Consider the following 114,358-nt stretch of genomic DNA (forward strand, 5'->3'; position numbering starts at 1 on the left):
ATTGAACGACACGCGCCCCATCACGTAGGCGGTATTGTCGCCGAGCAGGCGCGCGGCGTAGCCATGCGCGGCCTCGTGCAGCGTGATCGCGAAGATCACGGGCAGCGCGTAGACGGCGATGGTCTGTATCAGGGAAGCATCCATATCGCGTTATTGTAACAAGCGCACTCGCGCAAAAATGGCACCGCGCGTCATGCGGCCGAGAGTCCGAACGGTTCGAGTGCCCCGCGCCCCGCGCGGATGAGTTCGGGCGCGTCGCCGGTCAGGTCGATCACCGTCGACGGTTCGCGCGGGCACGCGCCGCCGTCGATCACGAGGTCGACCTGTTTCTCGAGCCGCGTGCGGATTTCGTCGGGATCGTTCAGCGGTTCGTCGTCCGGCGGCAGGATCAGCGTGGTGCCGAGCAGCGGCTGGCCGAGCGACTCCAGCAGCGCGAGCGTGATCGCGTGATCGGGCACGCGCAGCCCGATCGTCTTGCGCGACGGATGCGACAGCCGGCGCGGCACTTCCTTCGTCGCCTGCAGGATGAACACGTACGGGCCCGGCGTCACCGACTTGATCTGCCGGTACTGGCGGTTGTCGACCATCGCGAAGTTGGCGAGCTCCGACAGGTCGCGCACCAGCAGCGACAGGTGCTGCTTCTCGTCGAGGCCGCGAATCCGGCGCACGCGCTCGACCGCGTCCTTGTCGTCGAGATGGCACGCGAGCGCATAGCTCGAATCGGTCGGCATCGCGATCACGCCGCCCTTGCTGACGATCTCCACCGCCTGCTTGATCAGGCGCGGCTGCGGATTATCCGGATGAATCCTGAAGAACTGGGACATGGGGATACGTAAAGAGGGAGAAGTCGGATGCGCGCATCGGCAACGCGGGCGGCCCGAAGCCGCCCGGCGTCAGAGCCAGCGCTCCCAGACCGGTGTCAGGTCGGGCGGCAACGGCGGCAGGCTGCCGAGCTCGATGCGGCCCTCCCCGGGCGCATGGAAATCCGAGCCGCGCGACACTTCGAAGCCGAAGCGGCGCGCCACGTCCGCGTATTCGCGGTACTGGTCGGGCGTGTGGCTGCCCGTGATGACCTCGATCGCGCGGCCGCCGAGATCGATGAACTCGCCGAAGAATGCGTCGAATTCGACCGACGTATAGCGATAGCGGCCCGGGTGCGCGACCACCGCTTCGCCGCCCGCCGCGCGGATCCAGCCGACCGCGTCGGACAGGGACGCCCAGCGATGCGGGACGAAGCCGGGCTTGCCGTCGCCGAGCAGGCGGTCGAATACGTCCGACGTCGATTCGGCATGGCCGTTTTCAACGAGAAAGCGCGCGAAGTGCGTGCGCGAAATCAGGTCGGGATTCGATACGTATTTCAGCGCGCCTTCGTACGCGCCGGGAATGCCGAGCGTCGCGAGCTGCTCCGCGATCGCCAGCGCGCGCGCCGCGCGGCCGTGACGCGTGCGGTACAGGCCGTCGACCAGCGCCGGATGGGCGGGATCGATGTGCAGACCGACGATGTGCACGGTGCGCGATGCCCACGTGACCGAGATCTCGACGCCGCTCAGGTAGCGCATGCCGAGCGCTTCCGCCTCGCTGCGCGCCGCCGCCTGGCCGCCGATCTCGTCGTGGTCGGTCAGCGCCCACAGGGTCACGCCGCCCGCATGCGCGCGGCGCGCGACGTCGGCAGGCGACAGCAACCCGTCGGAAACATTGGAATGGCAGTGGAGATCGGCGTTCATTGTCGGCATGGCAGGTAAGGCCTCATTCTACTGCAACGCGGCAATTGCGCCGCCTGCCTGGCCTGCCGCGGCGCCGCGCGCCTACGCGCAGAACGCCTCGATCAACGCCGCGATCTGCTCGGGCTGGTCGTGATGCACCATGTGGCCGGCATCCTCGACGAGCTTCTCGCGCCAGTCGGGGAATGCGTCGAAGCGCGCCTTGAATTCGGGTAGCGGGATGTCGCCGGCGAGATGCGCGAGCGTCGGCGAATTGACCGCCTCGACGTGCAGTACCTTCGCGCGCACCTGCTTCCAGATCGCCATCACTTCGTCGAGCCGGTACAGCAGCGGGCCCGGCATCTTGTGCGCCGGATCGGCCAGCAAGTGGTAGAGGCCGTCGTCGCCGCGTCTCGACCAGTGCGCGGCGAGAAACGCGGCGCGGCGCGGGTCGAGCCGCGGATTGGTCTTGATCAGGCGCGCCGCCACGTCGTCGAGGGACGCATACGGCCGCAGCGCGGGCGGCTCGCGCAGCTCGTCCAGCCAGCCGCGCAGCCGGCGCGGCGCCTGTTCGGCGCGGGCCGGCGCGAGCCCGAACCCTTCGAGGTCGACCACCCGGCGCACACGTTCCGGCCGGGCGCCGGCGTACAGGCACACGACGTTCGCACCCATGCTGTGTCCGACCAGGTTGACCTCGCCGGTCGGCGCGTAGCGGTCGACGAGCGCATCGAGGTCACCGAGGTATTCGTGGAACCAGTAGTGGCCGCCGCCCTGCCGCGCCACCGGCCAGTCGGACAGCCCGAAGCCGCGCGCATCGGGCGCGATCACCTGCCAGTCGCCCGCGAGCGCATCGACGACGAACTGGAACGACGCCGCGACGTCCATCCAGCCGTGCAGCATGAACAGCGTCGGCGCATCGGGCCGGCCCCAGCGCCGCACATGCAGCTGGACGCCGCGCACCGTGACGAAATCGGAAACAGAACTCGAGGCACTCATCGCAGCCGCCAAAAAAAGAATGGTCGTTCGATTATAGCGGTGGCGCCCCGGTTCCGGCGGCCGGCAATCGAGGTACCGCTCTAGCGGCGAGGTCTTACGGAGCCTGGCAGGAAGGCGCCATGGGCCGGCTGCGCAAGCCGGCCGGCGGCCAACCCGGCCCAGCCGGACAGGATCCGGCTAATGCGCGGCGCGCCCGTCCGCCGCGTCCTGCGCGGCCAGTTCGTCGAGTTCGGCCTGCTCGAAGCCGGCATCGCGCCGCGCATCGAAATTGAACGGGCCGCGCAGCCGTGGCGCGTGGTATTGCTCGGCGAGCTGCCGATAGGTCGGCACGGGGTCGCGGCCGGCAGCATCGCACAAATGGCGGAACCAGCGGTTGCCGATCGCGACATGGCCGATTTCGTCGCGCAGGATCACGTCGAGGATCGCGGCCGACGCATCGTCGCCCGCCTGCACGAGCCGCGCGCGGATCGGCGGCGACGCGTCGAGCCCGCGGGCCTCGAGCGTCCGCGGCACGAGCGCCATCCGCGCGAGCACATCGTCCCTGGTTCGCTCGCACATCTCCCACAGCCCGTTGTGCGCGGGAAAATCGCCGTATGCGTGCCCGAATGCCGCGAGCCGGTCGGACAGCAGCGTGAAATGATAGGCCTCCTCGGCCGCGACCTTCAGCCAGTCTGCATAGAACGCGTCGGGCATGCCCGCGAAGCGCCAGACGGCGTCGAGCGCCAGGTTGATCGCATTGAATTCGATATGGGCGAGCGCGTGCAGCAGCACGGCGCGCCCTTCGGACGAGCGCATGCTGCGCCGCTCGAGCTGGCGCGGCTCGACGAGCGGCGGCCGCGCCGGGCGCCCGGGCAGATCGGCCGGTTCGCGCAGTTGCAGCGACGGCGCGATCGCGGCCTGCCCGGCCCGCAGCGCATCGTGCAGCGCGCGCACCTGCGCGGCCTTGGCCGCCGGCTCGGCAATACGCAGCGCGTCGAGCGCGACGCGACGCACACAGGCCGGCGCCTGGCCGAAAGAGGAAGACTCCATGCTCATAAACGGGGACACCTTGCGTACGCATCGCGGGAGCATCGGCACGCGACGGTTTACAATATGCGTTTGTTCTGCAGCGCCAGGCGCCGGGCAAACCGGACGCGCCATTCTACCGACGCCCATCATCGAAGAGACAAGGAGACTCCGTGACGATCTACAAGCTGGGCGAGACGGCCCCGACGATCCACGAAAGCGTATTCGTCGCCGACACGGCGGCCATCATCGGCAAGGTCGTGCTCGAGGAAAACGCGAGCGTGTGGTTCGGCGCGACGATTCGCGGCGACAACGAGACGATTACGGTCGGCGCGGGCAGCAACGTCCAGGAAGGCGCGGTCCTGCATACCGACCCGGGCTTTCCGCTGACGATTGCCGAGAACGTGACGATCGGGCACCAGGCCATGCTGCACGGCTGCACGATCGGCGAAGGTTCGCTGATCGGGATTCAGGCGGTGGTCTTGAATGGCGCGGTCATCGGCCGCAACTGTCTGGTGGGTGCCGGCGCGGTCGTGACGGAAGGCAAGACGTTCCCGGACAACTCGCTGATTCTCGGCGCACCGGCAAAAGTCGTGCGCGAGCTGTCGGCGGAAGACGTCGCGCGGCTGCGCGCCAACGCGAAGACCTATGTCGAGCGACGCGCGCATTTCAAGGAGCAACTCGTGCGGATCGGGTGATTCGCACGGATTTCAAGGAAGAAGAGTGAGCGACCAGTTACAGAAATTCATGTTCAATGCGGCGCCCGTGCGCGGCGAGATCGTTTCGCTGCGCAACACGTGGCAGGAAGTGCTCGCCCGCCGCGACTACCCTGCCCCGGTGCGCACGGTGCTCGGCGAGATGATGGCCGCGTGCGCGCTGCTGTCCGCGAACCTGAAATTTCACGGCACCCTGATCATGCAGATCTTCGGCGACGGGCCGGTCCAGATGCTGGTCGTCCAGTGCGGGTCCGATCTGTCGATGCGGGCCACCGCGAAGTTCTCCGGCGACGCCGCGCAGACGATCGGCGACGACACGAGCTTCGCGGCGCTCGTCAACGCAAGCGGCCACGGCCGCTGCGTGATCACGCTCGATCCGGCCGACAAGCTGCCGGGCCAGCAGCCGTACCAGGGCATCGTGCCGCTGAACGGCGTCGACGGCCCGCTCGAATCGGTGTCGCAGGTACTCGAGCACTACATGCACCACTCGGAGCAGCTCGACACGCGGCTGTGGCTCGCGGCCGATCGCGACCGCGCGGTCGGCATGCTGCTGCAGAAGCTGCCTGGCGACGGCGGCATCGTGCCGCGCAACGCCGAAACCGATATCGACACGTGGGAACGCGTGTGCACGCTCGGCGGCACGCTGTCCGCGAAGGAGCTGCTCGAGGTCGAACCGGAAGTCGTGTTCCGCCGGCTGTTCTGGCAGGAAAACGTGCAGCACTTCGAACCGGCCGGCACGCGTTTCCAGTGTTCGTGCTCGCGCGAGAAGGTCGGCGCGATGCTGCGCATGCTCGGTCGTGAGGAAGTCGACAGCGTGATCGTCGAGCGCGGCCACGTCGAGATCCACTGCGAGTTCTGCAACCAGCGCTACGAATTCGATCCGGTCGACGTCGCGCAGCTGTTCGCGGCGCCCGGTGTCGAGACCGGCATCGCGCCCGCGACCGACCAGCGTCACTGAGCCGCGCGCCCGTGCCCGCCGCCGGCGCGGCACGGGCGCATAATGACGCACGAGCGCCGCACGCGCGGCTCCGGCGCCGGAGGCCCGACCTTCGGCACGAGCCGTTTTCCACGGCCGGCGCGCTGCAGGAGAAACACATGAGTCACCTCCGCCCCTTTGGCACCCTCCGCACCATCGCCCTGGCGAGCATGGCCGCCGGCACGCTCGCGCTTGCCGGCTGCGCGATGCCGCCGCCGACCTCCACGATCCTGAGCCGCCTGCCCGAGCCGGGCGCGTCGGGCGGCCAGCCGCCCGTGCTGTCGAGCGCCGAACGCAAGCGCTACGACGAGATCGACCAGCAGGTCCTGCGCGAGCAGAACAGCGCAATGGCAGCCGAAGCGGCCGCGCGCGCGTGGGCCTATTACTCGCCGCCGCCCGTGACGGTCTACGGCGGATGGGGCAATCGCTGGGGCACGGGCGTCAGTTACGGCTACCCGGGCTGGTGGTGGTGAGCAGCAGGCGTCGCCCGATCGATTGACGACTCGCAGGAAATAAAAAAGCGCGGCATTTCCCGCGCTTTTTCAATGGGTTCGAGGTATCGCGCTCAGTGATGCGCCGCCTTGCCCTTGTCGCCGCCGTGATGCCGCGACGGCTTCGCGATCGACTGCGGATTCGGCACGACCCGCACCGGCGCCGCGGACACAGCGCCGCGCGTCGACGTATTCGACGGCGTGTTGTTCACCGGCCCCGCAGGCGCATTCGGCGACACGAACTGCACGAACACTTCGCCGTCCTTCACCATGCCCATCTCGTAGCGCGCACGCTCCTCGATCGCCGCGGTGCCGCTCTGCAGATCCTGCACTTCGCCGGCCGTGCGCTCGTTGCGCAGCTTCTCGTCCGCGTTCTTCTGAAGCTGGTCGTCGAGCTGCTGACGCAATTCATGCACCCGCAGCCAGCCGCCGTGTCCCCACCATAGGGGGTACTGAATGAGCGCCAGCAAGGCAATCAGGACGACAGTGACAAGCCGCATGTAAGAGACGCAGATATAAGAAGCGCCGCTCCGCGCACAGGCACAGAGCGGCGTCGAGATGACGAACCCGATAGTAGCGCGTTAGCGCAGGTTATAGAAAGCCGATTTGCCCGGGTAGCTTGCGATGTCGCCGAGATCTTCCTCGATGCGCAGCAGCTGGTTGTACTTCGAGATACGGTCGCTGCGCGACAGCGAACCCGTCTTGATCTGACCGGCGTTCAGGCCGACCGCGATGTCCGCGATCGTCGAATCTTCCGTTTCGCCCGAACGGTGCGAGATCACGGCCGTGTAACCCGCGCGCTTCGCCATTTCGATTGCCGCGAACGTTTCGGTCAGCGTACCGATCTGGTTGATCTTGATGAGGATCGAGTTCGCGATGCCCTTCTCGATGCCTTCCTTCAGGATGCGCGTGTTGGTGACGAACAGGTCGTCGCCGACCAGCTGCACCTTCTTGCCGAGGCGGTCGGTCAGCAGCTTCCAGCCGTCCCAGTCGCTTTCGTGCATGCCGTCCTCGATCGACACGATCGGGAACTTGTCGGCGAGCGTCGCGAGGTAGTCGGTGAATTCGGCCGACGACAGTTGCAGGCCTTCGCCCGCGAGCTGGTACTTGCCGTCGTGGTAGAACTCGGATGCCGCGCAGTCGAGCGCGAGCAGCACGTCTTCGCCCGCACGGTAGCCGGCCTTCTCGATCGCCTGCAGGATCGTCGACAGGCATTCGTCGTTGCTGCCGAAGTTCGGTGCGAAACCGCCTTCGTCGCCGACGGCCGTGCTCATGCCGCGATCGCTCAGGATCTTCTTCAGCGCGTGGAACACTTCCGCGCCGCAACGCAGCGCTTCACGGAACGTCGGCTGGCTGACCGGAACGATCATGAATTCCTGGATGTCCAGGCTGTTGTTCGCGTGCGCGCCGCCGTTGACGATGTTCATCATCGGCACCGGCAGTTGCATCGCGCCCGAACCGCCGAAGTAGCGGTACAGCGGCAGGCCGGCCTCTTCGGCGGCCGCCTTCGCGACGGCCATCGACACGGCCAGCATCGCGTTCGCGCCGAGGCGCGACTTGTTGTCGGTGCCGTCCAGCTCGAGCAGCGTCTTGTCGAGGAACGCCTGTTCCGACGCGTCGAGGCCCATGATGGCTTCGGAGATTTCGGTGTTGATGTGCTCGACCGCCTTCAGCACGCCCTTGCCGTTGTAGCGGCCGGCTTCGCCGTCGCGCAGTTCGATCGCTTCACGCGAGCCGGTGGACGCGCCCGACGGCACCGCCGCGCGGCCCATCGTGCCCGATTCGAGCAGCACGTCGCATTCGACGGTGGGGTTGCCGCGCGAATCCAGAATCTCGCGGCCGATGATATCTACGATTGCACTCATGGGTTTCCTCTGAGAATGACGATGGATTCTTCAAACTGCGACGGCGTGCGTGCCGGAACCGCTTTCGCTACAGACGCGCGAAGCCGTCGCAAGGTTCATTCGATCTTTAATTGAAATCGTTTTCCAGGAACGGATTGCGCTTCACCGCCTGGTCGAGCGTGACGAGGGTCTCCAGCAACGCGCCCATCCGGTTCAGCGGCACCGCATTCGGGCCGTCCGACTTCGCCTCGGCCGGATTCGGATGCGTTTCCATGAAGAGGCCCGCGACGCCCGTCGCGACCGCCGCACGGGCGAGCACCGGCACGAATTCGCGTTGGCCGCCCGAGCTCGTGCCCTGCCCGCCCGGCAATTGCACCGAGTGGGTCGCATCGAACACGACCGGCGCGTTCGTCTCGCGCATGATCGCGAGCGAACGCATGTCCGACACGAGATTGTTGTAGCCGAACGAGACGCCGCGCTCGCACGCCATGAAACGGTCTTCCGACAGACCGGCTTCACGTGCGGCGTCGCGCGCCTTGTCGATCACGTTCTTCATGTCGTGCGGCGCGAGGAACTGGCCCTTCTTGATGTTGACCGGCTTGCCCGAGCGCGCGCACGCATGGATGAAGTCGGTCTGGCGGCACAGGAACGCCGGCGTCTGCAGCACGTCGACGACCGACGCGACCTGCTCGATCTCGTCGATCGAATGCACGTCGGTCAGCACCGGCAGGCCGAGCTGGCGCTTCACCTCGGACAGGATCCGCAGGCCCTCGTCCATTCCGAGGCCGCGAAACGACTTGCCCGAGCTGCGGTTTGCCTTGTCGTAGGACGACTTGTAGATGAACGGAACGTTCAGCTTCTCGCAGATCTCCTTCAGGCGGCCCGCCGTGTCGATCGTCATTTGCTCCGATTCGACGACGCAGGTCCCCGCGATCAGGAAGAACGGCTGGTCGAGACCGACCTCGAAATCGCACAGCTTCATGCTTGCACTCCGCGCGCTTGCTTGTTGGCGAGCGCGGCTTCGACGAACGACTTGAACAGGGGATGGCCGTCACGCGGCGTGGACGTGAATTCCGGGTGGAACTGGACGCCGACGAACCACGGGTGCATCGAACGCGGCAGCTCCATCATTTCCGGCAGATCCTCGCTCGGGGTACGGGCGCTGATGATAAGGCCGCCGGCTTCGAGCTGGGGCACGAAGCGGTTATTGACTTCATAACGGTGGCGATGGCGCTCGTTCACGTCCTTGCCGTAGATTTCTTCCGCCATCGTGCCCGGCTTGATCGGGCAGCGCTGCGAACCGAGGCGCATCGTGCCGCCGAGGTCGGATTCCTCGGTGCGCGTCTCGACCTTGCCTTCGCGGTCGTACCATTCGGTGATCAGCGCGACCACGCGCTCCGGCGTGTCCGGATCGAATTCCGTGCTGTTCGCCTGCTTCAGGCCGACGACGTCGCGCGCGAATTCGATCACCGCGAGCTGCATGCCGAGGCAGATGCCGAGGTACGGCACCTTCGACTCGCGCGCGTAGCGAACCGCGGCGATCTTGCCTTCCGTGCCGCGACGGCCGAAACCGCCCGGCACCAGCACGGCGTCGAGATGCTTGAGGCTGTCGACACCGTTCGTCTCGAGCTCTTCCGAGTCGATGTATTCGATGTTGACCTTGGTCGACGTGTGGATCGACGCATGACGCAGCGCCTCGATCAGCGACTTGTACGACTCGGTCAGGTCGACGTACTTGCCGACCATGCCGATCGTCACTTCCTGCTTCGGGTTCTCGAGCTTCTCGACGAGCGCCGACCACATGCTCAGGTCGGCGTCCTTCGGCGACAGCTTCAGCTCTTCGCAGATGATCCGGTCGAGGCCCTGGTCGTGCAGCATCTGCGGAATCTTGTAGATGCTGTCGGCGTCCCACACCGAGATCACGGCGTCTTCGGGCACGTTCGAGAACATCGAGATCTTCTTCGATTCGTCGTCGGGGATGCGGCGATCCGCACGGCACAGCAGCACGTGCGGCAGGATGCCGATCTCGCGCAGCTTCTGCACGCTGTGCTGGGTCGGCTTCGTCTTCAGCTCGCCGGCCGTCGCGACGTACGGCACGAGCGTCAGGTGCACGAAGCACGCGCTGTTGCGGCCGAGGCGCAGGCTCATCTGGCGCGCGGCCTCGAGGAACGGCAGCGACTCGATGTCGCCGACCGTGCCACCGATCTCGACGATCGCGACGTCCGGCTCGCCGCAGGTGGCCGATGCCGCCCCGCGCTCGATGAACGCCTGGATTTCGTTCGTGATGTGCGGAATCACCTGCACGGTCTTGCCGAGATAGTCGCCGCGGCGTTCCTTGCGGATCACCGATTCGTAGATCTGGCCGGTCGTGAAGTTGTTGGCCTTGCGCATCTTCGTGCTGATGAAGCGCTCATAGTGGCCGAGGTCGAGGTCGGTCTCCGCTCCGTCTTCCGTCACGAACACTTCGCCGTGCTGGAACGGGCTCATCGTGCCGGGGTCGACGTTGATGTAGGGATCGAGTTTGAGGAGGGTGACTTTCAGACCGCGCGATTCGAGGATCGCGGCGAGGGAAGCGGCGGCAATACCCTTGCCAAGGGAAGAAACTACGCCGCCGGTGACGAAAACATATTTGGTCATCGCTGGATGCTCGCGGGAAAAACGGATTATACCGTAAAGCCCGCCCTTCTCTCAGCAATTGACGTGATGATCGCGCCCTTTCGTGCAGACCCGCGCCGGCCGTGCGCGGCGGCGCGAACCGGCCGCCCGGTCGCGCCGCGCGCATGCGCCGACAAGCGTTCCGGCCGGCCGACGAAACGTCAGGCGCGCTTCGCGAGCGGCGCGCCGGCCTGCGAAACGCCGCCCTCGTCGGCCTTCAGCGAATTCAGCATCCGCTGCAATGCGCGGGCGGTCTCGATCGGCCGCTCCATCGGGAACAGGTGGCTGCCCTCGAGCCATTCGATGCGCCCCCGCGTCGCGCGGCGCGTCGCATCGAGCCCGACCTGCCGCACCTCGCGCGAGCGCGTGCCCGCGAGAAAGCCGAGCGGCACCGGCGCGCCGTGCGCGAGCCGCGGGCCGAGCGTGTGCGGCAGCGTCCGGTAGATCAGGTATTCGACCTGCCGGTCGAACGCGAGCGCGCGCTCGCCGTCGGCGCCGGCCTGCGGGATTCCGTAGTCGATATAGTCGGCCAGCATCCGCTCGTCCCAGCGCGCGAACGCGGGCTTCTCGCGGAAATGCCGCCAGACTTCGTCGCGGCTCGTCCAGCGCGTGCGCCGGTTGCGCGTCGCCGCGGCCGGCGACAGCCGCTCGTCGAGCCCCGCCCACTGGCTCGCGCGCAGCGCGCCGGCACGCCAGCCCGCGATGATCGGCGAATCGATCATCACGACGCCGCGCACCCACTGCGGCTTCTTCAGCGCGGCCATCAGCGACAGGTAGCCGCCGAGCGAATGGCCGACGAGCCAGACCGGGCGCTCGTAGCGGCGGCCGATGTCGTCGAGCAGTTGTTCGACGAGATGCGGCCAGTCGCGCGTCACCGGGTAGCGGCGATCGTGGCCGATCCGTTCGATGTAGCGCAGCTCGTAGTCGTCGGCCAGTTCGGCGAAGATCGTCCGGTACGTCGACGCCGGGAAGCCGTTCGCATGCGAGAAGTGGAGGATGTCCTTCAAACGCCGATGTCTCCTTTGTCGACGGGAGTTAGCGCTTTAGCGGTTACTCCCGTCCCATGCTTCGCGGACGACGGGAATCGGGCTTCAGCACTTGCTCCCGTCTTATGCTTCGTGGTCGACTGGCGTTGGCGCCTCGGCTCTCACGCCAGTCCCATGCTTCGTACTCCGTCGGCACCACGCACGGCACGCCGGCCCCGAGTTCTCTATCCTGATCGCCGGCCTTCGCGCTCACCGGTCCATCCAGTAGCGGCGCCGCTCGTCGCGATAGCGCGCGAATCCGAACCCGCCGCCGGCCGGCGCGACGTCGAACCGCACGGCGCCGTCGCGATCGGTACGCGGCAGCGGAATCCCGCGCGCCTCGTAGCGGGCCAGCACGGTCCGGTGCGGATGCCCGAAACGATTGCGATAGCCTACCCTACATATGCTTCAGAAGCAGCACGCAAGTGCATGATTTTTAAATAAAAGTTTCGCGCCGGTCAAACCCGAAACTTCGATCACTACCAGACTTTTAGAGGTTTTGTGATGTTTGTACTATATGGAAGGTCACAAGCTGGTCACAAGGTGTGCACACTCTAAGATCACACCAGTTGCGCCCAGTCCTGGGATAAGGAGCAGACAGGTACGCAATCTGACACATTAGGGCCAAAGCGACAGATAATACTCGGTCAACGCATGCACTGTCGCAGGGTACGGTCGATGAATAACCAAGTAATCAAATTTGTTCGACAGAAGGATTTCGTGTTGGAGAAACGCCTTGGTCAAGGCGCAACGGGCAACACCGTTCTACTCCACGACCCGGTTATCAACGAACGCTTTGCCTGCAAAAAATATGCCCCCGCAAACCCGAAGCATGCCACGAAATTTTTTGAGTCATTCGTTCGAGAAATAAAACTCCTTCACTTAATCAACCACCCAAACATAGTACGGGTATTCAATTATTATCTATTTCCCGAACAATCAACCGGCTACATCCTCATGGAGTATGCCGACGGTCAATCAATTGATTTCTGGCTTTTCATTAACCCAGAAACAATAAGCGACATTTTTGCACAAACAATTAATGGCTTCGCGTACCTGGAAGAGAACGGAATACTCCATCGCGACATTCGGGATAGCAACATTCTTGTCACCGAGAACGGCACCGTAAAAATCATTGACTTCGGATTTGGAAAACAGGCCACCAAGCCCGAAAATTACGACAAGAGTATATCGCTAAATTGGTGGTGCGATCTTCCGAACGAGTTCAAGAATTCAATCTACGATTTCCGAACCGAAGTATACTTTGTCGGAAAGTTATTTGAAAAATTGATCGCGGATTACGAGATTGAAGATTTCGAACACGCCGACCTTCTCGACAGAATGTGCAAAATAGAACCGGAAAATCGAATCGCCTCATTTTCAGAAGTCAGAAGAACCATCCTAACCGCCGATTTTGGAGCCAGCTTCACGCACAGTGAAAAAGACACGTATAGGACGTTTGCCGACGGCTTATCATCGATCGTTAGCTCGATAGAAGAAGACTCAAAGTATCACACCATGCCATCAACGATTCTTACGAGCTTAGAAACAGCGTATAAGAAGGTTATGCTGGAAGATACAGTGCCTGACCCGGCGCTAATTTCACGCTGCTTCGTCAACGGCGGATACAAATACATCAAATCCTATAAATTTCAAGTGAACAATCTGAAGAGATTTATCGATATGTTCAGAAAATGTTCGTCAGAAAAACAAGGAATTATCATTGCCAATTTGCATGCACGCCTCGACGCGAAAACGCGATATCCATCAAGCTCAGACGATATTCCATTTTAGCGCTCCGTCATTCTCCTATGCTCCTTTAGGCTATCGACACGACCAGCGATAGATTCGAGAAGGTAGTCGAAAGTGTGGATTTCGATCTTCGTATCGCGCCCCATTTGCCGACGAAGCCGCCGCGTATCTTCGGATTCAGTTGCCCGTCGCCCCATGATGATCAATCCCGCCACATCCGGATGGATTTCGGTGAGCCCAAGTCCATCTTCGCTCCTATCTCGCGCAGCGTAATTTTGATTCGCTGCGAGCCACATGCGCCAGTCCTGTATCTGACGAATCGCGTGAGTCAACGCAGAGGATGGATTACCCGCCTTCGTGAACATCTTCGCCAACGGACTCTCCAATTCCACCGCTTGCCAGCGGAATCCCATCGAATCCCTTTCTCCGATCATAAAGTCCGTTACATGTTCGGCGCCAAGGCGTTGCTTCGGAATAATCCAACGCCCATGCCCCCCACCAAGATGTTGAATCAGGTATTTGGGGTTGGCCTGAAGGAACTGCTGGATATCTTCTTCGCGCTCCGCCGAATCCAGCGCTTCACGCAACGCGTCGATGTCGGACTCGCCCACCGTATCCCAACGGCTATAGAAATCGCGCAAAGGATCGCGCGCGCGTATTTCCTCCCAAACCTCTGAGGCCGGCCTCAGTTTCATTGAAATACCCCCGGGTAGAACACTATGGTCAGCAGCACTGTACTACTAGATTGGAACCTCCCTTAGATTCCTTCTCAAGCCTCAACGACAGACGCGCCGTCTCCCCACTCCGCTGAAGTTGGCAGCCGTGCATGAGCTACCCCGCTCACATCTCGCCCTCGTGCTTCGCACCGGAATCACCGAGTTGTTTGCGGCACGCTATCGTTTAGCCGTCCCCGGCTTGGCTTTTGCAAGGCGCTCACACATCGCCGCAACCCATTCGCGGACAAACTCTCGATCTCCATGCGAGAGATTTCCCATCAGGGCCGTAATGTCACGGGCCGGATCGAGCGAACGCCCTTCTCCACCGGCAATCAGCGTCTCGGGCGGCACACGATAGATCCCGGCAAGCTCAAACAAACGGAACAGTGGGGGCGCGGTATGGCCGCGCTCAAACCGACTGATCGTTTCCGTGTTCACCCCCAGCGCTTCCGATACCTGCTCTTGGGTCAACTCCGCATCGAGTCGCGCGCGGGCTAATGCCTGACCGATCCGCTTTGCGAACGCTTCTTCCTGAGTCGCGGATGCTCTCATATCAACACTCCGTGTCGAAAACCACAAAATTTCGACACCGATAGTGACTCGATCACCCTGTGCGAGATAACATCCTGAAATGTTGCTATCGACATTGTGTGTTGATATCGATCGCAAAGCATCAGTCTGGGGATGCCGGGAACGGCAGATGAACAAAAACTCTTGCGCACGCGCAGCTTCGTTCGATACGAGCGCCACGCAAAACGGGGAACAATATGCAGCGAAGAACGAAAAATACGATCCGTGCACTCTGGCTACTGCCGCTCGCCGTAGCGCTTACAGCCTGTAAACCCGCAACGAAAGTCGCCGATCTAGATCGCGTCTACAACGTAGACGAATTCACCCAGGATATTGGTCTACGACAGCGGGCGCTGTCCGCCTGTAGCACAAACCCGGGCGAACTGCGAACCGATCCGAACTGCGTGAACGCAACTGCATCGCACGTTGGTGCTGCTGCCGAAGTGGATCGTACGTACCAAATCAGGCGGATCGCGGCCGCGCAAGATGTGGCAGTTATCACGACCGCGCTGATGCTTTACCGGCTCGACAACGGTGCGTATCCGACGCAAGCACAGGGGCTGCGAGCACTTATCGAGAAGCCGACCACAGAGCCGATTCCCGTGAACTGGAAGAAAAGCGGCTATCTGACGCACCTCCCTAACGATCCGTGGGGTAAGCCGTACCAGTTTATGAATCCGGGCAGGCACGGCGAAATCGACGCGTACAGCTTCGGCCCTGATTCCGACAGTAAATACGAACTCGCCATCGGCTCGTGGCAGAACGACGTAGAAGCCATTCGAAAAACCTACACCGAGAAAGGCACGTTCAACACATCCGACCAATGAAGCGAGAAGCAACCAGCGTCAGCATTTCAAGCTCGCAGGTCTCGCAATCGTTCCGATCGGTCAGTCGATCGTGGCAAGGAATTTGCGACGGAAACACCTCAGGCAAACACCAAGGACAATCTTCAAAAATTGCGAGCCAGTGCCTCCGTCGCGTCACTCAACGATTTCGCAGACCACCACCCGAATCAGCAAAAACATTATGAAAAACTCCACGAAGGCTTTCGCCCGCATCCTAGTTGCTATGGCGGCGACGGGTGCGCCCGTCGCCCACGCAATGAGTTCCGCTGATAATGCCGCTATGGCTGAAGCCATACAGATGTCAGTCAAGGAAAAGCTTGTAAAGTGCGGCCAACCGAACCGCGCATTCATGAAGCTGGTTCACAACTCGACTTCCACATCTTACTATGAATTAGCCGACCTTAAATTTGTCAATTTCGTTGGAAGTGAGCACAAAATTTCACTAGCAGAGTCTCTAAATGGGAACCCCCTCGAATATAGCGGGACAGTACAAATTGAGTCTCCAGCATATCGGGAATACCTGATCGGCTATAGCAACCAATGGCTAAACTGGATCGAAGGACATTTTGCCACGATTCAAATCGAAAAGCGATCAGGAAAATGGAGTGCAAAAGTGGTCAGCGGACCAGATACTAGTGGGGAATATTCGGAGTATTCTGAACTCACATGCGGCGAGATACCCGCGATGCCTACCAATTGAGTACTCCGCCGTTCGCCGCTCTCTCGTCAGGAGCACGGCATTTCGCACGATGCAAAAGCGAAAATCATGGCGACTTTGGGGGTTACCGGCGCCCCCAAGGGGCACGCGCACGGGTTACATTAGCTCTGCACAACGACCACCGCCATATGACAACACATTGATCTAAAAAGACAAAGACCATACGTAAATCAGTCTGACTCCCCATCTGAGGGGGCGCCTCTCCTGAAACGCATTCCACGCCTTGATCGCATCCGCGCTACGCGCACAGCGCGAGCAAGGCGCGAATGCCGCTGCATCGGTGGTATGACGTTACTTGTTACCCATTCGATCCCGAACCCAGGCCTGAACGTGGTCACGCCTGCATCTAACCGGCGTGCAGCGCAATGCGATGCGATGCCATCGTTAAAATCGTTCGCATGCGGCGGTGCGGAACGCTTCACACACCGCAAATAGTCAGTCCACGAAAATTAGACTCTCAGAGTCCCCAAAATTCAGGATAGGTCTACATTTTCAGACCCAGAAAAAAATCCTCGTTCGAATCCAGAGAAATTCCGTGCGGCTCCGTAAATAGCCGTCGAGGGAATTTCCCCGGATACGAAAATGAGGAAATAAAATGGAAGCATGTTTTAAGCCAGTGCTCGACCACCTTTCTGCGTTGTTGCCCATCGCCGAGCGCGCGAACCCGCGAGATCATGACCGCATGATTGCGCCGTTGCTCGCCAATGCAGAAACGCTGAGAGAAACAGGAACACTGGAAAAGATAGTCAGCGGGAGGCGCGGTTACCTGTACGCGTACAGTGTGGAAGTAGGCAACCGTGACCACAGCCCGATCATTCGGATTGGCTCGCCGCGCCCCGCCGAGTGTCACGGCGCGCTCTCATTCAGCCTGAATCCGTCCAAATATTCGCTTGCCGAGCTTGAGCGATTCCACAGCACTTTGGAGCGTGTCATTGGCGATGGCGAACAATGCGCCACACTCCTCCGTCGCGCGATGCTTCAATCGCTGCACTCGGCTGTAGATATCCCTGGCCTTGAAATCGACAAGCTTGTGGTGGAGAGCAAGTACGCCCGGAAATTCGAGACATATTCAGTTGCGGGTGGGACGGATATCCCTGGACGCGTCACAGGCATGTACTTCAACGCGCTCGGGTCGGATGCCCGGACGTGCATCTATTCGAAGGATGATGAGCAGCGTTACCGTCTGGTCGAGGCGATGAAGGGCGCGAAGACCGAGCGGGAGGAGAACCGCATTATCTGCATGATGACGAACGCTCTGAACGGCAAGCCGGTGACGCGCATTGAATGCCGCTGGCACAAGCTTTCTTCGGTGCCCCTGTACCTCGCACACACGATCCCTAACCGGTTCGACTATCTGAGCTACTACCACATCAATCCTGACCATCCTAAGCCGTTGACGCGCTTCGAGGCGAAGGCATTCATTGAACTGGTGCGCAAGGACGGCCTTGAAAGGACGCTGGCGGACTTGCGATCTGATCGCGAGACATTAACGCTATCGCGTCGTGCTGAGCGTCTATGGAAGGATTCCGCAGTCAAGCTGTACGACGCCGACCGTGCATTCAATCAGACCATCGACGCATTGAAGGCTCTACCCTTCTTCCCTACCGAAGCATTCGAAAACCTCGACCTGGGAGTCACTAAATGAACATCACCCAATCTGTGAACGAAGCAATCGAAACAAAAGCGTACAAGAACGATTCTCAACTCAATGTTCTTATTTCTAAAGACGAGCTATTGGCATTCAAGGCGTACGCCAAAGCCAACGGCACGGACGCATCTAAGATGACGCGCGCGTTTATTCAAGCCGTTCTGAAGCACGTAAAGCGGGAGGTCAAAGCATGAGTTACGCCACACTCGACAATATCTTGCTTGATCAAGAGACCCTTGAGGAATTCGAAGCGCTGGCGCGGTCGCGCGGTATATCGCCACAGGTACTAGCCCGCCACGTCATCACCGACGCCGTGAACCCGCGATCACCGAAGCCAGACCTAGACAAGTTCGTACCGCGCCACCGTGCGACGCGCACCCGTTCGGGCGAGCGCCCGTCGCGCCCTCGTCGCTGGACGTTTGATGACCTGGACGACGAACGGGACACGTTGCCAATGCCCCCCGATCCCGACGACGAGCCAGCATCCGAACGCCTCGCGCGTCGCGTTCGATTGCTGCCCCTGTAACAGCCCGCAAGTGATACGCCACCGAGGACAGTACATACCGTCAGCAAGCCCGCCAAGGGACAGTATTCGAGCCGGAATACCCTCCGCTCAAAGCTTCGTCCCTGTAACGGGCGAGTAGATACTTTTAGCCTCTAAAAATAGATACAAAATCTTTCGCGAATCCGTGAAAAACGGCCCTGTCTGCCGGTCGCCCCACGAAGACCCTAAACTCTTACGAAAATCCTACAAAAACCTTCGCCCCGCCCTGCCGGCGGGCTTTTTCGGGTTTTCTCCCTTTTCCACGAAAACCTACGAAAACCCTTCATAAACTATAGTTCCTTTTGGGTATACCCAACCGGCACCCGCAAAACACATCCGATTTTGGTGTCAATAGGATTGACCGGTCAATGACACCATGCCACAATTTGACACGACACTCTATTGACACCAAAACACAATGTCACAGACGTTCTACTATGGCCGCATTTCCACCGTTGACGGCCAAACCATCGTCACCCAGACCGATGAGGCACAAGCCCTAAATGTCGATCCGGCCAACGTGTTCATTGACGAAGGCGTAAGCGGATACCACATCCCACCGCTCGACCGCGAGCAATGGACTAACCTTGAGCGCTGCCTTCGCGCTGGCGATGTGCTGGTGGTTCGCTGGCTCGACCGTATCAGCCGCCGCTACGATGAGTTGCACACGACCATGCGCCGCCTCATGGACAAAGGCGTGTTGGTTCGTTGTACGCTCAACGGCATGACATTTGATGGCCGAGCTACTGACGCAATTGCGAAAGCAACCAGAGACGCGGTGCTGGCGTTCATGGCGGCACAAGGAGAAGCCGACTACCTCAACCGACGCGAAATGCAGGCCAAAGGCATCGCGCACGCCAAGACCGCAGGAAAGTACAAGGGCCGATCCAAGACAATCGACGATGCAGCTTTGGCGCAAGCGGTGGCGAACGGCGCGACGTGGGCGCAAGTCATGGCAGAGTATGACGTGAGCAAATCCGCAGTCGCGCGAGCCGTGCGAGCCGCCAAGCAAGCGGCCTAACACAGCCAGTGCGCCTGAACTCGGATATACAAACACGACGCAGGGATATCCAAAAAATTCTGGATGCCGTGCCGGGGGGTATCTTTGTACCTCCCCTAGTCGACTGCGAGCGCAAGAATCTTTGCCTAAGTCAGCTACAATTAGCTTATCCCGAGAGACAGCCGCCCATCTCGACTCAGCCAAGAGTGCTCACGATCGGTCGGGCGCACGGCACGGACTGAATGCTCAAGCTAAGCCAACAGTGGACGTGAACGTTGCTTCAGCAAAGGGGATGCAGAACTTCGACGGTGCTCATTGCCGTTCCTTTTGCCCAAACAGCAACCAGCCAATCGTCCAGACCGATTCCCCAAAATTGTGAATGAGCTGTTCACCCTGCCGCAGGAATGAGCCGCTTTCATCAATTCCGGCAAGCTTGAGCGCATCCGCAATTTTTGACCCGGTTGGGTGCGCGTCACCAACTCGCATTTCATATGCGCCAACAATAGGACCAAGTACCCGACGCGCTTTGTCTTCTCCGATCTTCTGAGCCAAAACATCTTGAAGAAGTTTGTTCGACCCAAGCTTATCCTTCTCCGCATGAGTCGAAAGCTTGCGAAGGTCGCGAACATTGATTCGATCCGAGAAAACGCGAATGATTTCCTTCGCCAACCTCAGCAGTGAGGGCTGATCCTTGCTTGAGAAGCGTGATATTTGCAGCATCGCAGCGCTGTCATCGATTTCGTGCGTAAACAGCGAGACACCAAGCTCTTCGCGGAAGCCGCCTTCAAGCAATCGCATACTTGCGAAAAAGAGTTCTTCGACCGCATGTGTAGATGCTGGTTCGGCCCTGACTTGTGCTGCCAGCAATTCGTTTGACACTTTTCCGTCTGGAACAATATTGTGTGCGGCCCAGACATGCTGCTCCCACGCGGCAAGGCGAGCGACATCATAGGCGTAGACCGTTACCAGGTCCGACGAGTTGACGCCGAAATGTGTTGCGTATTCAGATGTGGAACAGATCGCGCCGGTTTCTGCCGTGTACCACTTGAGTGAAAACCCACGATGACCGAGAAGGTCGCTAATGACACTCGGGCGGAACCAGAGCCAACGCCCAATATCTTCATTATCCAGCGCGGAAGACGCCATTCGCGTTCCGTCGGTCTCAACGATGAACTGAGGCAGCGTCTGGTCTGCATCTCCTCTAACACGCAGGCTTCGTTGTTGATGCTCGACCCACTCCTCTCGCCAAAACTCACCCTCTACACGAACACCGCCATAGCCATCGTACTTCCCGCTCGATTTTTCGTATGCAGTGTTGCCATCGCTTTCCGGTCCCATGACAGGCGCATCTTCGTCCTCATCTACATCTGTTCTCCATGCTCGGAACGATGCCCATGTTCCGCCAAAGACGTCTTCGAGGCTACGAATCAGCAGTTTATAGCGCCCTCCATCGCGCTGTTCCTCACGACTCGCCAAGCCCTCGTATTCGCTGTCAACAAGACTAGCAACGTTCTCAACTCGTTGCCGGTAGTAGGAGAGGCGCAATGAAAGACCCCGAGCCGCCAGGTAGTCCATCAGAAACTCTCGCTTCATTTCAATGAGGCGATGATTCCCCTTTTCATCAACAACCTCACGAGCGACAACGACGAAGTCCTCTTCTGGCCGTACCCAGTTATTGCCTTCTTTTATTAGGCGGAGTGCGACAACCATGTCGGGATTCAGGATCCATTGCGTGCCGCCTACTACGGGCTGATCGTGCTCAAAAACAAGTTCAACGCCGATCGGCTCTTTGTCGTTACGTTGGTACTGATCGATAGGCGAGTAGTGCCCATCGTCGTAGGCGTAAGGTCGCGCACGGTGACCGATTCCAAGATCGGACCAACCCAGGTTTTCAGCGATTTCCCGGTTTTCTGGTGGGAATGCGACCGATCCACAGCCAAAGTACTCGCTTACATAGCCGACCTCTTTGACTGCTGCCGCCCCCTGTTCTTCATCGCGAGACGCTCGCAACGGCACCCACGTGGCATTGGCGAAGAGTCGGCGAGTTTCCCTCGTCTGGAGGATCCAATCTTGATTCATATCCAGCCATCCCCTATCGGCATTCACTTTGTTGTAATTCAGAACGCGTACGCAGCGTAGGCTGCACTAGCTCGCAAGCCATATTGGCGTTGCAGCCCAAGTTAGCCGAGCCTTGCACAAGGATACACCACCGCCCACCAAAGGGGCACTGCAACTCGAAATAACCAGCGAGCTTTTCTTGTTGGCCGAATACAACGATTAGTCTTAATAATGAGCCAGTCTGAAAATATAAACCATTGATTTAAAAGAAGGTACACAATGTCAGACTAAATATAATTTGAAACAGATGCCGTTTGTTAATAACCTTTCGCCATTCAATTCAACACCGGTCAGAAATGATAGAAACAATCGGAACTTCCGCCCGCGAGCACGACACATCACCCAGAAAAGCACTTAGCTTGAAGGAAGCAGCCGCCCTACTTGGCGTCTCATACGCGACTATCTACGCCCATAAGGTAGGTATGGGTTTCTTCCAGATTGGCAGGCAATGGCGCATCTGGCCTGAGAAACTGAAAACCATAACAGAGTATAATTCGTGTCGACCGGCGCGAACGGAACCAAAGGAGAAGCAATGCCCCTCCGTAAGCGCAATGGCTCGGACATCTGGCACATTGACATCCGGTCGCCAGGTGGCGAGCGAGTTAGACGATCTACTGGCACGGCCAACAAAAAGGAGGCTGAAGAGTATCACGACAGGCTGAAGGCGGAATTGTGGCGCGTCGCAAGGCTTGGAGAAAAATCCAGGCGCTCATGGGATGAAACTGCACTGCGAATGCTGAAAGAGTCAACGCACCTTAGATCGTATGTGAATATTGAAATCCATATTCGGTATTTTCGGCGGCATTTTTCAGGTCGATTGTTGGATTCGATTACGCGCGACGAAATCTACGATGCACTGCCTCAATGGAGCGCACGCACGAAAGCTCCAAAACCGCTGTCCGCCAAATCGAAGAATCTGTATCTCAGTACGATGCGGCACTTATTCAATCTGGCGATCAAGTGGGAGTGGTTAGACCGTGCACCAATCCTCGAATCAGCAAAGGCGGCAGATAAGCGAATCCGATGGATCACGCGTGAGGAAGCTCAGAGGCTGATTGCGGCAATCAGTACCGAATGGCTACGTGACGTTGCAACTCTGGGTTTCGCAACCGGTCTGCGGCGCGCCAATCTGCTCGGTTTGGAATGGTCGCAAGTTGATTTGGTGAACCGGCGCGCGTGGATTCACCCCGATCAAGCGAAGGCGCGCAGACCTATCGGCGTGCCGCTGAATGACGAAGCAGTAGAAGTCATTCGACGCTGGATCGGTCGGCACCCTACGCATGTATTCTCGCGGCGCGGGAAGGTCATTCCGAACGTGACTAGCGAGCAATGGAAGCGGCAATGCGTGCGTGCTGGCATCGAGAATTTCAGGTTTCACGATATCCGGCACACTTGGGCAAGCTGGCACGTTCAGGCGGGTACGCCGCTGAATCGACTTATGGAAATGGGCGGATGGTCGAAGTATGAGCACGTTTTGCGGTACGCGCACCTTGCGCCCGACCATCTGGCGCAGCATGCTGATGCGGTCACAATCTGGTCACAAGACGGAGCACAGCAGCCGCAAAACCTTGCTGCATAAGGCTATCAGGGTCAATATTTGCGGTAGCCTACAGGAAATACCGCGACGCGCGGCCCGACCGAATCGAGGAAAGGCTCCATCGACGACGTGCGACTGCCGTGGTGCGGAACGACCAGGATCTGCGCGGCCAGCGCATCGCGCGCATCGGCCACCAGCCGGCGCTCGGCGCCGGCCTCGATGTCGCCCGTCAGCAGTGCCGACGTGCCGCCCGCGTCGATGCGCAGCACGCACGACTGCCCGTTCGACGAACCCGCGCTCCGGCCGCCCGGCGGCCACAACATCGTGAAGGCGACGCCGTCCCAGGTCCAGCGCTGCCCGGCCGCGCACGGCAGCCGATCGGCCACGCCGGCGGCCTGCGCGTCGCGCCACAGCCGGCTCTTCGGCGCAATGCCGGCCAGCAACTGGCGCACGTCGGCCGCCGCATAAACCGCCGCCGCGCCGCCCGCATGATCGGCATCCGCATGACTGAGCACGAGCGAATCGATCGTCGAGATGCCGCGCGCCCGCAACGCCGGCGCGACGATCCGCGTACCGGCGTGGGACGATTCCGCACCCGGGCCCGCATCGAACAGCAAGGTCCGCCGCGCGGTTTCGACCAGCACCGCCGCGCCCTGCCCCACGTCGAGCACGGTCATCCGGAAGCCGCCGGGCGGTGGCGCATCGGGCGCAGGCGCGACGAGCGGTAGCCACGTGAGCGGCGCCGCCCAGCGCAACGGCCAGCCGCGCGGCATCAGCACCCACGCGACGCCCACGCATGCGAGCGCCAGCACCGGCCAGTCGGGCATGCGCAGCCAGAACACGCCGGCCGGCCAGTCGGCCAGGTGCCCGAGCAGCGTCATCATCGGTTCGAGCGCCGCATGCGCAAGCCGGAAGGCCGCCGCGTCGAGCGGCGGCGGCAACGCGATGCCGGCCAGCACGACCGGCGTCACGACCGAGCTGACCCACGGAATCGCGAACGCATTGCCGAACGGGCCCGACAGCGAAACCTGCGCGAACCACGCGGCGGTGAGCGGCGCGAGCCCGATCGTCACCGCGTACTGCACGCGCGTCGCGTCGGCGAGGCGGCGTCCGCAGCGCGTCGTCCACGCGCGCAACCGGCTCCGCCAATCGGCCGCGCCGCCTTCCATGCCGGCTTCGTCGGCTTCACGCACCGCGCGCCAGCCGGCGACGGCCAGCAAGATCACGGCGACCGCGCCGAACGACAGCCAGAAGCCGGCCGACAGCACGGCCCACGGATCGGCGAGCAACACGCCGCCGAGCGCCGCGCAGAGCACCGCGGACGTCGGCACGCTGCGGCCGGCCAGATACGCGATGCCGCCGCCGGCGATCATCCACCACGCGCGCTGCGCCGGCACGTTGAAACCGGCGAGCGCCGCGTAGCCCGCCGCGGCGACCAACGCGGCGAGCGCGGCCGCATACGGCGCCGGCAGCACGAGCGTCGCGGCCCGCCCGCGCCAGCGCACGCGGCGCCAGACCATCGATACGAGCCAGCCGGCGAGCGCGCCGACCAGCCCGACGTGGAGACCGGAAATCGCGACCAGGTGGCTCGTGCCCGTGTTGCGCAGTACGCGCCAGTCATCCTCGCCGATGCCCGACTGCTCGCCGATCGCCAGCGCGGCGACGATGCCGCGATGCGCCGCATCGGTACCGAGCACCTCGCCGATGCGCGTGCGCAGCGCGTCGCGCACCCGGTCGATCGACGCGCGCCATCCCGAGGCGCGTGCGTCGAGCAATGCCGCCCGACGCGGCGCACTGACATAGCCGATCGCACGAATGCCCGCGGCGAGCCACGCCGCCTCGCTGTCGCGCACACCCGGATTGGCCTCGGCATGCGGACGCTTGAGACGCACGACGAAACGCCAGCGCTGGGCCGCCCGCCAATCGGGAAGCGCGTCGCGTGGCGCGGCTGCGCCATACGCGCGCCACGACAACCGGATCAATGGCGGAAAACGCGCGAGCCCCGCATCGTTCGATTCGACCGCGAACAGCAGTCGCGCGCCTGTCTCGTCAACGACGGGCAGCCCGCGGATCACCCCCGTGACAACGATGTCGCGCCCTTCCCATTCCGCCGGCAGGTTGTCGCTCAGGCGCCATTCCGCTCGCGCGGCCGCATAGCCGAACCCCGCGACGCAGGCCGCGAGCGCCCACAGCATCCATCCGCATGCAGCGACCGCACGCGTGCGCCTTCGACGCACGCACCACGCGCCCAGCACCGCGCAGCCCGCGAGCACGGCTGCTCCGACCGTCCATGCGACCGCCCCCGGCAACGCCGCCTGCCGCTGCAGCACGACGACGCCGAGCGCGAACGCGATCCACACCACGCGCATTCCGCCTCCTCGTCGACCCGGCGCCACCCTGCCAACAAGGTGCCTTCCGGCAACGATTATGCGGACGAAAGTGCGAGTCGCGGCAGCGCGGCGAGCGCGTTAGCCGAAGTGCAGACGGCCAATTCGCCAGTATCGAGGCCGCGCAATTCGGCGAGCACGACGCCGATGCGCGGCACCTGGTCGGGCGTATTGCGGGATTTGTATGCCCATTCGGGCGCGATGTCAGGCGCGTCGGTCTCGACGACGAGCGCGTCGAGCGGCAACTCGGTGGCGAGCCGGCGAATCTGCCGCGCGCGCGTGAAGGTCACGTTGCCGCCGAAGCCGAGATGCAGTCCCTGCGCCAGATACGCTTCGGCCTGCTGGAAACTGCCGTTGAACGCATGCGCGATGCCACGCCGCACGCCGAAACGGCGCAGCCCGGCCAGCACGCGGTCCTGCGACTTGCGCACGTGGCACAACACCGGCAAGTCGAATTCCCGCGCCAGCCTGAGCTGGCCCTGGTAGAAGAACTGCTGCCGGTCTTCGTCGAGCCCCGGCACGAAATAGTCGAGCCCGATCTCGCCGATCGCGACGAAACGCGGATCGTCGAGGCTCGCCTCGATCTCCATGCGCAGTCGATCGAGGTCGGCATCGCGCGCCTGCGGCGTGTACATCGGATGAATGCCGAGCGCATAGACGGCGCCCGGCGTGCGCTGCGCGAGTTCGCGCACCGTCGTGAAGTTGTCGCGCCCGATGCTCGGGATCACGATGCGCGACACGCCGGCCGCGCGCGCAGCCTGCGCGATCGCGTCGCGGTCGGCGTCGAACTCGGCGGCATCGAGATGGCAGTGCGTGTCGATCCACATGGCAGCAGTCCCGCGCCCTTGCGCCGTGCCGGACGAACCGGCGGCCGGCCCAAAAGGCGCTGCTTTTTTACACCGGCAGCGCCGGCTCCTCGTGCAGCACGCCGTCGCGCAACCGCATGATGCGGTCGCAGCGCGCGGCGAGATCGGGATCGTGCGTGACGATCACGAAACTCGTTTCGAGCGTCTCGGACAGTTCGAGCATCAGGTTGAACACCGTGTCGGCCGTCGTGCCGTCGAGGTTGCCGGTCGGCTCGTCGGCGAGCACGCACGCGGGCTTCGTGACCAGCGCGCGCGCGATCGCGACGCGCTGCCGCTCGCCGCCCGACAGCTCGCCCGGCCGGTGCTTCGCACGCGGGCCGAGACCGACGCGTTCGAGCATCGCCTGTGCCTGCGCGCGCGCGTCCTCGGTCGTCATCCGGCGGATGCGCAGCGGCATCGCGACGTTGTCCAGCGCGGTGAACTCGGGCAGCAGGTGATGGAACTGGTAGACGAAGCCGAGCGCGCGGTTGCGCAGCTCGTTGCGCTCGCGCTCGGCGAGCTGCGTAAACGGCTTGCCGAGCAGCGACACTTCGCCGGCGCTCGGCTCGTCGAGCCCGCCCAGCACGTGCAGCAGCGTGCTCTTGCCGGAGCCCGACGCGCCGACGACCGCGAGCTTCTCGCCGCGCCGCACCGTCAGCTCGGTGTTGTTGAGCACCTGCACGTTGAAGCCGCCCTGCACGAACGCCTTCGTGATCCCGCGCGCCTGAAGCACGTATTCCTGCATACCTGCCGAATCCTGTCTGTTGTGTTGTCGTGAATCCGCGAATGCGGTCGCGCGGTCATTCATAGCGGAGCGCCTCCGCCGGCTTCACCTTCGCGCCGCGCCAGCTCGGATAGAGCGTCGCGACGGCCGACAGCGCGAACGCGATCAGCCCGATCCGGATCACGTCGCTCGCGACGAGTTCGGACGGCAGCTCGCTGATGAAGTACACCGACGGCGGCAGGAACTGCACGCCGAACAGGTGCTCGATCATCGGAATCAGCCACGGGATGCTCCACGCGATCAGGCAACCGAGCGCGACGCCCGACGCCGTGCCGACGAAGCCGATCGTCACGCCCTGCACGACGAAGATCTTCATGATCGACCCCGGCTGCGCGCCGAGCGTGCGCAGGATCGCGATGTCGGCCTGCTTGTTGGTCACGGTCATCACGAGCGACGACACGAGGTTGAACGCGGCCACCGCGATGATCAGCGTGAGGATGATGAACATCATCCGCTTCTCGATCTGCACGGCCGAGAACCACGTCTTGTTCTGCTGGGTCCAGTCACGGATGTACAGGCTGCCCGACAGCGTATGCGACAGCTCGACCGCGACCTGCGGCGCCTTCTGCATGTCGGTGAGCCGCAGCCGCACGCCGGTCGGCGCGCTCATCCGGAACAGCGCCTCGGCGTCGCGGATGTTGATCATCGCGAGCGTGCTGTCGTATTCGTAGTGGCCCGATTCGAACACGCCGACGACCGTGAACTGCTTCAGCCGCGGCATCATGCCGGCCGGCGTGATCGAGCCTTCGGGCGCGACGAGCGTGACCTTGTCGCCGACCGTCACGCCGAGGTTGCCGGCGAGCGCGTCGCCGAGCACGATGCCGAACTGGCCCGGCACGAGCGCGCCGAGCTGGCCGGCCTTCATGTCCTTGCCGATGTCGGACACCTGCGGCTCGAGCGACGGCTCGACGCCGCGCAGCATCACGCCGCTCACCGCGTCCTGGCGCGTGAGCAGCGCCTGCGCGTCGACGTACGGCGCCGCGCCGATCACCGACGGATTGCGGCGCGCTTCCTGCGCGGTCAGTTGCCAGTCGGGCATCGAGCCCGTCGGCGAGAACACCTCGACGTGCGCGAGCACCGACAGCATGCGGTCGCGCACTTCCTTCTGGAAGCCGTTCATCACCGACAGCACGACGATCAGCGCCGCGACGCCGAGCGCGATCCCGAGCATCGAGACGAGCGCGATGAAGGAAATGAAGCCGTTGCCGGTCGTGCGTTTGCCGGCGCGCGTGTAGCGCCAGCCGATCTGCCATTCGTACGGAAGTTTCAAGCGAATCCTTTCTGCTGGTTACGGCGGGAAGCGCGCCGCGGCCGGACCGCCGCCGGGTGGCGGCCGGCAGCCCGGGCACGGTCGAAAAACGGCCGCCGGACGCGATCGGGCCGTCAGCCGGCCCGATCACGCGCGCAGTTTGCCATACAATGCGCACCATCATGCACGACCGACGCCTCCATTTTCTCGTTCCGTTCGCGCTGCCGTCGGCGGCCGATGCGGCCTCGTCCCTGCACACGCTGGACAGCCCCGCGCTCCAGAAGTTGCTCGCCCGCGCGAGCCTCGTCGAGCGCGTGGCCGGCGAGGACTTCCAGCGCACGCTGCCGCACGAGCGCTGGCTGGCGAGCCGGTTCGGCGCCACCCACGGCAACGCCGCGGACGAGGCGCCGCTCGCGCCCTACATGCTGCTGGCCGACGGTGGCGATCCCGGCACGCACGCATGGGCGTGCGTCGAGCCCGTGCACGTCGAAATCGCGCACGATCACCTGGTGCTCGTCGATCCGGCCGCCCTCGCGCTCGACGACGGCGACGCGGCCGCGCTGCTCGCGGTCGCGCGGCCGCTGATCGAGGAGCTCGGCGTGCGGCTCGAAGCGCCGAACCCGGCGCGCTGGTATCTGTCGAGCGACCAGCTCGCGCGCCTCGCCGGCGCCGCGCCGCTGCGCGCCAGCGGCCGCAACATCGAGATCTGGCTGCCGCACGAGGCGCATACGGGCGAGCGCTCGCGGATGTGGATGAAACTGCAGAACGAAGTGCAGATGGCGTGGTTCCAGCATCCGGTCAACGAAGCCCGCGAGGCGCGTGGGCTGCCGGCCGTCAATTCGATCTGGTTCCATGCGCAAGGCACGCTGAAGCCGGTCGGCAAGCCGTTCGCGCGCGTGCTGTCCGCGTCGCCCGCCGCGCTCGGCCTCGCACGCGCCGCGCAAACCGAAGCCGCCCGCCCGCCCGCGACGTTCGGCGCGCTGCCGGCCACTGATGGCGCGACGCTCGTCGAGCTGCCGGCGCTGACCACCCCGTTCATCGAGCAGGACTGGGCGCGCTGGCACGACCGGCTCGCCGCGCTCGAGCGCGACTGGTTCGCGCCGGCGCTCGCCGCGCTGCAGAACGGCGAGCTGGCGGCCGTCGATGTCACGCTGTGCGGCGACACGAGCTCCGTGACGCTGCACGCGACGCGCGGCGACCTGCGCAAGTTCTGGCGCCGCCGCGCGCTCGCCTCCCTGTTCGAATAACCAGCAGACCCCGAATGACCCGGATCGTTACCCGCCCCGTCGCGCCCGCCGACGCCGAAGCGCTTGCGCGCCACGGTCTGCACCCCGTCCTCGCGCGCCTGTACGCGTCGCGCGGCGTGCAGTCGCCCGTCGACATCGAGACCGCGCTCGCGCGCCTCGTTCCGCCCACCGAGCTGAAAGGCTGCGCCGATGCGGCGGTGCTGCTCGCCGACGCGATCGCCGACAAGCGGCGCCTGCTGGTCGTCGCCGACTACGACTGCGACGGCGCGACCGCCTGCGCGGTCGCGGTGCGCGGCCTGCGGATGTTCGGCGCGCAGATCGACTACCTGGTGCCGAACCGCTTCGAATACGGCTACGGCCTCACGCCCGAGATCGTCGAACTCGCGGCCGCGCGCCAACCCGACCTGCTGATCACCGTCGACAACGGGATCGCGAGCGTCGCCGGCGTCGAAGCCGCGAACGCGCGCGGCATCGACGTGCTCGTGACGGACCACCACCTGCCGGGCGACGCGCTGCCCGCCGCGCGCGCGATCGTCAACCCGAATCAGCCCGGCTGCGCGTTCCCGAGCAAACACCTCGCCGGCGTCGGCGTGATGTTCTACGTGCTGCTCGCGCTGCGCGCGGAACTGCGCCGCCGCGGCGCGTTCGCGAGCAAGGAAGCCGAGCCGCGCCTCGACGGCCTGCTCGACCTCGTCGCGCTCGGCACCGTCGCCGACGTCGTGCGGCTCGACGGCAACAACCGCGTGCTGGTCGCGCAGGGGCTGCAGCGCATCCGCAACGGCCGCATGCAGCCGGGCATCGCCGCGCTGTTCCGCGCCGCCGGGCGCGAAGCGCGCACCGCGTCGGGCTTCGACCTCGGCTTCGGCCTCGGCCCGCGCCTGAACGCCGCCGGGCGGCTATCCGACATGTCGCTCGGCATCGAATGCCTGATCACCGACGACATCGGCCGCGCGTGGGATCTCGCGCAACAGCTCGACGTGATGAACCGCGAGCGCCGCGAAATCGAGGCCGGCATGCAGCAGCAGGCGCTCGCCGATCTCGCCGACGTCGATCCGGCCGACGCATGCACGATCACGCTGTTCAATCCCGCGTGGCACCAGGGCGTGATCGGCATCGTCGCCGGCCGGCTCAAGGAGAAATTCCACCGCCCGTCGTTCACGTTCGCGCACGCCGACGACGAAGGCCGGCGGGTCAAGGGGTCGGGACGGTCGATCGCCGGCTTCCACCTGCGCGACGCGCTCGACCTCGTGTCGAAACGCGAACCGGACCTGATCGTCGCGTTCGGCGGCCACGCGATGGCGGCCGGCCTCACGCTCGACACCGACAACGTGCCGCGCTTCGCGGCCGCGTTCGAGGCCGTCGCACGCGAATGGCTGTCCGACGATGCGCTCGCCCGCGTGATCGAGACCGACGGCGAACTCGAGGACGCGTACTTCACGCCGCAGTTCGTCGGCCTGCTCGACGAAGCCGTCTGGGGGCAAGGGTTTCCGGCCCCGCTTTTCTCGGGCGAATTCGACGTCGTGTCGCAGTCGCTCGTGAAGGAAAAGCACCTGAAGCTGCAGCTGGCGCGCGGCCGTCAGCGCTTCAACGCGATCTGGTTCAACCACACCGAGCCGCTGCCGGCGAGCGCGCTGGTCGCGTACCGGCTCGTCGCCGATACGTGGAACGGCGTCACGCGCGTGCAGCTGATCGTCGAACACGCGGCCGGCTGAGCGGGCCGACCGTCCGCCACCGCGCCGCCGCACGCGTGCGCGCCGCGCCGGATGGGGCCGTCGACACGCGTGCGAGCACCGTTTGCGTCACCGGGCAACCCCGCCGATCGGCTATAATTCCGCTTTTTTACGAAGCCGGAACAGCGAACGATCATGGAAGCGGAACGTCTCAACGCGATCGAAAGCTCCCTGCTCGACCTGCGCAATCGCGCGGGCGAGCTTCGGGGGTATCTTTGACTACGACGCCAAAGCTGCGCGTCTGACCGAAGTCAACAAGGAACTCGAAGACCCGAACGTCTGGAACGATTCGAAGAACGCCCAGGCGCTCGGCCGCGAGAAGAAGCTGCTCGAAGGCGTCGTCACGACGCTCACCGCGCTCGATAGCGACCTGCGCGACGCGCTCGACCTGTTCGAGCTGGCGCGCGAGGAAGGCGACGAGGACACGCTTCTCGCGTCGGAAGAAGACGCCGCGAAGCTCGAAGCGCGCGTCGGCGACATCGAGTTCCGCCGGATGTTCTCGAACCCGGCCGATCCGAACAACTGCTTCATCGATATCCAGGCCGGCGCCGGCGGCACCGAGGCATGCGACTGGGCGTCGATGCTGCTGCGCCAGTACCTGCGCTACTGCGAGCGCAAGGGCTTCAAGGCCGAAGTGCTCGAAGAATCCGACGGCGACGTCGCCGGCATCAAGAACGCGACGGTCAAGGTCACGGGCGAATACGCGTACGGCTTCCTGCGCACCGAAACGGGCATCCACCGCCTCGTGCGCAAGTCGCCGTTCGACTCGTCGGGCGGCCGCCACACGTCGTTCTCGTCGGTGTTCGTCTATCCGGAAATCGACGACTCGATCGAAGTCGAGATCAACCCGGCCGACCTGCGCATCGACACGTACCGCGCGTCGGGCGCGGGCGGCCAGCACATCAACAAGACCGACTCCGCGGTGCGGATCACGCACATGCCGACCGGCATCGTCGTGCAGTGCCAGAACGACCGCTCGCAGCACCGCAACCGCGCCGAAGCGATGGCGATGCTGAAATCGCGCCTGTACGAAGTCGAAATGCGCAAGCGCCAGGCCGAGCAGGACAAGCTCGAATCGAGCAAGACCGATGTGGGCTGGGGCCACCAGATCCGCTCGTACGTGCTCGACCAGAGCCGCGTGAAGGACCTGCGCACGAACGTCGAAATGAGCAACACGCGGGCGGTGCTCGACGGCGATCTCGACGACTTCATCAGCGCGAGCCTCAAACAGGGCGTGTAAGCGCCGCGGCGCGGCCGGCCCGCGCCGCCCTTTCCGTTTGCGTTGCCGCACCCCACTCCGAATTCCGACCATCATGACCGAACCGACCCAAACGCAGCCCGCCGTCACGGCGGACGAAAACCAGATCATCGCCGAGCGCCGCGAGAAGCTGCGCGCGTTGCGCGAGCAAGGCGTCGCCTACCCGAACGACTTCCGCCCCGAGCACCACGCAGCCGACCTGCAGGCGAAATTCGCCGATTCGGACAAGGCCGCGCTCGAAGCGAACCCGGTCGAGGTGTCGGTCGCCGGCCGCATGATGCTCAAGCGCGTGATGGGCAAGGCGAGCTTCGCGACGGTGCAGGACGGCTCGGGCCAGATCCAGTTCTTCGTGACGCCGAACGACGTCGGCGCCGAGACCTACGACGCGTTCAAGAAGTGGGACCTCGGCGACATCGTCGCCGCGCGCGGCGTGCTGTTCCGCACCAACAAGGGCGAGCTGTCGGTCCAGTGCAAGGAGCTGCGCCTGCTGTCGAAGGCGCTGCGGCCGCTGCCGGACAAGTTCCACGGCCTGTCCGACCAGGAAATGCGCTATCGCCAGCGCTACGTCGACCTGATCGTCACGCCGGAAACGCGCGACACGTTCCGCGCCCGCACGAAGACGATCGCGTCGATCCGCAAGTTCATGGACAACGCCGACTTCATGGAAGTCGAGACGCCGATGCTGCACCCGATCCCGGGCGGCGCGGCCGCGAAGCCGTTCGTCACGCATCACAATGCGCTCGACATGCAGATGTTCCTGCGTATCGCGCCGGAGCTGTACCTGAAGCGCCTGATCGTCGGCGGCTTCGAGCGTGTGTTCGAGATCAACCGCAATTTCCGGAATGAAGGCGTGTCGCCGCGTCACAACCCGGAATTCACGATGATGGAGTTCTACGCCGCGTACACCGACTACCGCTGGCTGATGGACTTCACCGAGCAACTGATCCGCCAGGCGGCGATCGATGCGCTCGGCACCGCGACGATCCAGTACCAGGGCCGCGAGCTCGACCTCGCGAAGCCGTTCCATCGCCTGACGATCACGCAGGCGATCCAGAAGTACGCACCGGACTACACCGACGGCCAGCTGTCGGACGACGCGTTCCTGCGCACCGAGCTGAAGCGCTTCGGCGTCGACGTGTCGCAGCCGGCGTTCCTGAACGCCGGCATCGGCGCGCTGCAACTCGCGCTGTTCGAGGAAACGGCCGAAGCGCAGCTGTGGGAACCGACGTTCATCATCGACTACCCGGTCGAGGTGTCGCCGCTCGCACGCGCATCGGATACGGTGCCGGGCATCACCGAGCGTTTCGAGCTGTTCATGACCGGCCGCGAGATCGCGAACGGCTTCTCGGAGCTGAACGATCCGGAAGACCAGGCCGCGCGCTTCAAGAAGCAGGTCGAGCAGAAGGATGCGGGCGACGAGGAAGCGATGTTCTTCGACGCCGACTACATCCGCGCGCTCGAATACGGGATGCCCCCGACCGGCGGCTGCGGGATCGGCATCGACCGTCTCGTGATGCTGCTGACCGACAGCCCGACGATCCGCGACGTGCTGCTGTTCCCGCATCTGCGCCGCGAAGACTGACGGCCGCGACCGCGTGTGCGCCGCGCCCCGTGGCGCGCACGCGTCGGCTTTGTAACGACGCGTAAATCCCGCCAGCCGGCGTCTGCCGGCCCTCGATCCTTCCCCGTTTTATTCCCTCGTCGCGACGCGCTTCTCCGGGTTTTCCCGGAAACGGCCGCCAATGCCCCGCTGCAATTCGTTACACCTTGATACGGCGCGCCGTCTGGCGGTGGACGACACTCCTTTTGCGTCACCACGCATGACCACGGGACCAGAACGAGGCGCAGGAACGCCAAGTCTGCTCGCTCCCGAGCGTGGGATCCTGCTCCGGTGCAGCGCGCCGATCCGGATCGACCTTGGAGAAGAAAATGGACAACCAGACTCAGACCACGCCGCAAAAGCAACGCCTCCACCCGCTCATCGCCACCGCGGCGGGCGCCGTCATCGTCGCCAGCCTCGCGGCGACGGCAGCGATCACGGGCGTCTTCCCGAAAGCCACCAGCAGCAACGAACAGAACGGCCAGACCCAGGCCGCGCTGATCGCGTCGCAGCCGGCCGTCGATACGGCCGCGGCCGCCAGCGCCGCGCTGGCCGCGCAAGCGCAGCGGCAGGCCGCGGAGCAAGCCGCCGCGCAGCAGAAGGCCGCCGTCGCGCAGGCCGAGCCGAAGCCCGCGCCGCGCCCGGCTGCGCCGCACCGCCGTCACACGACCGCCCCGCAACCGCCGCAATACGCGCAGCAGCCGTCGGCGCCTGCGCAAACCTACTGCCAGAGTTGCGGCACGGTCGTGTCGATCACGCAGATGCGCACGCCGGGCCAGAGCTCGGGGATCGGCGCCGTGGGCGGCGCGGCGGCCGGCGGCCTGCTCGGCAACCAGTTCGGCCACGGCAACGGCCGCACCGCGATGACGATCATCGGCGCGCTGGGCGGTGGCCTCGCCGGCAACCAGGTCGAGAAGCAGGTTCGCGCGGAAACCGACTATCAGGTGCAAGTGCAGATGGAAAGCGGCGCGACCCGCACGTTCACGTACCGCAACCCGCCGCCGTTCGGCCAGGGTCAGCGCGTGCGGATCGAGAACGGCACGCTGGTCGGCGCTTGAAGCGGATCATCTAGTGCCAGCGCCCCTGCCCGCTTGTCGTGTGCGGGCTCGCCGAAAACGCAAACGGCTCGTGAGCAAACGCTCACGAGCCGTTTTTCATGGGCGCGGCGTAACCGTTGCCGCGCACCCGCTGGCCGGTCGGTCAGTCCTCGTCGTCGAAATCCGATTCGTCGATCCAGTGTGCCTGGATCGCCTCGAGGATCTTCTCGCCCGAGTGCGTCGGATCGTCGTCGAAGCCGTCGAGCTCGAGCACCCACTGGCGCAGGTCGACGAAGTTGATCCGCTGCGGGTCGATGTCGGGGTGCTTGTCCGCCAGCGCAATGGCTATTTCACGCGAATCGGTCCATTTCATCGCCTGCCTCCGGTTTCGGTCAGTGGTTTTCCTTCGCGTGGTTGATCGAGTACTTCGGGATCTCGACCACCAGGTCCGAATCTTCCTTCACGATCGCCTGGCACGACAGGCGCGACGTCGGCTCGAGGCCCCACGCCTTGTCCAGCAGATCGTCCTCGTCCTCCTCGGACGGCGTCAGATCGTTGAAGCCCTCGCGGATCACCACGTGGCACGTCGTGCATGCGCACGACTTCTCGCATGCATGCTCGATCTCGATCCCGTGATCGAGCAGGTTGTCGCAGATACTCTTGCCGGGCGTCGCGTCGATCACTGCGCCATCCGGGCACAGTTCGACGTGAGGCAGCACCACCAGTTGAGGCATGTCCGTTCCGTCAGTCAGGGTGCGGCGCGACGCGCCGCACGGTTCATCATCGCGCAGGCCGTTGCCGGCCGATGCGCGGTTCGTGGATTCAGATCTCGTCGAGCCGGCGGCCCGACAGCGCGCGCTTGATGCTCTTGTCCATCCGGCGCGCCGCGAATTCGTCGGTGCCGTCGGCCAGCGCCTTGGTCGCCGCTTCGATCGCATTCGTATCGTCGCCCTGCGCGACCGCGCGCAAGGCATCGGCCAGCGCGTCGACCTGCGCGCGCTCGTCGGCATCGAGCAGTTCGCCGTCGGCCGCCAGCGCGGCCTGCGTCGCCTCGAGCATCCGCTGGGCCTCGACCTGCGCTTCGCGCAGCGCGCGGGCGCGCATGTCGATTTCGGCGGTCTTGAAGCTGTCTTCCAGCATCTTCGCGATGTCGTCATCGCCGAGGCCGTACGACGGCTTCACGACGACCGATGCCTCGACGCCCGACTGCTGCTCGCGTGCAAATACCGACAACAGGCCGTCCGCGTCGACCTGATAGGTCACGCGAATGCGCGCGGCGCCCGCCGTCATCGGCGGAATGCCGCGCAGCTCGAAGCGCGCGAGCGACCGGCAGTCGGCCACGAGCTCGCGCTCGCCCTGCACGACGTGAATCGCCATCGCGGTCTGGCCGTCCTTGAAGGTCGTGAATTCCTGCGCACGCGCGATCGGAATCGTCGAGTTGCGCGGAATGATCTTCTCGACGAGGCCGCCCATCGTCTCGACCCCGAGCGACAGCGGAATCACGTCGAGCAGCAACCAGTCGTCGCCGGTGCCGCGATTGCCCGCGAGCAGATCGGCCTGGATCGCCGCGCCGAGCGCGACGACCTGGTCCGGATCGAGGTTCACGAGCGGCGGCTGGCCGAAATACTTCGCGACCGCGTCGCGGATCACCGGCATGCGCGTCGCGCCGCCGACGAGCACGACGCCCTTGATGTCGGCCGGCGTGACCTGCGCATCGCGCAGCGCCTTGCGGGTCGGCGTGAGCGTGCGCTGCACGAGCGGCTCGACGAGCGATGCGAACGTGTCGTGCGAAATCGTCTGCGCCAGGTGCGCGCCACTCGACAGCGTTACGTCGAGCGCCGCTTCGGGCGCCGACGACAGCGCTTCCTTCAGCACGCGCACGCGATCGAGCAGCAGGCGCACGTCTTCGGGCGCGAGCGTCTTCGCGTCGATACCGGCCTGCGCGAGCACATGGTCGAACAGCGCGTGGTCGAAATCGTCGCCGCCGAGCGCGGAATCGCCGCCCGCGGCCAGCACCTCGAACACGCCCTTCGTCAGCTTCAGGATCGACAGGTCGAACGTGCCGCCGCCGAGATCGTACACCGCGTAAAGACCTTCGGCCGCGTTGTCGAGACCGTAGGCGATCGCCGCGGCAGTCGGTTCGTTCAGCAGGCGCAGCACGTTGAGGCCCGCGAGACGCGCGGCATCCTTGGTCGCCTGGCGCTGCGCATCGTCGAAATACGCGGGCACCGTGATCACCGCACCGACCAGCTCGTCGCCGAGCGTGTCTTCCGCGCGATAACGCAGCGTCGCGAGAATCTCGGCCGACACCTCCACCGGGCTCTTCACACCGTCGATCGTGCGGATCTGCACCATGCCCGGCGCATCGACGAATTCGTACGGCGCGTTCGCCGCGCCTTCGACCTCGGCCTTGCCGCGGCCCATGAAGCGCTTGACCGACACGATCGTGTTGCGCGGATCGGTCGCGGCTTGCTCCTTCGCTTCGTGGCCGATGCGGCGGCCGCCCTTCTCGAGATAACGGACCACGGACGGCAGCAGCACGCGGCCCGCTTCGTCCGGCAGTACTTCAGGCACGCTGTTGCGCACGGCGGCGACGAGCGAGTTCGTCGTGCCGAGATCGATCCCGACGGCGAGTCGCCGCTGGTGCGGCGCCGGCGCCATGCCCGGTTCGGAAATTTGCAGTAAAGCCATCTTGGTTCGTTCGGGCGCTCGGCCCGTTTGCTGCGCGTGCCGCAAGGCACGCGGTTAAGTTTCGAGGCGCTCGATCTGCGCGCCCACTTCCGACGCGACCCGTTCGATGAACATCAGCTGACGCACGGCTTCCGCGGCGGCCTGGTCGGCGCCGCTGTCGAGCAGCGTGCCGAGGCGCTCGACGCGCATGCGCTTCTCGTCGCGCAACTCGGCGAGCAACGCATCGAGCGCGTCGACGTTGCGGGCGGCCGCGGCATCCTCGATGCCCTCGCGCCACTCCATCTGCTGCATCAGGAACGCAGGCTCCATCGCCGTGTTGTTTTCCGCGCCGATGTCGACGCCGCGCAGCGACAGCAGATAGGACGCGCGCTTCAGCGGATCGCGCAGCGTGCGGTACGCCTCGTTCGCGCGGGTGGCCCATTGCATCGCGATACGCTTTTGCGCGTCGCCGGCCGCCGCGAAGCGGTCCGGATGCACCTGCGTCTGCACCGTCCGGTAGGCGGCGTCGAGCGCCGTCTCGTCGAGCGCGAATTGCGCCGGCAGGTGAAACAGGTCGAAATGGCTGTCTTTCAGCGAAACCATCGTCGCGTTCAATTCCGGTTCGTCGCGCGGCAAACGCCGCACATTAAAAAGGCGGCCCGTGCCGCCTCTTGCCCGCATCGCGCGGAGCGCGCCGCGTCACACGCGGAACGATTCCCCGCACCCGCACTCGTCCTTCACGTTCGGGTTGTTGAACTTGAACCCTTCGTTCAGGCCTTCGCGGGCGAAGTCGAGCTCGGTGCCGTCGATATAGGCGAGGCTCTTCGGGTCAACGATGACCTTCACGCCATGGCTCTCGAACACCTGATCCTCGGGCGCCAGCTCGTCGACATACTCGAGCTTGTACGCGAGTCCCGAGCACCCGGTCGTGCGAACGCCAAGCCGCAGGCCCATACCCTTACCGCGACGGACGAGGTATTTCTGCACGTGCTGTGCTGCTTTTTCGGTCAGTGTAATTGCCATGATGTCCTTGCCGCGGCGCCCCACCCGGAGGCACCGCGTTTCCTTCCCTAGCCGCTCGGTGCCGCTCAGGCTGCTGCCTGATCGCCTTCCTTGGTGTCGTGGCGCTTCTTGTAGTCGGCCACGGCTGCCTTGATCGCGTCTTCCGCGAGGATCGAGCAGTGAATCTTCACCGGCGGCAGCGCGAGTTCCTCGGCGATCTGCGTGTTCTTGATCGACAGTGCCTCGTCGAGCGTCTTGCCCTTCACCCATTCGGTGACGAGCGAGCTCGATGCGATCGCCGAACCGCAACCGTAAGTCTTGAACTTCGCGTCTTCGATCACGCCGTCCGCGCCGACGCGGATCTGCAGCTTCATCACGTCGCCGCAAGCCGGCGCGCCGACCATGCCCGTGCCGACCGTGTCGTCGTCCTTCGCGAACGAACCGACGTTGCGCGGGTTTTCGTAGTGATCCAGAACCTTGTTGCTGTAAGACATGACTCAGACTCCTTGACTCGTTACGTCTGCGTGCGTCAATCCGCCCGCGGTTGCATTCAATGCGGTATCAGTGTGCGGCCCATTCGATCGTCGACAGATCGATGCCTTCCTGGTGCATTTCCCAGAGCGGCGACAGTTCGCGCAGCTTCGCGATCTTGCTGTTCAGCAGATCGATCACGAAGTCGACTTCCTGCTCCGTCGTGAAGCGGCCGACCGTGAAGCGGATCGAGCTGTGCGCGAGTTCGTCGTTGCGGCCGAGCGCCCGCAGCACGTACGACGGCTCCAGCGACGCCGACGTGCACGCGGAGCCCGACGACACCGCGACGTCCTTGATCGCCATGATCAGCGACTCGCCTTCGACGAAGTTGAAGCTGATGTTCAGGTTGTGCGGGACACGGTGATCCATGTCGCCGTTCACGTAGGTTTCCTCGATCTGCGACAGGCCGCGCAGCAGCTTGTCGCGCAGCATGCGGATGCGCTCGTTCTCGGTCGCCATTTCCTCGCGGGCGATACGGAACGCTTCGCCCATGCCGACGATCTGGTGCGTCGGCAGCGTGCCCGAACGCATGCCGCGTTCGTGGCCGCCGCCGTGCATCTGCGCCTCGATGCGCACGCGCGGCTTGCGGCGCACGTACAGCGCACCGATGCCCTTCGGGCCGTAGGTCTTGTGGGCCGAGAACGACATCAGGTCGACCTTCAGCTTCGCGAGATCGATCGCAACCTTGCCGGTCGACTGCGCGGCATCAACGTGGAACACGATGCCCTTCTCGCGGCAGATCTCGCCGATCGTCTCGATGTCCTGGATCACGCCGATCTCGTTGTTCACGTGCATCACCGACACGAGGATCGTGTCCGGGCGCAGCGCGGCCTTGAACACGTCGAGATCGATCAGGCCGTCATCCTTCACGTCGAGGTAGGTGACTTCGAAACCGTCGCGCTCGAGCTCGCGGCACGTATCGAGCACGGCCTTGTGCTCGGTCTTCACCGTGATGATGTGCTTGCCCTTGCCCTTGTAGAAGTTCGCGGCGCCCTTGATCGCGAGGTTGTCCGACTCGGTGGCGCCGGACGTCCAGATGATCTCGCGCGGATCCGCGTTCACGAGCGCGGCCACTTGCTCGCGTGCTTCCTCGACCGCACGCTCCGCGTCCCAGCCATAGGCGTGGCTGCGCGACGCCGGGTTGCCGAACTGCTCGCGCAGGTACGGCACCATCTTGTCGACCACGCGCGGATCGACCGGCGTCGTCGCGCTGTAATCCATATAGATGGGCAGGTGGAGAGTCTCTTGGGTCATCTGTCGCTCCGGGTATTCTGTGCAGGGACTATGTGCGTTATGGGGTATGGCGGGCGCCTTCGCGCTCACGAACTCGCGATGTTGAACACCGAATTGGGGCCGAGCGGCATCGTGCGCGCGGGCTCGGCCGGTGCGGCGACGGGCTCGGGCGCGCGACGATCGCGCAGCACCGCGGGGGCGCCCTCGCGTGCGCGCTGCTGATCGACGAGATCCTGCAGCGACACCGAATCGAGGTATTCGACCATCTTCTGGTTCAGCGTCGACCACAGCTCGTGCGTCATGCAATGGCCGTCGGGCTGCTTCGAGCCGTCGCACGTGCCTTTGCCGCCGCACTGCGTGGCGTCGAGCGGTTCATCGACCGCGATGATGATGTCGGCAACGGTGACGTCCTGCGCGCGACGCGCGAGGTTGTAGCCGCCGCCCGGGCCGCGCACGGATTCGACGATTTCATGCCTGCGCAGCTTGCCGAACAGCTGTTCGAGATACGAGAGCGAAATCCGCTGGCGCTGGCTGATGCCTGCAAGCGTCACCGGGCCCTGCTCCTGGCGCAGTGCCAAGTCAATCATCGCCGTGACGGCGAAACGGCCTTTGGTGGTGAGTCTCATGGTGTCTAGGGGACTGCAATCTTGACGATTTTGGTCAAGTATAAATATTTGACGTTTTTAGTCAAGTATCCATGTCTTTGAAAGGGTATTCGCAGACCGCTGAATACCGTGCGATCAGCGCGCCGTGCGGGCCCGGAGCGTCTCCAGCAGGCCCGCGCACGCGCGCTCGACCTGGTCGAGCACCTGTTCGAAGCCCTGCGCACCGCCGAAATACGGATCGGCCACTTCGGTTTCGGTCGCGCCCGGCGCGAACTCCATCAGCAGACGCACCTTGTCGCGATGCTGCGGCGGGCAACGGCGGCGCAGTTCGGCGAGATTCGCCTCGTCCATCGCGAGCAGCAGATCGAACCGCTCGAAATCCGCCGCGCTCACCTGCCGCGCGCGCAGCGCCGACAGATCGTAGCCGCGGCTCCGGGCGGCCGCCTGCGCGCGCGTATCGGGTGGCTCGCCCACGTGCCAGTCGCCGGTGCCGGCCGAATCGATCGCGATCCGGTCGGCCAGCGCGGCCGCGTCGACCTGGTGGCGCATCACCCCTTCCGCGGTGGGCGAACGGCAGATGTTGCCGAGACAGACGAAACAGATCGCAACGCGGGTCATCGCACTATCGGAAAGCCGCGGCGGACCGCGTGGGAGAAGAACACGCCATTATACAAAGGCGACCGGAATCGCGCCGCCGCGCCAAGCGACGGCGCCATGCCTTACAGCGCCTTCGGCGCAGCGAGCGCAATCTCGCCGGATGCCGCCGGCAGCGGCGTCGCCGCGTCGCCGACCAGCCCGAACGACACCGCGCGCGCCAGTTCGGCGGACGCCTGGTGAACCGCGAGCGGGCCGCGCGACGGCGCACCGGCCGTCGCATGCAGATAGGCAACCGCTGCCAGCGGGACCACGATTGCCAGCGGCCAGTACATCGATATTGTCTTTTTCATGATGCGGACCTCCTTGACCTCGTACCCCGAAACCCAATTCCGGGGACTACAGACGAGATTCTATAGACCGCATCTATCGAGATAAATATACAAATAGCGAACGCACTGTTGCTGCCCGCTGAACAGTGTCAGCCGAGGTGACTTTGCGACGCCGCGTACAGCTCGCGGAACGTGCGCCCGGTCGGCGTCGGCATGTCGCGCGTGTCCATCCAGCCGCCCATCATCGGCAGGCGCCGCAACGTGCCGCCGTTGCCGCCCAGCCGTTCGAGGATGCGCACGGCGAGCTTGGTCGTCAGCGCATACAGCATCGGCCGCCGGGCGAAGAAACCCCACGCGGCGAGCGCCGCCCGCTCGCGCCACGGCCGCAGATGGCGCTCGACCTGCTTCTCGCGCAGCGTGCGCAGCAGGTGCGACAACGGAATCCCGGCCGGACAGACGCTGTCGCATTCGCCGCACAGCGTCGCGGCCTGCGGCAGGTCGAGCGTGCGGTCGAGCCCGACGTAGCTCGGCGTCAGCACCGAGCCCATCGGCCCCGGATAGACCCAGCCGTACGCATGACCGCCGACCTTCTGGTACACCGGGCAATGGTTCATGCACGCGCCGCAGCGGATGCAGCGCAGCATCTCCTGGAATTCGCCGCCGATCAGGCCGGTGCGGCCGCCGTCGACGAGCACCACGTAGTTGTGCTCGGGGCCGTCCTCGTCGCCCGGCCCGCGCGGCCCGGTCAGCAGCGAGAAGTAGTTCGACGTCTTCTGCCCGGTCGCGGAGCGCGGCAGCAGCCGCATCGCGGTCGCGAGATCCTCGAGCGTCGGCAGCACCTTCTCGATGCCCGTCACCGCGACATGCACGCGCGGCATGACCGTGCACATGCCCTCGTTCCCTTCGTTCGTCACGATCGCGACCGAGCCCGTCTCCGCGATCACGAAATTGCCGCCCGTCACGCCCATGTCGGCCGACATGAAATGCGGGCGCAGCACCTCGCGCGCCTCGCGCGTCATGTCCGGAATCTCGGTGAGCCGCTCGCGCCGGTGCGTGCGCGCGAACAGGTCGGCGATCTCGTCCTTGTCCTTGTGCACGACGGGCGCAATGATGTGGCTCGGCGGCTCGTTGTCGTTGATCTGCAGGATGTATTCGCCGAGGTCCGTCTCGATCGACTGCACGCCCATCTCCGCGAGCACCGCGTTCAGGCGCATTTCCTCGGACACCATCGACTTGGTCTTGATGACCTTCTTCACGTCGTGCCGGCGCGCGATGTCGGCCACGAGCCGCGCGGCGTCCGCGGTCGTCTCGGCAAACAGGACCGTCGTGCCGCGCCGCGTCGCCTCGCGCTCGAATGCCTCGAGCCACACGTCGAGATGCTCGAGCGCGCGGTTGCGGCGCGCCTTGAGCGCGGCGCGCGTGGCCGGGAAGTCGATCAGGGTCATCGCGTCGGCGCGGGCGGACACGAACTTCGTCGACAGCTTCTTCAGGTTCTGCTGCAGGCGCTGGTCGGCCAGCTTCTGGCCGGCGCGCGCCTTGAAATGCATCGATTGGACTTGCATCGCGGTATCGGGGAAAAGTGAGCGGAACCGGGCGTCAGACGTCGCCCGCCAGCACCTGCGCGACGTGCAGCACGCGCGTGTCGCGGTCGCCGGTGCGGCGCAACCGCCCTTCGATGTTCAGCATGCAGCCGAGATCGCCGAGCACGACGGTGCCCGCGCCCGACGCGCGCACGTTCGCGCATTTCTCGTCCGCGATGGCCGCCGAGATGTCGCCGTACTTGACCGCGAACGTGCCGCCGAAGCCGCAACAGTGCTCGCAATCCTTCATCTCGGTCACCGCGACGCCGCGCTGCGCGAGCAGCGCGCGCGGCTGCGCCTTCACGCCGAGCTCGCGCAGGCCCGAGCATGAATCGTGATAGGTGACCGGCCCGGCGAATTCGCCCGGCGCGAGCGACACCTTCGCGACGTTCGCGAGGAAATCGGTCAGTTCGTGGACTTTCTGCTGGAATCGCGTGTAGCGCCCCATCAGTTCGGGGTCGTCTCGGAACAGGTCGCCGTAGTGCGCGCGGATCATCCCGCCGCACGAACCCGACGGCGCGACGACGTAATCGAACTGCTCGAATTCGCGCAGCGTCTTTTCCGCGAGATCGCGCGCGAGCGCACGGTCGCCCGAGTTGTAGGCCGGCTGGCCGCAGCAGGTCTGCGCGGGCGGCACGATCACCTCGTAGCCGGCGTCGCGAATCAGCTTGAGCGCCGAAAAGCCGATTTCGGGGCGCATCAGGTCGACCAGGCAGGTGACGAACAAACCGACTCGCATACGTGCTCCTTCGAGAAAACGGCTCTCATTATCCGACGTTTGGCCAGCAAGACCAACGCCGGCCCGCGCGCAAGCCCGCACTGCGCGAAACGAGGACTTCCTCGAACGGCGTTCGCTTTTTTCACAATACGAGATACAATCGTTGCAACACCGCTTGACGCGTCAACCGATTCCTCCCCCGACATGAGCCAACCCACCCCGGATTCAAAAACGTCGATCCAGGTGATCGAACGCATGATGCGGTTGCTGGACGCGCTCGCCGCGCACAGTGACCCGGTCAGCCTGAAGGAACTTGCGCAGCGCACGGAGCTGCACCCGTCGACCGCGCACCGCATCCTCAACGACATGGTGACCTGCCGCCTGGTCGACCGCTCCGATCCCGGCACCTACCGCCTCGGCATGCGGCTGCTCGAGCTCGGCAATCTCGTGAAGGCGCGCCTGTCGGTGCGCGATGCGGCGCTGATGCCGATGCGCGAGTTGCACCGCCTCACCGGGCAGACCGTGAACCTGTCGGTGCGCCAGGGCGACGAGATCGTCTATATCGAGCGCGCGTACTCCGAGCGCTCGGGCATGCAGGTCGTCCGCGCGATCGGCGGCCGCGCGCCGCTGCACCTCACGTCGGTCGGCAAGCTGTTCCTCGCGGCCGACGAAACGTCGCGCGTGCGTGCCTATGCGACGCGCACGGGGCTGTCCGGCCATACGCAGAACAGCATCACCGACATCGCGAAGCTCGAGCGCGAGCTGACGATCGTCCGCCAGCAATCGTGCGCGCGCGACAACGAGGAGCTCGAGCTCGGCGTGCGCTGTATCGCGGCCGGCATCTACGACGATTCGGGCAAGCTCGTCGCGGGCCTGTCGCTGTCGGCGCCGGCCGACCGCCTGCAGGACGCGTGGCTCGGCCAGTTGAGCCGCACGGCGCTCACCATCTCGGAATCGCTCGGCTACCGGCCGGCGCCCGAGAAGGACGTGGACGGGTTGCAACGGCAGGCGTAAGCCGCGCCGTCGGCCCGGTTCCCGCTCCGGTGTGTCGCCGGACGAAAAAAGCCCCGCGATTGCGGGGCTTTTTCGTTGCGGCGATCGATACGGCGGCGAACCGCCGCACACGATCAGGTGCCGCCGCTCGGCGTGTTGGCCGCCGTCAGGCGTTCGCCGCCGCCGGCATCGAGCCAGTTGCGCAAGCGCGACGCGTCGGCGAAGCGCGAGTACTTGCCGAACGAATCGAGGAGCACCATCACCATCGGCCGGCCGTGGATCGTCGCCTGCATCACCAGGCATTCGCCCGCTTCGTTGATGAAGCCCGTCTTCTGCAGGCCGATGTCCCACGAGCCGTTGCCGCGGATCAGCGCGTTGGTGCTGTTGTAGACCAGGTTGCGCTTGCCCGTGTACACCTCGTAGGTACGATCGGTCGAGAACTGGCGGATCATCGGGTACTGGTACGCCGCATTGACCATCTTCACGAGATCGCGCGCGCTCGACACGTTCGAGCTCGACAGGCCGGTCGAATTCTCGAAGTGCGTATCGGTCATGCCGAGCGACTTCGCCTTCGCGTTCATCGCCGCGATGAACGCCGGACGGCCGCCCGGGTAATAACGCGACAGCGCGGCGGCCGCACGGTTTTCCGACGCCATCAGCGCGATGTGCAGCATGTCCTCGCGCGACAGCACCGAGCCGACCGACAGGCGCGAGCCCGTGCCCTTCTCGTAGTCGCGGTCTTCGTCGGTGACTTCGAGCTGGTCGGTCATCGGCGACTTCGAGTCGAGCACGACCATCGCCGTCATCAGCTTCGAAATCGACGCGATCGGCACGACCGCGTGCGAATTCTTGTCGAACAGCGGCTCGCCGGAATTCTGGTCGACGACGTACGCGACGCTGGAGCGCAGCGCGAGCGCGTCGGGCGTGTCGTGCAGGCCGAACGCCTGGCCGACCGTCGGACGGCGCGGCTGGAACGCGACCTTGCGCACCGCGCCGCGATGGCCGCCGTGCACGTTGTTCGCCGCGAGCGTCACGCGCTTTCGCGACGCTTTCGCGCGCGGCGCATCGGCCGCGGCGACCTTGGCGGATTTATCGGGGGTCGCCTTGGCCGACTTCTTCTTCGCTGACGAAGCAGGAGCGACGGCTTTTTTCTTGGCGGCTTGGGTCTTCGCAGTGGCGGCGAAGGCATCGGCAGGCGTGACGGACGCGGTGGTCGCCAGCAACGCGACTGCGACCGACACAGCCGTGCCGAGCGTCATGCTCTGCAACAATCTGCGCGGTGAAAACGATTCGGCTTTCATTGGGGTCTGGACAAAGCGGGCGGGAGGTTTCCGCAAGTGTAGTTAAAGCTGAAAAAAAGAGCAATATTAGGCACTTACCGATCGTCGTTAAACCGGAATGTAAGGGTCGGCCAACCTCCGGCCAATCGACCCTTCCGCTCCCATCGAAAAAATCCATGGGATGCGCTGCCCGACAGCGCCCGTCTCCCGATTACCACACGGTTAATTGAGATAACGTCACTTCGGAGGCAATTTAAAGCGGGGAAAGTACGTATCCGGCGCTCGGCGTGCCAAAGGCGCCGGCCTCGACCGTGGCGGCGGCACGTCGCCACGGCACGCGCATCGAAACGGCGCGCTTTTCGACAGGAACAGAAGGATAACGTTCCATGGGCCTGTCAGGTTTACCTGTGCGTGATCATGGTGCGGCGCGCTTGCCCCGCCGTCGTGCGCACCATCTGGGAACAAGCCTGAAACCGATTCCGAACCGCTACGATAACTCGTTGTTTTATCGATAATTTGTCGCGATTGTGCAACGCACAAAAAATACTTGACATCCGTTTTCTCTGCCCTAAAATAGGCCTCATTGCTGCGTTGCACAAAGCACGCATCGCCGAAGTTCCCCAGCGTAGTGCCCTTTACCCTGCGATCGACGCGATCGCTTTTCAGGAGCTTGACATGTCCTTGCTGACCCCCGAGCAAATCGCCGCCGCCCAGAAAGCCAACCTCGAAAGCCTGTTCGGTCTGACGACCAAGGCGTTCGAAGGCGTCGAAAAGCTGATCGAACTCAACCTGCAGGTCGTGAAGTCGACGCTGGCCGAGGGCCAGGAAAACGCGCAGCGTCTGCTGTCGGTGAAGGACGCGCAGGAACTGATCGCGCTGCAGGCGAGCCTGTCGCAGCCGGTCGCGGAAAAGGTGCTGTCGTACGGCCGTCACCTGTACGAAATCGCGTCGTCGACGCAAGCCGAATTCGCGAAGGTTGCCGAAGCGCAATTCGAAGAGCAGAACAAGAAGGTCCAGGCGCTCGTCGACAACGTCGCGAAGAACGCCCCGGCCGGTTCGGAAACGGCTGTCGCCGCACTGAAGTCGGCACTGAACGCTGCGAACACCACGTACGAAACGGTTCAGAAGGCCACGAAGCAAGCGGTCGAAATCGCTGAAACGAACTTCAACGCCGCTGCTGCCGTCGCAACGAAGGCTGCCACCGCCGCTGCCGCACGTCGTTCGAGCAAGCCGGCCGCGTAAGCGTCCCCTGCTCCTGAAAGAGCCGCGCCCAGCGCGGCTTTTTCGTTTCTGGCGCCGGAACATGGGGGCGTGGGCGAGCGGCAACGGCGCTCCGCCTTCTAGCCTGTCGCGCGCACACCAAAGAAAACGCCGCCGCCCGGATGATCCGGGCGGCGGCGTTTTTTTCGGGCCGGCGCGTGGCCGGCCGCGCCGTTCGCGTTACTTCTTGCGCTGCGGCGGCAGGTCCGTACAGACGCCTTCGTACAGCTCGGCGGCCATGCCGACAGATTCGCCGAGCGTCGGGTGCGGATGGATCGTCTTGCCGATGTCTTCCGCGTCCGCGCCCATCTCGACCGCGAGGCACACTTCGCTGATCAGGTCGCCCGCGTTCAGGCCGACGATCGCGCCGCCGATCACGCGATGGGTTTCCTCGTCGAAGATCAGTTTCGTGAAGCCTTCGTCGCGGCCGTTCGCGATCGCACGGCCCGAAGCGGCCCACGGGAACACGGCCTTGCCGTACTTGATGCCTTCGGCCTTGCACTGGTCTTCCGTCTTGCCGGCCCACGCCACTTCCGGATCGGTGTAGGCCACCGACGGAATCTGCAGCGCGTCGAAGTACGCCTTCTCGCCGTGCGCGGCTTCCGCGGCAACGTGGCCTTCGTGCACGGCCTTGTGCGCGAGCATCGGCTGGCCGACGATATCGCCGATCGCGAAGATGTGCGGCACGTTCGTGCGCATCTGCTTGTCGACCTCGATGAAGCCGCGATCCGTAACCGCGACGCCGGCCTTGTCGGCACCGATCTTCTTGCCGTTCGGGCTGCGGCCCACCGCGACGAGCACGAGGTCGTAGCGCTGCGCTTCCGCCGGCGCCTTCTCGCCCTCGAACTTCACGTAGATGCCGTCTTCCTTCGCTTCCGCGCCGACCGTCTTGGTCTTCAGCATCACGTTGCCGAAGCGCTTCGCGTTGTACTTTTCCCAGACCTTCACGAGATCGCGGTCGGCGCCCATCATCAGGCCGTCCATCATTTCGACGACGTCGATCTCGGCGCCGAGCGTCGAGTACACCGTGGCCATTTCGAGGCCGATGATGCCGCCGCCGATCACGAGCATGCGCTTGGGCAGCTGGCGCAGTTCGAGCGCGCCCGTCGAATCGACGACGCGCGGGTCTTCCGGCATGAACGGCAGCTTCACGGCCTGCGAGCCCGCGGCGATGATCGCCTGCTTGAACTTGACGACCTTCTTGCCGTTTTCGCCCTGCACTTCCATGTGGAACGGATCGACGAACGCGCCGACGCCGGTCACCACTTCGACCTTGCGTGCCTTCGCCATGCCGGCGAGGCCCGTCGTCAGCTTCTTGACGACGCCGCCCTTGAAGTCGCGCAGCTTGTCGAGATCGACTTGCGGCTTGCCGAACGTGATGCCGTGCGACGCGAGCGCCGCGGCTTCCTCGACGACGAGCGACGTATGCAGCAGTGCCTTCGACGGGATGCAACCGACGTTCAGGCACACGCCGCCGAGCGTCGAGTAGCGTTCGACGAGCACGGTCTTCATGCCGAGGTCGGCCGCGCGGAACGCGGCCGAGTAACCGCCGGGGCCGGCGCCGAGCACGAGCATGTCGCACTCGATGTCGGCCGCGCCGCTGTAGCTGCCGGCTTGCGGCGCGGGTGCCGGCGCGGCGGCCGGGGCCGGTGCAGCTGCTGCGGCCTTCGGCGCTTCGGGTGCTTTCGCGGGTGCGGGCGCGGCTGCGCCTGCCGATGCTTCGACGATGGCGATGACGGTGCCTTGCGAGACTTTCTCGCCGGCCTTGACCTTGACTTCCTTGACGGTGCCGGCGACGTCGCTGGGCACTTCCATGGAGGCTTTATCGGATTCGAGCGTGATGAGCGTTTGCTCTTTTTCGATCACGTCGCCGGGTTTCACGTTGACTTCGATGACATCGACGCCGCTGAAATCGCCGATATCCGGAACCTTGACTTCGATGAGACTCATGACTGTCCCCTTCTTGATTGACTGCAGACAGAGGGGGAGGAACCCGCGAAAGAACCTGACTACGGCCGGGCAAAAACCACAACCCTGGGCATGACCACCTTTGCCGTCCGCCCAAGGACGCGCCTTTCTTTTGGTTACTTTTCTTTGGAAGACAAAGAAAAGTGACCGCCGCCCCGCGCAGGGGCGACGCTAGCAGACCGTTAGCGCAACAGGTTCAACGAAAGGGCGTAGAGAACCAACAACAAACCCACGCCCCCGCGAGCCACCTCCCCGCTCATCAAAGAATGATGCGACGGAAATCGCCGAGCAACGCGCCGAGATACGCATTGAACCGCGCGGCTTCCGCGCCATCGATCACGCGATGGTCATACGACAGCGACAGCGGCAGCATGAGACGCGGCACGAACTGCTTGCCGTCCCACACCGGCTTCATCTGGCCGCGCGACAACCCGAGGATCGCCACTTCCGGCGCGTTGATGATCGGCGTGAAGTTCGTCCCGCCGATCCCGCCGAGCGACGAGATCGAGAAGCAGCCGCCCTGCATCTGGTCCGGCTTCAGCTTGCCTTCGCGCGCGGCCTTCGACAGGTCGCTCATTTCCTTCGCGATGTCGACGAGGCCCTTCTTGTCCGCATCGCGGATCACCGGCACGACGAGGCCGTTCGGCGTATCGGCCGCGAAACCGACGTGGAAGTACTGCTTGAACACGAGGTTGTCGCCGTCGAGGCTCGCGTTGAAGGTCGGGAATTTCTTCAGCGCGGCGACGACTGCCTTGATCACGAACGCGAGCATCGTGAACTTCACGCCCGCCTTTTCGTGCTCCTTGTTCAGCTGGACGCGCAGCGCCTCGAGCTCGGTGATGTCCGCTTCGTCGTTGTTCGTGACGTGCGGGATCATCACCCAGTTGCGATGCAGGTTCGCGCCCGAGATCTTCTTGATGCGCGACAGCGGCTTCGCCTCGAACGGGCCGAACTTCGAGAAGTCGACCTTCGGCCACGGCAGCAGGTTCAGCTCGCCGCCGCCTGCCGGCGCGGCTGCCGCGCCCGGCGCCGCACGCTGGCCCGTCATCACGCCCTTCACGAAGCCCGTGACGTCTTCCTTCGTAATGCGGCCCTTCGGACCCGAACCCTGCACGCGTGCGACGTCGACGCCGAGTTCGCGTGCGAACTTGCGGACCGACGGCGATGCGTGGCTGGCGCGGTATTCGCCCGACGGCGCGGCGGCCGGGGCGGCGGCTGCCGGTGCCGGCGCAGCCTTCGCAGGCGCGGGCGCCGGTGCAGCGGCAGGCGCGGGCGCGGCAGCGGCCGGAGCCGGTGCGCTGGCCTGCGGTGCGGCAGCCGGTGCGCCGGCGGCTTCGAGCAGCACGATCAGCGTGCCTTCCGACACCGAATCGCCCACCTTGACCTTGATGTCCTTCACGACGCCGGCGGCCGGGCTCGGCACGTCCATCGTCGCCTTGTCCGATTCGAGCGTGACGAGCGACTGTTCCTTCTCGACCGTGTCGCCGACCTTCACGCCGATCTCGATCACCGGAACGTCCTTGTAGTCGCCGATGTCGGGCACCTTCACTTCCAGCGTGCCGCCGGATGCTGCCGGGGCGGCAGCGGGCGCAGCGGCGGCCGGCGCCGCTGCGGGAGCCGGCGCTGCTGCCGGCGCGGCCGCGCCGTTCGCCTGGGCGCCTGCGCCGCCTTCGAGCAGGACGATCAGCGAGCCTTCCGACACGGAATCGCCGACCTTGACCTTGATTTCCTTCACGACGCCGCCGACCGGGCTCGGCACGTCCATCGTCGCCTTGTCCGACTCGAGCGTGACGAGCGACTGCTCGGGCTCGACCGTATCGCCCACCTTCACGCCGATCTCGATGACCGGCACGTCCTTGTAATCGCCGATATCCGGCACCTTCACTTCGATCGCTTGACTCATCTGTTTCTGTCTCCATGGCCGCGCGCGCTCCTCGCGGGAGCGGCGCGCGGCATCACACGGCGTGTGCGTTAAACGGTCATCGGGTTGGGCTTGGACGGATCGAGGTTGTACTTGGCGATCGCGTCCGCGACCACCTTGCGCTCGATCGTGCCTTCGTCGGCCAGCGCGTTGAGCGCGGCGACGGTGACCCAGTGACGGTCGACCTCGAAGAAGTGACGCAGCTTCTCGCGGGTATCCGAACGGCCAAAGCCGTCGGTGCCCAGCACGACGAAGCGGCGATCGATCTGGCCACGGATCTGGTCGACCAGCGCACGGACGTAGTCGGTCGATGCGATGACCGGGCCCTGCGTGTCCTTCAGGCACTTCTGCACGTGCGACAGGCGACGCTCTTCGGTCGGATGGAGCAGGTTCCAGCGCTCGACCTCATGGCCTTCGCGCGCGAGTTCCGTGAAGCTCGGCACGCTCCACAGGTCGGCGGCGACGCCCCAGTCATTCTTCAGCAGGTCGGCGGCGGCGATCACTTCGTTGAAGATCGTGCCCGCGCCGAGCAGCTGGACGCGCGGCGCCTTCTTGTCGGCGTCGGCCTTCTTGAACGCGTACATGCCCTTGATGATGTCGGCCGCCACGTGCTCGCCCTGCGGAATCGCCGGGTGCTCGTAGTTTTCGTTCATCACCGTGATGTAGTAGTACACGTCTTCCTGCTCCTGCACCATGCGGCGCAGGCCGTCCTGGATGATCACCGCGAGTTCGTAGCCGAACGTCGGGTCGTAGCTCACACAGTTCGGCACCGAGGCCGCCCACAGCAGCGAGTGACCGTCTTCGTGCTGCAGGCCTTCGCCGTTCAGCGTCGTCCGGCCCGCCGTGCCGCCCAGCAGGAAGCCGCGCGAACGCATGTCGCCCGCGGCCCACGCGAGGTCGCCGATCCGCTGGAAGCCGAACATCGAGTAGAAGATGTAGAACGGCACCATGATCTCGCCGTGCGTCGAATACGACGTCGCCGCCGCGATCCAGTCGCACATGCCGCCCGCCTCGTTGATGCCTTCCTGCAGGATCTGGCCGGTCTGCGATTCCTTGTAGAACATGAGCTGGTCGGAATCTTCCGGCACGTACTTCTGGCCTTCCTGGTTCCAGATACCGATCTGGCGGAACAGGCCTTCCATGCCGAACGTACGCGATTCGTCCGGGACGATCGGCACGACGCGCTTGCCGAGCGCCTTATCCTTCAGCAGGATGTTCAGGATCCGCACGAACGCCATCGTCGTCGAGATCTCGCGGCCTTCGCCCGTGCCCTTCAAGAGCGGCTCGAACGCGTCGAGCGCCGGCACCGGCAGCGACGTCGCCTTCTCGCGGCGGTGCGGCAGGTAGCCGCCGAGGTCCATGCGCTTCTGGCGCATGTATTCGAGTTCCTTCGAACCTTCCTCGAACTTGAGGTACGGCACGTCGGCGATCTGCTCGTCGGTGATCGGCAGGCGGAACTGGTCACGGAACTTCTTCAGTTGCTCGACCGGCAGCTTCTTCTGCTGGTGCGTGATGTTCATCGCCTGGCCCGACTCGCCCATCCCGTAGCCCTTGATGGTCTTCGCGAGGATGACGGTCGGCGCGCCCTTCGTGTTCGTGGCTTCGTGGAACGCCGCGTAGATCTTGTGCGGATCGTGACCGCCGCGGTTCAGCGCCCAGATGTCGTCGTCCGACCAGTCGGCGACCAGCGCCTTCAGTTCAGGCGTGTTGAAGAAGTGCTCGCGCACGTACGCGCCCGACTCCGACTTGTACGTCTGGTATTCGCCGTCGACGCACTCCATCATGCGGCGCATCAGCGCGCCCGACTTGTCGCGCGCGAACAGCGCATCCCAGCGGCTGCCCCAGATGACCTTGATCACGTTCCAGCCGGCGCCGCGGAATTCCGATTCGAGTTCCTGGATGATCTTGCCGTTGCCGCGCACCGGGCCGTCGAGACGCTGCAGGTTGCAGTTGATCACGAACACGAGGTTGTCGAGCTTCTCGCGGCTCGCCATGCCGATCGCGCCGAGCGATTCCGGCTCGTCCGTCTCGCCGTCGCCGAGGAACGCCCACACCTTGCGGCCTTCCGTCTTCGCGATGCCGCGCGACTCCAGGTACTTCATGAAGCGCGCCTGGTAGATCGCCATGATCGGGCCGAGACCCATCGACACGGTCGGGAACTGCCAGAAATCCGGCATCAGCCACGGGTGCGGGTACGACGAGATGCCCTTGCCGTCGACTTCCTGGCGGAAGTTGTCGAGCTGCTCTTCCGACAGACGGCCGAGCAGGAACGCGCGCGAGTACACGCCCGGCGACGAGTGGCCCTGCACGAACACGAGATCGCCGCCGTGCTGGTCGGACGCTGCGTGCCAGAAGTGGTTGTAGCCGACGTCGTAGAGCGTCGCGGCCGACGCGAACGACGCGATGTGGCCGCCGACGTTCGTGTCCTTGCCTGCGCGCAGCACCATCGCCAGCGCGTTCCAGCGCGTGTACGAACGGATGCGGTGCTCGATGTCCTGGTCGCCCGGAATCTTCGCCTGGGCTTCGACCGGAATCGTGTTGATGTACGGGGTATTGGCGGAGAACGGCAGGTGTTCGCCGTGCATGCGGGCGAATTCGATCTGCTTTTCGATCAGGTAATGCGCACGGCCAGTGCCCACGGAGGAGATCACGCCATCGAGCGACTCCAGCCACTCGACGGTTTCTTGCGGGTCGTCGTCACGTTCGGCGGCGACATATTTCATCACTTCGTTCGGTACAGCGGACATTCTCGTCTCCTGGGTCCTGGAATGTGAGGATCGCTCTCGTGCAGACGACGCGACGCGGCCGGCTGCGGGCAAGCTCCAGCGGATTGTAATGAGCGTGGACGGGCCCGCGCAACAAAATTTTCGAATTGTGAGATCTTTTCTCGTAATGCGGAATATTGCTGCGCTGCACCCATATTTCGGGGCTCTCCGGCACGTCTCGTCGGAACAAAACCGTTTCCGTTCAACATATCCGGTATAGGTTTTCCATGTATTGCGCTGCGCTACAATCCTGCCATGTTGACCGATCGGCTTTTCGCACGCTCGGCGCGACCGCCGGGCCCGCCGGCGGAGTCGCAGCCGTCCCGTTGGCACCACGGACCGTGGTGGTCCAATTCCTATTTGCTGACGCCGCTGCTGTCGATCCTGGTGTTCCTCGTGGTGATGAGCCTCATCCTGTGGAGCCTGAACCGGCGCGAACAGCAGCAGCAGGAAGACACCCTGTTTCGCAACGTCGCGTGGGCCCAGCAGCAGATCCGCCTGTCGATGACGGGCGCGCAGGAACAGTTGCAGGCGCTGTCGCGCGATCTCGCGTCCGGCCGTCTCGACCAGAATGCATTCCAGATGGCCGTCGCGGACGTGATGCAGACGCATCCGGAAATCCTTTACCTGAACTGGTATACGGCGCCCGGCGTGCAACGCTGGCCCACCGTGCATCCGCCGCTGCTCGGCCAGCGCCTCGCGAAGCCCGGCGACGCACAGATGCAGGACGCCGTGCGCGGCGCGTACGACGAGGCGCGCAGCACGCGCCGCCAGGCCTATTCGCCGCTGATCTACGACGACTTCGGTAACGGCTTCATCACGTTGCAGACGCCCGTGATGCGCGGCGACCGCGACTATCTCGGCTCGATCGCCGCGGTGTTCTCGGTCGAGGGCATCCTGAAGCATGACATCCCGCAGGAACTGTCGTCGAAATACAAGATCTCGATCACCGATTCGAACAACCGCGAACTGTCGTCCACGTCGACACGCCCGCGCCTGCCGCGCGACTCCCACTACGATCTGCCGCTCGACCCGCCCGGCCAGGGGCTGACGGTGCGCGTGTATGCGTTCCCGCAGCTCACCAACCTGACCAACAACACGCTCGTGTGGCTCGTCGCCGGCCTGTCGTGCTTCGTGCTGTGGAGCCTCTGGAGCCTGTGGAAGCACACGCGCCAGCGCTTCGAGGCGCAGCAGGCGCTGTACGCGGAAGCGTTCTTCCGCCGCGCGATGGAAAACTCGGTGCTGATCGGCATGCGCGTGCTCGACATGCACGGCCGCATCACGCACGTGAACCCTGCCTTCTGCCGGATGACGGGCTGGGACGAAACCGATCTCGTCGGCAAGGTCGCACCGTTCCCGTACTGGCCGCGCGACGCGTACCCGGAAATGCAGCGCCAGCTCGACATGACGCTGCGCGGCAAGGCGCCGAGCTCGGGCTTCGAGCTGCGCGTGCGGCGCAAGAACGGCACGCTGTTCCATGCGCGCCTGTACGTGTCACCGCTGATCGACAGCTCGGGCCGCCAGACCGGCTGGATGTCGTCGATGACCGACATCACCGAGCCGAAGCGCGCGCGCGAAGAGCTCGCGGCCGCGCACGAACGCTTCACGACGGTGCTCGAAAGCCTCGACGCCGCGGTGTCGGTGCTCGCCGCCGACGAAGCCGAGCTGCTGTTCGCGAACCGCTACTACCGCCACCTGTTCGGCATTCGTCCGGACGGCCACCTGGAGCTGTCGGGCGGCGGCTTCGACCGCGCGCAGGCGTCGTCCGACTCGATCGACATGGTCGACGCGTTCGCGGGGCTGCCGGCCGCCGCGCTGACGAGCAGCACCGCCGATGCGCAGGAGGTGTACGTCGAGAGCATCCAGAAGTGGTTCGAGGTGCGCCGCCAGTACATCCAGTGGGTGGACGGCCACCTCGCGCAGATGCAGATCGCGACCGACATCACGACCCGCAAGAAAGCGCAGGAGCTCGCGCATCAGCAGGAAGAAAAGCTGCAGTTCACGAGCCGATTGATGACGATGGGTGAAATGGCGTCGTCGATTGCTCACGAATTGAATCAGCCGCTCGCCGCGATCAACAACTACTGCTCGGGTACGCTCGCGCTCGTGAAGAGCGGCCGCGGCACGCCCGAGACGCTGCAGCCCGCGCTGGAAAAGACCGCGCAGCAGGCGCTGCGCGCGGGGATGATCGTCAAGCGGATCCGCGAATTCGTGAAGCGCAGCGAGCCGAAGCGCCAGCCGGCACGGGTCGCGGACATCGTCGCCGATGCGGTCGGGCTGGCCGAAATCGAGGCCAGAAAGCGCAGGATCCGGATCGTCACGGAAATCCTCGCAAGAATGCCTATTATTTATGTCGACCCCGTGCTGATCGAACAGGTGCTGATGAACCTGATGAAGAACGCAGCCGAGGCGATGGCCGACGTGAAGCCGGCGTCGGCGGACGGCGTGATCCGCGTCGTCGCCGACATCGATGCGGGCTTCGTCGACATCCGTGTGATCGACCAGGGCCCGGGCGTCGACGAAGCGACCGCCGAGCGCCTGTTCGAACCGTTTTACAGCACCAAGTCCGATGGCATGGGCATGGGGCTGAACATCTGCCGTTCGATCATCGAATCGCATCGGGGGCGTCTGTGGGTGGTCAACAACGTCGAGCCGGATGGCCGCATTTCCGGCGCGACGTTCCACTGCAGCCTGCCCATTGGGGAACCCGCTGATCTCGGCCAAGGGGGGCGCGAGGCATCGGCATCACATACCGTTACGGGAGAACTATGAATAGCCCTGTCACCACCACTCAGGAAACCGTCTTTGTCGTCGACGACGACGAGGCCGTACGGGACTCGCTGCGCTGGCTGCTGGAGGCGAACGGCTATCGCGTGCAATGCTTCTCGAGCGCCGAGCAGTTCCTCGATGCCTACCAGCCGGCGCAGCAGGCCGGCCAGATCGCGTGCCTGATCCTCGACGTGCGGATGTCGGGCATGAGCGGCCTCGAATTGCAGGAACGCCTGATCGCCGACAATGCCGCGCTGCCGATCATCTTCGTCACGGGTCACGGCGACGTGCCGATGGCCGTGTCGACGATGAAAAAGGGTGCGATGGACTTTATCGAGAAACCGTTCGACGAAGCCGAGCTGCGCAAGCTCGTCGAGCGGATGCTCGACAAGGCCCGAAGCGAAAGCAAGAGCGTCCAGGAACAGCGTGCCGCGAGCGAACGCCTGTCGAAGCTGACCGCGCGCGAGCAGCAGGTGCTCGAGCGGATCATCGCCGGCCGCCTGAACAAGCAGATCGCCGACGACCTCGGCATCAGCATCAAGACGGTCGAGGCGCACCGCGCGAACATCATGGAAAAGCTCAACGTCAACACGGTGGCCGACCTGCTGCGCCTCGCGCTGTCGAAGAAGCAGGCCTGAGCGGGTTCTCCGGCCGCGGCGGCACGGCCCGCCCGGCCCGCAACCGGTATTTGCCGCCCCGCGCGATGCGGCCCACTCGCGCGGCGGCGGCCGTTCCTCCCGGCGCGCACGCGCCGCGGCCATGACGCTTCCCGTTGATTCGCTGTCGGACGGCAGCAGGCGAACGGTATAATTACGTGCTTTGCTACGGCGCTTCGCGCGTCGTACGCCCGCATTCCAACTTCCCGGCAGGACCCACCACCATGACAGCCCTCCTCATCGACGGCAACGCCCTCTCGAAGACCCTGCGCGGTCAGGCCGCCGAGCGCGCCGCCGCACTGACCGCCCGCGGCCACCAGCCCGGTCTCGCGGTGATCCTCGTCGGCGAAAATCCGGCGAGCGAAGTCTACGTGCGCAACAAGATCAAGGCGTGCGAGGACAACGGTTTCTTCTCGCTGAAGGATGCGTACCCGGCCACGCTGTCGGAAGCCGACCTGCTCGCGCGCATCGACGAACTGAACCGCGACCCGAAGATCCACGGCATCCTCGTCCAGTTGCCGCTGCCCGCGCACATCGACAGCCACAAGGTGATCGAGGCGATCGCGCCGGAAAAGGACGTCGACGGCTTTCACGTCGCGAACGCCGGCGCGCTGATGACCGGCAAGCCGCTGTTCCGCCCGTGCACGCCGTACGGCGTGATGAAGATGTTCGAAGCGCACGGCATTGCGCTGCAGGGCGCGAACGCGGTCGTGATCGGCCGCTCGAACATCGTCGGCAAGCCGATGGCGATGATGCTGCTCGACGCCGGCGCGACCGTGACGATTTGCCACAGCAAGACGCGCGACCTCGCCGCGCATACGCGCGAGGCCGACATCGTGGTCGCCGCGGTCGGCAAGCGCAACATCCTGACCGCCGACATGGTAAAGCCGGGCGCGACGGTGATCGACGTCGGCATGAACCGTGACGACGCAGGCAAGCTGTGCGGCGACGTCGATTTCGCGGGCGTGAAGGAAGTCGCCGGCTACATCACGCCGGTGCCGGGCGGCGTCGGTCCGATGACCATCACGATGCTGCTGATCAACACGATCGAATCCGCCGAACGCGCCGCGGCCGCCGCGGCCTGACGCGCCACCCGCCCAGCCGGCGCGCGCTTCCGTGCGCCGGTGTCTCGCCAGCCGCAATCGCCCGGCTGCATCGCGCCAGCCGGCGCGCCCCGCTGCGCATCCGACCCTGCATCAATCGCGTCATTAGAAACTAACGATTGGAAAGCGCACGATGCGCCCCAATAATGTCGGTATCGGGCGCGTTCGCGCGCCGCCGCCGTTACCCTTTTCATCCCGGTTCATCCGGCAACAGACAGGGAGTCTTATGTCCGCCAGCGCCAACACCAATCCGCTCCTCGACTTCTCCGGCCTGCCCCGTTTCGGCGAGATCCGCCCGGAACACGTGACGCCCGCGCTCGATACGCTGCTCGATGCCGCCAGCCGCGCCGTCGAAGCCGCGAGCGCGAGCGACACGCCGTCGACGTGGGCCGCCGTCGTCGAGACGGTCGAGCGGGCCACGGAGCCGCTCGGCCGCGCATGGGGCATCGTCGGCCACCTGAATGCGGTCGCCGACACGCCCGAACTGCGGGCTGCGTACGGTGAAAACCTGCCGCGCGTGACCGAATTCTGGTCGAGCGTCGGCCAGAATCTCGCGCTGTACGAAAAGTACAAGGCGATCGCCGCGAGCGCCGAATACGCGACGCTGTCGGCCGAGCGCAAGAAGATCCTCGACAATGCGCTGCGCGACTTCCGCCTGTCGGGCGCCGAGCTGCCGGAGGACCAGAAGCCGCGCTTCGCGGAACTGCAGGAACAGCAGGCCGCGCTGTCGAAGGCGTTCTCCGATCACGTGCTCGACGCGACCAACGCGTACGCGTACTTCGCCCACGACGAAGCCGAGCTGGCCGGCCTGCCCGGCGACGCGATCGAGGCCGCCCGCGAAGCCGCGCAGAAGGACGGCAAGGAAGGCTGGAAATTCACGCTGCATTTCCCGTCGTACTTCCCGGTGCTGCAGTACGCGGACAACCGCGCGCTGCGCGAGACGCTCTACCGCGCCTATGCGACGCGCGCGTCGGAGCTCGGGCCGCAATACGGCGACGGCAAGGCCGAATGGGACAACACGGCGATCGTCGCCGACGAGCTGAAGCTGCGCCGCGAAGAGGCGCAGATGCTCGGCTACCGCAATTTCGCCGAAGTGTCGCTCGCGCCGAAGATGGCCGAATCGCCGCAGCAGGTGATCGCATTCCTCGAGGATCTCGCGACGCGCGCCCGCCCGCACGCGGACAAGGACTGGGACGAACTGCGCACGTTCGCCGCGAAGGAGCTCGGCCTCGCCGAACTCGCCCCGTGGGACGTCGCGTACGCGGCCGAAAAACTCCGCCAGCAGCGCTATGCGTTCTCGGAAAACGAGGTCAAGCAGTACTTCCCGGAACCGGCCGCGCTGAAGGGCCTGTTCACCGTCACCGAAACGCTGTTCGGCGTGCGGATCAAGCCGGACGACGCGCCGGTGTGGCACAAGGACGTGCGCTTCTTCCGCGTCGAGAACCGCGACGGCTCGCTCGTCGCGCAGTTCTACCTCGACCTGTACGCACGCGAAGGCAAGCGCGGCGGCGCGTGGATGGACGACGCGCGGTCGCGCGCGAAGCGCGGCGGCGACGTGCAGACGCCCGTTGCGTACCTGACCTGCAACTTCTCCGCGCCGGTCGGCGGCAAACCCGCGTGCTTCACGCACGATGAAGTCATCACGCTGTTCCATGAATTCGGCCACGGGCTGCACCACATGCTCACGCGCGTCGACGAGCTCGGCGTGTCGGGCATCAACGGCGTCGAATGGGATGCGGTCGAACTGCCGTCGCAGTTCATGGAAAACTTCTGCTGGGAATGGGACGTGCTGTCGTCGATGTCGTCGCACGTCGACACGGGTGCGTCGCTGCCGCGCGAACTGTTCGACAAGATGATCGCCGCGAAGAACTTCCAGAGCGGGCTCGGCACGCTGCGCCAGATCGTGTTCTCGATGTTCGACATGCTGCTGCACGTCGACTTCGACCCGGCCGGCACCACCGGCGTGACCGCGTTCGCACGCGAGATCAACGAGCGCTATCACGTGATCCCGCAGGCGCCGTTCTCGCGCTGGCCGAACACGTTCAGCCACATCTTCGCGGGCGGCTATGCGGCCGGCTACTACAGCTACAAGTGGGCCGAAGTGCTGTCGGCCGATGCGTACGCGGCGTTCGAGGAAGCGGCCGCCGCCAGCGGCAGCGTGCTCGACGCGGCAACCGGCACGCGCTATCGCCGCGAAATCCTCGAGGTCGGCGGCAGCCGTCCGGCGATGGAATCGTTCAAGGCGTTCCGCGGCCGCGAGCCGCAGATCGACGCGCTGCTGCGCCACAACGGGATGGCCGCGTCCGCGCACTGAGCGCGCGTAGCCCGGCTCGTCCGGCCGCATCGACAGGCACCGCTCCGGCGGTGCCTTTTTTCATGGCGCGGGCGTGCCGTCGCCCACTTCGTCGTCGAACAGCAGGAATTGCCCGTGGCGCTCGGCCGTGTCCTCGTCGATGCGCACGCCGACGCCCAGCAGCCGAACCGGCTGCGCGCGCCGCAGCAACCCCTTCGCGAGCAGCGTGACGGCCGTCTCGGCGTTGGTCGCATCGGCCACGCACTCGACCGTCGTGCGCTGGAAATCGGCGAAGCGGATCTTCACGTACAGCTTGCGGATCGACCGCACGGCGCCCGCGCGCTCGATCCGCGCGTCGAGTTGCACGACGAGGCGGCGGATTTCGTCCGCGCATTGCTCGAGCGTCGTCAGGTCGGTCACGTAGGTCGTCTCGACGCTGACCGACTTGCGCTCCTGGTCGGCCTGCACCGGCCGCTCGTCGATCCCGCGCGACAGCTGGTACAACCGCCGCCCGAACGCGCCGAACTCGCGGTGCAGGTCGATCAGCGGCCAGTCGCGCAACTGCGCGCAGGTCTGGATGCCGAGCCGGTCGAGCCGCGTGGCCGTCACCTTGCCGACGCCGTGCAGCTTGCGCACCGGCAGCGCCGCGACGAACGCATCGATCTCGTGCGGCCGCACGACGAACAGCCCGTCGGGCTTGTTCCAGTCGGACGCGATCTTCGCGATGAACTTGTTCGGCGCAACGCCCGCCGACACGGTTACGCCGACCGTCTCGCGCACCCGCTCGCGGATCTCGCGCGCAATCAGCGTCGCACTGCCCTGGCAACGTTCGGACCCGCTGACGTCGAGATAGGCTTCGTCGAGCGACAGCGGCTCGACGTCCGGCGTGTAGTCGCGATAGATCGCCATGATCTGCCGCGACGCCGCGCGATACTTGTCCATCGCGGACGGCAGGATCAGCAGGTCCGGACACTTGCGCATCGCCAGCGCCGACGACATCGCCGAATGCACGCCGTAGCGCCGCGCCTCGTAGTTGCAGGTCGCAATCACGCCGCGCTGGTCGGGACGGCCACCGACCGCGAGCGGCCGGTTGCGCAGCGACGGGTCGTCGCGCATCTCGACCGACGCGTAGAAGCAGTCGCAGTCGCAATGAATGATCTTGCGCATGCGCGGCGGCGCGTCGCCGGGCGGCGGCGCGTGCGGATCGGCAGGCGGAATGGTGGTCGGACTCACGGTGCCGATACTGTACAAAAACACAGTGCCGGTTTCAACTGCCGCGTGCGGCCGAAGCCGGCCGCCCGTAGCCGGCCATGCGCAACCGGCTGCGCCGTACCGGCCCGGTTTGTGCGGATCGTACCGGCCGGGCACGGGCAGCGACACCTATACTCGTCTGCCGCGAGACACGGAACGCAAAGGTGACGGATGAAGACGATCGGACTGATCGGTGGCATGAGCTGGGAATCGTCGGCCGAGTACTACCGGATGATCAACCGGCACTCGAAGGCATTGCACGGCGGGCATCACAACGCGAAGAGCGTGCTGGTCACGGTCGACTTCGCCGAAATCGAATCGCTGCAACGCACGCACGACTGGGCCGCGCTCGGCGAGCGGATGGCCGACGCCGCGCGGCAACTCGAAGCAGCGGGCGCCGACCTCGTCGTCCTGACGACCAATACGATGCATCGGGTGCACGACGCGATCGAGGCCGCGGTGATGCTGCCGTTCCTGCACATCGCCGATCCGACCGGCAGCGCGCTGCGCGCCGCGGGTGTCGAGCGCGTCGCGCTGCTCGGCACGCGCTACACGATGGAGTTGCCGTTCTACGCGGCGCGGCTGCGCGAGAAGTTCGGGCTCGACGTACTGGTACCGGACGAACCCGGGCGCGACGACGTGCACCGGATCATCTACGACGAGCTGTGCCACGGCGTCATCTCGGCGCAATCGCGCGCGACGTACGTGTCGATCATCGACGCACTGGCCACGCGCGGCGCACAGGCGGTGATCCTCGGCTGCACGGAAATCACGCTGCTGATCGGTGCGGACGACTCGCCGCTGCCGGTATTCGATACGACCGCGCTGCATGCGAAAGCGGCCGTCGAGTGGGCGGCGCGCTGAACGACACACGCCGTCGCGTACCGACACGCGTCGCCGAATGGCATCGCCGCATTGTTTCGTGCGCCGGGATTCACTCTCCCGACGTACGCGTCGCGGCTCGCCCGACGCCCTGCTCTCGCCCGTCACACGGGCCGGTACGAACGGCCCGCGCATCACGCGCCCCGGTTCACACGGACGCGTCGACACGACGGCTTGTCCCTTGGTAATAAAGTGACTGCAAATTGGTACGCGAGCAGCGCCACCGCAATCGACGCTGCTCGTCGCGGTCTCTTTTCCACCAACGGGAAACAGGAACATGAAAAGACTCAGCACCGTATTCGGCGCGCTGCTTGCCGTGTCGGCCACGCTCAACGCGCATGCCGACCCGAATATCGCCGCATCGGCCGCCACGACGCCCAGCGACGGCTTCGATCGCATAACGTGGGACATCACGCCTGAAGTCGTGCCGACCGAGGTCAACGCCAGCTACTACTGGGCCAACCAGTTGTCGTCGCAACATGGCGGGCACGCGATGTACACCGGCATCCAGCCGCGCACCCGCGGCACCAACGTGGTGATCTTCAGCGCGTTCGGCACCGGCACGGCGCCGCTGTCGGCGAATTGCCGCGGCGGCGCCGACGGCGGTTCCGGCACGTCGTGCTCGATCGCCTACCAGTGGAAAACCGGCCATGCCTATCGGCTGCAGGTCACCGTGACGCAGGCCAATCGCAGCGACGGGCGCTCGACCGTCGACGGCTTCATCACGGACGTCGCCACCGGCGCCACGACGCCGACCGGCAGCATCGCGGTGCCGGCGGACTGGGGCGGCCTGTCGAATTCGGCTTATCTGTTCGACGAATACTTTCCGTTCAATGCTGCGTCGAAGGACCCGATGCAGCGGCCATGCGTGCCGTACGCGCGCTACATGACGTCACTGCCGCATTTCTACCTGAAGGACGTCGACTACCCGACGACCGAGCGGTCGATCCGGCTGAATACGGGGAAGGACAAGTGCGCGGTGCTGTCGGGCACGCCGAACGCACGGGCCACGCTGGTCAACACGACGACCTATCAGCTCGAGAACGGCTTCCTGCCCGGGAGCCCGGGCGCGCCGAAATAACAGGCGGACGCGGAAAACAAAAAACCCGGCACGGAGCCGGGTTTTTCGTGGACGAAGTGCGCATCGGTCAATTGCGCCGCACATCGTCTGGTGTGCTTGGTTGCGGGGACAGGATTTGAACCTGTGACCTTCGGGTTATGAGCCCGACGAGCTGCCAGACTGCTCCACCCCGCGTCAGAGAAATAAATTATAGGGTGAGGAAGTACTCACGTCAATACTTTTGTCACAATTTCCGGTTCTGCTGCCCGAGCGGCGATGCGTGACACATGCGCGAGCCTGCATGACCTTGTGCGTTCGCACCCCATGCTCGCGGTAAGATGGCGGCCTTCGCATTCACGCCGCACGCACCCTCCCGTTCATGAAAATCGCCACCTGGAACGTCAATTCGCTCAACGTCCGCAAACAGCACGTGCTCGACTGGCTCGCGCAAAGCGGCACCGACGTACTGTGCCTGCAGGAGCTGAAGCTGCCGGACGAGAAATTCCCGCGCGCCGATCTCGAGGCGGCCGGCTACCGCAGCTGGTTCACGGGCCAGAAGACCTACAACGGTGTCGCGATCCTCGCGCGCGACACGCTCGTCGTCGACGAATCGGACGTCGTGCGCAACATCCCCGGCTTCGACGATCCGCAGCAGCGCGTGATCGCCGCGACGGTCGACGGCGTGCGCATCGTGTCCGCCTACTTCCCGAACGGCCAGGCGCTCGACTCCGACAAGTTCGTCTACAAGATGCAGTGGCTCGACGCGCTGCAGGCGTGGCTGCGCACCGAGCTGCAACGCTACCCGAAGCTCGCGCTGCTCGGCGACTACAACATCGCGCCGGAAGACCGCGACGTGCACGATCCGGCGAAATGGGAAGGCCAGAACCTCGTGTCACCGCAGGAGCGCGCGCACTTCGCGCAGCTGATCGAACTCGGCTTCGTCGATGCGTTCCGCCGCTTCGAGCAGCCCGAGAAAACCTTCACGTGGTGGGACTACCGGATGATGGCATTCCGCCGCAACGCGGGACTGCGCATCGACCACATCCTGCTGTCGCCGGAACTCGCGGCGACCTGCGCGTCGTGCGAAGTCGATCGCACGCCGCGCACGTGGGAACAGCCGTCCGACCACACGCCCGTCGTCGCGATCGTCGGCTGATCTTCCGGCCCGCGCGCGATCAGCGCCGCGCGGGCGCCGGCCCGAGATGGGCCCACAGGAAGCCGAATTCGGCCGCATCGGCTTCCGCGCGTTCGAGATCGTCCGCGCTGCCGTGGCCGCCGTCGGTGTTCTCCCAGTACCACACCCGTCCGTGACCGAGCGCCTGCATGCGCGCCGCCATCTTGCGCGCATGCGCGGGATGCACGCGGTCGTCGCGGGTCGACGTCGTCAGCAACAACGGCGGATACACGACCCCTTCGCGCACCCGGTGATACGGCGAATACGCGGCCAGCGCCGCGCCTTCGCGCGGATCGTCCGGGTCGCCGTATTCGTCGAGCCATGCGGCGCCCGCGTGCAGCTTCGGATAGCGCTGCATGTCCAGCAGCGGCACGCGGCACAGCACCGCGCCGAACAGCTCCGGCCGCTGCATCATGCACGCGGCGACCAGCAGCCCGCCGTTGCTGCCGCCCTCGATCCCGAGCTGCGCGGCGCTCGTCACACCGGTCGCGGCCAGATCCTCGGCGACCGCGATGAAATCGTCGAACGAACGCTGACGATGTTCACGCTGCGCGTCGGTGTGCCAGCGCGGCCCGAATTCGCCGCCGCCGCGGATGTGCGCGAACGCCATCACGCCGCCGCGTTCGAGCCATCCGATGCCGAACGCATCGCTGTAGCCCGGCAGGTTCGGGATCGCAAAGCCGCCATAGCCCGACAGCAGGCATGGCCGCGCGACGCGCGCCCCGCCCGGCGGTGCGTCGAGCGCATCGCGCGGCCCGATCAGCGTGTACGGCACCACCGTGCCGTCCCGCGAACGCGCGCTCGCGCGGCGGACGACCAGCCCGGCCGCGTCGAACTGCACCGGCGGCCGGTCGAGCAGCACGCGGCGCGACGGCGCATCGTCCGCGCGATCGGCCAGATCGGCCAGCCAGCATTCGGGCGGATCGAGGTAGGTGTCGACGTCGACGTACACCTCGTCGTTCAGCGTCGACTCGACGGGCTCGACGTCGATCTGTGCATCTCCCGGCCAGTCGAACGGCCGCGCATCCCACGTCCACGACCCGTCGTCGGCCTGCCGCGGCTGCCACAGCATCGTACGGTTGTGCACGTCGTCGAGCCAGCTCGCGATCAGCGTCGTGCGCGTGTGCGTCCACGTACAGGCGGACGTGGTCGGCCGCGGTGCGAACAGCGTCGTGAATTCGCGCGCGCCGGCGAGGAACGCCTGCTCGCGAATCGCCAGCAGCGAGCCGCCCGCGTGGCGCACACCGTCGCAATCCCAGTCGAGGCGCGGCTCCAGCACGAGCCAGCCTTCCCAGAACCCGACCTCGACATGCGTCGGCACGTCGTAGCGCGCCCATTCGCCCGCGTCGGTCAGCCGGTACGCATGCGCGTCGAAGAAATCGACGCTGCGCCACGCAACGTGGCGGCGGTCGATCGGGTCGTACCACGCACCCGCGCTGATGTCGTCCGGCTCGCCGCTGAACACGACGGGCGCGTCGGCGAGCGCCGTGCCGCGCACCCAGCGCCGCGCTTCATACGGATAACCGGCTGCAGTCGCATGCGCTTCGCCGCGATCCCAGCTCACGTACACGGTGTCGCGGTCGATCCAGCCGACCGTATGATGGCCCGGCGCGTCGATCGTGAAGCCGCCGTCCACGAACCGGCGCTCGACGAGATCGAATTCGCGCACGACGACCGCATCGGCGCCGCCCGGCGACAGCGACAGCAGCACGCGATCGCCGTCCGGATACAGGATCGCCTCCTGCTCGAACACCCACGACTCGCCCTCTTCGGCGCCGAGCGCGTCGACGTCGAGCAGCGTCTCCCACGCAGGTTGGCCGGCACGCCAGTCGGCCCAGCGCGTGCGGCGCCACAGTCCCTTCGGGTGAAGATCGTCCTGCCACAGGTCGTACGCCCAGTCGCGCCAGCGGGTCGGAATCACCGGGCGTTCACGCGGCAGATACGCTTTCGCGAGACGCGCGGTCAGCGCGCGATAGGCATCGTCGTCGCGCAGCGCGGCGCGCGTACGCGCATTCTGCTCGTCGACCCACGTGCGGGCGCGCTTGCTGTCGAGCGCTTCGAGGAAACGGAACGGGTCGGCCCCGGCGGGCCAGCGGAAGGATTCGGACATGGAGGATCGGCGGAATGGCAAGCTGCATGCAAACCGCGATTATGTCCGATCGCGGCAGGCGCGGGCCCGCGCCTGCCGCGAATCGTGCTCAGGGCTCCAGATGGAGCTCCTGGATCTTGCGCGTGATCGTGTTGCGGCCGATGCCGAGCCGCTCCGCGGCCTCGACCTTGCGGCCGCGCGTGAAGTCGAGCGCCTCGCGAATCACGGCCGCCTCGAAGCGGCGCGCGAGTTCGTCCATCACGTCGGCCGAGTTCTCGCGCAACAGCCGCGCGACTTCGGTGCGCAGCCCGTGCTCCCACAACGGGTAGCCGGCCGGCACGCTGCCGTTCGGCGCGCTCGCGACGGGCGCGGCGGCCAGCGGCGTCGCGCCGATCGCGGCAGGCACCGCTGCAACATGGCCGCCGCTGCCGTGCGCGTCCGCACCGTCGCCCGTCGCGACGACGGGCGACGCGGGCGCGCCGGCCGGCACGAGGTCGGGCGGCAGATCCTTGATCTCGACCGTCTGCGCGGGCGCCATCACGGTCAGCCAGTTCGCGAGGTTCTCGAGCTGCCGCACGTTGCCGGGAAACGGCAGCGACGTCAGGTACGCGAGCGCGTCGTCGGACACGCGCTTCGGCTCGACGCCGAGATCGCGCGCGCTCTTCTGCAGGAAGTGGCGCGTGAGCAGCGCGATGTCCTCGCTGCGTTCGCGCAGCGGCGGCAAGCGCAGCCGGATCACGTTGAGCCGGTGGTAAAGGTCCTCGCGGAACAGCCCTTGCCGCACGCGCGACTCGAGATTCTGGTGCGTCGCGGCGATCACGCGCACGTTCGCGCGCAGCGGATTGTGCCCGCCGACGCGGTAGAACTGCCCGTCCGACAGCACGCGCAACAGGCGCGTCTGCAGGTCGAACGGCATGTCGCCGATTTCGTCGAGGAACAGCGTGCCGTTCTCGGCCTGCTCGAAGCGGCCCTGCCGCGTCGTCTGCGCGCCGGTGAACGCGCCGCGCTCATGGCCGAACAGTTCGGATTCGAGCAGATCCTTCGGAATCGCCGCCGTGTTCAGCGCGATGAACGGGCCGTTCGCGCGCGGGCTGTGACGGTGCAGCGCCCGGGCGACCAGCTCCTTGCCGGTGCCCGATTCGCCGGTGATCAGCACGGTCGCGGCCGAATGCGACAGGCGGCCGATCGCGCGGAACATGTCCTGCATCGCGGGCGCCTGGCCGAGCATCTCGGGCGCCTCGGCCACGCGCTCGTCCTGCGGCGCGCCGCCGCGCAGGCTTTCTTCCACCGCGCGGCGAATCAACTCGACCGCCTTGTCGACGTCGAACGGCTTCGCGAGGTATTCGAACGCGCCGCCCTGGAACGCCGCGACGGCGCTGTCGAGATCGGAGAACGCCGTCATGATGATGACGGGCAGGCCCGGCAGCCGCTCGTGCATCGCCTGCAGCAACTCGAGGCCCGAGCCGCCCGGCATCCGGATGTCGGACACGAGCACTTGCGGCGTCTCGTGGTCGAGCGCGGCCAGCGCATCGCGCACGTTCGCGAAGCTCTTCGTCGCGAAGCTGTCCCGGGCGAGTGCCTTTTCAAGCACCCAGCGGATCGATTGGTCGTCGTCTACTATCCAGATCGGCTTCATAGGTCGGTCAGATATGGGTGAATCGCAATGTCGCCGCTCAATGGTCGAGCGGCAGCAGGATCTGAAATTCGGTACGTCCGGGCCGGCTTTCGACCTCGATCATCCCGTCGTGCTGCTGTACGAACGTCTGCGCGAGCGTGAGGCCGAGGCCGCTGCCGTCTTCGCGTCCGGACACGAGCGGGTAGAAGATCCGGTCGCGGATCTCTTCCGGAATGCCGGGCCCGTTGTCGATCACGTGCAAGTCCAGTGCCAGCCGGTACAGGCGCTTGGCGATCGTCACCTTGCGCGCGATGCGCGTGCGCAGCTCGATCTTCGCGTCGCCCTGCGCGATCCGTTCGCGCAGCGCCTGCGCGGCGTTGCGCACGATGTTGAGCAGCGCCTGGATCAACTGCTCCTTGTCGCCGCGCAGGTCCGGCACGCTCACGTCGTAGTCGCGCTCGATCGTGAGCCCCCGCGGGAACTCCGCGAGCATCACCGCGCGCACGCGTTCGCACACTTCATGAATGTTCACGTCGCCGACGATGTGCGGATGCCGGTGCGGCTCCAGCAACCGGTCGACGAGCGTCTGCAGGCGGTCGGACTCCTTGATGATCACCTGCGTGTATTCGCGCAACTCGCCGCGCTCGCGCTCGCCCAGCTCGAATTCGAGCAGCTGGGCTGCGCCGCGAATGCCGCCGAGCGGGTTCTTGATCTCGTGCGCGAGGTTGCGGATCAGTTGCTTGTTGACCGCGGTCAGGTCGTGGATGCGCTCTTCCCGATCGGTGCGCGACTGCCGTTCGTTCTCGAACAGCTCGACGAGCACGAAATCGGGCGCGTTCTCGAGGAAGCCGACGATCGCATGCACGTGCAGCGGTTCGCGGCCGGGCCGGTCGAGCACGGTATCGAGATGCGTCGCGTGAAAGCGTTCCTCGCCGATCGCGGTGATCGTCGAGGCCAGCTCGTTCGCGTTCGGAAAAATCTCGCCCCACGGCCGCTGCGCGAGCTGCCGCCGCGAGATGTCGAGCATCGCCTCCGCGGACGGGTTCGCGAACGCGATCCGCAGCGTCTTGCGGTCGAGCACGATCACGACCGTCGGCAGCGCTTCGAGCCCCGCCAGCAGACCCGAGCGCGAGAGCCGCTCGTCGTCCGTCAGTCGTTCGGGCTGCCCCGTTTTCGCCTTGATCAGATTCTTCAGAACCATCTGCGTGCTTGTCGCGCCTCAACGGGCCAGAAAATGAAAATCGTCGGAACAAAAAAGGGACGGCTGGACGCCGTCCCCTTTCAGACTCCGCCGCTCCCGCCGCAAGCCGCGCGGCGGGAACGAACCGGCATGACGGCGCTGAATCGAAGCGCCATCGCCGATTAGAGCGAGTAGTACATCTCGAACTCGATCGGGTGCGTCGTCATGCGGAACTTCGCCAGCTCCTGCTCCTTCAGCGCGAGGTATGCGTCGAGCATGCTGTCCGTGAACACGCCGCCACGGGTCAGGAACTCGCGATCCTTGTCGAGTGCTTCGAGCGCCTGGTCGAGGCCCGCGCACACGGTCGGGATCTTTGCATCTTCTTCCGGCGGCAGGTCGTACAGGTTCTTGTCCGCTGCTTCGCCCGGATGGATCTTGTTCTGGATCCCGTCGAGGCCGGCCATCATCAGCGCCGAGAACAACAGGTACGGGTTCGCCATCGGATCCGGGAAGCGCGTTTCGATGCGGCGGCCCTTCGGGTTCGACACGTGCGGAATGCGGATCGATGCCGAACGGTTGCGCGCCGAGTAGGCGAGCTTGACCGGCGCTTCGAAGTGCGGGACCAGACGCTTGTACGAGTTCGTCGTCGGGTTCGTGATCGCGTTCAGCGCGCGAGCGTGCTTGATGATGCCGCCGATGTAGAACAGCGCCAGTTCCGACAGGCCGGCGTAGCCGTTGCCCGCGAACAGGTTCTGGCCGTCCTTCCAGATCGACTGGTGAACGTGCATGCCCGAACCGTTGTCGCCGACGACCGGCTTCGGCATGAACGTCGCCGTCTTGCCGTACGAGTGCGCGACGTTGTGGATGATGTACTTCGACCACTGCGTCCAGTCGGCGCGCTCGACCAGCGTCGAGAACTTCGTGCCGATTTCGTTCTGCCCCTGGCCCGCCACTTCGTGGTGGTGCACTTCGACCGGGATGCCGAGCTGTTCGAGCAGCAGGCACATTTCCGAACGCATGTCCTGGAACGTGTCGACCGGTGCGACCGGGAAGTAGCCGCCCTTCGTGCCCGGACGGTGGCCCGTGTTGCCGCCTTCGAATTCCTTGCCGGCCGACCACGGTGCTTCTTCCGAGTTGATCTTCACGAAGCAGCCCGACATGTCCGTGTTCCACTGGACCGAGTCGAAAATGAAGAATTCCGGTTCCGGACCGAAGTAGGCCGTGTCGCCGATGCCCGTGCTCTTCAGGTACGCTTCCGCGCGCTTCGCGAGCGAACGCGGATCGCGCTCGTAGCCCTTGCCGTCGGCCGGCTCGACCACGTCGCAGGTCAGCACGAGGGTCGACTCTTCATAGAACGGGTCGATGAAGGCAGCGTTCGGGTCCGGCATGAGCAGCATGTCCGACGCCTCGATGCCCTTCCAGCCCGCGATCGACGAACCGTCGAATGCATGGCCGCTTTCGAACTTGTCTTCGTCAAACGCCGAAACCGGCACCGACACGTGCTGTTCCTTGCCGCGCGTATCCGTGAAGCGGAAATCGACAAACTTGACGTCCTCGTCCTTCACGAGCTGCATGACGTCGGCGACGGTTTTACTCATAACCTCTTCTCCTGATTGAACAATTCCGGCGGACTGGGAACCGCCTCGTTTATCGAGCTGACCGGGGTCTTGCTTTTGGCGCAGCGCGCCCCGATTCGACCGAATTCTATATAGCAGCTTCCGTGCCAATCATCGCAAAACCGACGCGGATCGCGCCGTCCCGCGCCGCAGCGGGGCTCGCCTGCGCAATTGCAGGGCTCGGGGCCGCACCGACGCCGACGACATCGCACCGCATTGGTGCAATCGGCGAGATGCGGCGGCGCGTCCGAATCATTCTGGTGCATGCGCGCCATTCTGCACCCTTTTGGTGAACCCGTGGCCCGCGCGTGCGCCGCAGGTCGCGCGGACGTCCGTGCCGTGCCGCCGCGCTAGAATGATCGTTTGACCGATACGGAGACTCCCTGCCATGAGTACGCTCGACCAGCTTTACGCGAAGGCCGACGAACGCCGCGCACAAGGCGCGCTCAACTACGCCGGCGCGCTGCTGCCGGTCGAGGCATTCGAACTGCTGCAGCTCGACCCGTCGGCGCGCCTCGTCGACGTGCGCACGCGCGCCGAGCTGGACTGGATCGGCCGCCCGCTCGTCGGCGACGGCCAGTACCTGCACGTCGAATGGACGCGCTACCCGGGCGGCGTGCCGAATGCCGAATTCGTCAACGAACTGAAGGCGGCCCTCCCGGCCGCCGATACGCCGATCCTGTTCCTGTGCCGCAGCGCCGCGCGCTCGAAGCTCGCTGCGGTCGCGTCCGCGCAGGCCGGCTACACGAAGGCGTTCGACCTGCTCGAAGGCTTCGAGGGCGCGAAGGACGCCGAAGGCCACCGCAAGACGGTCGACGGCTGGTGCTTCTGCAAACTGCCGTGGATCGGCGCCTGAGCGCGCGCCGCACCCGCCGGTTGCGACAGCCTCATCGTCGAGCCGGGCGATGACATGCCGATGACGGGCCGCGTTGCGCGGCCCGTTGCTTTTGGCATTGCCGCGTTGCAGGCCGCTCAGGGGCGCGGCGTGTCGGGCTCGACGACGTCGCCGCCGAGCAGATGCACGCCTTCGCGCAGCTTCACGAACGCGGCCGCGACCGCTTCCGGCTCGCCCTTCACGCCGAGATCGATGTGCCGGCGCGCGTAGATGCCGCCGCGCTCCGCGTCGCCCACGCTCGGCAGGCTGAACACGCGCACGCCCGGGAAATCGCGCTCGATCTTCTCCATCAGCGGCGTGAGTGTCGATTCCGGCAGTTCGAACACGTACAGCGAGCGCTCCGCATGCGGCGTCGCGTGATGCAGATGCGCGTACTTCGTATCGAGCACCCATTCGATCATCGGCCACGCCATCACCGGGAAGCCCGGCACGAAATGGAGATCGCCGACCGAGAAGCCGGGAATCCGGTTGTAGCCGTTCGGGATGATCGTCGCGCCCGCCGGGAACACGCCCATGTTGAAGCGATGCTGGTTCTCCGGCGACTCGAAGTCGACCGGCGTGGCCGGATCGGTGTGCGTTTCGCGAATCCGCTCCGAAATCAGCTCCTTCGCTTCCGGATGCAGCGCGAGCGGCACGCCGAGCGCGGCGGCCGCGCACTGGCGCGTATGGTCGTCCGGCGTCGCGCCGATGCCGCCCGTCGAGAACACGATGTCGCCCGACGCGATCGCGCGCGCGAGCGTCGCGGTGATGCGCGCCGGATCGTCGCCGACGTATTCCGCCCAGTCGAGCGCGAGGCCGCGCGCGCCGAGCAACTCGATGACCTTCGCCAGATGCTTGTCCTGCCGGCGGCCCGAAAGGATTTCGTCGCCGATGATGATGATGCCGATGCTCATGCCTGCCCCATGTCGATTGCGGTGGCGCGCGCGCTGGCGCGCAGGTCTTCCAGCGCGCGCAGGCAGTAGTGCCCGAACCACAGCGCCGAGAAGACGAGGATGAAAGCGTAAACCCAGATCATGGCGGCCGCGACGAACGGAAACAGCACCATCATCCAGACCGACGAGACCCACACGAAGGTCGGCACGGTGCCGAGCAGCCCGGTCGCGACGCCGATGCCGATCAGCGGCCAGCGGTGCCGGCGCACCAGCGCGCGGCGCTCGTCGCGGCTCGCGTGCAGCGCGAGCGCGTCGTAGGTCATCACGCGGTACGTGAGCCAGCCCCAGATCACCGGCGGCAGCAGCGCGAAGAACGGCGGAATCAGCCACAGCGGGATCGTGACGACGAGCAGTACGACGCCGACGATCGCCGCGCCGAGCGAATTGACTACGCTGCCGAAGAAGGTGCCGCCCCGCTTCGCTTCGAGTGCCGCGAACTGGCGATTCGAAAGGTGCTTGATCACGACCGGCATCGAGATCGTCGCGATCAGCAGCAGCACGGTCAGCACGATCAGCGGGATCGCGAGCGACACGACCACGAACGGCGCGACGACCGCATGCAGCTGCGACATGCCGATCGCGTCGAACGCGCGATACAGCATGGCCGTCAGCACGAAGCCGTCGAGCGCGCCGCGCGCGAGGTCCAGCAGCGTCTGCCACGAGAACCACAGCACGGCGCCCCACAGCAGCGCGGAGACGACGAACGGCATCAGGGTGAGCCACAGCATGCGCGGGTGCAGCGCGCTGGCGAGCGCCCGGACGAAGGAACGCAGCAAGTCGTTCATGCGGACCTGTATCGATGGAGAAAAACGGGGAAAGGATAAACCACGCGGCCCGCATGCGCCAAAGCGCATGCGGGCCGCGTGGGAAAGTCGTTCAACGGGAGAACGGCCGGATCGGGTCAGGCCGACGCCGCGCCGCGCTTGGCGGGGAACAGGCGCCGGAAGATCCGCACGAACGCCAGGCCGTGCTGCGACCAGAAGCCGTCGCCATAGGACACGCCCTCGACCTGCTCGCGGATGCCGGTCGGCTCGACCGTGCGGTTCCACGACGCGGTGCCGAACATCATGTCCCACCACGGGAACAGCACGCCGAAGTTGCAGCCGTACTTGGTGCCTTCGTGGCCGTAGCCGACCGCATGGTGGCGGCGATGGAAGATCGGGCTGACGAGCAGGCGCTCGCCGATGCGGCCGTACGACAGCCGCGCATTCGTGTGCTGAATGCTCTGCAGGAAGTTCGTGACCGCGGTCAGCACGACGAACTGCGACGGCGTCACGCCGATCACGAGCGCGATCGCCGCGAAGAAGCACGACTGCAGTACGTCGTCGAGCAGGTGGTTGCGGTCGTCGCACCACAGCGACATCTGCCGCTGGCTGTGATGGACCGCGTGCAGCTCCCACCAGATACCGAACTTGTGCTGCCAGCGGTGATACCAGTAGCCGGCGAAATCGAGCACGACGAGGTAGATCGCGAACGCGACGATCGGTTGCGACGTCACGCCCGGCCACAGATAGTCGAGGTTGACGTTCGCGACGCCGTGCAGGCGCAGCCACGCCTGGAAGCTGTCGAACACCGGCTGCAGCGCGAAGAAGAAGAACAGCGTGTAGATGCCGAGCTTCGAGATCGCCGTGTAGATCACGTCGACCCGCACCGCGCGGCGGTTCTTCCAGCGCTCGACCGGCAGCAGCGCCTCGAGCGGGCGCAGCAGCGCGAACATCAGCACCATCTGCAGCGCGCCGATGATCACCCAGTACAGCGCGTCGTAGGTGTCCTCGTCATAGTCCATCAGGTTGAACTTGAAGAGGAGCGGCTGCACGACATCGACGTACAGCCAGGTCTGGATGTCCGACACGAACGCATCGATCAGGTGCAGCATCGTTCGCCTCCGCCCGTCACGCGCCGTTCGCGGCCTTCCACGGCGCGCGGTCGTAGAAGTAGATGCCGTGCGGCGAGCGGCCGACGGCGATCGTCTGCACCAGCTTGCGCGACGCCAGGTCGATGATCCCGACCTTCTTCGCGAAACGGAACGTCACCCACAGCGTCTTCTTGTCGGCGGACAGCTCCATGTCGTCCGGGCCCGGCAGCAGGCCGGTGATGTCGCCGACGTTGGTGAGCGTGTTCTCGTCGATGATGCTGATCGTGTTCGCGACGCGGTTGGTCACCGCGACGTGCGTGCCGTCGGCGAGCGAACGGAAGTTGTGCGCGCCCTTGCCCGTGTAGATCTGCTTGACGACCTTCTGGTTGCGCCAGTCGACGACCGCGACGTAATCCGCGCCGGTCATCCCGACGAGCAGGAACTTGTCGTCCGGCGTGAGCCACAGGCCGGCCGGCACCTTGCCGACCTTCATCTTCCATTTGACCGTCTGCGTAGGCAGGTCGATCGCCGCGATCTCGCCGGACACCTGCAGCGACACGAGCAGCGTCTTGCTGTCCTTCGTGAACGCGAGGTGGCTCGGCATCACCGCGAGCGGCACGCGCTTCACGAGCTTCAGGTCGCGGCCGTCGTAGCCGTAGATGTCGACGCGGTCGAGCCGCAGGCCGGCCGCCGCGAACCACTTGCGATCGGGCGAGAAGCCGAGCTGGTAGGGATCGTCGATCCCTTCGACGGTGCGCTGCAGCTTGCCCGTCTTCGGATCGAGGAACATCAGGCTGTTCGAGACCGAATTTGCAACGATCAGCGACGCATTGTCGGGCGTCGCCATCAAATGGTGCGGTTCCTTGCCGGTCGGCATCGTGGAAACGACTTCGCGGGTCTGCTGGTCGATCAGGGAAAGCGTCGCTTCGGCCGAGTTGAGAACGATCACGTTATTCGCGTGGGCGGCGGGCGCCAGTACGGCGGCGGCCAGCGCGAGCGTGCGGCCGAGGGAAAGGAAAGTGCGCATGAAGACTCACGTCGTGGAACAGCAGTCATTGTAGAACGTTCGGCGGGCCCCTCCGGTTGACCCATGCCGGTATTGCGCCGCTTCGCCGCACGCCCCGCCTGCCGGACGCGCCGCCGCGGCAGGCGCCGTGCGGCCGGCCGGGGCAGCCAGGGCCAGCCGCCGGGGCGGACGCGGTCAACCGATGCCGCGCTAGCGCTGCATCGACTCCCAGACCTTGTGCAGACGCTTGACAGAGACCGGCATCGGCGTGCGCAGTTCCTGCGCGAACAACGAAATCCGCAATTCCTCGAGCAGCCAGCGGAATTCCGCGAGCCGCGCATCGGCGACGCCGCCGCGCTGCGACACCGCGCGCTGGTACTGCTGGGCGAGCGGCAGCAGCTCGGCCGACTGCTTCCCGTCGCGTGCCGGATCGGCCTTCAGCTTGTCGATGCGCAGCGCGATGCCCTTCAGGTAGCGCGGGAAATGCGCAAGCTGCGCGTAAGGCGTGTCGATCACGAAGCGCTTGCCGACCAGCGCAGCCAGTTGCTGCTGCAGATCCGCATGCGCCTGCGCGAACGGCTTCGCCTGCGCGAGCTTCTTCACGAGCCCCGCGTATTCGGCCAGGATCTGCCCGACGAGCCGCGCGATTTCCTGCGCGAGCAGGTTCAGGCGGCTGCGGCCCTCGTCGCGGCGCGCGTGGAAGCTCGCGTCGTCGTCGGGCAGCGGATCCTGCAGGCACGCGCGGTCGAGCGCCGTGTCGATCAGCTGGTCGCGCAGTTCGTCCTGCGTGCCGAGCGACATGTACTGCATCGCCATCTCGCGCAGGCCCGGCAGATTCTTCTCTAGGAACTTGATCGGCTCCTTCAGCTGCAGCGCGAACAGCCGCCGCAAGCCGGCCCGGTGAATGCGCGCGGCCTCCTCCGGCGAATCGAACACCTCGACGTCGCAGTGCGTGCCGCGGTCGACCAGCGCCGGATAGCCGTACAGCGTCTGGCCGCGCCGGCGGATTTCCAGCAACTCGGGCAGCTTGCCGAAATTCCACGTCGTCAGGTTTTCGTACAGCGCGGTCGCGCCGGTTTCCGCCGGGACGGCCGTCTGCGGCGCGGCGCCCTTGCCGGCCTTCGCGCCGCGAGCGGCAACCGCGGGCGTGGCAGCCGACGCGGACGCGTGGCCGAGCGCGTGACCGGCGTCGGCGTCGCCGCCGGTCGCGATCGTCGACGCCGCCGCGATCTTCTGGAACTGCTGCTGCGCCTGCGCGCCCAGCTCCTGGCGCAGCTGCGCGAGATTGCGCCCCATCGCGAGCTGGCGGCCGTGCTCGTCGATCACCTTGAAGTTCATGAACAGGTGCGCGGGCAGCGTCTCGAGCTTGAAGTCGGCCGTTTTCATCGCGACCTGCGTCTCGCCGCGCACGTCGGCGATCAGCGCCTCGACGAGCCCGCCCGCACCGAAGCGCTCGCGGCCCATCCGCTCGACGAAGCCGGCCGCGTATTCGGGCAGCGGCACGCAGTGCCGGCGCAGCTTCTGCGGCAGCGACTTCAGCAGCAACTGGACCTTTTCCTTCAGCATCCCCGGCACGAGCCACTCGCAGCGGCGCGCGTCGACCTGGTTCAGCGCGAAGAGCGGCACCGCGAGCGTCACGCCGTCGCGCGGCGTGCCCGGCTCGAAGTGATAGGTGAGCGCCATTTCGACACCCGCCATCGTCGCGCGCTTCGGGAACAGGTCGGTCGTGACGCCGGCCGCCTCGTGACGCATCAGGTCGTCGCGCGACAGGTACAGCAGCCGCTGCTTGTCCTCCGCCTGGCCGCCCTTCTTCACCTCGTCGCGATACCAGCGCTCGAACGCGGCGCCCGTGTGGATGCCTTCCGGAATCGCATGGTCGTAGTACGCGTAGATCAGTTCGTCGTCGACCAGCACGTCCTGACGGCGCGACTTGTGCTCGAGCTGCTCGATGTCGGCGAGCAGCTTGCGGTTGTGCGCGAAGAACGGCAGCTTCGTGTCGAATTCGCCTTCGACCAGCGCGCCGCGGATGAACAGCTCGCGGGCGCGCGCCGGGTCCTGCTTGCCGAACGCGACGCGCCGCCGGTGGTAGATCGGCAGCCCGTACAGCGTCGCGCGCTCGAATGCGCTGACCTGCGCCGGACGCTTTTCCCAGTGCGGCTCCGACAGCGATTTCTTCAGCAGGTGCGCGCCGATCTTCTCGACCCACTCGGGCTCGATCTTCGCGAGGCAGCGCGCGTACAGCCGGCTCGTCTCGACGAGTTCGGCCGCCATCACCCAGCGGCCGGCCTTCTTCGCGAGCGCGGAGCCCGGCCACAGGTAGAACTTGATGCCGCGCGCGCCGAGGTAATGCGGATCGTCGTCGGCCTTCATCCCGAGGTTGCCGAGCAGGCCCGTCAACAGGGCCAGATGAATCTGCTCGTAGGTGGCCTCGACTTCGTTGAGCCGCCAGCCGTGCTCGCGCACGACCGTCAGCAGCTGCGAATGGACGTCGCGCCACTCGCGCAGCCGCAGGTGCGACAGGAAGTTCTGCCGGCATGCGTCGATCAGCTGGCGATTCGATTTCTTGTGCGCGACGGCCTCTTCGAACCACGCCCAGATCTTCAGCCACTGCAGGAATTCGGAGCGCTCGTCGGCGAACCGGCGGTGCGCCTGGTCGGCCTGCTCCTGCGCTTCGATCGGGCGGTCGCGCGGATCCTGCACGGACAGCGCGCTCGCGATGATCAGCACCTCGCGCAGCGACTGCTGGTCGCGCGCGGCGAGAATCATCCGGCCGACGCGCGGGTCGAGCGGCAGGCGCGCGAGCTCGCGGCCGAGCGGCGTCAGCGCGTTGTCGTCGTCGACCGCGCCGAGTTCGTTCAGCAGTTGATAACCGTCCGCGATCGCGCGGCCGGGCGGCGGCTCGAGGAACGGGAACGATTCGATCGCGGTCAGGTGCAGCGACTTCATCCGCAGGATCACCGACGCGAGCGACGAGCGCAGGATTTCCGGGTCGGTGAAGCGCGCGCGCGCCTGGTAGTCGCTTTCCTCGTACAAGCGGATGCAGACGCCGTCGGCCACGCGGCCGCAGCGGCCCGCGCGCTGGTTCGCGGCCGCCTGCGAGATCGACTCGACCTGCAGCTGCTCGACCTTGTTCCGGTACGAATAGCGCTTCACGCGCGCGAGGCCGGTATCGACCACGTAGCGGATGCCGGGCACCGTCAGCGAGGTTTCGGCCACGTTGGTCGCGAGCACGATGCGGCGCGCGTTCGACGCCTTGAACACCTTGTCCTGGTCGGCCGCCGAGAGCCGCGCGAACAGCGGCAGGATCTCGGTATGCGGCGGATGGTGCTTGCGCAGCGCCTCGGCCGCCTCGCGGATCTCGCGCTCGCCGGGCAGGAACACCAGCACGTCGCCGGGGCCTTCGCGGCACAGCTCGTCGACCGCGTCGACGATCGCGTCCATCAGGTCGCGCTCGGCTTCGCGCGCGGTCTTCACGCGGTCGCGGCCGCCCGTGCCTTCGGCGTTCTTCACGGCCGGGCGATCCTCGGCCACCGGGCGGTAGCGCATCTCGACCGGATACAGCCGCCCGCTCACCTCGATCACGGGCGCGGGGCGCGCGTCGGTGCCGAAATGGCGCGCGAAGCGGTCGGCGTCGATCGTCGCGGACGTGACGATCAGCTTCAGCTCCGGCCGCCTCGGCAGGATTTCCTTCAGGTAGCCGAGCAGGAAGTCGATGTTCAGGCTGCGCTCGTGCGCCTCGTCGATGATCAGCGTGTCGTACGCCTTCAGCAACGGGTCGGTCTGCGTCTCCGCGAGCAGGATGCCGTCCGTCATCAGCTTGACGGACGCGCCCGGCGCGAGATTGTCGGTAAAGCGCACCTTGTAGCCGACCACCTCGCCGAACGGCGTGCCGAGTTCTTCGGCTATGCGGCGGCCGGTCGACGAGGCGGCCAGGCGCCGCGGCTGCGTATGGCCGATCAGGCCCGTGCCGCCGGCGCCGAGGCCGCGGCCGAGATCGAGACAGATCTTCGGCAACTGGGTGGTCTTGCCCGAGCCGGTTTCGCCGCAGACGATCACGACCTGATGATCGGCGATCGCACGCGCGATCTCGTCACGCTTGCCCGAGACGGGCAGGCTTTCCGGGTACGTGATCGGCGGAACGGGATTCGGTGCGACCGGGGCGCGCGGCGGACGCTCGCGGCGCGGGGCGCGCTCGCCCGTTGCCTGCGGCGCGCCCTTCGCGGCCGGCTGGCGCGCGCCGCCGCGCCGTTCGTCGCCGCGCGGTGCGGGTGCCGCCGTGCCCGCCGGCTTGTCCTGCTGCTGGCGGGGCGGCTGGCCCTGCTGCTGGCGCGCATCGGACGCACCATCCGGGTGCTGCGCCGACGGCGTATTGGCCCGCGTCGGCGCGGGACTTTTAGAAACATTCGACATGGGGGCGCATTATAATCCCGCCCATGAATTCCCAAACCGACCTCCCTCCCGCCCAGACCGGCGCCGCGACGCCGCCGGCCGCCGACGATTCGGCCGCCAGCCACGCGCAGTTCGTCGACTGGATGCGCTCCGTCGCGCCCTATATCCACAAGTTCCGCAACAGCACGTTCGTCGTGGGGTTCGGCGGCGAGGTGGTGCAGCAGGGGCTGCTGAATGCGCTCGTGTCCGACATCGCGCTGTTGCAGGCGATGGGCATCCAGATCGTGCTGGTGCACGGCTCGCGCCCGCAGGTCGAGGAGCAGCTGAGCCTGCACGGTGTCGAATCCGAGTTTTCGCACGGGCTGCGCATCACCGATGCGCGCGCGCTCGAATCCGCGAAGGAAGCGGCCGGCGAAGTGCGTCTCGACATCGAGGCCGCGATCAGCCAGGGGCTGCCGAACTCGCCGATGGCGCACGCGCACATCAGCGTCGTGTCGGGCAACTTCGTGACCGCGCGGCCGGTGGGGATTCTCGACGGGGTCGATTTCGCGCACACGGGCATCGTGCGCAAGATCGACGCCGAATCGATCCGTCATTCGCTCGCGAGCCGCAAGCTCGTGCTGCTGTCGCCGCTCGGTTTCTCGCCGACCGGCGAAGCGTTCAACCTGTCGATGGAAGACGTCGCGTCGGCGGCCGCGATCGCGCTGCGCGCCGACAAGATCATCTTCCTGACCGACGGGCCCGGCATCGTCGACGACGAAGGCGAGCTGGTCCGCGAAATGTCGCTCGACGCCGCGGCCGAGCTGCTCGATTCCGGCAACATCCAGGGCGACGACGCGTTCTTCCTGAAGCATTCGATCCGCGCGTGCCGCGGCGGCGTGACCCGCGCGCACCTGATCCCGCAGTCGCTCGACGGCAGCATGCTGCTCGAACTGTTCCTGCACGACGGCGTCGGCACGATGATCTCGTACGAGAACCTCGAAAGCCTGCGCGAGGCGACGCCGGACGACGTCGGCGGCATCCTGTCGCTGATCGAGCCGCTCGAGTCGGACGGCACGCTGGTGCGGCGCGGCCGCCACCAGATCGAACGCGACATCGACCACTTCTCGGTGATCGAGCACGACGGCGTGCTGTTCGGCTGCGCGGCGCTGTACCCGTACCAGCAGGAGAAGATCGGCGAGATGGCGTGCCTGACGGTCGCGCCGGAAGCGCAGGGCTCGGGCGACGGCGAGCGCCTGCTCAAGCGCATCGAGCAGCGCGCCCGCGCGCGCGGCCTCACGCACATCTTCGTGCTCACGACGCGCACCGAGCACTGGTTCCTCAAGCGCGGCTTCGTCAAGGTCAGCGTCGACGACCTGCCGGAAGACCGTCGCAAACTCTATAACTGGCAGCGCAAGTCGCTCGTGCTGATGAAGCAGCTCTGAGCACCGGCACGACTGCCCTTCCCCCCAGACACCGATTACAGGAGAAGTACACGATGGCTCGAATGATCCAATGCGCGAAGCTCGGCAAGGAAGCCGAAGGCCTCGATTTCCCGCCGCTGCCGGGCGAACTCGGCAAGCGCATTTACGAGAGCGTCTCGAAGGAAGCGTGGCAAGGCTGGCTCAAGCAGCAGACGATGCTGATCAACGAAAACCGCCTGAACATGGCCGATCCGCGCGCGCGTCAGTACCTGATGAAGCAGACCGAGAAGTACTTCTTCGGCGACGGCGCGGACCAGGCGTCCGGCTACGTGCCGCCGACGGAAGGCTGAAGCGACGCGACTCGCGACGGCAGGCCGCGCCGGCCTCGTCGCGACGTGAAGCCAACGCCCAGGCAAACGGCACCGTGTCTCGCACGGTGCCGTTTGCTTTTGGGAAGCGTGATCCGGTGCGAGCCGACGCCGCGCGACGCACGCCCGGTCCGGCACGCGATGCCGCCGGAGCGCCGAATTACCGCGCGACCGCGCCGGCGGATTGCCGCCTCACCGAATTACCGCGTCGCCAGCGTGCCGAATCGCGCCGGCCTCCCCGCGTCACCCCGCCGGTTTCAACGTGCCGCGATCGTCGGGCTGCGCCGGCGCACCGGCCGGACAATCGGCCCCGGCGCCTTCGGTGCCCCACTCGGCCGCATCGCTGCGCTCGGCGCTCGACAACTCGTCGGCGCGATACCCGGTGCGGTTCAGCAGCGCCAGCATGCACGCCAGCGACACGAGCGCGTACAGCCCCGACGCGACCGCGACGCCGACGATGCTGCCCGTCGCATTGAGAATCGCCTGCGCGAGCACCGGCGTGCCGCCGCCGACGACCAGTGCGCTCAACTGATACGCGAGCGACAGGCCCGTATAGCGGATGTTCGCCGGGAACACGCGGGCGAGCACGCCGCCGACCGCCCCGTAGAACATCGCCGACGGAATCGTCGAGATGCACATGCCCGCGACGGCGACCCAGTACGAACGCGTCGCGAGCGCGTGGAACATCACGGGCATCAGCACGATTTCCGGGATCAGGATCCAGCCCATCGCGCGCCGCATGTCGACCTTCGACACGAACCACGCACCGACCGGCTGCATCAGGAACTGGACGACGAGCGAGATCGACAGGATGCCGAGGAACGTGCCCTGCGCGTAGCCGAGTTCCTTCGTCGCCCACGACAGCGCGAACGTGCTGCGGAAATACGTGACGTTGATCACCGGCAGCGTGCCGGCCGCGAGCAGCACGACGACCCAGTGGTCGCGCACGACGTCGCGCAGCGGCAGCTTCACCGTGCGCTTGCGCGCGAGCACGCGCTGCATGTCGATCGACTCCTCGAGCCGCAGCCGGATCACCATCCCGATGACCACGAGCACGGCCGACAGCAGGAACGGAATGCGCCAGCCCCACATCAGGAACGACGGGGTCGGCAGCGCGCTCAGCGCGAAGAATGCCGCCGTGGCCAGCAGGTTGCCGGTGGGCGAGCCTTGCTGCGCGAACGCCGCATACAGGATGCTGCGATGCTTCGGCGCATTCTCGCTCGCGATCAGCACCGCGCCGCCCCACTCGCCGCCGACCGCGATGCCCTGCAGCACGCGCAGCACGACGAGGCCCGCCGGCGCCCACACGCCGATCGACGCGTAACCGGGCAGCAGGCCGATGCCGGTCGTCGCGAGCCCCATCATCACCAGCGTGATCACGAGCGCGGTCTTGCGGCCGACGCGATCGCCGAGATGCCCGAACACGATGCCGCCGAGCGGCCGCGCGGCGAAGCCGGCCCAGAACGTGACGAACGCGAGCAGCGTCGCGACGCCGGGATCCATCGTGCCGGAAAAGAACACCTTGCCGAACACGAGCGCCGCGGCCGTGCCGTAGATGTAGAAGTCGTACCACTCGATCGTGGTGCCGACGAACGCCGCGAGGGCGGCGCGGCCGGGCCGCGGTTGTGCGGCGGGCGGGGATTGAGGACGGCTCATCGATGTCTCCATATTGGGGTGATCGGGGGCGCGACTCGCGCGCGCCTTTCCCGGTGGCCGGCATCACGCCGCCGGCCAGCGGCGTCGTGTCAGTCGGGCGGCGATTCGCCGGCCGCCGTCTTCAGCACGCCGGCATCGAGCAGTTGCTGCTGAAGCGCGCGATCGACGCCGAGCCGGTCGAGCACCGCGCGCGTGTCGCGGCCGAGCGCGGGCGGCGCCGACCGGTAGGTGGCCGGCGTGCGCGACAGCTTCACCGGCGACGCGGTGCCGCGATACGCGCCGATCTCGACGAACAGGTTGCGGTGCAGCGCATGCGGATCGTGCGCGACGTCGGCCACCGTGCGCACCGGCCCGCACGGCACGCCGGCCGCCATCAGGTCGCGCGCGAGCGGCTCGCATGCGTGCGCGGCGAGCCGCGCTTCCAGCTCGGCCTTCAGCGCGGGCCGGTGCGCGCAGCGGCTGCGGTTGTCGACGAAGCGCGGATCGCCGGCGAGCGCCGGCGCGCCGAGATGCGCGACGAGCCGCGCGAACTGCCGGTCGTTGCCGACCGCGAGGAAAATCGGCACGGTGGCCGTGCGGTAGCTGTCGTACGGCGCGATGTTCGGGTGCGCGTTGCCGCTGCGCTCCGGCACGCGACCCGAGCCGAAGAAATTCGGCAGGTGCGGATGCAGCAGCGACACGCCGCAGTCGTACAGCGCGACGTCGATCGACTGCCCGCGCCCGCTCTTCTCGCGCTCCGCGAGCGCCAGCAGGATGCCGGCGAGCGCGTTGAGCCCCGTGACCATGTCGACGATCGGCAGGCCGATGCGGGTCGCGTCGCCGTCGCGTTCGCCGTTCACGCTCATCAGCCCGGCCATCGCCTGGATCACCGCGTCGTAGCCCGGCAGCCCGCCGAGCGGGCCGTCGTCGCCGAAGCCCGTCACCGCGCAGTGGATCAGGCGCGGAAAGCGCGGCTGCAGGTCGCGTGCGTAGTCCATCCCCCAGCGCGCGAGCGTACCCGGCTTGAAATTCTCGACGAGCACGTCGGCTTCCTCGAGCAGGCGCCACAGGATCGCGCGCCCTTCGTCGCGCGACAGGTCGAGCGCGAGCCCTTCCTTGTTGCGGTTCACGCCCATGAAATACCAGGCCGTGTCGCCGAGGAACGGCGGCCCCCAGCCGCGCGTCTCGTCGCCGGCGGGCGGCTCGATCTTGACCACCGTCGCGCCGTGATCGGCGAGCGCCTGCGTGCAGTACGGGCCGCCGAGCACCCGGCTCAGGTCGACGACCTTCAGGCCGTCCAGTGCGCCACGCGTCGCGTTCATCGCTCGACCTCCGGCAGCAGGTCGAGCGCCGTGTCGAGCGCGACCGGCAGACCGCGCAGCAGCGCGTCGGACGCGGCCGATTCGTCGTCGCGCAGAGCCGGCGCGAGCGGATCGACCGGCAGCAGCTTGTGACGCACGATCAGGTGCGCCAGCGCGAGACGGCGGAAATCCGGCGCGAGCCGCGCGCCCTCGCAGGCCATCAATACGGCCGCGCTCGCGTAATACAGCGCGGACGCGGCTTGCCGCACACGCGCGTCGTCGCCTTCGTCAGCGACCCGCGCGAGCCCGTCGCACGCCCGCGCCAGAATGCGCCGCAACGCCGTGCGGCTCGCCTCGGGCAGCGGCGCCGCGCCCAGGCGATCGCCGAGGAACGTGCGCAGCGCGTCGAGCGCATGCTCGCGCTGCGCGGCGCGCGCGACGTCGAGCGCGACGATGTTGCTGGTGCCCTCCCAGATCGAGCCGAGATGCGCGTCGCGCACGAGCCGCGCATCGCTCCATTCCTCGATATAGCCGGTGCCGCCGCGCACTTCCATCGCGTCGCCCGTCACGCGGCGCGCGTCGCGGCACGCGCGGAACTTGATCAGCGGCGTCAGGATCCGCACGCAGCGCGCGGCCTGCTCGTCGCCCGCGTCGGCCTGCGGCAGCAGCAGCGCGATCTGCATGAACATCGCGCGCGCGGCCTCGGCCGGCAGCAGCATCTTCATCAGCTGGCGCTGCATCAGCGGCATCTCGAGCAGCTTGCGGCCGAACGCCTCGCGATGCGCGGCCACGTGCAGCGCTTCGTTCAGCGCGCGCCGCATCAGCCCCGCCGCGCGCACGCCGTTCGACAGCCGCGACATGTTGATCATGTCGGCCATCTGGTGAAAGCCGCGGCCGATCTCGCCGATCAGGTACGCCTGCGCGCCTTCGAGCGCGATCTCGCCGCTCGCCATCGAACGGCTGCCGAGCTTGTCCTTCAGCCGCACGATCCGGTAGCGGTTGCGCGTGCCGTCCGGCAGCGTCTTCGGCAGCAGGAACAGCGCGAGGCCCTTGATGCCGTCCGGCGCGCCGTCGGGCCGCGCGAGCACCATCGCGAGATCGGCGTCCGCGTTCGAGCAGAACCACTTGTCGCCGGTCAGCCGCCAGACGGTCTCGCCGTGCACGTCGGTTTCGCAGGTCGCGCGCGTCGCGATCCGGCCGACGTCGGAGCCGGCCGCCTGCTCGGTCATGAACATCGCGCCCTGGTACAGCGTGTCGAAGTCGCGCGACGCGAGCATCGGCAGGTAGCGCGCGACCAGCGCGGGATCGCCGAAGCGGCGCAGCGTGCGCGTCAGCGAATCGGTCATGCTGACCGGGCAGCACAGCCCGAATTCCGCCTGCACGAACAGGAACGTCAGCGCGTACTTGACGAGCGGCGGCACGGTTTCGGCTCCGTGGCTCAGCGACGCGAGCCCCAGCTCCGCATACGCGACGCGTTCGAGCGCGACGTACGCCGGGTCCTTGTCGATCCGCTGCACGGCCTCGCCGCGCCGGTTGCGATGCTCGAGCACGGGCGGATGCTTGTCCGCGCGCGACGCCCATTCGTCGAGTTCGCCCGACACGCGCGCACCGAGCGCGTGCAGCTGCGGCTCGAGTTCGGCATAGCGCGCATCGCCGAGATGCAGCTTCAGCAATGCGCCGAGATCGGGGTCGACGGTGAAGAAATTGATGCCCCGGCTGTCGGGGATATTGGATGCGCCGGTGTCGGGCGTGCGAGCGGTGTCGTTCATGCATGCGTCTCCTGGGTTGCCTGCGCGGCGACCGGGCCGCGCGCCGCGGCGTCCGGCCGATCCTGCGTCAAGCCTCCCGCAGAGCGTAGGCGCGCGATCGATAAGCGTCCAATACAGGATTTGTCCGGTACGATAGATATCGCTTATCGATGCCGACGCCGGGAGGAGACACCATGGAACTGAGGCAGTTGCGCTACTTCGTGGCGGTCGCCGAGGAGCTGCATTTCGGGCGCGCGGCGAAGCGCCTGTTCATCTCGCAGCCGGCGCTGAGCTTCGACATCCGCAAGTTCGAGGACGCGCTCGGCGTGCAGCTGTTCTCGCGCACCAACAAGACGGTCGCGCTGACCAACGCGGGCGAGGTGCTGCTCGGCGAAGCGCGCCGGCTGCTGCTGCAGGCGGCCGAAGCCGAGCGCCTGACGGTGCGCTCCGCATCGGGGCTCGCGGGCCGGCTGCGGATCGGCTTCGTCCACTCGATGCTGTATCGCGGGCTGCCCGACGCCGTGCGGCGCTTCGAGGCCGACTATCCGGGCGTCGAGGTCGTGCTGAGCGAGATGAACACGCACGCGCAGGTACAGGCGATCCAGCGTGGCCAGATCGATCTCGGCTATGCGCACTGGGGCCACTTCCCGCCCGAGGTGGAATCGGTGCCCGTCTATGCGGAGCCGTTCGTGTGCTGCCTGCCGGCCGCGCATCCACTGGCGCGGCGCAGGCAGGTCGCGCTCGCCACGCTCGCGACGGAACCGTTCATCCTGTTTCCGCGCGACGCCGCACCGCACTATCACGACCTGATCATCGCGCAGTGCGTGAACGCGGGATTCAGTCCGCTGATCCGTCACGAGGCGCGGCTGTGGCAGACGGTCCTGTCGATGATCGAATTCGGGATGGGCATCGCGCTGGTGCCGCGCGTGCTGCAGCAGGCGAAAAGCGACCGGCTTGCGTTCCTGCCGCTGAAGGATGCGTCGCTCGAATCGCGCACGCTCGCGCTGAAACGCAGCGGCACCGCCGAACCGGTGGCGCTGCGCTTTGCCGGCTACGTACGCGCGTCGATCGATGCGCTGCCCGCGCTCGCGGGCTGAGCGCGCGGCTCGCGAACCGGTGCTTGCGGCTATTTGAAAAAATTTGCAGAAAGGGCTTTACGAGCCCCAAAATCTCTGACATAATTTGATTCTTCTTTGGGCGGTTAGCTCAGCGGTAGAGCACTGCCTTCACACGGCAGGGGTCACTGGTTCGATCCCAGTACCGCCCACCAAAGAATATTCCGGGGTGTTCTCGGAACATCCTGAAACCCGCTTAGCTGCAAGGCTTAGCGGGTTTTTTCATTCCCGGGAATTCCGGAAAACGCCAACGGCAGCCGGGGGTATGTAGGGGTATTTTTAGGGGTACGCGCCGCGAAATGCTGCGCCTCCGCTCGGAGATACCCCCATGCCGCTCACCGACATCGCAATCAAGAACGCTAGGGCCGGCGACAAGCCGCAGAAGCTGTTTGACGGCGGCGGTTTGTTCCTACTCGTCACGCCGGCAGGACGGCGCTACTGGCGGTTCAAGTACCGAATCGCCGGTAAGGAAAAGTTGCTCGCGTTCGGCGTCTATCCAGACGTATCGCTACAAGCGGCGCGTAAGAAGCGCGATGACGCCCGCGAGAAGCTAGCGGCCGGTATCGATCCCGGCGAAGCGAAGAAGGCCGGCAAACGCGCCGCCCGCCTCGCCGCCGCGACGAGCTTCGAAGCCGTTACGCGCGAATGGTTCAACAAGCATTCGCCCGGATGGGCAAAAAGCCATTCGAGCAAGATCATCGCCCGCTTCGAAAACGACGTGTTCCCGTGGCTCGGGAAGCGCCCTATCTCCGAAATTCAACCGGCCGAGGTGTTCGACGTTATCCGCAGGATCGAAGCACGCGGAACGCTCGACACGGCCCACCGGGCGAAACAGAACTGCGGCCAAGTATTCCGATATGCCGTCGCAACCGGCCGCGCAACGCGCGACGTAACGGCCGACCTTCGGGGTGCACTTCCGCCGATCCAACAAAAGCATTTCGCAGCCATCACGGACCCCAGCAAGGTCGGCGAGTTGCTGCGTGCGTTCGACGCTTTCGGCGGTACGTTTCCGGTTCACTGCGCGCTCAAGCTCGCGCCGATGCTGTTCCGTCGCCCGGGCGAGTTGCGTGCCGCTGAATGGTCGGAAATCGACTTGGATAACGCGACGTGGGAGATTGATGGCACACGCATGAAACGCAACAAGGCGGCCAAGATAGACGGTGGAGCGCATATCGTGCCCCTACCCGATCAGGCCGTCGCCATCCTTCACGAATTGCACGCGTTGACCGGCGGCGGTCGTTACGTATTCCCCGGGGCACGCGACCGGAATCGACCAATGAGCGAGGCAACGATTAACGCCGCGCTGCGCCGGCTCGGCTACGATACGCGCACCGAAATCACCGGCCACGGCTTCCGAGCGATGGCGCGTACCATCATGGTCGAAGTGCTCGGTGTCGCGGTCGAGGTCATCGAATCACAACTGTCCCATACCGTGAAAGACCCGCTCGGACGCGCGTACAACCGAACGACCTTCCTTCCTCAGCGTCGCGAAATGATGCAGAAATGGGCGGACTATCTCGACCGACTCAAGGCGGGTGCCGAAGTTATCCCGATAAGTGCATCGGCACGGTAAGCGGTCGGTTTTCACTACTCACCTACGTCCAAGCGAAGGTACCGTCGATTCGGTCGAACTCTCGTCGCTATGCATCCGCATAGGTAAGCGGCGGCACACCTATCAAACGAAACGGAGGCAGCTCAACGCCCTTACCCGTGTTCGGTTGAACATCGTCCCGCATCGCGCGCAGCAAGTCGTTCAACCGCCTGTCGTGCGTCGCTCGGCTTCGGTCCGCGTTGCGATAGGTTGTTTCGTCTTGGTACGCATATAAAGCCGCGAGAACTTCGCCCGATGCGACGAGCGCCAACGCGTTCAGCGCATCGGCATACCGCTCATGGGCAGCCGCCGGGATGCTTCTACCCTCGATTACGCCGGAAAGTGCCGCGACGTACTCTCGATAGTGTTCCAACTTCATTTTGCGCCAGTCCGCGTCATGCTCTCGTTTCCGAGTCAAATACGACGTTAGGATGACCCCTACAATCGCCAAACAACCCGTAACGACGCCGGTCAGCAAGGCGTTCATTGCGACTCTCCTTATGCGCCCCCGCGCGCCTGTCCGAAAGTTTAAGCGACAAACTGCGCATTCCAGCGTATCCGCCCGGCCGGCGCAGTCGGCGACTACAGATTTAGCACGCCCGTGCTTAATTTCGCGGCGGTAAAAATTCGTCTTGCGCGACGATCACCGGCGCGGTCGCGCTAGAGATTGGCTACCCGCTACCCATCCTCATACGGCCCCGTGGACGCCCCGCAAAGTCCTTCAGCACGGCCCGCACGTGTCAGGCCAAGGCAAAACGCCGGCGCGCACTCCGACCGCATAAGGCAGTCGGCCGGCTCCGGGCGCAGGCCATTACCGTCATGCGGCTATTCGAACAACGGCTCCGGGCCGATCAGCCGACCTTCATGGTCATGGGACGTAAGCCACCTATAGCTCTGTGCCATTGCGTCACATCTCAGCGGTTGCCGCGCTTCCGACGGTACAATCCTCTACCGGACTACAAGCGTGGCAAAAAGGGGGCGCAAAAATGGAATTACAAGCCGTAGAAGTTCTTGGATTTAAGCGCCTAGAAAAAATAGAGCTTCTCACACCGTCCATGACCGTGTTGGTCGGAGGGAACAACTCCGGAAAATCCTCTCTCCTTCAGGCTATCCATTTTGGCATTACGGTTCTGCAATCGGCGCGCCTGTCAGCCGACGGAGGAAAGCCGATGAATACCCTCGGCTTTGATCAATTCATCTACAAGCCAACGGGCGATCTCATTAAACTGAATCATGGCGGCCCGATTACGTCGAAGGCCGGACCGGAATTCACGTTCACCTATACCGATGCCGGTGCAGATGGGCATCAACAGTTTAAGTTGAAGTTGCGTCGCGGGAAGAACGCGAACATCGCCATTACCTTTGAAGACGAAAGCACCTTCTTCTTTCGTGCCGCAAACCGCAGCCAACCTTTTTCTGTCTTTGTCCCCGGGCTGGCCGGAGTGCCGTTGCGCGAAGAGTTGAGGACGCCATCAATCGTTGCAAACGGGATCGCCCAAGGCGACTCGAATGTTTATCTTCGAAATGTTCTTTACCGAATTTGTGAAAATGACGAAAAGCTGACCCGCTTCCATGAGGTAATCGCGTCCGTCTTTCCCGGCCTGACGATTTCTACCGCTTTCGATCCGGAAGCCCATCTGTACATTGATATCTCGGTTCACCATGATGGCAGAACGGTGCCCCTCGAAATGGTTGGCACCGGGGTGCTGCAAGCGATTCAGTTAGTGGCCTATGTGACGGCGTACGACCCGGCGCTCTTACTATTAGACGAGCCGGACGCTCACTTGCATCCTTCGAATCAGAAGCTCCTTGCATTGACCCTTCAGAAAATCGCCGAGGTCGGTAGAACAAAGGTAATTTTAGCTACACACAGTCGTCACATGTTTGACGCCCTTGCACGGGATGAAGCGACTCAGATAGTTTGGCTCAAAGGAGGCGGAAAGCAGGAAGGTGCAGAGAGGAGTAACCTCTCCGTGCTCCTTGACCTTGGCGCACTAGACAGTTTTGAGCTTCTCCACGCGGGCCAGAGACGAATCGTCGTCCTAACGGAGGATACAAAAGTCGCAAGGCTGAAAGTTTTTCTTAGCGCAAACGGATTAAACGAAGATGAGTACTTTCTCCAGCCGCTACATGGCGTTAACAACTTGGCGGCGGCCGTTCCTGTCGCGGACTACTTCACAAGACAAGGAGACAATACCCACGTCTTAGTGCATCGTGATGGTGATTGTATGACAGACGTGGAAAAAACTTGGTGGTTGGAGCAAGAATCAAAAAAACTTCCGGATCGAGCGACGGCTTTTATTACTCCACTGACGGACATTGAACACACCTTTTTAAAAGCCGAACACATTGCGGCCGTCTATGGAATTTCTCAAGACGACGCTGAGGCAATCTTGGCTGCAGTAATTGCGGCAAATAATGCGGTATTTGCAGCTGAATTTGCACAGAAAAGAACTAGCCTCAAGGACACCGCACTGAAGAAAATGAACGGCGTTCCATCTGCAACGGATATGCTGGTCGAGGGTGTGAAATTCGAGCATGTCAAGGGTAAGCGACTTCTGTCACACGTCTTAACAGCTATTCAACAGGCGGGACACAACCCGATGCGCTTGACAGATACCCCATCGGCAGCGCTCGTTCATGCCCCGCTTCGCGACAAAATCGCCGCTATCAAGGCGGAGGTAGCTGCTGCGGATGCTGTCGGCCCCGCTCCAGTTGATGCATAGCAATTTGCTTGACCGCGTGCCCTGCAATGCATAGCGTGTTGAACAGCAAGCGGCGTGCAGCAACGGCAAACGCCGCCGATGCACGCCGCCTGTCTGCACCTAGTCCCCGTAGCCTGCGACTTCGGCCAACAGGTCGCTATGCGGTCGCGACCGGCGCGTTTCCCACTTCTGACGCGACACGAAGTCGAACAGCGGTTCCAGCGCCGCATCTACGAGCATCCGCGCCCGCGATACCAGTTCCTCGCTTGCAATGGAACCGTCATGAACAAGAGCGCGAACGCCGCGTTGCGCCTCAGCGATTTTCGCGCGGGCCGCTTTGATTTGGGGCATGTTCGTCGTGACGTTGTCGACGCGAGCGCCTAGCCAGTTCTTCTCCGTGAATACGTCGGTCCGAACTGCGGTGCGCAGAAGGTCATCCGCGTCCGACAAATCGTCCAACGCCTCGCCGACTTCGGGCGGCGCGGTGCGTTCGAGTTCGGTCAGGATGCGTTCGCGCGCGCCGCTACCGGCCATCGTCCAAACCGCGAGGCGACCGCGCGTTTCAAGCATCAACTTTTCAGCTTCGTAGCATGTAGCTTTCGCCTCAGCGAAGGCAACAGCCGCACGTTCGGCCTCATTGGTCAACGCGGCCCGTTCGCGTTTCCGGTCTGGCAACGACTTGAGTTCGTGCGCCAGTTCGGCGCGACGCGCATCGAGCTTCGCTCGTTGCTTCGCCGCGAGTTCGTCGGCAAGGCCGGTATCGGCGACGAGCGCATCGAGGATTTCCATGCGCTCGGAAAGGGGGCGTTTCATCATGATTTTGCACTCCTATTTAATGAAATAAAGCACCTTCACAATGCGGGTTGCCCCGCGCCTAAAAATCGTCCTGAATATCCGACTTGTCGCCGCCGTAGAAGACCGTTGCTTGTCCGGAACCGTCCATAGCCGGCCGTCCGCTCCCGCGTTCGTCGCCGTCGTTCGAAACTTGCATCGCGGCCCGCTTGCGCTTCACGTGGTAAGCGGTCAGCACCGCGTGCGCGACCATGTCGAGCGCCGGTTTAGCGTCGCCGCTTCGGTCGGTCCAAACCTTCGGGGTCAACGTACCGGCAAGTGCGATGGAATCGCCGTCATCGAGCGCCAACAGACGGGCCTTCACGCCGTCCGAAAACGCAATCACATTCACGAACAGCGCTTCGCCGTCGCCAGCAGCAGCGCGAACCTTCGCCGTCACGAACGAGTGACCGTTCGCGCCCGTGCGCTCTGCCGGCTTGCCGTACAGCTTCCCGCTAACCAAGCCATCGATCATCACGACCTCCAGTCGTAAAAGTCAAAGTTCCGAACGCTTCGTGTTGAATCCGGAGCCGCCGGACCGGACATGCGGACACACCTATAGGTGTGTGTCCGCGTCCGTCTGGGTGCGGACAACGCCGGACAAAACCGGACAATTGTCCGGGTAGGCATGGCGCGAACCGGCAAACCCTTATGGAATAAGGCTTTGAGGTTGCGGCCTAGCAGGCCGTAGAAAATGAGCGAATGAATTTTGTCCGCGCAATGTCCGGTCGATTGAATCGCCATCGGTTGCGAGAATGTCCGGGTTTGCGCAGTCATTTCCCGATTTTCCAAACGAACGGTGCCGACATCATCACGAATTCCCCGGCGATCAAGTCCCGTTTCGCGCGGGTGAATGCCTTACGCTTGGTATCGGCCTTGTCGTCGTCGCTGCCGTAGCGCAAATAGAATTGCCGCCGCCATTCGCTTTCCTCCACCGCGCGCACCCCGGACGGGATGCTGCTCGACCCCGCCATCACGCGCCCTCTATCGCTGATAACCTCGACGAGCGCATCTAGGCCAATCTTCGCGCCGCCGGTCGGCATCTTGCATTGCCGGTTCGGGGATGCGGCGGCGTCCGATTCAATGACGCACGACGTAACCGGCTCGCCATCCTCATCGTCGCCGAGGTCAACGACACGAAGCGAGAACGCGTAACGCTCACCGTCGGCATCGTCCTTCGATTTCGCGACGGTCCATTCTCGGCGGCTATCGATACGCGTCACTTCGAGGGCGGCGTCGAGCGCCGCGAACAGCGACGAATGCCCGCGCAGCCCCTTGGCCGCATCTTTCCCCGTGTGATGCACGACGAGAACCGCGCCGCCGATACTGTCTTGCAGGATTTTGAGCTTCACGATGATTTCGCCCATATCCTTCGAGCTATTCTCGTCCGCACCGGGCGCGGCGCGATTCAACGTATCGATTACCAGCAACCCCGCACCGCCGCCGGCTTGGACGGCTTCCAACAGGTCGGATACATCCGCCAGGTTGCGGACGTCGAACGGTTGCGTAACGAAGTGCAACCCTTCCGGAAGCGGGCGATGGTTGCGTGCGCTCCACGCCCTCGCACGTTTGCTCAGGCCGGCTTCACCTTCGAGGGCGATATAGACAACAGGTGCCGGCGTGACGCGGTAACCGAACCAATCTTCGCCGCCCGCGATAGCAGCGCAAAGGTCAAGAACGAGAAACGACTTACCCGACCCGCTCGGGCCATACATCGCAACTGTCCCCTGCGCTGGAATCACCCCTCGCACGAGCCATCGCTGCGCCGGTGCGTTCATCAAGTCATTTGCCGTTTGGAGCCGGTAGCACTGTGCTGCGACAGGCGCAGAGCGCTTAACGAGGAAGTCCGCACGAGCCACTTCAGCGGCATGCTGCTCGCGCGAGCGCCGAATTGCGTCGTCGGTCACGGTATCGCCGATATAGTCGGTGCCCATTAGAAGCGGCCCTCCCGCAACTGAGCAAAAATCCATTCCTTTGCGGAGGCAACAATGTGTTCCGTAACCCATGCCTCGTGCTGCGCCCACGCTGCATCACCCATCCGCCGGCGGCATCGTTCGCGTTCGGCCTGAATCATCTTGTTGATGCGAGTTTTGATGGCTTCGGCTTCGCTCATTACGCCCCCCGCTTGTTCAGCCAACGGGCGACCTTACGGCGGTCCGACGTGGTGAGGCGATAGACGCCGCGCCGCACTTCATTTCCATCACCGTCGATGCATGCAACGCGCACGCAGGGCAAGGCGAGCCCCTTTGCGCGCAGGCCCGCGATAAGGTCCGGGCCGTTGCTGCATCCTGCGACGGTGTCCAATTCTTCGCGCGGCATCGGGCGGCGTTGCAGCATGGTCAGCGCGCGAAGCTGACGGAGGTTAGCGGTTCCGATAAACTCGCTTTGACGTTTGGCGCTCGTCGGCTTCGGTTGGCGGGCGTTTTTCTTTTCCATCGCATCAGCCCTCGATGCGGTAGCCTGCGGGATTGGCAATCCACGCGTCAACATCGGCACGCCGCCATGCAACGGAACGCGCGCCGAGCCGGACGCTTTGCGGAAAGGTGCCCGCCTTCATGCGGGCGTAAATCGTCGAGCGACTCAGGCCGGTCTCTACCTCGACTTGCTTGCGACGAATGAGCGCCTGTCGGATTTGGTGCACCATATTCGGCTCCATGAGAACGCTCCCGGCCAACCCGGGAATGGAGCCAAGGCTATTGACGGCAACAGCTACGGCGACATATGCAACACCTTGCGCCTTAGTTGGCGCGGGTTTCCGGACAATTCGCGCAATAGCGAATGCAACAGCTATTCAATCGACGCGACGTTTGCGCCCGACGTTCGAAGTACCCCCGTAGGTAAACGCGGAAACAGGTTTTGTGCTGAGTTTGGCCTTTGCTTCCTTGAGCAACGTCCCGATGCGTGCACGACTCACGCCGTACCTGTCCGCGAGCTTCTGTTGCGTCATCTCCGGCAACTTCGACAGTTCGAGAAGTTGCATCAGGTCCGCGTTGCTCCACTTTGCACCCGGTGTCCGCCCCATGACAGCGGCCCCGGATCGGTTCACGTCGCGTCCATACTGGTCACTACCGCCCTTCGCGCGCGCACGCATCCCAACACTGATGATTTCTGCATGAGCGCGCAGCGAACGCCATACCAAGCTCGTACTGACATTCCCCGTCGTATCGTCGTTCTTGAAACACATGCGGATTTCGTTGAGCGCGGCCCGAAATTTTTCCGCATCGGGAGCCATGTTCGCTTCTAGTTCTTCAACGAATCGGTCGATTTCCCACAAGTTCGCGCCAGAAAAAAGGGAGCGATCAAGATCGAGCCCGCTGTCCGGATGAAACGCTCGCACGCCAAGCATAATCGCAAGGCTTTGGTTTTGCGGGTCCGCGTACTCGTAAGAGCCATCAAGCCTTTGCCGGCGTTGCGCCGACGGATGACCTATCCAATCCCGTTCCTTGGTCATTTCACGCCCTTCTTGCGTGGCCTTCACAGTGGGCCCCCACCGGGCCGGTGAAGGGACCGGCTTTCGCTCCGTCGAGCTAGGCGGGGACAAGGATCAATTTACCGGGTTCGGGGACGTATCGCACGTTCGACTCGACAACTCGCCTTACCGCAAGCCTAGCTACGAGAAGCATACGAGGAGTAGAACTGCAAACCGCTTGTGCCGAATGGACAGCGGCCACCATCCGGGGGTATCTTTGGGGGTACATTCCATTTGGCTAAGCGCTACCGGCCATACCAGACGTGGATTCCAAAGGATAATTTCAGGGAAGTACCGACCAAAGAATTCAAGGGCCTGCGTCTCACGACGCAGGCCCTTTTCGTTTTGGCGTCGCGCGTGCCCCGAGCGACGCGGGCGCCGCGTCATACGCCGCCCACGTCCGCACGCAGCTACCGGCTACCGTGCGCGCCCCACCCGCTCCGCCGTCGCGTCGAACGCGCGCTTCGCCTTGTCGACGATCTCGTCGACCTCCGCCTCGCGAATCACGAGCGGCGGCGACAGCAGCATCCGGTCGCCGGTCGCGCGCATGATCAGGTTGCCGTTGAAGCAGAAGTCACGGCAGATCGTGCCGATATCGACGTCCGCGCCGAAGCGCTCGCGCCGGCTCCGGTCGCGCGCCAGCTGAACGCCGGCGACGAGTCCGGCTCCCGCGATCTCCCCGACGATCGGGTGGTCGCCCAGCGCGTCGCGCAGCCGGCGCTGGAAATACGGCCCGATGTCGGTCTTCACGCGCTCGACGATGCCCTCGTCGCGCAGCAGCTTCAGGTTCGCGACCGCGACGGCGGCTGCCACCGGGTGACCCGAATACGTGAGGCCGTGATTGAATTCGCCGTTGTCGATGATCGGGCGCGCGATGCGTTCGTGAATGCCGACCGCGCCCATCGGCACGTAGCCCGACGTGAGGCCCTTGGCCATCGTGATCAGGTCCGGCTCGAAGCCGAAGTGCTGGTGCGCGAACCATTCGCCGGTGCGCCCGAAACCGCCGATCACTTCGTCGGCGACCAGCAGGATGTCGTACTTGCGGCAGATCCGCTGGATTTCCGGCCAGTAAGTCGACGGCGGGAAGATCACGCCGCCCGCGCCCTGGAACGGCTCGCCGATGAAGGCCGCGACGTTCTCCGCACCGAGTTCGAGAATCTTCGCTTCGAGCTGCTGCGCGCGCGCGAGGCCGAATGCTTCGGGCGTCTCGCCGGCTTGCGCTTCGCCGAAGAAATACGGCTGGTCGATGTGCACGATGTGCTCGACCTTCGACGGCATCTGCTCGTGCATGTAGCCCATCCCGCCGAGCGTGCCGCCCGCGATCGTCGAGCCGTGATAGCCGTTCTTGCGCGAGATCACGTATTTCTTCTGCGGCTTGCCCTGCACGCGCCAGTACTGGTGCACGAGACGCAGCACGGTGTCGTTGCCTTCCGAGCCGCTGTTGCAATAGAAGAAGTGGTTGAAGCCGGCCGGCGTCACTTCCGCGAGCATCGCGGAAAGTTCGATCACCGGCGGGTGCGTGGTCTTGAAGAACGTGTTGTAGAACGGCAGTTCCTGGATCTGGCGATACGCGGCGTCGGCGAGTTCCTTGCGCCCGTAACCGACGTTCACGCACCACAGGCCGGCCATCCCGTCGATCACCTTGTTGCCGTCCGAGTCCCACAGGTAGACGCCGTCGGCCTTCACGATCACGCGGCTGCCGGCACGATTGAGCGCGCCCATGTCCGAGAACGGATGGATGTGGTGCGCGGCGTCGAGCGCGCGAAAATCGGCGGTCGAGCGCGGCGAAAAAGCTTCGTTTCGATCGGTCATGTTTTCTCCGTCAAACAGCGCCGCACGCTTACACGTGCAGCAGCAGGTGCCTGCGTTCCCACGAGCTGATCACGCGGAAGAACGCTTCGTATTCGGTTTCCTTCAACGCCAGGTAGGCCTTCACGAACTTGTCGCCGAGAATGCCGGCGAGCGGCTCGCATGCGGCCATCAGCGAGATGCCCTCCTCGAGATTGCGCGGCAGCTGATACGGCAGGTCGTAGCCGTCCGATGCGATCGGCTCGGTCGGCGCAAGCTGTTGCGTCATGCCGAGATAGCCGGCGGCAAGCGTTGCCGCGAATGCCAGATACGGATTGCAGTCGACGCCCGGAATCCGGTTCTCGATGCGTCGCGCGACGGGGCTCGACTGCGGAATGCGAAAGCCCACCGTGCGGTTGTCGTAGCCCCACTGCACGTTGATCGGCGCGGCCATGAAGCGCGACAGGCGGCGGTACGAATTGATGTACGGCGCGAAGATCGGCATCAGCGCCGGCGTGTACTTCTGCAGTCCCGCCAGGTAGCTGTGGAACAGCGGCGACACGGCGCCGCCTTCGTCGGCGAACAAATTGCGCCCGGTGCGCGCATCGGCCAGGCTCTGGTGAATGTGCATCGCGGAGCCCGGTTCGCCTTCCATCGGCTTGGCCATGAACGTCGCGTACATGTTGTGACGCAGCGCGGCCTCGCGCACCGTGCGCTTGAACAGGAACACCTGGTCGGCGAGCGGCAGCGCGTCGCCGTGCACGAAGTTGATCTCCATTTGCGCGGCGCCGACTTCGTGAATCAGCGTCTCGATGTCGAGGCCCTGCATTTCGCAGTATTCGTAGATGTCCTCGAACAGCGGATCGAACTCGTTGACGGCCTCGATCGAATACGACTGGCGGCCGGTTTCCGCCCGCCCGGTGCGGCCGACGGGCGGACGCAGCGGCAGGTCGGGATCGGCGTTCATGTCGACCAGGTAGAACTCCAGCTCGGGCGCGACGACCGGCTTCCAGCCCTTCGCCTCGTACAGGTCGAGCACGCGGCGCAGCACGTAGCGCGGCGAGATCTCGACCGGCGAGCCGTCGAAGTGCACGCAGTCGTGGATCACCTGCGCGGTCGGGTCGACCGCCCACGGGATCAGGCAGATCGTCGACGGATCGGGCACGCACACCATGTCGGGATCGGTCACGCCGGTCAGCGTGCCGTCCTCCGGATAGTCGCCGGTGACGGTCTGCACCATCACGGCCTGCGGCAGGCGCATCGATTCGCCGGATTCGAACTTGTTGCGTGGAATGATCTTGCCGCGCGCGATGCCGGCCATGTCGGGAATGATGGCCTCGACTTCGGTGATGCGGTGCTGTCGCAGGAATTCGCTCAGTTCGGGTTGCATGATCGGCCTCGTTCAGTCGATGTCGGATGCGGCCGGCGACGGCATCGCGCCGCCGGTCGCATGAATGCGATGTGTCATGTGCGCGCGGCACGCCGCGCCGAATGCCGCGAAGATGTCGCGCGACAGCGGCTGCTCTGCGTAGCGCCATTCGGGATGCCACTGCACGCCCAGCGCGAACGCACGCGCGCCGCGCACGCTGACGGCCTCGATCAGCCCGTCGGGTGCGCTCGCTTCGACGGCGAGCCCCGCGCCCAGACGCGCGATGCCCTGGTCGTGCAGCGAGTTGACCGTCGCCTCGTGCGCACCGCGCGCGACCCGCTGCAGCAGACCGTCGGGCGCGAGTTGCACCACGTGCGCGGGACCGTACTGCCGCTCGAGCGGATCGGCCGGCCGTTCGCGATGATCGTCGAAGCCGGTCGTCGCGTGCAGCCGCTGATGCAGCGTGCCGCCGTACGCGACGTTCAGCTCCTGCATGCCGCGGCAGATCGCGAGCACCGGCACGCCCGCGTCGATCGCCGCGCGAATCAGCGGCAACGCGGTCGCATCGCGCGCCGGATCGTGCAGCGTGTCGGGCGCGCTCGCGGCGCCGCCGTAATGATGCGGTTCGACGTTCGAATAGCTGCCGGTCAACAGCAGCCCGTCGATTGCCGCGACGATCGCGTCGGCCGGCTGCCGCGTGCCGAGCGCAGGCAGCACGAACGCCAGCGCACCGGCGCCGTCGACGACGGCGGCGAGGTACTTCTCGCCCGCCGTGTGGTTTGGATGGGCGCCGCGCAGGATGCGGTCGGCGGTGACGGCTACGATCGGTCGTGCGCGCATCGGCGTCTCTCCGGTAATGGCGCGCGACATGCTTGCGCGCGCAACGAGGCGGGTTCGCGGGTACGCCACACGCGCGTGCCATCCCGCCGCGCAGGCGCAGGCACGATCCTGCCGCGCGGATGCCGCGGCAACAGGCGGTACGGCCCGGGACGGAAGCGGAAAGGGACGCTAGGGCAACAACGATGCGCTGCCGTCGCACTGCACCGCGCTGCACAGGTGCGCGGTCACGAGATTGAAGCGGCGCGGGCCGCGATGAGAAATGGCGAAGAAGCGAGGCTCGCGTAACGGGGCGGCGCGCGTGCCGCGATCAGCATGCCGGTTCGGCCCGGCCTGAGGCGGCGCGCCCGCCGACGGACTTCGGGTCCGGCGTATCGAAGGGCTGGCGGCTTTCACGATCGTACTCGACTGACTGATGGAGACAGGACACGTGTCGCAATGCCGCGTGGCGACACGTCAGCAAGATGTCTCGCAGCGGATTCGGCGTAGCACGGCCATCGTCGAGGGCCTCGCCGCCGGTGCGCGCGTGACGACTTCCTGACATTCAGCTTATATCACCTAAAAATTGCGTCAACTTTTCGGGGGCGGACGACGATATCGATCAGACGAAAAAAATGGCATCGATCGCGCGGATCGATGCCGTTTTGTGCGTTGCATCGGCTTGCCTGCTACGTGCCGGCGGGGCGGCACGCATCGTCGCGCCGCGCCGCCGCATGGACGCGGCCCGTGCTCAACGATGCGCGAGTGCGGTTTCGACGAGCGTCTGCAATAGCAGCGCGATCCGCGCTGCACGCGCTTCGTCGTACGCGTACGGACGCGTCTCTTCCATGTAGGTGATCTGCGACAGTTCGAGTTGCACGGCCTCGACGCCGGTATCGGGCACGCCATAGTGTCGCGTGATGTAGCCGCCCTTGAAGCGCCCGTTCGCGACGGCCGTATAGCCGCCGTGCGCGAGCACGCGCGCGGCCAGTGCCTCCGCGAGGCCCGGCGCCGCACTCGCGCCGCTCGACGTGCCGAAGTTGAAGTCCGGCAGGCGGCCGTCGAAGAAACGCGGCACGTGCGAGCGGATCGAATGCGCTTCCCACACGAGCACGCGGCCGTGTTCGCCCTTCAGCCGCGCGATCTCGCGTTGCAGCGCGTCGTGATACGGCACCCAGTAGCGGTCGCGGCGACGCATGATCTCGTCGTTGCCGGGCAGCGCGTTCGCCGGATACAGCGGCGCCTTGTCGAACGTATCGATCGGCACGAGCCCCGTCGTGTCCTGCCCCGGATACAGGTTCTCGTTGTCGGGCGGACGGTTCAGGTCGACGACGTAACGCGCGTGCGACGGCACGAGGATCGACGCGCCGAGATCGGCCGCGAACCCGTACAGCCGCTCGAGATGCCAGTCGCAATCGTCGACGAAGCGCGCGTCGGGCGTCATCGTCGCGGCGATGTCGTCGGGGATGTGCGTACCTGCGTGCGGAATCGAGATCAGCAGCGGCAACGTGCCCTGCTTCAGCGTGAATACAGCCGGTTGTTCAGTCATGTCGCCTCACCGTAAGAGTCGGCCGGCGCACGCATGCGGCGTGCGCCGGTTGCCGCGCGTCAGCGCAGCAGTTGCGCCAGCGCGGCGCGGTAGTCGGCATACGCGGCGGCTTCGTCGCGATGGCGGCGGCCGCTCACGACGCGCTCGCCGCCCGTGTAGACGTCGAGCACCGGCGTCTCGCCGTGCTCGGCGAACACGATGCCCGACAGCCATGCCGCGCTGCCGTGTTCGGCGATCGCCGGGTGATCGGGATCGAGCACGAGCCAGTCGGCGCGACAACCTTCGCGCAGCGCGCCGATGCGTCGCCCGCTCGCCTGCGCGCCGCCCGCGAGCGACGCATCGAACAGGCGATCGGCGACGTGCGCCTGCGTGTCGCTTGCCAGCACGTTGCGCGCGCGGTGCACGAGCCGCTGCCCGTATTCGAGCAGGCGCAGCTCCGAGCGCCAGTCGACCGACGCGTGGCTGTCCGAGCCGATGCCGATCACGCCGCCTTGCGCGAGATAGTCGACGGCCGGGAACACGCCGTCGCCGAGGTTCGCTTCGGTCGTCAGGCACAGCCCGGCGACCGCGCGGCGCTTCGCGAGCGCCGCCGTCTCAACCGCGTCGACGTGCGTCGCGTGCACGAGACACCAGCGCGCATCGACGTCGAAGCGATCGAGCAGCCATTGTACGGGGCGTGCGCCGTACGCGCGAACGCAGTCGTCGACTTCGGCCGTCTGCTCGGCGATATGGATATGCACCGGCGCATCGTCGGGCAATCCTTCGAGCAGCGCACGCAACCCGTTTTCGGATACCGCGCGCAGCGAATGCGGCGCGACGCCGTAGCGCAGCCCGCCATGCTCGGGCGCCGCGCGACGCATCGCATCGAGCAGTTCGAGCACGCCGTCGGGCGTGTTGATGAAGCGGCGCTGGTCGTCGCGCGGCGGCTTGTTGCCGAAGCCGGCGAACTGGTACGACACGGGCAGCATCGTGATGCCGACGCCGGCCGAGCGCGCGGCATCGATCACGCGCGTGCCGAGCTCCGCGATCTGCGGATAGCGCGAGCCGTCCTGCGCGTGATGCACGTAGTGGAATTCGCACACCGACGTGTAGCCGCACTTGAGCATCTCGACATACAGCCAGCGTGCAATCGCCGCGAGCGCGTCGGGCGTGATCTTCAGCGCGAAGCGGTACATCAGGTCGCGCCAGCTCCAGAAGCTGTCGGCGGGATTCGCGCGGTATTCGGTGAGCCCCGCCATCGCGCGCTGGAACGCGTGCGAATGCAGGTTCGGCATGCCGGGCAGCACCGGCCCGGCCGCGCGTGCGACGCCTGCCGGCGCGTCGGTGTCGGGCGTGACGTCGGTCAGCGTGCCGCTCGCGTCCCAGCGCAGCAGCACGTTGCGGCGCCAGCCATCGGGCAGGTAGGCATGGTCCGCGAACAACAGGGTGTCGGTCATTGCGAGTCCTTATCGACCGGTTCAGGCGCGTCAGCGTCTCGTCCGGTCCGGTGCCGCGGCCGGCAGGCGCGAGCGCGTCGCGCTTGCCCCTGCCTCGCGGCGATCGACCGGAGTGCGCCGTTGCGCCGGGTCCGGTCCCATGCAAAACGTCGGCCGGACCGGGTCCGTCACGACCCGGCCCGATCCGTCGCCAAACTTATCCGTTCATCCGGCGAAACACGGTCGTGCCGCCGCGTACGACCTGCTCGCACAGCGGCCGGCCGATCCAGTACGCCAGCTCGGCCAGCGAGCCGACCGACCAGACGGCGAAGTCGGCCTGGCGACCGACCTCGAGCGCGCCGTGGCGATCCGCGCGGCCGAGCGCCGCGGCCGCATGGCGCGTGACGCCCTGCAGCACCTCGGGCACCGTCATGCGGAACAGCGTGCAGCCCATGTTCAACGTCAGCAGCAGCGATTCGAGCGGCGACGTGCCCGGGTTGTGATCGGTCGCGAGCGCGATCGGCACGCCGTGCTTGCGCAGCAGCTCGATCGGCGGCAGTTGCGTTTCGCGGATGAAGTAGTACGCGCCGGGCAGCAGCACGGCGACCGTGCCGGCCGCCTTCATCGCCTCGATGCCGGCTTCGTCGAGAAATTCGAGGTGATCGGCGGACAGCGCGCGGTAACGCGCGGCGAGCGCCGTCCCGCCCGCATTCGACAGTTGCTCCGCATGCAGCTTCACCGGCAGCCCCCGTCGCGTCGCGGCCTCGAACACGCGCTCGGTTTGCGCGAGCGAAAAGCCGATGCGTTCGCAGAACACGTCGACCGCGTCGACGAGCCCTTCGTCGGCCAGCGTCGGCAGCATGCGGTCGCACACTTCGTCGATGTACGCATCCGCGCGCCCCGCATATTCGGGCGGCAATGCGTGCGCGCCGAGGAAGGTCGTATGGACGGTGACCGGGAAGCGTTCGCCGAGCTGGCGCGCGACGCGCAGCATCTTGCGCTCGCTCGCGAGGTCGAGCCCGTAGCCGGACTTGATCTCGATCGCGGTCACGCCTTCGGCGAGCAGCGGCTGCAGGCGCGCGGCGGCCTGCACGAACAGCGTCGTCTCGTCGGCCGCGCGCGTCGCGCGCACCGTCGACACGATCCCGCCGCCCTGCCGCGCGATTTCCTCGTAGCTGACGCCCGCGAGGCGCTGCGCGAACTCGTCGGCACGCGTGCCGCCGTACACGAGATGCGTATGGCAGTCGACGAGGCCCGGCGTCACCCACGCGCCGTGCAGGTCCTCGCGCCGCCAGTGCGCATAACCGTGCGGCAGCGCGGACAGCGCGCCGAGCCACGCGATCGTGCCGGTTTCGTCGACGGCGATCGCCGCGTCGTCGATCGTCTCGTCGGGATGGCCGTGCGGACACAGCCTCAGGTGATGCCAGACAGTCGGTTTCATGCGTTCAGTCTCGTTCGCCGACGGCAAGCGAGACGGCGAGCAGCGCGCCGCCTCCGCTCACGACGACGTCAAACGCACGCCGCGGCCCGTCGAGCCGCAACGTGTCCATGTCTTCCAGCGCGTAGTGCGTGCCGTCGAGGTCGACGCCCACCGCACCGGCCGCGCAAAACAGCAGCACGGTATCGGCCGGCGCAAGGCGGTGAGCCCCCGCGCGCCACACGTCGAGCGTGCCACGCGCGGCCGAACGGCGCGTCATCAGGTTGAAGTCGCGCGTCGCGCCGTCGTGCAGCGTCGCGTCGATCGCCGTCTCGCCCGCGAAATCCGCACGGGCCAGCGGTGCGTCGAGCACGTGCCGCGGGCCGCCCGCCTCGGCGAGCGTCATGCCCGCGCCGGACAGCAGCACGAGCGTGCGGTCGATCCCGTCGAAACGCGAGAACGGGCCGGCCGTGCCGACGTCCGCGACGCTCACGCGCCACGCGAACGCATCGAGTGCCGCGCCGGGCGGAAACGCGCCGATCTCGCGCGTCACGCCGCCGCCGTTCTTCCACGGCGACGCAACGAGATCCGCCGCGCGGATCATCGTTGCGTGCAGCGGCGCCTGGTCGAGCGCCGTCATGCTCAGCGGCCGAGCATCGGCAGCTTCAGGCCGGCTTCGCGAGCCGTCTGCTGCGCGAGTTCGTAGCCGGCATCCGCATGGCGCATCACGCCCGTGGCCGGATCGTTCAGCAGCACGCGGCCGAGACGCTCGTGCGCGTCGGCGGTGCCATCGGCGACGATCACGACGCCCGAGTGCTGCGAGAAGCCCATTCCGACGCCGCCGCCATGGTGCAGCGACACCCACGATGCACCGCCCGCGGTATTCAGCAGCGCGTTCAGCAACGGCCAGTCGCTGACGGCGTCCGAACCGTCCTTCATCGATTCCGTCTCGCGGTTCGGGCTCGCGACCGAACCGGTGTCGAGGTGATCGCGGCCGATCACGATCGGCGCCTTCAGTTCGCCGTTCTTCACCATCTCGTTGAACGCCTGGCCGAGGCGGTAGCGATCCTTCACGCCGACCCAGCAGATCCGCGCCGGCAGGCCCTGGAACGCGATGCGCTCACGCGCCATGTCGAGCCAGTTGTGCAGGTGCGGATCGTCGGGGATCAGCTCCTTCACCTTCTGGTCGGTCTTGTAGATGTCTTCCGGATCGCCGGACAGCGCGACCCAGCGGAACGGGCCCTTGCCTTCGCAGAACAGTGGGCGGATGTACGCCGGCACGAAGCCCGGGAAGTCGAACGCGTTCTCGACGCCCATTTCCAGCGCCATCTGGCGGATGTTGTTGCCGTAGTCGAGCGTCGCCGCGCCGCGTTCCTGCAGCGCCAGCATCGCGCGCACCTGGACGGCCATCGACTGCTTCGCAACCTTCACGATGCTCTGCGGATCGACCTTCTGCGCTTCGCGCCATTGCGCGACGGTCCAGCCTTGCGGCAGGTAGCCGTTGATCGGGTCGTGCGCGCTCGTCTGGTCGGTCACGCAGTCCGGCGTGATGCCGCGCTTGACGAGTTCCGGGAACACGTCGGCCGCGTTGCCGAGCAGGCCGATCGACACCGGCTTGCCGGTGCGCTTCGCTTCGTCGATCATGGCGAGCGCTTCGTCGAGCGTCGTCGCCTTCTTGTCGACGTAGCGGGTCTTCAGGCGGAAGTCGATGCGCGTCTCGTCGCATTCGACCGCGATCATCGAGAAGCCGGCCATCGTCGCGGCGAGCGGCTGCGCGCCGCCCATCCCGCCCAGGCCGCCCGTCAGGATCCAGCGGCCCGACGGATCGCCGTTGAAGTGCTGGTTCGCGACCGAGAAGAAGGTTTCATAGGTGCCCTGCACGATGCCCTGGCTGCCGATGTAGATCCAGCTGCCGGCCGTCATCTGGCCGTACATCATCAGGCCCTTGCGGTCGAGCTCGTGGAAGTGATCCCAGTTCGCCCAGTGCGGCACCAGGTTCGAGTTCGCGAGCAGCACGCGCGGCGCATCCTTGTGGGTGCGGAACACGCCGACCGGCTTGCCCGACTGGATCAGCAGCGTTTCGTTTTCCTCGAGATCCTTCAGCGACGCGAGGATCTGGTCGTAGCATTCCCAGTTGCGCGCAGCACGCCCGATGCCGCCGTACACGACGAGCGCATGCGGATGCTCGGCGACCTCCGGGTCGAGGTTGTTCTGGATCATCCGGTAGGCCGCTTCGGCCAGCCAGGTCTTGCAGGTCTTCTCGCTGCCGCGCGGCGCGCGGATCGTGCGCGTCGGATCGAGACGGGGATCGATGTGTTTCGGATGGTTCATGACGACTGCTCCCGAAGGAAAATGACTATCAAATAGGAATCAGAAATGCCCGGTGAAGCGATAACGGCTGCCGGGATGCCACAGATTCGCCACCGAGGCGACGACGCCCTGCGACCAGGTGCGCCGATGTAAAACCAGACACGGCTCGACGTCGTCCATCCGCAGCTGCTCGCGCCGCTCCGGCGCCGGGGCCGCCGCTTCGATCCGGTACTCGACGCGCTGCAGCGGCGCCGCGCGCATCAGGTACAGGTTCGGCGTCGTGTTCGTGAAATCCTGCTCGGCGTAATCCGGCGCGACCGCCGGATTCACCCATCGTTCTTCGAGCTGCACCGGCTCGTCGTTCTCGAAGTGCAGCACCTGCGAATGAAACAGCTTGGTGCGCACGGCCACCTGCATCTCGTCGGCGAGGGCATCGTCGGCGCGGATCGTGTCGAGCCCGAGCACGCTGGCGCGGTACGCATGCCCACGCGCGCCGACTTCCTCGGAGATGCTGCGGATCGCGACCAGCGTCGACTCGTACTTCGGCCGCGCGACGTAGGTGCCCGCGCCCTTCATGCGCGTGAGCACCTGCTCGGCCGTCAACTCGCGCAGCGCGCGGTTGACGGTCATGCGCGCCACCTTGAACTCGCGCGCCAGCTCGTTCTCGGACGGCACCTGGTCGCCCTCCTCCCACTCGCCGGCATGGATGCGGGCCAGGATGAAATCCTTGATCTCCTGGTAGACCGGCGCACTCATCGGCTTACTGTTCCGATGCGAACGAGAACGGCGCGACCTTCGCGAACGCGCGCTCGCCGACCAGCTTCGCGATCACCGCGATGTCCGGTGCGAAATAGTGGTCGAGTTCGTAGTGCGCGACCTGGCTGCGGATCGTCTCCATCACCGGCGCGAGCTTCGGGCTCGTGTGGTACGGCGCGCGCAGGTCGACGCCCTGCGCGGCAGCCAGCAGTTCGATCGCGAGGATGTGCTTCGTGTTGTCCGCGATGTCGGCGAGCTTGCGCGCGGCGAACGTCGCCATCGACACGTGGTCTTCCTGGTTCGCCGAGGTCGGCAGCGAGTCGACCGACGCCGGGTGCGCAAGCGTCTTGTTTTCCGATGCGAGCGCGGCTGCCGTCACGTGCGCGATCATGAAGCCGGAGTTCACGCCGCCGTCCTTCACGAGGAACGGGGGCAGGCCCGACAGCGTCGCGTCGATCAGCAGCGCGATGCGGCGTTCGGCCAGCGCACCGATTTCCGATGCGGCGAGCGCGAGGTTGTCGGCCGCGAACGCGACGGGCTCCGCGTGGAAGTTGCCGCCCGACAGCACTTCGCCGGTGTCCGGGAAGATCAGCGGGTTGTCCGACACGGCATTCGCTTCGACCAGCAGCACGTCGGCCGCATGGCGCATCTGGTCCAGGCACGCGCCCATCACCTGCGGCTGGCAGCGCAGGCTGTACGGGTCCTGCACCTTGTCGCAGTCGCGGTGCGACTGGTTGATCGGCGAGCCTTCGAGCAGTTCGCGGTACGACGCGGCCGCGTCGATCTGGCCTTGATGGCCGCGCAGTTCATGGATGCGTGCGTCGAACGGCTTCACCGAGCCGGCTGCCGCGTCGACCGACAGCGCACCGGCGACGAGCGCGGTGCGGTACAGGTCTTCGATCGCGAACATGTTGTCGAGCGCCAGCGCGGTCGATGCCTGCGTGCCGTTCAGGAGCGCCAGGCCTTCCTTCGCCTGCAGCGTCAGCGGCGCGAGGCCCGCGACGCGCAGGCCGTCGAGCGCGCTCGCCCGTTCGCCGCGGATGAACACTTCGCCGACGCCCAGCAGCACGGCCGACATGTGCGCGAGCGGCGCGAGGTCGCCCGACGCGCCGACCGAGCCCTTCACCGGGATCAGCGGCAGCACGTCGGCGTTGAACAGCGTGATCAGCGCGTCCATTACTTCACGACGGATGCCCGAGTGGCCGCGGCCGAGGCTCGACAGCTTCAGCGCCATCAGCAGGCGCACCGACGAACGCGCCATCGGCTCGCCGACGCCGACCGCGTGCGACAGCACGAGGTTCTTCTGCAGCAGTTCGAGCTGGTCGTGCGGGATGTGGGTGCTGGCCAGGCGGCCGAAGCCCGTGTTGATGCCGTAGGCCGGCTCGCCCTTCGCGGCGATGTCGGCGACGGCCTTCGCGCCGGCGTCGATCTTCGCGAAGCTCGCCGGATCGAGCTTCAGTTGCACGGATTCGCGTGAGATCTGGCGCAGTTGCGGGAGGGTCAGATGGCCGGGGGTCAACGTAATCATGTGAGCAATCCTGTCTAGACAAGTTCGGAATGGATTGAAGTGTAGCCACGTCAACTTGTCTAGACAACCCGTTTTTCACCGAATTCGACTCGGGAGTTTCCCTGATGTCCGGCGCGGCCCGCCCGGCCGGCCGGCGACGCACGGGGCTTAACATGTGTTGCAATTATTTTGTTTTTGGCAACATACGGATCACCACTCGCCCCGGAGACCGTCATGCCCTTCCCGTCCCGATTCGCCGCCCGCCTCGGCCGCTCCCTGCTCGTCGCCGCATGCGTGCTCGCGTGCGGCGCATCCGTCGCCGCGGAACCGCTGTCCGGCACGCTCGAGAAGATCCGGCAGGCCAACCTGATTTCGATCGGTCATCGCGAAACGTCGGTGCCGTTCTCCTACGTCGATGCGGGCGGCAAGGTCATCGGCTTCTCGCAGGACCTGTGCGAGCGCGTGATCGCCGCGGTGAAGGCGCGCACCGGCAAGCCCGACCTGCAGGTGCGCTTCATTCCGGTCACGTCGCAGAACCGCATTCCGCTCGTGCAGAACGGCACCGTCGATCTCGAATGCGGCGTGACGACCAACCTCGCCGCACGCCATGCGCAGGTCGCGTTCTCGACCACCTTCTTCGTCGCGACGACGCGCCTGCTCACGCGCACCACGTCGGGCATCCGCGACTTCCCCGATCTGGCCGGCAAGACGGTCGTGACGAACCAGGGCACGACGTCCGAACGCCTGCTGCGCAAGATGAACGAGGAAAAGAAGATGAACATGCAGATCATCAGCGCGAAGGACTACGGCGAAGGGCGCCTGACGCTCGAATCGGGCCGCGCGGCCGCGTACATGATGGACGACGTGCTGCTCGCGGGCGTGCGCCAGCTCGCCGCGAAACCGGCCGACTGGCGGCTCGTCGGCACGCCGCAATCGTCGGAAGCCTACGGGTTCATGCTGCGCAAGGACGATCCGCAGTTCAAGGCGCTCGTCGACGGCGTGCTCGTGCAGTTGATGAAAAGCGGCGAGATCGACGCGCTGTACGACAAATGGTTCATGAAGCCGGTGCCGCCGAAGGGGCTGTCGTTCGACTTCCCGATGAGCGACGTGATCAAGGCGCGCTATGCGGCGCCGAACGACGCGCCGCTCGAGTAAGCGCCGCGCGTCGACTCCGGCTTACGCGCGCGTCCACGCGACGCATGCCGCGTAGTCGGGCGCCGCGTCGAGCCACGCCGCGTCGAACGCCGCGACGCCGGCAGCAGGCGCGGCCGGCTCGACGATCGTCGTCGCGGGCGTCGTGGCGTCGCGCGGCGGCACGACCGCGAACGCGCGCAGCCCGCCGACGATGCCGGTGCCGAGCGCCTTGAGCAGCGCCTCCTTCGCGGACCACACCCGCATGAATTCGCGCTCGCGCGTGCCGCCCGGCAGGCTGTCGAGATACGCGACCTCCGCGGGGGCGCACACTTCGCGCGTCAGCGCGCGCCAGTCGGCCGCGCGATTGCAGCCCTCGATATCGACGCCGACTCGGCCTGCCGGCGCCCACGCGATCAGCGCATGATCGCCTGCGTGCGATACGTTGAAGTCGAGCGACGCGCGATGCGCGCGGTCCAGCGACGGCCGCCCCGATGCGTCGACGACGATCGCGACCGCTCGTGGTGCGATGCCGAGCGCCGCGCCGAGCACGTCGCGCAGTGCGGCGCGCGTCGCGGCGCTGCGTACCGCATCCTCGTGCCGCAGGAAGCGCGCGGCGCGTGCGCGCTCGTCGCCGCTCAGCGCCGCATACGCGGGCGACGCGAGCGGTACGCGCCAGTCGAAATCGACGCGCGCGACCCGCACGCCGGCGCGCGCCGCGGCGGGCGGCACGTCGAGTGCGTGCACGCGCCATGCGCGGGGCGCTTCAACGGGAGACGCGGAATCGGACGGAATGGACATCGGCGCGCGGCAGCCTGTGCTGTGAAACGAAACGTCCGATGTTAATCGATCGCGGCCGCCCGAGGCCGCCGCGGCACGATCGGGAATTGAACGGGGGCGGCGTGACGCGTTCGTGTCTGCCCCCCGATCACCCGTTCGCGGCCCTACCCGGCACGCCGCTCCCCGTCACTCGTCCACGCGAAGCCGGATGCAGCGCATGCACGGCGCCCGGCGCGTCGGCGGGCAGCACGCCGTGTTGCAGCCAGTACAGCGCGACGGGCCACAGCGTATCGGTGAAGCGGCTGTGGAAAAACGCGAAATGGCCGATCGCGTCGACGCCGATGTCGGCCGGCGCGATCCGCAGATGCGTGACGTTGCTGCCCGTGTAATAGCCGACCAGCCGCTCGATCGCGTCGACCGTGCCGAACGCGTCGTCGTCGAGGCCGATCGCGAGCATCGGCGCCGACAGCCCCGCGAAGCGGGCCGGCAACGCAGCGCGGCTCGCGCCGCTGTCGTCGAGCTCGCGGCCGATGTAGCCGTCCTCGAAACGCGGCTGCGAACGCGCCCACGACAGCGCGATACCGCGCGGCGTGTCCTCCATCCAGCCGAGCCGCTTCGCGGGCACGTAGCCGAACACGGCCGCGAGCGCCGGCATCGCGACATGCCACTTCCACCACATGCGGCGCCGCTCGGCCGGCAGGTAATCGCGCCAGTACGCATACTGCGCGCCGACGGTCACCGCATGCCGCACATGCACGTTCGATGGCGCGAGGCCGAGCACGCAGCCGCCGATGCTGTGCGCGACCACATCGAGCGGCTGGCCCGGAAACGCGTCGCGCGCGTAGTGCAGCGCGGCCTCGCAATCGAGCCGCCCCCAGTCGAGCCAGTTCGCGCGCAGCTTCGCAAGCTGCGCCGGGCGCGACCCGCCGATGCCGCGATAGTCGTAGACGAGCACGTCGCGCCCTTGCGCGAACAGCCAGGCCGCGAAGCGGAAGTAGTAGTCGCAGCGCACCGACGTCGCGCAATTGATCACCGTGACCGGCCGCACGGCGCCGCCGCCCCGATGGCGCCAGACGTGGCCGCGCAATGCGTAACCGTCGGCTGCGCGCAGCGTCACGGGCTCGGGCGGCAACGCCCCCGCCGCGCGACTGCCCTGCGCCGCCGCCCTGCCTGCTTCGTTCGAAATCGTCATCGTGTCTCCTGTCGACCTCAGTTAGCGCTTTGGCGCTTACTGAGGTCCCATGCATGGCTGTCGGTCCGAGTGAGCGCTTCAGCGCCGATTCGGACCCGGCGCATCGCGGTCGGCCCGGTGGGCGCTTCGGCGCCTGCTCGGCCCCTTCATCCGCGATCAACCGGCCTCCATTGAACTTGACGCGTGCCGCGTTCTCAACCAATCTTGCTGCTCCGTTCGCATGAGTCACGCGCATGTCAACGCCACTCGTCCGTCTCCCGTCGCTCGATCTCGTCCGCGGTTTCGTCGCCGTCGGCCGCCGCATGAGCATCACGCTCGCCGCGCAGGACCTGTGCGTCACGCAGTCGGCAGTCAGCCGTCAGATCCATGCGCTCGAAGCGCATCTCGGCGTCGCGCTGCTGCAGCGCGGCTACCGGAAGATCGCGTTCACGCCGGAAGGCGAGCGACTGTTCCGCGTCGCCGATGCCGCGCTGCACGGCCTGCAGGACACCGTCGCGTCGCTCGCCGCCGCGCGCGAGCGTCAGCCCGTGACGATCACCGCCAGCATCGGCGTCACCGCGCTGTGGCTGCTGCCGCGGCTCGGGCGACTGCAGGCGCGGTTGCCCGGGATCGACCTGCGCGTCGCCGCGAACGACAAGGTACTCGATTTGCGCGCCGAAGGCATCGACCTCGGCATCCGCTACTGCCCGCGCGAGCGCGCGCCGGCCGGCGCGCTGCGCCTGTTCGACGAGATCGTCGTGCCGGTCGCGCACCCCGCGCTCGCCGCGCGGCCGGTCACGAGCGCGGCCGCGATCGCCGATCACGTGCTGCTCGAATTCGACGGGCCGCCGCAACCGCAACTGCAGTGGCACGCGCATCTGCATGCGGCCGGGCTCGACGACGCGCGCCCGAAAGGCGTGCTGCGCTTCAACCAGTACGACCAGGTGATCCAGGCCGCGATCGCCGGCCAGGG

General features: G+C 65.6%; 99 protein-coding genes, 2 tRNA genes and 3 pseudogenes (2 of these 104 cut by a window edge). 35 read left to right on the plus strand and 69 right to left on the minus strand.

Going from position 1 to position 114,358, the window contains the following annotated elements:
* From H0X91_RS04265 to H0X91_RS04285, 5 genes are all read right to left on the minus strand, one after another.
* Window positions 1–144: the 5' portion of a site-2 protease family protein gene (locus tag H0X91_RS04265; protein ID WP_006487048.1), read on the minus strand. Its footprint begins 519 nt before the window's first position; only the first 144 of its 663 coding nucleotides appear in the window; the start codon lies at window positions 142–144; its stop codon lies off the left edge, out of view.
* Between the two features lie 47 nt (window positions 145–191).
* Window positions 192–824, minus strand: coding sequence for an L-threonylcarbamoyladenylate synthase (locus tag H0X91_RS04270; protein ID WP_034201558.1), 633 nt, complete (start codon window positions 822–824; stop codon window positions 192–194).
* 69 nt (window positions 825–893) lie between these two features.
* Window positions 894–1,724 (minus strand): 3',5'-nucleoside bisphosphate phosphatase, encoded by an 831-nt coding sequence (locus H0X91_RS04275; RefSeq protein ID WP_048984803.1) that lies wholly within the window; start codon window positions 1,722–1,724, stop codon window positions 894–896.
* An 81-nt stretch (window positions 1,725–1,805) separates the two neighbouring features.
* Window positions 1,806–2,696, minus strand: a complete 891-nt coding sequence (locus tag H0X91_RS04280; protein WP_020979779.1) for an alpha/beta fold hydrolase — start codon at window positions 2,694–2,696, stop codon at window positions 1,806–1,808.
* A 177-nt stretch (window positions 2,697–2,873) separates the two neighbouring features.
* Complete coding sequence (locus tag H0X91_RS04285; protein WP_196432826.1) at window positions 2,874–3,731, minus strand: ferritin-like domain-containing protein; 858 nt, start codon at window positions 3,729–3,731, stop codon at window positions 2,874–2,876.
* 143 nt (window positions 3,732–3,874) lie between these two features.
* On the opposite strand from H0X91_RS04285, the gene H0X91_RS04290 reads away from it, so the two are divergent.
* From H0X91_RS04290 to H0X91_RS04300, 3 genes are all read left to right on the plus strand, one after another.
* Window positions 3,875–4,399, plus strand: coding sequence for a gamma carbonic anhydrase family protein (locus H0X91_RS04290; protein ID WP_006478410.1), 525 nt, complete (start codon window positions 3,875–3,877; stop codon window positions 4,397–4,399).
* A 25-nt stretch (window positions 4,400–4,424) separates the two neighbouring features.
* The gene (gene hslO / locus H0X91_RS04295) at window positions 4,425–5,375 is read left to right on the plus strand and encodes an Hsp33 family molecular chaperone HslO (RefSeq protein ID WP_006485303.1); all 951 of its coding nucleotides are present in this window, start codon (window positions 4,425–4,427) and stop codon (window positions 5,373–5,375) included.
* 137 nt (window positions 5,376–5,512) lie between these two features.
* Complete coding sequence (locus H0X91_RS04300) at window positions 5,513–5,866, plus strand: hypothetical protein (protein ID WP_196432827.1); 354 nt, start codon at window positions 5,513–5,515, stop codon at window positions 5,864–5,866.
* A gap of 92 nt (window positions 5,867–5,958) precedes the next feature.
* Here the strand turns inward: H0X91_RS04300 and ftsB are convergent, their stop codons facing one another.
* From ftsB to H0X91_RS04330, 6 genes and pseudogenes are all read right to left on the minus strand, one after another.
* Window positions 5,959–6,384 (minus strand): cell division protein FtsB, encoded by a 426-nt coding sequence (ftsB, locus tag H0X91_RS04305; RefSeq protein ID WP_006485304.1) that lies wholly within the window; start codon window positions 6,382–6,384, stop codon window positions 5,959–5,961.
* Window positions 6,385–6,465: 81 nt separating this feature from the next.
* Complete coding sequence (gene eno / locus H0X91_RS04310) at window positions 6,466–7,749, minus strand: phosphopyruvate hydratase (protein ID WP_006478406.1); 1,284 nt, start codon at window positions 7,747–7,749, stop codon at window positions 6,466–6,468.
* Window positions 7,750–7,855: 106 nt separating this feature from the next.
* Window positions 7,856–8,710: a 3-deoxy-8-phosphooctulonate synthase gene (kdsA, locus tag H0X91_RS04315; protein WP_006485302.1), complete on the minus strand. Its 855-nt coding sequence runs from the start codon at window positions 8,708–8,710 to the stop codon at window positions 7,856–7,858.
* The gene (locus H0X91_RS04320) at window positions 8,707–10,365 is read right to left on the minus strand and encodes a CTP synthase (protein ID WP_006478404.1); all 1,659 of its coding nucleotides are present in this window, start codon (window positions 10,363–10,365) and stop codon (window positions 8,707–8,709) included. The genes kdsA and H0X91_RS04320 overlap by 4 nt, the downstream gene beginning before the upstream one ends.
* A 179-nt stretch (window positions 10,366–10,544) precedes the next feature.
* A complete protein-coding gene (locus tag H0X91_RS04325; RefSeq protein ID WP_006493957.1) occupies window positions 10,545–11,390 on the minus strand; it encodes an alpha/beta fold hydrolase in 846 nt (281 codons plus the stop codon).
* Between the two features lie 228 nt (window positions 11,391–11,618).
* Window positions 11,619–11,804: pseudogene (locus H0X91_RS04330) on the minus strand (hypothetical protein); the annotation flags it as partial.
* A 282-nt stretch (window positions 11,805–12,086) separates the two neighbouring features.
* On the opposite strand from H0X91_RS04330, the gene H0X91_RS04335 reads away from it, so the two are divergent.
* On the plus strand, window positions 12,087–13,202 hold the full coding sequence (locus H0X91_RS04335) for a protein kinase family protein (protein WP_196432828.1): 1,116 nt from the start codon (window positions 12,087–12,089) through the stop codon (window positions 13,200–13,202).
* On the opposite strand, the gene H0X91_RS04340 is transcribed toward H0X91_RS04335, so the two are convergent.
* Together H0X91_RS04340 and H0X91_RS04345 are read right to left on the minus strand one after the other, a co-directional pair.
* Window positions 13,199–13,855 carry a Shedu anti-phage system protein SduA domain-containing protein gene (locus H0X91_RS04340; protein WP_196432829.1) on the minus strand — a complete coding sequence of 219 codons (657 nt, stop codon included), beginning with the start codon at window positions 13,853–13,855 and terminating at the stop codon, window positions 13,199–13,201. The two genes, H0X91_RS04335 and H0X91_RS04340, sit on opposite strands and share 4 nt — an antisense overlap.
* 198 nt (window positions 13,856–14,053) lie before the next feature.
* Complete coding sequence (locus H0X91_RS04345; protein WP_196432830.1) at window positions 14,054–14,428, minus strand: helix-turn-helix domain-containing protein; 375 nt, start codon at window positions 14,426–14,428, stop codon at window positions 14,054–14,056.
* Between the two features lie 215 nt (window positions 14,429–14,643).
* Between H0X91_RS04345 and H0X91_RS34935 the strand changes: the two are divergent.
* The 7 genes and pseudogenes from H0X91_RS34935 to H0X91_RS04375 form a co-directional block, all read left to right on the plus strand.
* Window positions 14,644–14,853 (plus strand): annotated as a pseudogene (locus H0X91_RS34935) (EexN family lipoprotein); the annotation flags it as partial.
* Window positions 14,854–14,889: 36 nt separating this feature from the next.
* Window positions 14,890–15,207, plus strand: a pseudogene (gene gspG / locus H0X91_RS04350) (type II secretion system major pseudopilin GspG); the annotation flags it as partial.
* 265 nt (window positions 15,208–15,472) lie between these two features.
* Window positions 15,473–15,991 (plus strand): hypothetical protein, encoded by a 519-nt coding sequence (locus H0X91_RS04355; RefSeq protein ID WP_196432831.1) that lies wholly within the window; start codon window positions 15,473–15,475, stop codon window positions 15,989–15,991.
* Between the two features lie 613 nt (window positions 15,992–16,604).
* Window positions 16,605–17,654 (plus strand): hypothetical protein, encoded by a 1,050-nt coding sequence (locus H0X91_RS04360; RefSeq protein ID WP_196432832.1) that lies wholly within the window; start codon window positions 16,605–16,607, stop codon window positions 17,652–17,654.
* Window positions 17,651–17,851 carry a hypothetical protein gene (locus H0X91_RS04365; protein ID WP_196432833.1) on the plus strand — a complete coding sequence of 67 codons (201 nt, stop codon included), beginning with the start codon at window positions 17,651–17,653 and terminating at the stop codon, window positions 17,849–17,851. The genes H0X91_RS04360 and H0X91_RS04365 overlap by 4 nt, the downstream gene beginning before the upstream one ends.
* Window positions 17,848–18,183: a hypothetical protein gene (locus tag H0X91_RS04370; protein WP_196432834.1), complete on the plus strand. Its 336-nt coding sequence runs from the start codon at window positions 17,848–17,850 to the stop codon at window positions 18,181–18,183. Before H0X91_RS04365 ends, H0X91_RS04370 begins: the two co-directional genes overlap by 4 nt.
* 436 nt (window positions 18,184–18,619) lie before the next feature.
* Window positions 18,620–19,222, plus strand: a complete 603-nt coding sequence (locus H0X91_RS04375) for a recombinase family protein (protein ID WP_196432835.1) — start codon at window positions 18,620–18,622, stop codon at window positions 19,220–19,222.
* Window positions 19,223–19,513: 291 nt separating this feature from the next.
* Here H0X91_RS04375 and H0X91_RS04380 read toward each other — a convergent pair whose 3' ends face one another.
* A complete protein-coding gene (locus H0X91_RS04380) occupies window positions 19,514–21,280 on the minus strand; it encodes a hypothetical protein (RefSeq protein ID WP_196432836.1) in 1,767 nt (588 codons plus the stop codon).
* 571 nt (window positions 21,281–21,851) lie between these two features.
* Between H0X91_RS04380 and H0X91_RS04385 the strand changes: the two genes are divergently transcribed.
* Window positions 21,852–22,898, plus strand: a complete 1,047-nt coding sequence (locus tag H0X91_RS04385) for a tyrosine-type recombinase/integrase (protein ID WP_196432837.1) — start codon at window positions 21,852–21,854, stop codon at window positions 22,896–22,898.
* An 11-nt stretch (window positions 22,899–22,909) separates the two neighbouring features.
* On the opposite strand, the gene H0X91_RS04390 is transcribed toward H0X91_RS04385, so the two are convergent.
* The 4 genes from H0X91_RS04390 to H0X91_RS04405 form a co-directional block, all read right to left on the minus strand.
* The gene (locus tag H0X91_RS04390; protein ID WP_230877886.1) at window positions 22,910–25,225 is read right to left on the minus strand and encodes a DNA internalization-related competence protein ComEC/Rec2; all 2,316 of its coding nucleotides are present in this window, start codon (window positions 25,223–25,225) and stop codon (window positions 22,910–22,912) included.
* 56 nt (window positions 25,226–25,281) lie between these two features.
* Window positions 25,282–26,070 carry a TatD family hydrolase gene (locus H0X91_RS04395; RefSeq protein WP_006498624.1) on the minus strand — a complete coding sequence of 263 codons (789 nt, stop codon included), beginning with the start codon at window positions 26,068–26,070 and terminating at the stop codon, window positions 25,282–25,284.
* 67 nt (window positions 26,071–26,137) lie between these two features.
* Window positions 26,138–26,896, minus strand: a complete 759-nt coding sequence (gene lolD, locus H0X91_RS04400) for a lipoprotein-releasing ABC transporter ATP-binding protein LolD (RefSeq protein WP_077175848.1) — start codon at window positions 26,894–26,896, stop codon at window positions 26,138–26,140.
* Window positions 26,889–28,142 (minus strand): lipoprotein-releasing ABC transporter permease subunit, encoded by a 1,254-nt coding sequence (locus tag H0X91_RS04405; RefSeq protein WP_006483000.1) that lies wholly within the window; start codon window positions 28,140–28,142, stop codon window positions 26,889–26,891. Before H0X91_RS04405 ends, lolD begins: the two co-directional genes overlap by 8 nt.
* 149 nt (window positions 28,143–28,291) lie before the next feature.
* On the opposite strand from H0X91_RS04405, the gene H0X91_RS04410 reads away from it, so the two are divergent.
* The 5 genes from H0X91_RS04410 (at window position 28,292) to H0X91_RS04430 (ending at window position 35,014) form a co-directional block, all read left to right on the plus strand.
* On the plus strand, window positions 28,292–29,368 hold the full coding sequence (locus H0X91_RS04410; protein WP_058901603.1) for a hypothetical protein: 1,077 nt from the start codon (window positions 28,292–28,294) through the stop codon (window positions 29,366–29,368).
* Window positions 29,369–29,382: 14 nt separating this feature from the next.
* The gene (gene recJ / locus H0X91_RS04415) at window positions 29,383–31,080 is read left to right on the plus strand and encodes a single-stranded-DNA-specific exonuclease RecJ (protein ID WP_006485976.1); all 1,698 of its coding nucleotides are present in this window, start codon (window positions 29,383–29,385) and stop codon (window positions 31,078–31,080) included.
* Window positions 31,081–31,233: 153 nt separating this feature from the next.
* A protein-coding gene (prfB, locus tag H0X91_RS04420; protein WP_012492708.1) for a peptide chain release factor 2 occupies window positions 31,234–32,338 on the plus strand; the annotation gives its coding sequence in 2 pieces (ribosomal slippage) (window positions 31,234–31,314 and window positions 31,316–32,338; 1,104 coding nt in all).
* Between the two features lie 73 nt (window positions 32,339–32,411).
* Window positions 32,412–33,938 carry a lysine--tRNA ligase gene (lysS, locus tag H0X91_RS04425; protein WP_006485977.1) on the plus strand — a complete coding sequence of 509 codons (1,527 nt, stop codon included), beginning with the start codon at window positions 32,412–32,414 and terminating at the stop codon, window positions 33,936–33,938.
* 347 nt (window positions 33,939–34,285) lie between these two features.
* Window positions 34,286–35,014, plus strand: coding sequence for a glycine zipper 2TM domain-containing protein (locus H0X91_RS04430; RefSeq protein ID WP_006498621.1), 729 nt, complete (start codon window positions 34,286–34,288; stop codon window positions 35,012–35,014).
* A 142-nt stretch (window positions 35,015–35,156) separates the two neighbouring features.
* Here H0X91_RS04430 and iscX read toward each other — a convergent pair whose 3' ends face one another.
* The 12 genes from iscX to H0X91_RS04490 all read right to left on the minus strand — a co-directional run bounded on the left by iscX (window position 35,157) and on the right by H0X91_RS04490 (window position 44,279).
* Window positions 35,157–35,366 carry a Fe-S cluster assembly protein IscX gene (gene iscX, locus H0X91_RS04435; protein ID WP_006478393.1) on the minus strand — a complete coding sequence of 70 codons (210 nt, stop codon included), beginning with the start codon at window positions 35,364–35,366 and terminating at the stop codon, window positions 35,157–35,159.
* Between the two features lie 19 nt (window positions 35,367–35,385).
* On the minus strand, window positions 35,386–35,727 hold the full coding sequence (gene fdx / locus H0X91_RS04440) for an ISC system 2Fe-2S type ferredoxin (protein WP_006478392.1): 342 nt from the start codon (window positions 35,725–35,727) through the stop codon (window positions 35,386–35,388).
* 88 nt (window positions 35,728–35,815) lie between these two features.
* Entirely contained in the window at window positions 35,816–37,684 is a 1,869-nt protein-coding gene (gene hscA / locus H0X91_RS04445; RefSeq protein ID WP_163125034.1) for a Fe-S protein assembly chaperone HscA, read from the minus strand.
* A 54-nt stretch (window positions 37,685–37,738) separates the two neighbouring features.
* Window positions 37,739–38,266, minus strand: a complete 528-nt coding sequence (gene hscB, locus H0X91_RS04450) for a Fe-S protein assembly co-chaperone HscB (RefSeq protein WP_034201918.1) — start codon at window positions 38,264–38,266, stop codon at window positions 37,739–37,741.
* Between the two features lie 96 nt (window positions 38,267–38,362).
* Complete coding sequence (gene iscA, locus H0X91_RS04455) at window positions 38,363–38,686, minus strand: iron-sulfur cluster assembly protein IscA (RefSeq protein ID WP_012492710.1); 324 nt, start codon at window positions 38,684–38,686, stop codon at window positions 38,363–38,365.
* A gap of 65 nt (window positions 38,687–38,751) precedes the next feature.
* Window positions 38,752–39,159 carry a Fe-S cluster assembly scaffold IscU gene (iscU, locus tag H0X91_RS04460; protein ID WP_006481982.1) on the minus strand — a complete coding sequence of 136 codons (408 nt, stop codon included), beginning with the start codon at window positions 39,157–39,159 and terminating at the stop codon, window positions 38,752–38,754.
* Between the two features lie 67 nt (window positions 39,160–39,226).
* Window positions 39,227–40,450: an IscS subfamily cysteine desulfurase gene (locus tag H0X91_RS04465; RefSeq protein WP_006481979.1), complete on the minus strand. Its 1,224-nt coding sequence runs from the start codon at window positions 40,448–40,450 to the stop codon at window positions 39,227–39,229.
* A 65-nt stretch (window positions 40,451–40,515) separates the two neighbouring features.
* Complete coding sequence (gene iscR / locus H0X91_RS04470) at window positions 40,516–41,055, minus strand: Fe-S cluster assembly transcriptional regulator IscR (RefSeq protein WP_006481969.1); 540 nt, start codon at window positions 41,053–41,055, stop codon at window positions 40,516–40,518.
* A 114-nt stretch (window positions 41,056–41,169) separates the two neighbouring features.
* The gene (locus H0X91_RS04475) at window positions 41,170–41,652 is read right to left on the minus strand and encodes a low molecular weight protein-tyrosine-phosphatase (protein WP_006481978.1); all 483 of its coding nucleotides are present in this window, start codon (window positions 41,650–41,652) and stop codon (window positions 41,170–41,172) included.
* A 101-nt stretch (window positions 41,653–41,753) separates the two neighbouring features.
* Window positions 41,754–41,981, minus strand: a complete 228-nt coding sequence (locus H0X91_RS04480; protein ID WP_006481968.1) for a hypothetical protein — start codon at window positions 41,979–41,981, stop codon at window positions 41,754–41,756.
* Between the two features lie 128 nt (window positions 41,982–42,109).
* On the minus strand, window positions 42,110–43,522 hold the full coding sequence (locus H0X91_RS04485) for a lactate utilization protein B (RefSeq protein WP_006481975.1): 1,413 nt from the start codon (window positions 43,520–43,522) through the stop codon (window positions 42,110–42,112).
* A gap of 34 nt (window positions 43,523–43,556) precedes the next feature.
* On the minus strand, window positions 43,557–44,279 hold the full coding sequence (locus H0X91_RS04490; RefSeq protein ID WP_006481974.1) for a (Fe-S)-binding protein: 723 nt from the start codon (window positions 44,277–44,279) through the stop codon (window positions 43,557–43,559).
* A 183-nt stretch (window positions 44,280–44,462) separates the two neighbouring features.
* Between H0X91_RS04490 and H0X91_RS04495 the strand changes: the two genes are divergently transcribed.
* Window positions 44,463–45,272, plus strand: coding sequence for an IclR family transcriptional regulator (locus tag H0X91_RS04495; RefSeq protein WP_006478384.1), 810 nt, complete (start codon window positions 44,463–44,465; stop codon window positions 45,270–45,272).
* Window positions 45,273–45,385: 113 nt separating this feature from the next.
* Here H0X91_RS04495 and pbpG read toward each other — a convergent pair whose 3' ends face one another.
* Window positions 45,386–46,552 carry a D-alanyl-D-alanine endopeptidase gene (pbpG, locus tag H0X91_RS04500; protein WP_006481981.1) on the minus strand — a complete coding sequence of 389 codons (1,167 nt, stop codon included), beginning with the start codon at window positions 46,550–46,552 and terminating at the stop codon, window positions 45,386–45,388.
* Between the two features lie 232 nt (window positions 46,553–46,784).
* Complete coding sequence (locus H0X91_RS35215) at window positions 46,785–46,919, minus strand: hypothetical protein (protein WP_006481977.1); 135 nt, start codon at window positions 46,917–46,919, stop codon at window positions 46,785–46,787.
* Between the two features lie 287 nt (window positions 46,920–47,206).
* Here H0X91_RS35215 and H0X91_RS04505 point away from each other — a divergent pair, with 287 nt between their 5' ends.
* Entirely contained in the window at window positions 47,207–47,773 is a 567-nt protein-coding gene (locus tag H0X91_RS04505) for a phasin family protein (RefSeq protein WP_006481973.1), read from the plus strand.
* A gap of 198 nt (window positions 47,774–47,971) precedes the next feature.
* Here the strand turns inward: H0X91_RS04505 and lpdA are convergent, their stop codons facing one another.
* From lpdA to aceE, 3 genes are all read right to left on the minus strand, one after another.
* A complete protein-coding gene (gene lpdA / locus H0X91_RS04510; RefSeq protein ID WP_006481971.1) occupies window positions 47,972–49,741 on the minus strand; it encodes a dihydrolipoyl dehydrogenase in 1,770 nt (589 codons plus the stop codon).
* 277 nt (window positions 49,742–50,018) lie between these two features.
* A complete protein-coding gene (gene aceF / locus H0X91_RS04515) occupies window positions 50,019–51,662 on the minus strand; it encodes a dihydrolipoyllysine-residue acetyltransferase (RefSeq protein ID WP_012492711.1) in 1,644 nt (547 codons plus the stop codon).
* 68 nt (window positions 51,663–51,730) lie between these two features.
* Window positions 51,731–54,427: a pyruvate dehydrogenase (acetyl-transferring), homodimeric type gene (aceE, locus tag H0X91_RS04520; protein ID WP_006482558.1), complete on the minus strand. Its 2,697-nt coding sequence runs from the start codon at window positions 54,425–54,427 to the stop codon at window positions 51,731–51,733.
* A gap of 273 nt (window positions 54,428–54,700) precedes the next feature.
* On the opposite strand from aceE, the gene fixL reads away from it, so the two are divergent.
* From fixL to H0X91_RS04540, 4 genes are all read left to right on the plus strand, one after another.
* Window positions 54,701–57,217 (plus strand): oxygen sensor histidine kinase FixL, encoded by a 2,517-nt coding sequence (fixL, locus tag H0X91_RS04525; protein ID WP_012492712.1) that lies wholly within the window; start codon window positions 54,701–54,703, stop codon window positions 57,215–57,217.
* Window positions 57,214–57,852: an oxygen response regulator transcription factor FixJ gene (gene fixJ, locus H0X91_RS04530; protein WP_006493245.1), complete on the plus strand. Its 639-nt coding sequence runs from the start codon at window positions 57,214–57,216 to the stop codon at window positions 57,850–57,852. Before fixL ends, fixJ begins: the two co-directional genes overlap by 4 nt.
* Window positions 57,853–58,094: 242 nt before the next feature.
* Window positions 58,095–58,955 carry a bifunctional methylenetetrahydrofolate dehydrogenase/methenyltetrahydrofolate cyclohydrolase FolD gene (gene folD, locus H0X91_RS04535; RefSeq protein WP_006482550.1) on the plus strand — a complete coding sequence of 287 codons (861 nt, stop codon included), beginning with the start codon at window positions 58,095–58,097 and terminating at the stop codon, window positions 58,953–58,955.
* A 244-nt stretch (window positions 58,956–59,199) separates the two neighbouring features.
* The gene (locus tag H0X91_RS04540) at window positions 59,200–61,287 is read left to right on the plus strand and encodes a M3 family metallopeptidase (RefSeq protein ID WP_006496800.1); all 2,088 of its coding nucleotides are present in this window, start codon (window positions 59,200–59,202) and stop codon (window positions 61,285–61,287) included.
* 60 nt (window positions 61,288–61,347) lie between these two features.
* On the opposite strand, the gene dinB is transcribed toward H0X91_RS04540, so the two are convergent.
* The gene (gene dinB / locus H0X91_RS04545) at window positions 61,348–62,523 is read right to left on the minus strand and encodes a DNA polymerase IV (protein ID WP_006496799.1); all 1,176 of its coding nucleotides are present in this window, start codon (window positions 62,521–62,523) and stop codon (window positions 61,348–61,350) included.
* A 165-nt stretch (window positions 62,524–62,688) separates the two neighbouring features.
* Here dinB and H0X91_RS04550 point away from each other — a divergent pair, with 165 nt between their 5' ends.
* Both H0X91_RS04550 and H0X91_RS04555 read left to right on the plus strand, forming a co-directional pair.
* On the plus strand, window positions 62,689–63,381 hold the full coding sequence (locus H0X91_RS04550) for an aspartate/glutamate racemase family protein (RefSeq protein ID WP_058901614.1): 693 nt from the start codon (window positions 62,689–62,691) through the stop codon (window positions 63,379–63,381).
* 295 nt (window positions 63,382–63,676) lie between these two features.
* Window positions 63,677–64,480, plus strand: a complete 804-nt coding sequence (locus tag H0X91_RS04555) for a DUF3472 domain-containing protein (protein WP_196432838.1) — start codon at window positions 63,677–63,679, stop codon at window positions 64,478–64,480.
* 97 nt (window positions 64,481–64,577) lie between these two features.
* On the opposite strand, the gene H0X91_RS04560 is transcribed toward H0X91_RS04555, so the two are convergent.
* A tRNA-Met gene (locus H0X91_RS04560) sits at window positions 64,578–64,654 on the minus strand.
* A 184-nt stretch (window positions 64,655–64,838) separates the two neighbouring features.
* On the opposite strand from H0X91_RS04560, the gene xth reads away from it, so the two are divergent.
* Window positions 64,839–65,615 (plus strand): exodeoxyribonuclease III, encoded by a 777-nt coding sequence (gene xth / locus H0X91_RS04565; RefSeq protein WP_006482552.1) that lies wholly within the window; start codon window positions 64,839–64,841, stop codon window positions 65,613–65,615.
* 19 nt (window positions 65,616–65,634) lie between these two features.
* Here xth and H0X91_RS04570 read toward each other — a convergent pair whose 3' ends face one another.
* The 4 genes from H0X91_RS04570 to glnA form a co-directional block, all read right to left on the minus strand.
* Window positions 65,635–67,743, minus strand: coding sequence for a prolyl oligopeptidase family serine peptidase (locus H0X91_RS04570; protein ID WP_196432839.1), 2,109 nt, complete (start codon window positions 67,741–67,743; stop codon window positions 65,635–65,637).
* Between the two features lie 88 nt (window positions 67,744–67,831).
* A complete protein-coding gene (ntrC, locus tag H0X91_RS04575; protein WP_060265372.1) occupies window positions 67,832–69,358 on the minus strand; it encodes a nitrogen regulation protein NR(I) in 1,527 nt (508 codons plus the stop codon).
* Window positions 69,359–69,395: 37 nt separating this feature from the next.
* A complete protein-coding gene (gene glnL, locus H0X91_RS04580) occupies window positions 69,396–70,538 on the minus strand; it encodes a nitrogen regulation protein NR(II) (RefSeq protein ID WP_006482511.1) in 1,143 nt (380 codons plus the stop codon).
* Window positions 70,539–70,699: 161 nt separating this feature from the next.
* Window positions 70,700–72,115, minus strand: coding sequence for a type I glutamate--ammonia ligase (gene glnA, locus H0X91_RS04585; protein WP_006482510.1), 1,416 nt, complete (start codon window positions 72,113–72,115; stop codon window positions 70,700–70,702).
* Between the two features lie 406 nt (window positions 72,116–72,521).
* Here glnA and H0X91_RS04590 point away from each other — a divergent pair, with 406 nt between their 5' ends.
* On the plus strand, window positions 72,522–72,989 hold the full coding sequence (locus H0X91_RS04590; RefSeq protein WP_058901616.1) for a rhodanese-like domain-containing protein: 468 nt from the start codon (window positions 72,522–72,524) through the stop codon (window positions 72,987–72,989).
* 116 nt (window positions 72,990–73,105) lie between these two features.
* On the opposite strand, the gene H0X91_RS04595 is transcribed toward H0X91_RS04590, so the two are convergent.
* The 5 genes from H0X91_RS04595 to hrpA form a co-directional block, all read right to left on the minus strand.
* Window positions 73,106–73,921 carry a competence/damage-inducible protein A gene (locus H0X91_RS04595; RefSeq protein ID WP_006482515.1) on the minus strand — a complete coding sequence of 272 codons (816 nt, stop codon included), beginning with the start codon at window positions 73,919–73,921 and terminating at the stop codon, window positions 73,106–73,108.
* Complete coding sequence (locus H0X91_RS04600) at window positions 73,918–74,745, minus strand: EI24 domain-containing protein (protein ID WP_006478362.1); 828 nt, start codon at window positions 74,743–74,745, stop codon at window positions 73,918–73,920. Before H0X91_RS04600 ends, H0X91_RS04595 begins: the two co-directional genes overlap by 4 nt.
* Window positions 74,746–74,861: 116 nt before the next feature.
* Window positions 74,862–75,836: a sterol desaturase family protein gene (locus H0X91_RS04605; protein WP_006482516.1), complete on the minus strand. Its 975-nt coding sequence runs from the start codon at window positions 75,834–75,836 to the stop codon at window positions 74,862–74,864.
* 16 nt (window positions 75,837–75,852) lie between these two features.
* The gene (locus tag H0X91_RS04610; protein ID WP_006482513.1) at window positions 75,853–76,842 is read right to left on the minus strand and encodes a YVTN family beta-propeller repeat protein; all 990 of its coding nucleotides are present in this window, start codon (window positions 76,840–76,842) and stop codon (window positions 75,853–75,855) included.
* A gap of 189 nt (window positions 76,843–77,031) precedes the next feature.
* Window positions 77,032–81,231, minus strand: coding sequence for an ATP-dependent RNA helicase HrpA (gene hrpA, locus H0X91_RS04615; RefSeq protein WP_196432840.1), 4,200 nt, complete (start codon window positions 81,229–81,231; stop codon window positions 77,032–77,034).
* A gap of 23 nt (window positions 81,232–81,254) precedes the next feature.
* Between hrpA and argA the strand changes: the two genes are divergently transcribed.
* Both argA and H0X91_RS04625 read left to right on the plus strand, forming a co-directional pair.
* Window positions 81,255–82,634, plus strand: coding sequence for an amino-acid N-acetyltransferase (gene argA / locus H0X91_RS04620; RefSeq protein ID WP_006497806.1), 1,380 nt, complete (start codon window positions 81,255–81,257; stop codon window positions 82,632–82,634).
* A 53-nt stretch (window positions 82,635–82,687) separates the two neighbouring features.
* Window positions 82,688–82,963 (plus strand): oxidative damage protection protein, encoded by a 276-nt coding sequence (locus tag H0X91_RS04625; protein ID WP_006478357.1) that lies wholly within the window; start codon window positions 82,688–82,690, stop codon window positions 82,961–82,963.
* A 261-nt stretch (window positions 82,964–83,224) separates the two neighbouring features.
* Here H0X91_RS04625 and H0X91_RS04630 read toward each other — a convergent pair whose 3' ends face one another.
* From H0X91_RS04630 to H0X91_RS04640, 3 genes are all read right to left on the minus strand, one after another.
* A complete protein-coding gene (locus H0X91_RS04630; RefSeq protein ID WP_058901619.1) occupies window positions 83,225–84,637 on the minus strand; it encodes an MFS transporter in 1,413 nt (470 codons plus the stop codon).
* An 89-nt stretch (window positions 84,638–84,726) separates the two neighbouring features.
* Window positions 84,727–85,938, minus strand: a complete 1,212-nt coding sequence (locus tag H0X91_RS04635; RefSeq protein WP_049004773.1) for a CaiB/BaiF CoA transferase family protein — start codon at window positions 85,936–85,938, stop codon at window positions 84,727–84,729.
* Entirely contained in the window at window positions 85,935–87,686 is a 1,752-nt protein-coding gene (locus tag H0X91_RS04640) for an acyl-CoA dehydrogenase family protein (protein WP_062884430.1), read from the minus strand. The genes H0X91_RS04635 and H0X91_RS04640 overlap by 4 nt, the downstream gene beginning before the upstream one ends.
* Window positions 87,687–87,859: 173 nt before the next feature.
* On the opposite strand from H0X91_RS04640, the gene H0X91_RS04645 reads away from it, so the two are divergent.
* The 3 genes from H0X91_RS04645 to H0X91_RS04655 all read left to right on the plus strand — a co-directional run bounded on the left by H0X91_RS04645 (window position 87,860) and on the right by H0X91_RS04655 (window position 90,353).
* Window positions 87,860–88,762: a LysR family transcriptional regulator gene (locus H0X91_RS04645; RefSeq protein ID WP_006488085.1), complete on the plus strand. Its 903-nt coding sequence runs from the start codon at window positions 87,860–87,862 to the stop codon at window positions 88,760–88,762.
* A gap of 98 nt (window positions 88,763–88,860) precedes the next feature.
* Window positions 88,861–88,935: transfer RNA gene (locus tag H0X91_RS04650), tRNA-Val, on the plus strand.
* Between the two features lie 173 nt (window positions 88,936–89,108).
* Window positions 89,109–90,353: a tyrosine-type recombinase/integrase gene (locus H0X91_RS04655; RefSeq protein WP_196432841.1), complete on the plus strand. Its 1,245-nt coding sequence runs from the start codon at window positions 89,109–89,111 to the stop codon at window positions 90,351–90,353.
* A 67-nt stretch (window positions 90,354–90,420) separates the two neighbouring features.
* Here the strand turns inward: H0X91_RS04655 and H0X91_RS04660 are convergent, their stop codons facing one another.
* Complete coding sequence (locus H0X91_RS04660) at window positions 90,421–90,858, minus strand: hypothetical protein (RefSeq protein WP_196432842.1); 438 nt, start codon at window positions 90,856–90,858, stop codon at window positions 90,421–90,423.
* 499 nt (window positions 90,859–91,357) lie between these two features.
* Here H0X91_RS04660 and H0X91_RS04665 point away from each other — a divergent pair, with 499 nt between their 5' ends.
* The gene (locus H0X91_RS04665) at window positions 91,358–93,097 is read left to right on the plus strand and encodes an AAA family ATPase (RefSeq protein ID WP_196432843.1); all 1,740 of its coding nucleotides are present in this window, start codon (window positions 91,358–91,360) and stop codon (window positions 93,095–93,097) included.
* Between the two features lie 99 nt (window positions 93,098–93,196).
* Here the strand turns inward: H0X91_RS04665 and H0X91_RS04670 are convergent, their stop codons facing one another.
* The 17 genes from H0X91_RS04670 to hutH all read right to left on the minus strand — a co-directional run bounded on the left by H0X91_RS04670 (window position 93,197) and on the right by hutH (window position 110,324).
* Window positions 93,197–93,892 carry a hypothetical protein gene (locus H0X91_RS04670; protein ID WP_196432844.1) on the minus strand — a complete coding sequence of 232 codons (696 nt, stop codon included), beginning with the start codon at window positions 93,890–93,892 and terminating at the stop codon, window positions 93,197–93,199.
* Between the two features lie 58 nt (window positions 93,893–93,950).
* On the minus strand, window positions 93,951–94,382 hold the full coding sequence (locus H0X91_RS04675; protein WP_196432845.1) for a single-stranded DNA-binding protein: 432 nt from the start codon (window positions 94,380–94,382) through the stop codon (window positions 93,951–93,953).
* Between the two features lie 298 nt (window positions 94,383–94,680).
* On the minus strand, window positions 94,681–95,841 hold the full coding sequence (locus tag H0X91_RS04680; RefSeq protein ID WP_230877887.1) for a helicase RepA family protein: 1,161 nt from the start codon (window positions 95,839–95,841) through the stop codon (window positions 94,681–94,683).
* Complete coding sequence (locus tag H0X91_RS04685) at window positions 95,841–96,020, minus strand: hypothetical protein (protein WP_196432859.1); 180 nt, start codon at window positions 96,018–96,020, stop codon at window positions 95,841–95,843. Before H0X91_RS04685 ends, H0X91_RS04680 begins: the two co-directional genes overlap by 1 nt.
* Complete coding sequence (locus H0X91_RS04690; RefSeq protein WP_196432847.1) at window positions 96,020–96,343, minus strand: hypothetical protein; 324 nt, start codon at window positions 96,341–96,343, stop codon at window positions 96,020–96,022. Before H0X91_RS04690 ends, H0X91_RS04685 begins: the two co-directional genes overlap by 1 nt.
* A 4-nt stretch (window positions 96,344–96,347) precedes the next feature.
* Complete coding sequence (locus H0X91_RS04695; protein WP_060248747.1) at window positions 96,348–96,551, minus strand: helix-turn-helix transcriptional regulator; 204 nt, start codon at window positions 96,549–96,551, stop codon at window positions 96,348–96,350.
* Between the two features lie 147 nt (window positions 96,552–96,698).
* On the minus strand, window positions 96,699–97,358 hold the full coding sequence (locus H0X91_RS04700; protein WP_196432848.1) for a sigma factor-like helix-turn-helix DNA-binding protein: 660 nt from the start codon (window positions 97,356–97,358) through the stop codon (window positions 96,699–96,701).
* Window positions 97,359–97,793: 435 nt separating this feature from the next.
* Window positions 97,794–99,188, minus strand: coding sequence for an aspartate aminotransferase family protein (locus H0X91_RS04705; RefSeq protein ID WP_058901622.1), 1,395 nt, complete (start codon window positions 99,186–99,188; stop codon window positions 97,794–97,796).
* Window positions 99,189–99,216: 28 nt separating this feature from the next.
* Complete coding sequence (locus H0X91_RS04710; RefSeq protein ID WP_006497799.1) at window positions 99,217–100,554, minus strand: glutamine synthetase family protein; 1,338 nt, start codon at window positions 100,552–100,554, stop codon at window positions 99,217–99,219.
* 12 nt (window positions 100,555–100,566) lie between these two features.
* Window positions 100,567–101,373: a gamma-glutamyl-gamma-aminobutyrate hydrolase family protein gene (locus tag H0X91_RS04715; RefSeq protein WP_109341509.1), complete on the minus strand. Its 807-nt coding sequence runs from the start codon at window positions 101,371–101,373 to the stop codon at window positions 100,567–100,569.
* 727 nt (window positions 101,374–102,100) lie between these two features.
* Entirely contained in the window at window positions 102,101–102,898 is a 798-nt protein-coding gene (hutG, locus tag H0X91_RS04720; protein WP_196432849.1) for an N-formylglutamate deformylase, read from the minus strand.
* A gap of 59 nt (window positions 102,899–102,957) precedes the next feature.
* On the minus strand, window positions 102,958–104,334 hold the full coding sequence (locus H0X91_RS04725) for a formimidoylglutamate deiminase (protein WP_060211736.1): 1,377 nt from the start codon (window positions 104,332–104,334) through the stop codon (window positions 102,958–102,960).
* Between the two features lie 196 nt (window positions 104,335–104,530).
* The gene (hutI, locus tag H0X91_RS04730; RefSeq protein WP_006488078.1) at window positions 104,531–105,754 is read right to left on the minus strand and encodes an imidazolonepropionase; all 1,224 of its coding nucleotides are present in this window, start codon (window positions 105,752–105,754) and stop codon (window positions 104,531–104,533) included.
* Between the two features lie 4 nt (window positions 105,755–105,758).
* Window positions 105,759–106,370 carry a HutD/Ves family protein gene (locus H0X91_RS04735; RefSeq protein ID WP_006488093.1) on the minus strand — a complete coding sequence of 204 codons (612 nt, stop codon included), beginning with the start codon at window positions 106,368–106,370 and terminating at the stop codon, window positions 105,759–105,761.
* A 2-nt stretch (window positions 106,371–106,372) separates the two neighbouring features.
* On the minus strand, window positions 106,373–108,061 hold the full coding sequence (hutU, locus tag H0X91_RS04740) for a urocanate hydratase (protein ID WP_006488101.1): 1,689 nt from the start codon (window positions 108,059–108,061) through the stop codon (window positions 106,373–106,375).
* A 39-nt stretch (window positions 108,062–108,100) separates the two neighbouring features.
* The gene (gene hutC / locus H0X91_RS04745) at window positions 108,101–108,796 is read right to left on the minus strand and encodes a histidine utilization repressor (RefSeq protein WP_006488107.1); all 696 of its coding nucleotides are present in this window, start codon (window positions 108,794–108,796) and stop codon (window positions 108,101–108,103) included.
* A 4-nt stretch (window positions 108,797–108,800) separates the two neighbouring features.
* Entirely contained in the window at window positions 108,801–110,324 is a 1,524-nt protein-coding gene (gene hutH / locus H0X91_RS04750; protein ID WP_034201538.1) for a histidine ammonia-lyase, read from the minus strand.
* A gap of 213 nt (window positions 110,325–110,537) precedes the next feature.
* Between hutH and H0X91_RS04755 the strand changes: the two genes are divergently transcribed.
* A complete protein-coding gene (locus H0X91_RS04755) occupies window positions 110,538–111,458 on the plus strand; it encodes a glutamate/aspartate ABC transporter substrate-binding protein (protein WP_006497794.1) in 921 nt (306 codons plus the stop codon).
* Between the two features lie 21 nt (window positions 111,459–111,479).
* Here H0X91_RS04755 and H0X91_RS04760 read toward each other — a convergent pair whose 3' ends face one another.
* Together H0X91_RS04760 and H0X91_RS04765 are read right to left on the minus strand one after the other, a co-directional pair.
* A complete protein-coding gene (locus H0X91_RS04760; protein WP_112751376.1) occupies window positions 111,480–112,235 on the minus strand; it encodes a 4'-phosphopantetheinyl transferase family protein in 756 nt (251 codons plus the stop codon).
* A gap of 127 nt (window positions 112,236–112,362) precedes the next feature.
* Window positions 112,363–113,406 carry an alpha/beta hydrolase family protein gene (locus H0X91_RS04765; protein ID WP_058901625.1) on the minus strand — a complete coding sequence of 348 codons (1,044 nt, stop codon included), beginning with the start codon at window positions 113,404–113,406 and terminating at the stop codon, window positions 112,363–112,365.
* A 233-nt stretch (window positions 113,407–113,639) separates the two neighbouring features.
* Between H0X91_RS04765 and H0X91_RS04770 the strand changes: the two genes are divergently transcribed.
* On the plus strand, window positions 113,640–114,358 hold the 5' portion of the coding sequence (locus tag H0X91_RS04770) for a LysR substrate-binding domain-containing protein (protein ID WP_062884423.1). Its footprint extends 223 nt past the window's final position; only the first 719 of its 942 coding nucleotides appear in the window; it begins with the start codon at window positions 113,640–113,642; its stop codon lies beyond the right edge, outside the window.

The organism is Burkholderia sp. 9777_1386 (assembly GCF_015712265.1).
GTDB lineage: Bacteria > Pseudomonadota > Gammaproteobacteria > Burkholderiales > Burkholderiaceae > Burkholderia > Burkholderia cenocepacia.

Excerpts from the sequence above, each read along its gene's own strand:
- H0X91_RS04705 (WP_058901622.1), bottom strand. The coding sequence starts at position 99,188 with ATGACCGATCGAAACGAAGCTTTTTCGCCGCGCTCGACCGCCGATTTT.
- H0X91_RS04610 (WP_006482513.1), bottom strand. The coding sequence starts at position 76,842 with ATGCGCACTTTCCTTTCCCTCGGCCGCACGCTCGCGCTGGCCGCCGCC.
- H0X91_RS04755 (WP_006497794.1), top strand. The coding sequence starts at position 110,538 with ATGCCCTTCCCGTCCCGATTCGCCGCCCGCCTCGGCCGCTCCCTGCTC.
- fdx (WP_006478392.1), bottom strand. The coding sequence starts at position 35,727 with ATGCCTCAACTGGTGGTGCTGCCTCACGTCGAACTGTGCCCGGATGGC.
- H0X91_RS04670 (WP_196432844.1), bottom strand. The coding sequence starts at position 93,892 with ATGATGAAACGCCCCCTTTCCGAGCGCATGGAAATCCTCGATGCGCTC.
- H0X91_RS04390 (WP_230877886.1), bottom strand. The coding sequence starts at position 25,225 with ATGCGCGTGGTGTGGATCGCGTTCGCGCTCGGCGTCGTCGTGCTGCAG.
- H0X91_RS04760 (WP_112751376.1), bottom strand. The coding sequence starts at position 112,235 with ATGTCCATTCCGTCCGATTCCGCGTCTCCCGTTGAAGCGCCCCGCGCA.
- ftsB (WP_006485304.1), bottom strand. The coding sequence starts at position 6,384 with ATGCGGCTTGTCACTGTCGTCCTGATTGCCTTGCTGGCGCTCATTCAG.
- H0X91_RS04540 (WP_006496800.1), top strand. The coding sequence starts at position 59,200 with ATGTCCGCCAGCGCCAACACCAATCCGCTCCTCGACTTCTCCGGCCTG.
- H0X91_RS04725 (WP_060211736.1), bottom strand. The coding sequence starts at position 104,334 with ATGACCGACACCCTGTTGTTCGCGGACCATGCCTACCTGCCCGATGGC.
- H0X91_RS04320 (WP_006478404.1), bottom strand. The coding sequence starts at position 10,365 with ATGACCAAATATGTTTTCGTCACCGGCGGCGTAGTTTCTTCCCTTGGC.
- H0X91_RS04605 (WP_006482516.1), bottom strand. The coding sequence starts at position 75,836 with ATGCTGCACCTGATCGATGCGTTCGTGTCGGACATCCAGACCTGGCTG.
- H0X91_RS35215 (WP_006481977.1), bottom strand. The coding sequence starts at position 46,919 with ATGGAACGTTATCCTTCTGTTCCTGTCGAAAAGCGCGCCGTTTCGATG.
- H0X91_RS04495 (WP_006478384.1), top strand. The coding sequence starts at position 44,463 with ATGAGCCAACCCACCCCGGATTCAAAAACGTCGATCCAGGTGATCGAA.
- iscR (WP_006481969.1), bottom strand. The coding sequence starts at position 41,055 with ATGAGACTCACCACCAAAGGCCGTTTCGCCGTCACGGCGATGATTGAC.
- iscX (WP_006478393.1), bottom strand. The coding sequence starts at position 35,366 with ATGAAATGGACCGATTCGCGTGAAATAGCCATTGCGCTGGCGGACAAG.
- H0X91_RS04660 (WP_196432842.1), bottom strand. The coding sequence starts at position 90,858 with ATGAACGCCTTGCTGACCGGCGTCGTTACGGGTTGTTTGGCGATTGTA.
- H0X91_RS04505 (WP_006481973.1), top strand. The coding sequence starts at position 47,207 with ATGTCCTTGCTGACCCCCGAGCAAATCGCCGCCGCCCAGAAAGCCAAC.
- H0X91_RS04385 (WP_196432837.1), top strand. The coding sequence starts at position 21,852 with ATGCCCCTCCGTAAGCGCAATGGCTCGGACATCTGGCACATTGACATC.
- hutG (WP_196432849.1), bottom strand. The coding sequence starts at position 102,898 with ATGACTGAACAACCGGCTGTATTCACGCTGAAGCAGGGCACGTTGCCG.
- H0X91_RS04375 (WP_196432835.1), top strand. The coding sequence starts at position 18,620 with ATGTCACAGACGTTCTACTATGGCCGCATTTCCACCGTTGACGGCCAA.
- H0X91_RS04365 (WP_196432833.1), top strand. The coding sequence starts at position 17,651 with ATGAACATCACCCAATCTGTGAACGAAGCAATCGAAACAAAAGCGTAC.
- H0X91_RS04335 (WP_196432828.1), top strand. The coding sequence starts at position 12,087 with ATGAATAACCAAGTAATCAAATTTGTTCGACAGAAGGATTTCGTGTTG.
- H0X91_RS04480 (WP_006481968.1), bottom strand. The coding sequence starts at position 41,981 with ATGAAAAAGACAATATCGATGTACTGGCCGCTGGCAATCGTGGTCCCG.
- H0X91_RS04430 (WP_006498621.1), top strand. The coding sequence starts at position 34,286 with ATGGACAACCAGACTCAGACCACGCCGCAAAAGCAACGCCTCCACCCG.
- iscU (WP_006481982.1), bottom strand. The coding sequence starts at position 39,159 with ATGTCTTACAGCAACAAGGTTCTGGATCACTACGAAAACCCGCGCAAC.
- aceF (WP_012492711.1), bottom strand. The coding sequence starts at position 51,662 with ATGAGTCAAGCGATCGAAGTGAAGGTGCCGGATATCGGCGATTACAAG.
- H0X91_RS04380 (WP_196432836.1), bottom strand. The coding sequence starts at position 21,280 with ATGAATCAAGATTGGATCCTCCAGACGAGGGAAACTCGCCGACTCTTC.
- H0X91_RS04280 (WP_020979779.1), bottom strand. The coding sequence starts at position 2,696 with ATGAGTGCCTCGAGTTCTGTTTCCGATTTCGTCACGGTGCGCGGCGTC.
- H0X91_RS04475 (WP_006481978.1), bottom strand. The coding sequence starts at position 41,652 with ATGACCCGCGTTGCGATCTGTTTCGTCTGTCTCGGCAACATCTGCCGT.
- H0X91_RS04360 (WP_196432832.1), top strand. The coding sequence starts at position 16,605 with ATGGAAGCATGTTTTAAGCCAGTGCTCGACCACCTTTCTGCGTTGTTG.
- hutC (WP_006488107.1), bottom strand. The coding sequence starts at position 108,796 with ATGAGTGCGCCGGTCTACCAGGAGATCAAGGATTTCATCCTGGCCCGC.
- glnA (WP_006482510.1), bottom strand. The coding sequence starts at position 72,115 with ATGAGTAAAACCGTCGCCGACGTCATGCAGCTCGTGAAGGACGAGGAC.
- kdsA (WP_006485302.1), bottom strand. The coding sequence starts at position 8,710 with ATGAAGCTGTGCGATTTCGAGGTCGGTCTCGACCAGCCGTTCTTCCTG.
- H0X91_RS04465 (WP_006481979.1), bottom strand. The coding sequence starts at position 40,450 with ATGACCCAAGAGACTCTCCACCTGCCCATCTATATGGATTACAGCGCG.
- H0X91_RS04630 (WP_058901619.1), bottom strand. The coding sequence starts at position 84,637 with ATGAGCCGTCCTCAATCCCCGCCCGCCGCACAACCGCGGCCCGGCCGC.
- H0X91_RS04595 (WP_006482515.1), bottom strand. The coding sequence starts at position 73,921 with ATGAGCATCGGCATCATCATCATCGGCGACGAAATCCTTTCGGGCCGC.
- H0X91_RS04370 (WP_196432834.1), top strand. The coding sequence starts at position 17,848 with ATGAGTTACGCCACACTCGACAATATCTTGCTTGATCAAGAGACCCTT.
- H0X91_RS04550 (WP_058901614.1), top strand. The coding sequence starts at position 62,689 with ATGAAGACGATCGGACTGATCGGTGGCATGAGCTGGGAATCGTCGGCC.
- hscB (WP_034201918.1), bottom strand. The coding sequence starts at position 38,266 with ATGGTTTCGCTGAAAGACAGCCATTTCGACCTGTTTCACCTGCCGGCG.
- hutI (WP_006488078.1), bottom strand. The coding sequence starts at position 105,754 with ATGAAACCGACTGTCTGGCATCACCTGAGGCTGTGTCCGCACGGCCAT.
- H0X91_RS04300 (WP_196432827.1), top strand. The coding sequence starts at position 5,513 with ATGAGTCACCTCCGCCCCTTTGGCACCCTCCGCACCATCGCCCTGGCG.
- fixJ (WP_006493245.1), top strand. The coding sequence starts at position 57,214 with ATGAATAGCCCTGTCACCACCACTCAGGAAACCGTCTTTGTCGTCGAC.
- iscA (WP_012492710.1), bottom strand. The coding sequence starts at position 38,686 with ATGGCAATTACACTGACCGAAAAAGCAGCACAGCACGTGCAGAAATAC.
- H0X91_RS04655 (WP_196432841.1), top strand. The coding sequence starts at position 89,109 with ATGCCGCTCACCGACATCGCAATCAAGAACGCTAGGGCCGGCGACAAG.
- H0X91_RS04640 (WP_062884430.1), bottom strand. The coding sequence starts at position 87,686 with ATGAACGACACCGCTCGCACGCCCGACACCGGCGCATCCAATATCCCC.
- recJ (WP_006485976.1), top strand. The coding sequence starts at position 29,383 with ATGACCCGGATCGTTACCCGCCCCGTCGCGCCCGCCGACGCCGAAGCG.
- H0X91_RS04695 (WP_060248747.1), bottom strand. The coding sequence starts at position 96,551 with ATGGTGCACCAAATCCGACAGGCGCTCATTCGTCGCAAGCAAGTCGAG.
- H0X91_RS04625 (WP_006478357.1), top strand. The coding sequence starts at position 82,688 with ATGGCTCGAATGATCCAATGCGCGAAGCTCGGCAAGGAAGCCGAAGGC.
- H0X91_RS04600 (WP_006478362.1), bottom strand. The coding sequence starts at position 74,745 with ATGAACGACTTGCTGCGTTCCTTCGTCCGGGCGCTCGCCAGCGCGCTG.
- H0X91_RS04570 (WP_196432839.1), bottom strand. The coding sequence starts at position 67,743 with ATGTCCGAATCCTTCCGCTGGCCCGCCGGGGCCGACCCGTTCCGTTTC.
- pbpG (WP_006481981.1), bottom strand. The coding sequence starts at position 46,552 with ATGAAAGCCGAATCGTTTTCACCGCGCAGATTGTTGCAGAGCATGACG.
- H0X91_RS04675 (WP_196432845.1), bottom strand. The coding sequence starts at position 94,382 with ATGATCGATGGCTTGGTTAGCGGGAAGCTGTACGGCAAGCCGGCAGAG.
- H0X91_RS04710 (WP_006497799.1), bottom strand. The coding sequence starts at position 100,554 with ATGCAACCCGAACTGAGCGAATTCCTGCGACAGCACCGCATCACCGAA.
- H0X91_RS04285 (WP_196432826.1), bottom strand. The coding sequence starts at position 3,731 with ATGAGCATGGAGTCTTCCTCTTTCGGCCAGGCGCCGGCCTGTGTGCGT.
- H0X91_RS04685 (WP_196432859.1), bottom strand. The coding sequence starts at position 96,020 with ATGAGCGAAGCCGAAGCCATCAAAACTCGCATCAACAAGATGATTCAG.
- H0X91_RS04665 (WP_196432843.1), top strand. The coding sequence starts at position 91,358 with ATGGAATTACAAGCCGTAGAAGTTCTTGGATTTAAGCGCCTAGAAAAA.
- H0X91_RS04395 (WP_006498624.1), bottom strand. The coding sequence starts at position 26,070 with ATGTGGATCGACACGCACTGCCATCTCGATGCCGCCGAGTTCGACGCC.
- folD (WP_006482550.1), top strand. The coding sequence starts at position 58,095 with ATGACAGCCCTCCTCATCGACGGCAACGCCCTCTCGAAGACCCTGCGC.
- hutH (WP_034201538.1), bottom strand. The coding sequence starts at position 110,324 with ATGATTACGTTGACCCCCGGCCATCTGACCCTCCCGCAACTGCGCCAG.
- aceE (WP_006482558.1), bottom strand. The coding sequence starts at position 54,427 with ATGTCCGCTGTACCGAACGAAGTGATGAAATATGTCGCCGCCGAACGT.
- H0X91_RS04355 (WP_196432831.1), top strand. The coding sequence starts at position 15,473 with ATGAAAAACTCCACGAAGGCTTTCGCCCGCATCCTAGTTGCTATGGCG.
- H0X91_RS04275 (WP_048984803.1), bottom strand. The coding sequence starts at position 1,724 with ATGAACGCCGATCTCCACTGCCATTCCAATGTTTCCGACGGGTTGCTG.
- H0X91_RS04410 (WP_058901603.1), top strand. The coding sequence starts at position 28,292 with ATGCGCACCATCATGCACGACCGACGCCTCCATTTTCTCGTTCCGTTC.
- H0X91_RS04765 (WP_058901625.1), bottom strand. The coding sequence starts at position 113,406 with ATGACGATTTCGAACGAAGCAGGCAGGGCGGCGGCGCAGGGCAGTCGC.
- argA (WP_006497806.1), top strand. The coding sequence starts at position 81,255 with ATGAATTCCCAAACCGACCTCCCTCCCGCCCAGACCGGCGCCGCGACG.
- lolD (WP_077175848.1), bottom strand. The coding sequence starts at position 26,896 with ATGAATGACCGCGCGACCGCATTCGCGGATTCACGACAACACAACAGA.
- H0X91_RS04345 (WP_196432830.1), bottom strand. The coding sequence starts at position 14,428 with ATGAGAGCATCCGCGACTCAGGAAGAAGCGTTCGCAAAGCGGATCGGT.
- H0X91_RS04680 (WP_230877887.1), bottom strand. The coding sequence starts at position 95,841 with ATGGGCACCGACTATATCGGCGATACCGTGACCGACGACGCAATTCGG.
- H0X91_RS04635 (WP_049004773.1), bottom strand. The coding sequence starts at position 85,938 with ATGAACGCGACGCGTGGCGCACTGGACGGCCTGAAGGTCGTCGACCTG.
- H0X91_RS04270 (WP_034201558.1), bottom strand. The coding sequence starts at position 824 with ATGTCCCAGTTCTTCAGGATTCATCCGGATAATCCGCAGCCGCGCCTG.
- H0X91_RS04690 (WP_196432847.1), bottom strand. The coding sequence starts at position 96,343 with ATGGAAAAGAAAAACGCCCGCCAACCGAAGCCGACGAGCGCCAAACGT.
- H0X91_RS04735 (WP_006488093.1), bottom strand. The coding sequence starts at position 106,370 with ATGACGGCGCTCGACCAGGCGCCGCTGCACGCAACGATGATCCGCGCG.
- H0X91_RS04700 (WP_196432848.1), bottom strand. The coding sequence starts at position 97,358 with ATGACCAAGGAACGGGATTGGATAGGTCATCCGTCGGCGCAACGCCGG.
- eno (WP_006478406.1), bottom strand. The coding sequence starts at position 7,749 with ATGAGTGCAATCGTAGATATCATCGGCCGCGAGATTCTGGATTCGCGC.
- fixL (WP_012492712.1), top strand. The coding sequence starts at position 54,701 with ATGTTGACCGATCGGCTTTTCGCACGCTCGGCGCGACCGCCGGGCCCG.
- ntrC (WP_060265372.1), bottom strand. The coding sequence starts at position 69,358 with ATGAAGCCGATCTGGATAGTAGACGACGACCAATCGATCCGCTGGGTG.
- H0X91_RS04340 (WP_196432829.1), bottom strand. The coding sequence starts at position 13,855 with ATGAAACTGAGGCCGGCCTCAGAGGTTTGGGAGGAAATACGCGCGCGC.
- H0X91_RS04490 (WP_006481974.1), bottom strand. The coding sequence starts at position 44,279 with ATGCGAGTCGGTTTGTTCGTCACCTGCCTGGTCGACCTGATGCGCCCC.
- hscA (WP_163125034.1), bottom strand. The coding sequence starts at position 37,684 with ATGGCTTTACTGCAAATTTCCGAACCGGGCATGGCGCCGGCGCCGCAC.
- hrpA (WP_196432840.1), bottom strand. The coding sequence starts at position 81,231 with ATGTCGAATGTTTCTAAAAGTCCCGCGCCGACGCGGGCCAATACGCCG.
- H0X91_RS04590 (WP_058901616.1), top strand. The coding sequence starts at position 72,522 with ATGAGTACGCTCGACCAGCTTTACGCGAAGGCCGACGAACGCCGCGCA.
- H0X91_RS04715 (WP_109341509.1), bottom strand. The coding sequence starts at position 101,373 with ATGCGCGCACGACCGATCGTAGCCGTCACCGCCGACCGCATCCTGCGC.
- H0X91_RS04555 (WP_196432838.1), top strand. The coding sequence starts at position 63,677 with ATGAAAAGACTCAGCACCGTATTCGGCGCGCTGCTTGCCGTGTCGGCC.
- H0X91_RS04645 (WP_006488085.1), top strand. The coding sequence starts at position 87,860 with ATGGAACTGAGGCAGTTGCGCTACTTCGTGGCGGTCGCCGAGGAGCTG.
- glnL (WP_006482511.1), bottom strand. The coding sequence starts at position 70,538 with ATGGTTCTGAAGAATCTGATCAAGGCGAAAACGGGGCAGCCCGAACGA.
- lysS (WP_006485977.1), top strand. The coding sequence starts at position 32,412 with ATGACCGAACCGACCCAAACGCAGCCCGCCGTCACGGCGGACGAAAAC.
- xth (WP_006482552.1), top strand. The coding sequence starts at position 64,839 with ATGAAAATCGCCACCTGGAACGTCAATTCGCTCAACGTCCGCAAACAG.
- H0X91_RS04485 (WP_006481975.1), bottom strand. The coding sequence starts at position 43,522 with ATGCAAGTCCAATCGATGCATTTCAAGGCGCGCGCCGGCCAGAAGCTG.
- hutU (WP_006488101.1), bottom strand. The coding sequence starts at position 108,061 with ATGAACCATCCGAAACACATCGATCCCCGTCTCGATCCGACGCGCACG.
- lpdA (WP_006481971.1), bottom strand. The coding sequence starts at position 49,741 with ATGAGTCTCATCGAAGTCAAGGTTCCGGATATCGGCGATTTCAGCGGC.